This is a genomic window from Bacillus siamensis, assembly GCF_051628075.1.
Classification (GTDB): domain Bacteria; phylum Bacillota; class Bacilli; order Bacillales; family Bacillaceae; genus Bacillus; species Bacillus siamensis.
The window spans coordinates 403,186-516,691 of record NZ_CP155579.1 but is presented as its reverse complement, the minus strand read 5'-3'; the positions used below and the strand labels follow the sequence as shown (position 1 = coordinate 516,691).

120 protein-coding genes, 7 tRNA genes, 10 pseudogenes and 1 riboswitch (2 of these 138 running past the window's edge) are annotated in these 113,506 nt (G+C 43.9%); of the genes and pseudogenes, 36 read left to right on the top strand and 101 right to left on the bottom strand.

Translation table 11 applies throughout. The annotated features are described in order from the left end of the window. The 4 genes from ABDB98_RS02735 to ABDB98_RS02720 form a co-directional block, all read right to left on the bottom strand. Positions 1-713: the 5' portion of an arsenic resistance protein gene (locus ABDB98_RS02735; RefSeq protein WP_438421274.1), read on the bottom strand. The gene continues 250 nt to the left of window position 1, outside the view; 713 of the gene's 963 nt are visible here — the first part of the coding sequence; the start codon lies at positions 711-713; its stop codon lies off the left edge, out of view. Positions 714-849: 136 nt separating this feature from the next. After that, positions 850-1,233, bottom strand: coding sequence for a hypothetical protein (locus ABDB98_RS02730; protein WP_029326203.1), 384 nt, complete (start codon positions 1,231-1,233; stop codon positions 850-852). 271 nt (positions 1,234-1,504) lie between these two features. After that, the gene (satA, locus tag ABDB98_RS02725) at positions 1,505-2,026 is read right to left on the bottom strand and encodes a streptothricin N-acetyltransferase SatA (RefSeq protein ID WP_045926968.1); all 522 of its coding nucleotides are present in this window, start codon (positions 2,024-2,026) and stop codon (positions 1,505-1,507) included. Positions 2,027-2,373: 347 nt separating this feature from the next. Further along, on the bottom strand, positions 2,374-2,913 hold the full coding sequence (locus ABDB98_RS02720; RefSeq protein WP_060963486.1) for a cupin domain-containing protein: 540 nt from the start codon (positions 2,911-2,913) through the stop codon (positions 2,374-2,376). A 453-nt stretch (positions 2,914-3,366) separates the two neighbouring features. Between ABDB98_RS02720 and ABDB98_RS02715 the strand changes: the two genes are divergently transcribed. Next, a complete protein-coding gene (locus tag ABDB98_RS02715) occupies positions 3,367-4,668 on the top strand; it encodes a DedA family protein (protein ID WP_438421273.1) in 1,302 nt (433 codons plus the stop codon). A 180-nt stretch (positions 4,669-4,848) separates the two neighbouring features. Here the strand turns inward: ABDB98_RS02715 and ABDB98_RS02710 are convergent, their stop codons facing one another. Next, positions 4,849-5,790, bottom strand: coding sequence for a cation diffusion facilitator family transporter (locus ABDB98_RS02710; protein WP_438421271.1), 942 nt, complete (start codon positions 5,788-5,790; stop codon positions 4,849-4,851). A gap of 220 nt (positions 5,791-6,010) precedes the next feature. Here ABDB98_RS02710 and ABDB98_RS02705 point away from each other — a divergent pair, with 220 nt between their 5' ends. After that, on the top strand, positions 6,011-6,433 hold the full coding sequence (locus tag ABDB98_RS02705; RefSeq protein WP_438421269.1) for a VOC family protein: 423 nt from the start codon (positions 6,011-6,013) through the stop codon (positions 6,431-6,433). A gap of 178 nt (positions 6,434-6,611) precedes the next feature. Here the strand turns inward: ABDB98_RS02705 and ABDB98_RS02700 are convergent, their stop codons facing one another. The 4 genes and pseudogenes from ABDB98_RS02700 to ABDB98_RS02685 all read right to left on the bottom strand — a co-directional run. After that, positions 6,612-7,958: an FAD-binding oxidoreductase gene (locus ABDB98_RS02700; RefSeq protein WP_438421268.1), complete on the bottom strand. Its 1,347-nt coding sequence runs from the start codon at positions 7,956-7,958 to the stop codon at positions 6,612-6,614. Positions 7,959-8,301: 343 nt separating this feature from the next. Beyond that, positions 8,302-8,613: a hypothetical protein gene (locus ABDB98_RS02695; RefSeq protein WP_438421267.1), complete on the bottom strand. Its 312-nt coding sequence runs from the start codon at positions 8,611-8,613 to the stop codon at positions 8,302-8,304. Positions 8,614-8,877: 264 nt separating this feature from the next. Beyond that, complete coding sequence (locus ABDB98_RS02690) at positions 8,878-9,063, bottom strand: hypothetical protein (RefSeq protein WP_438421266.1); 186 nt, start codon at positions 9,061-9,063, stop codon at positions 8,878-8,880. Between the two features lie 197 nt (positions 9,064-9,260). Next, positions 9,261-9,422, bottom strand: a pseudogene (locus ABDB98_RS02685) (DinB family protein); the annotation flags it as partial. A gap of 186 nt (positions 9,423-9,608) precedes the next feature. Here ABDB98_RS02685 and cotR point away from each other — a divergent pair. Next, the gene (gene cotR, locus ABDB98_RS02680; RefSeq protein ID WP_016937134.1) at positions 9,609-10,571 is read left to right on the top strand and encodes a sporulation hydrolase CotR; all 963 of its coding nucleotides are present in this window, start codon (positions 9,609-9,611) and stop codon (positions 10,569-10,571) included. Positions 10,572-10,634: 63 nt separating this feature from the next. On the opposite strand, the gene ABDB98_RS02675 is transcribed toward cotR, so the two are convergent. Both ABDB98_RS02675 and ABDB98_RS02670 read right to left on the bottom strand, forming a co-directional pair. Next, on the bottom strand, positions 10,635-11,897 hold the full coding sequence (locus tag ABDB98_RS02675) for an MFS transporter (RefSeq protein ID WP_438422102.1): 1,263 nt from the start codon (positions 11,895-11,897) through the stop codon (positions 10,635-10,637). Positions 11,898-11,920: 23 nt separating this feature from the next. Further along, positions 11,921-12,826: a bifunctional helix-turn-helix transcriptional regulator/GNAT family N-acetyltransferase gene (locus ABDB98_RS02670; RefSeq protein WP_438421265.1), complete on the bottom strand. Its 906-nt coding sequence runs from the start codon at positions 12,824-12,826 to the stop codon at positions 11,921-11,923. Positions 12,827-13,127: 301 nt separating this feature from the next. Between ABDB98_RS02670 and ABDB98_RS02665 the strand changes: the two genes are divergently transcribed. Together ABDB98_RS02665 and ABDB98_RS02660 are read left to right on the top strand one after the other, a co-directional pair. Next, complete coding sequence (locus ABDB98_RS02665) at positions 13,128-13,445, top strand: PadR family transcriptional regulator (protein WP_015416893.1); 318 nt, start codon at positions 13,128-13,130, stop codon at positions 13,443-13,445. Next, a complete protein-coding gene (locus ABDB98_RS02660; RefSeq protein WP_438421264.1) occupies positions 13,432-14,001 on the top strand; it encodes a DUF2812 domain-containing protein in 570 nt (189 codons plus the stop codon). Before ABDB98_RS02665 ends, ABDB98_RS02660 begins: the two co-directional genes overlap by 14 nt. A gap of 344 nt (positions 14,002-14,345) precedes the next feature. Here ABDB98_RS02660 and ABDB98_RS02655 read toward each other — a convergent pair whose 3' ends face one another. Next, positions 14,346-14,729 carry a hypothetical protein gene (locus ABDB98_RS02655; RefSeq protein WP_438421263.1) on the bottom strand — a complete coding sequence of 128 codons (384 nt, stop codon included), beginning with the start codon at positions 14,727-14,729 and terminating at the stop codon, positions 14,346-14,348. A gap of 26 nt (positions 14,730-14,755) precedes the next feature. Here ABDB98_RS02655 and ABDB98_RS02650 point away from each other — a divergent pair, with 26 nt between their 5' ends. Continuing rightward, positions 14,756-15,400 (top strand): pyridoxal phosphate-dependent aminotransferase, encoded by a 645-nt coding sequence (locus ABDB98_RS02650; protein WP_438422100.1) that lies wholly within the window; start codon positions 14,756-14,758, stop codon positions 15,398-15,400. Positions 15,401-16,195: 795 nt separating this feature from the next. On the opposite strand, the gene ABDB98_RS02645 is transcribed toward ABDB98_RS02650, so the two are convergent. The 3 genes and pseudogenes from ABDB98_RS02645 to ABDB98_RS02635 all read right to left on the bottom strand — a co-directional run bounded on the left by ABDB98_RS02645 (position 16,196) and on the right by ABDB98_RS02635 (position 19,228). Continuing rightward, positions 16,196-17,599, bottom strand: a complete 1,404-nt coding sequence (locus tag ABDB98_RS02645; RefSeq protein WP_438421262.1) for an MFS transporter — start codon at positions 17,597-17,599, stop codon at positions 16,196-16,198. A gap of 35 nt (positions 17,600-17,634) precedes the next feature. Further along, positions 17,635-18,004, bottom strand: a pseudogene (locus ABDB98_RS02640) (BCCT family transporter); the annotation flags it as partial. Positions 18,005-18,457: 453 nt separating this feature from the next. Next, positions 18,458-19,228, bottom strand: coding sequence for a TSUP family transporter (locus ABDB98_RS02635; RefSeq protein ID WP_016937142.1), 771 nt, complete (start codon positions 19,226-19,228; stop codon positions 18,458-18,460). A 683-nt stretch (positions 19,229-19,911) separates the two neighbouring features. Here ABDB98_RS02635 and ABDB98_RS02630 point away from each other — a divergent pair. Continuing rightward, positions 19,912-19,989, top strand: a pseudogene (locus ABDB98_RS02630) (hypothetical protein); the annotation flags it as partial. A gap of 54 nt (positions 19,990-20,043) precedes the next feature. Here the strand turns inward: ABDB98_RS02630 and ABDB98_RS02625 are convergent. Continuing rightward, the gene (locus tag ABDB98_RS02625; RefSeq protein WP_438422099.1) at positions 20,044-20,655 is read right to left on the bottom strand and encodes an MFS transporter; all 612 of its coding nucleotides are present in this window, start codon (positions 20,653-20,655) and stop codon (positions 20,044-20,046) included. A gap of 179 nt (positions 20,656-20,834) precedes the next feature. Here ABDB98_RS02625 and ABDB98_RS02620 point away from each other — a divergent pair, with 179 nt between their 5' ends. Beyond that, positions 20,835-21,296 (top strand): CarD family transcriptional regulator, encoded by a 462-nt coding sequence (locus ABDB98_RS02620; protein ID WP_438421261.1) that lies wholly within the window; start codon positions 20,835-20,837, stop codon positions 21,294-21,296. 644 nt (positions 21,297-21,940) lie between these two features. Here ABDB98_RS02620 and cspC read toward each other — a convergent pair. Next, positions 21,941-22,144: a cold shock protein CspC gene (cspC, locus tag ABDB98_RS02615; protein ID WP_003156143.1), complete on the bottom strand. Its 204-nt coding sequence runs from the start codon at positions 22,142-22,144 to the stop codon at positions 21,941-21,943. A 612-nt stretch (positions 22,145-22,756) separates the two neighbouring features. Between cspC and ABDB98_RS02610 the strand changes: the two are divergent. Then, positions 22,757-22,885: pseudogene (locus ABDB98_RS02610) on the top strand (fatty acid desaturase); the annotation flags it as partial. A gap of 173 nt (positions 22,886-23,058) precedes the next feature. On the opposite strand, the gene ABDB98_RS02605 reads toward ABDB98_RS02610, so the two are convergent. After that, entirely contained in the window at positions 23,059-23,697 is a 639-nt protein-coding gene (locus tag ABDB98_RS02605; RefSeq protein ID WP_438421260.1) for an NAD(P)-dependent oxidoreductase, read from the bottom strand. A 192-nt stretch (positions 23,698-23,889) separates the two neighbouring features. Between ABDB98_RS02605 and ABDB98_RS02600 the strand changes: the two genes are divergently transcribed. The 3 genes from ABDB98_RS02600 (at position 23,890) to ABDB98_RS02590 (ending at position 25,090) form a co-directional block, all read left to right on the top strand. Next, positions 23,890-24,333, top strand: a complete 444-nt coding sequence (locus ABDB98_RS02600) for an Rrf2 family transcriptional regulator (protein WP_438421259.1) — start codon at positions 23,890-23,892, stop codon at positions 24,331-24,333. A gap of 165 nt (positions 24,334-24,498) precedes the next feature. Continuing rightward, the gene (locus ABDB98_RS02595) at positions 24,499-24,600 is read left to right on the top strand and encodes a hypothetical protein (RefSeq protein ID WP_438421258.1); all 102 of its coding nucleotides are present in this window, start codon (positions 24,499-24,501) and stop codon (positions 24,598-24,600) included. A gap of 148 nt (positions 24,601-24,748) precedes the next feature. Beyond that, a complete protein-coding gene (locus tag ABDB98_RS02590; protein ID WP_015239219.1) occupies positions 24,749-25,090 on the top strand; it encodes an MmcQ/YjbR family DNA-binding protein in 342 nt (113 codons plus the stop codon). 268 nt (positions 25,091-25,358) lie between these two features. On the opposite strand, the gene ABDB98_RS02585 is transcribed toward ABDB98_RS02590, so the two are convergent. The 3 genes and pseudogenes from ABDB98_RS02585 to ABDB98_RS02575 form a co-directional block, all read right to left on the bottom strand. Further along, the gene (locus ABDB98_RS02585; RefSeq protein WP_003156152.1) at positions 25,359-25,784 is read right to left on the bottom strand and encodes a MaoC family dehydratase; all 426 of its coding nucleotides are present in this window, start codon (positions 25,782-25,784) and stop codon (positions 25,359-25,361) included. 76 nt (positions 25,785-25,860) lie between these two features. Then, positions 25,861-26,303: pseudogene (locus ABDB98_RS02580) on the bottom strand (cystatin-like fold lipoprotein). 164 nt (positions 26,304-26,467) lie between these two features. After that, positions 26,468-26,908 carry a MarR family winged helix-turn-helix transcriptional regulator gene (locus tag ABDB98_RS02575; protein ID WP_060963512.1) on the bottom strand — a complete coding sequence of 147 codons (441 nt, stop codon included), beginning with the start codon at positions 26,906-26,908 and terminating at the stop codon, positions 26,468-26,470. A gap of 271 nt (positions 26,909-27,179) precedes the next feature. Between ABDB98_RS02575 and ABDB98_RS02570 the strand changes: the two genes are divergently transcribed. Beyond that, entirely contained in the window at positions 27,180-27,599 is a 420-nt protein-coding gene (locus ABDB98_RS02570; protein ID WP_060963513.1) for an organic hydroperoxide resistance protein, read from the top strand. Positions 27,600-27,668: 69 nt separating this feature from the next. Continuing rightward, positions 27,669-28,616, top strand: a complete 948-nt coding sequence (locus tag ABDB98_RS02565) for an alpha/beta hydrolase (protein ID WP_060963514.1) — start codon at positions 27,669-27,671, stop codon at positions 28,614-28,616. A gap of 596 nt (positions 28,617-29,212) precedes the next feature. On the opposite strand, the gene ABDB98_RS02560 is transcribed toward ABDB98_RS02565, so the two are convergent. The 4 genes and pseudogenes from ABDB98_RS02560 to ABDB98_RS02545 all read right to left on the bottom strand — a co-directional run bounded on the left by ABDB98_RS02560 (position 29,213) and on the right by ABDB98_RS02545 (position 30,847). Then, entirely contained in the window at positions 29,213-29,737 is a 525-nt protein-coding gene (locus ABDB98_RS02560; protein ID WP_438421256.1) for an NAD(P)H-dependent oxidoreductase, read from the bottom strand. A gap of 181 nt (positions 29,738-29,918) precedes the next feature. Further along, positions 29,919-30,047 (bottom strand): phosphatase, encoded by a 129-nt coding sequence (locus tag ABDB98_RS02555; protein WP_076983039.1) that lies wholly within the window; start codon positions 30,045-30,047, stop codon positions 29,919-29,921. Then, positions 30,004-30,132: pseudogene (locus tag ABDB98_RS02550) on the bottom strand (tetratricopeptide repeat protein); the annotation flags it as partial. The gene ABDB98_RS02555 and the pseudogene ABDB98_RS02550, both read right to left, overlap by 44 nt. A 73-nt stretch (positions 30,133-30,205) precedes the next feature. Further along, positions 30,206-30,847: an FMN-dependent NADH-azoreductase gene (locus ABDB98_RS02545; protein ID WP_438421255.1), complete on the bottom strand. Its 642-nt coding sequence runs from the start codon at positions 30,845-30,847 to the stop codon at positions 30,206-30,208. A 197-nt stretch (positions 30,848-31,044) separates the two neighbouring features. Between ABDB98_RS02545 and ABDB98_RS02540 the strand changes: the two genes are divergently transcribed. Next, complete coding sequence (locus tag ABDB98_RS02540; protein ID WP_045925214.1) at positions 31,045-31,548, top strand: RrF2 family transcriptional regulator; 504 nt, start codon at positions 31,045-31,047, stop codon at positions 31,546-31,548. Between the two features lie 771 nt (positions 31,549-32,319). Further along, a complete protein-coding gene (locus ABDB98_RS02535; protein ID WP_438421254.1) occupies positions 32,320-32,745 on the top strand; it encodes a hypothetical protein in 426 nt (141 codons plus the stop codon). Between the two features lie 593 nt (positions 32,746-33,338). Here ABDB98_RS02535 and ABDB98_RS02530 read toward each other — a convergent pair. The 8 genes from ABDB98_RS02530 to ABDB98_RS02495 all read right to left on the bottom strand — a co-directional run bounded on the left by ABDB98_RS02530 (position 33,339) and on the right by ABDB98_RS02495 (position 34,617). Further along, positions 33,339-33,422: transfer RNA gene (locus ABDB98_RS02530), tRNA-Leu, on the bottom strand. Positions 33,423-33,484: 62 nt separating this feature from the next. Beyond that, positions 33,485-33,566, bottom strand: a tRNA-Leu gene (locus ABDB98_RS02525). 8 nt (positions 33,567-33,574) lie between these two features. After that, positions 33,575-33,650, bottom strand: a tRNA-Lys gene (locus ABDB98_RS02520). Positions 33,651-33,683: 33 nt separating this feature from the next. Then, a tRNA-Gln gene (locus ABDB98_RS02515) sits at positions 33,684-33,758 on the bottom strand. 11 nt (positions 33,759-33,769) lie between these two features. Continuing rightward, a tRNA-Glu gene (locus tag ABDB98_RS02510) sits at positions 33,770-33,844 on the bottom strand. A gap of 19 nt (positions 33,845-33,863) precedes the next feature. Next, positions 33,864-33,954 (bottom strand) — tRNA-Ser (locus ABDB98_RS02505). A 3-nt stretch (positions 33,955-33,957) separates the two neighbouring features. After that, positions 33,958-34,032 (bottom strand) — tRNA-Asn (locus ABDB98_RS02500). A 135-nt stretch (positions 34,033-34,167) separates the two neighbouring features. After that, the gene (locus ABDB98_RS02495; protein ID WP_049627932.1) at positions 34,168-34,617 is read right to left on the bottom strand and encodes a SprT family protein; all 450 of its coding nucleotides are present in this window, start codon (positions 34,615-34,617) and stop codon (positions 34,168-34,170) included. Between the two features lie 99 nt (positions 34,618-34,716). On the opposite strand from ABDB98_RS02495, the gene cmpA reads away from it, so the two are divergent. Beyond that, positions 34,717-34,830 carry a cortex morphogenetic protein CmpA gene (cmpA, locus tag ABDB98_RS02490; protein ID WP_003156164.1) on the top strand — a complete coding sequence of 38 codons (114 nt, stop codon included), beginning with the start codon at positions 34,717-34,719 and terminating at the stop codon, positions 34,828-34,830. A gap of 9 nt (positions 34,831-34,839) precedes the next feature. Here the strand turns inward: cmpA and ABDB98_RS02485 are convergent, their stop codons facing one another. The 14 genes from ABDB98_RS02485 to acpS all read right to left on the bottom strand — a co-directional run bounded on the left by ABDB98_RS02485 (position 34,840) and on the right by acpS (position 45,615). Continuing rightward, the gene (locus ABDB98_RS02485) at positions 34,840-36,999 is read right to left on the bottom strand and encodes a Tex family protein (RefSeq protein ID WP_438421253.1); all 2,160 of its coding nucleotides are present in this window, start codon (positions 36,997-36,999) and stop codon (positions 34,840-34,842) included. 72 nt (positions 37,000-37,071) lie between these two features. Beyond that, positions 37,072-37,674: a PP2C family serine/threonine-protein phosphatase gene (locus ABDB98_RS02480; protein ID WP_049627930.1), complete on the bottom strand. Its 603-nt coding sequence runs from the start codon at positions 37,672-37,674 to the stop codon at positions 37,072-37,074. Further along, positions 37,674-38,462: an RNA polymerase sigma factor SigB gene (sigB, locus tag ABDB98_RS02475; protein WP_016937168.1), complete on the bottom strand. Its 789-nt coding sequence runs from the start codon at positions 38,460-38,462 to the stop codon at positions 37,674-37,676. The genes ABDB98_RS02480 and sigB overlap by 1 nt, the downstream gene beginning before the upstream one ends. Beyond that, entirely contained in the window at positions 38,428-38,910 is a 483-nt protein-coding gene (gene rsbW, locus ABDB98_RS02470) for an anti-sigma B factor RsbW (protein WP_003156173.1), read from the bottom strand. The genes sigB and rsbW overlap by 35 nt, the downstream gene beginning before the upstream one ends. Continuing rightward, positions 38,907-39,236, bottom strand: coding sequence for an anti-sigma factor antagonist (locus ABDB98_RS02465; protein ID WP_016937169.1), 330 nt, complete (start codon positions 39,234-39,236; stop codon positions 38,907-38,909). Before ABDB98_RS02465 ends, rsbW begins: the two co-directional genes overlap by 4 nt. A 63-nt stretch (positions 39,237-39,299) precedes the next feature. Continuing rightward, the gene (locus ABDB98_RS02460) at positions 39,300-40,307 is read right to left on the bottom strand and encodes a PP2C family protein-serine/threonine phosphatase (protein ID WP_016937170.1); all 1,008 of its coding nucleotides are present in this window, start codon (positions 40,305-40,307) and stop codon (positions 39,300-39,302) included. 11 nt (positions 40,308-40,318) lie between these two features. Further along, positions 40,319-40,720: an anti-sigma regulatory factor gene (locus ABDB98_RS02455; RefSeq protein ID WP_003156178.1), complete on the bottom strand. Its 402-nt coding sequence runs from the start codon at positions 40,718-40,720 to the stop codon at positions 40,319-40,321. 2 nt (positions 40,721-40,722) lie between these two features. Continuing rightward, complete coding sequence (gene rsbS, locus ABDB98_RS02450) at positions 40,723-41,088, bottom strand: RsbT antagonist protein RsbS (protein ID WP_003156180.1); 366 nt, start codon at positions 41,086-41,088, stop codon at positions 40,723-40,725. Between the two features lie 4 nt (positions 41,089-41,092). Beyond that, positions 41,093-41,914, bottom strand: a complete 822-nt coding sequence (locus ABDB98_RS02445; RefSeq protein WP_003156182.1) for an STAS domain-containing protein — start codon at positions 41,912-41,914, stop codon at positions 41,093-41,095. A 120-nt stretch (positions 41,915-42,034) separates the two neighbouring features. Beyond that, positions 42,035-42,385, bottom strand: coding sequence for a type II toxin-antitoxin system endoribonuclease NdoA (ndoA, locus tag ABDB98_RS02440; RefSeq protein ID WP_003156187.1), 351 nt, complete (start codon positions 42,383-42,385; stop codon positions 42,035-42,037). Positions 42,386-42,390: 5 nt separating this feature from the next. After that, positions 42,391-42,672 (bottom strand): type II toxin-antitoxin system antitoxin EndoAI, encoded by a 282-nt coding sequence (gene endB, locus ABDB98_RS02435; protein WP_003156188.1) that lies wholly within the window; start codon positions 42,670-42,672, stop codon positions 42,391-42,393. Positions 42,673-42,791: 119 nt separating this feature from the next. Next, on the bottom strand, positions 42,792-43,961 hold the full coding sequence (alr, locus tag ABDB98_RS02430; protein ID WP_438421251.1) for an alanine racemase: 1,170 nt from the start codon (positions 43,959-43,961) through the stop codon (positions 42,792-42,794). 116 nt (positions 43,962-44,077) lie between these two features. Then, entirely contained in the window at positions 44,078-45,085 is a 1,008-nt protein-coding gene (locus ABDB98_RS02425) for a LolA family protein (protein ID WP_016937172.1), read from the bottom strand. Positions 45,086-45,249: 164 nt separating this feature from the next. Next, positions 45,250-45,615 carry a holo-ACP synthase gene (gene acpS, locus ABDB98_RS02420; protein ID WP_342007386.1) on the bottom strand — a complete coding sequence of 122 codons (366 nt, stop codon included), beginning with the start codon at positions 45,613-45,615 and terminating at the stop codon, positions 45,250-45,252. Positions 45,616-45,707: 92 nt separating this feature from the next. Here acpS and ABDB98_RS02415 point away from each other — a divergent pair, with 92 nt between their 5' ends. Continuing rightward, positions 45,708-46,307, top strand: coding sequence for a rhomboid family intramembrane serine protease (locus ABDB98_RS02415; protein WP_016937174.1), 600 nt, complete (start codon positions 45,708-45,710; stop codon positions 46,305-46,307). Here ABDB98_RS02415 and ABDB98_RS02410 read toward each other — a convergent pair. The 5 genes from ABDB98_RS02410 to ABDB98_RS02390 form a co-directional block, all read right to left on the bottom strand. Further along, positions 46,304-47,770 (bottom strand): PH domain-containing protein, encoded by a 1,467-nt coding sequence (locus ABDB98_RS02410; protein WP_438421250.1) that lies wholly within the window; start codon positions 47,768-47,770, stop codon positions 46,304-46,306. The genes ABDB98_RS02415 and ABDB98_RS02410 overlap by 4 nt on opposite strands. After that, positions 47,760-48,239, bottom strand: a complete 480-nt coding sequence (locus ABDB98_RS02405) for a PH domain-containing protein (protein WP_029575265.1) — start codon at positions 48,237-48,239, stop codon at positions 47,760-47,762. Before ABDB98_RS02405 ends, ABDB98_RS02410 begins: the two co-directional genes overlap by 11 nt. A gap of 116 nt (positions 48,240-48,355) precedes the next feature. Further along, entirely contained in the window at positions 48,356-49,843 is a 1,488-nt protein-coding gene (cshA, locus tag ABDB98_RS02400) for a degradosome RNA helicase CshA (protein WP_438421249.1), read from the bottom strand. Positions 49,844-50,173: 330 nt separating this feature from the next. Then, a complete protein-coding gene (locus tag ABDB98_RS02395; RefSeq protein WP_438421248.1) occupies positions 50,174-51,544 on the bottom strand; it encodes a UDP-N-acetylmuramoyl-tripeptide--D-alanyl-D-alanine ligase in 1,371 nt (456 codons plus the stop codon). A gap of 77 nt (positions 51,545-51,621) precedes the next feature. After that, positions 51,622-52,707, bottom strand: a complete 1,086-nt coding sequence (locus ABDB98_RS02390; protein WP_013351087.1) for a D-alanine--D-alanine ligase — start codon at positions 52,705-52,707, stop codon at positions 51,622-51,624. 153 nt (positions 52,708-52,860) lie between these two features. Between ABDB98_RS02390 and ABDB98_RS02385 the strand changes: the two genes are divergently transcribed. Then, positions 52,861-53,178 carry a thioredoxin family protein gene (locus ABDB98_RS02385; RefSeq protein ID WP_016937180.1) on the top strand — a complete coding sequence of 106 codons (318 nt, stop codon included), beginning with the start codon at positions 52,861-52,863 and terminating at the stop codon, positions 53,176-53,178. On the opposite strand, the gene ABDB98_RS02380 is transcribed toward ABDB98_RS02385, so the two are convergent. Continuing rightward, complete coding sequence (locus tag ABDB98_RS02380) at positions 53,175-54,068, bottom strand: cation diffusion facilitator family transporter (RefSeq protein WP_438421247.1); 894 nt, start codon at positions 54,066-54,068, stop codon at positions 53,175-53,177. The genes ABDB98_RS02385 and ABDB98_RS02380 overlap by 4 nt on opposite strands. A gap of 216 nt (positions 54,069-54,284) precedes the next feature. On the opposite strand from ABDB98_RS02380, the pseudogene ABDB98_RS02375 reads away from it, so the two are divergent. Together ABDB98_RS02375 and fbpB are read left to right on the top strand one after the other, a co-directional pair. Further along, positions 54,285-54,459: pseudogene (locus ABDB98_RS02375) on the top strand (Fur-regulated basic protein FbpA); the annotation flags it as partial. After that, the gene (gene fbpB / locus ABDB98_RS02370; RefSeq protein ID WP_003156206.1) at positions 54,452-54,598 is read left to right on the top strand and encodes a Fur-regulated basic protein FbpB; all 147 of its coding nucleotides are present in this window, start codon (positions 54,452-54,454) and stop codon (positions 54,596-54,598) included. The pseudogene ABDB98_RS02375 and the gene fbpB, both read left to right, overlap by 8 nt. Positions 54,599-54,624: 26 nt before the next feature. Here the strand turns inward: fbpB and ABDB98_RS02365 are convergent, their stop codons facing one another. The 8 genes from ABDB98_RS02365 to ABDB98_RS02330 form a co-directional block, all read right to left on the bottom strand. Then, positions 54,625-55,770 (bottom strand): acyl-CoA dehydrogenase family protein, encoded by a 1,146-nt coding sequence (locus ABDB98_RS02365; RefSeq protein WP_438421246.1) that lies wholly within the window; start codon positions 55,768-55,770, stop codon positions 54,625-54,627. Between the two features lie 114 nt (positions 55,771-55,884). Next, complete coding sequence (locus tag ABDB98_RS02360) at positions 55,885-56,220, bottom strand: hypothetical protein (protein WP_003156210.1); 336 nt, start codon at positions 56,218-56,220, stop codon at positions 55,885-55,887. A gap of 94 nt (positions 56,221-56,314) precedes the next feature. Further along, complete coding sequence (locus ABDB98_RS02355; protein ID WP_101605620.1) at positions 56,315-57,055, bottom strand: ABC transporter permease; 741 nt, start codon at positions 57,053-57,055, stop codon at positions 56,315-56,317. Between the two features lie 19 nt (positions 57,056-57,074). Beyond that, entirely contained in the window at positions 57,075-58,001 is a 927-nt protein-coding gene (locus ABDB98_RS02350) for an ABC transporter ATP-binding protein (protein ID WP_438421245.1), read from the bottom strand. Positions 58,002-58,100: 99 nt separating this feature from the next. Continuing rightward, positions 58,101-59,150: an AI-2E family transporter gene (locus tag ABDB98_RS02345; RefSeq protein ID WP_438421243.1), complete on the bottom strand. Its 1,050-nt coding sequence runs from the start codon at positions 59,148-59,150 to the stop codon at positions 58,101-58,103. Between the two features lie 185 nt (positions 59,151-59,335). Beyond that, the gene (gene dctP / locus ABDB98_RS02340) at positions 59,336-60,592 is read right to left on the bottom strand and encodes a C4-dicarboxylate transporter DctP (RefSeq protein ID WP_012116859.1); all 1,257 of its coding nucleotides are present in this window, start codon (positions 60,590-60,592) and stop codon (positions 59,336-59,338) included. Positions 60,593-60,700: 108 nt separating this feature from the next. Next, a complete protein-coding gene (locus ABDB98_RS02335) occupies positions 60,701-61,372 on the bottom strand; it encodes a response regulator (protein WP_016937189.1) in 672 nt (223 codons plus the stop codon). After that, on the bottom strand, positions 61,347-62,969 hold the full coding sequence (locus tag ABDB98_RS02330) for an ATP-binding protein (protein ID WP_438421241.1): 1,623 nt from the start codon (positions 62,967-62,969) through the stop codon (positions 61,347-61,349). The genes ABDB98_RS02335 and ABDB98_RS02330 overlap by 26 nt, the downstream gene beginning before the upstream one ends. Positions 62,970-63,049: 80 nt before the next feature. On the opposite strand from ABDB98_RS02330, the gene ABDB98_RS02325 reads away from it, so the two are divergent. Both ABDB98_RS02325 and ABDB98_RS02320 read left to right on the top strand, forming a co-directional pair. After that, entirely contained in the window at positions 63,050-64,102 is a 1,053-nt protein-coding gene (locus tag ABDB98_RS02325) for a TRAP transporter substrate-binding protein (protein WP_438421240.1), read from the top strand. Between the two features lie 82 nt (positions 64,103-64,184). Next, entirely contained in the window at positions 64,185-65,006 is an 822-nt protein-coding gene (locus tag ABDB98_RS02320; RefSeq protein WP_438421239.1) for a manganese catalase family protein, read from the top strand. 24 nt (positions 65,007-65,030) lie between these two features. Here the strand turns inward: ABDB98_RS02320 and ABDB98_RS02315 are convergent, their stop codons facing one another. The 4 genes from ABDB98_RS02315 to ABDB98_RS02300 all read right to left on the bottom strand — a co-directional run bounded on the left by ABDB98_RS02315 (position 65,031) and on the right by ABDB98_RS02300 (position 67,137). Next, the gene (locus ABDB98_RS02315) at positions 65,031-65,390 is read right to left on the bottom strand and encodes a DUF4937 domain-containing protein (protein WP_438421238.1); all 360 of its coding nucleotides are present in this window, start codon (positions 65,388-65,390) and stop codon (positions 65,031-65,033) included. Beyond that, complete coding sequence (locus ABDB98_RS02310; RefSeq protein ID WP_438421237.1) at positions 65,384-65,725, bottom strand: cupin domain-containing protein; 342 nt, start codon at positions 65,723-65,725, stop codon at positions 65,384-65,386. Before ABDB98_RS02310 ends, ABDB98_RS02315 begins: the two co-directional genes overlap by 7 nt. 133 nt (positions 65,726-65,858) lie before the next feature. Continuing rightward, a complete protein-coding gene (gsiB, locus tag ABDB98_RS02305; protein ID WP_003156229.1) occupies positions 65,859-66,230 on the bottom strand; it encodes a glucose starvation-inducible protein GsiB in 372 nt (123 codons plus the stop codon). Between the two features lie 100 nt (positions 66,231-66,330). Continuing rightward, positions 66,331-67,137 (bottom strand): EcsC family protein, encoded by an 807-nt coding sequence (locus ABDB98_RS02300; RefSeq protein ID WP_438421236.1) that lies wholly within the window; start codon positions 67,135-67,137, stop codon positions 66,331-66,333. A 151-nt stretch (positions 67,138-67,288) separates the two neighbouring features. Between ABDB98_RS02300 and ABDB98_RS02295 the strand changes: the two genes are divergently transcribed. From ABDB98_RS02295 to ABDB98_RS02285, 3 genes and pseudogenes are all read left to right on the top strand, one after another. After that, positions 67,289-67,654 (top strand): DMT family transporter, encoded by a 366-nt coding sequence (locus tag ABDB98_RS02295; RefSeq protein ID WP_438421235.1) that lies wholly within the window; start codon positions 67,289-67,291, stop codon positions 67,652-67,654. Further along, on the top strand, positions 67,651-68,058 hold the full coding sequence (locus ABDB98_RS02290; RefSeq protein WP_438421234.1) for a DUF5360 family protein: 408 nt from the start codon (positions 67,651-67,653) through the stop codon (positions 68,056-68,058). The genes ABDB98_RS02295 and ABDB98_RS02290 overlap by 4 nt, the downstream gene beginning before the upstream one ends. Positions 68,059-68,115: 57 nt before the next feature. Beyond that, positions 68,116-68,331 (top strand): annotated as a pseudogene (locus ABDB98_RS02285) (DUF2188 domain-containing protein); the annotation flags it as partial. A 58-nt stretch (positions 68,332-68,389) separates the two neighbouring features. Here ABDB98_RS02285 and ABDB98_RS02280 read toward each other — a convergent pair. Then, complete coding sequence (locus tag ABDB98_RS02280; RefSeq protein WP_438421233.1) at positions 68,390-68,743, bottom strand: SH3 domain-containing protein; 354 nt, start codon at positions 68,741-68,743, stop codon at positions 68,390-68,392. Positions 68,744-69,378: 635 nt separating this feature from the next. Between ABDB98_RS02280 and ABDB98_RS02275 the strand changes: the two genes are divergently transcribed. The 6 genes from ABDB98_RS02275 (at position 69,379) to ABDB98_RS02250 (ending at position 73,073) form a co-directional block, all read left to right on the top strand. Then, entirely contained in the window at positions 69,379-70,656 is a 1,278-nt protein-coding gene (locus ABDB98_RS02275) for an Nramp family divalent metal transporter (RefSeq protein ID WP_438422097.1), read from the top strand. 107 nt (positions 70,657-70,763) lie between these two features. After that, on the top strand, positions 70,764-71,030 hold the full coding sequence (locus ABDB98_RS02270; RefSeq protein ID WP_029575267.1) for a hypothetical protein: 267 nt from the start codon (positions 70,764-70,766) through the stop codon (positions 71,028-71,030). A 518-nt stretch (positions 71,031-71,548) separates the two neighbouring features. Next, positions 71,549-71,833, top strand: a complete 285-nt coding sequence (locus tag ABDB98_RS02265; RefSeq protein ID WP_060963565.1) for a hypothetical protein — start codon at positions 71,549-71,551, stop codon at positions 71,831-71,833. A gap of 72 nt (positions 71,834-71,905) precedes the next feature. Continuing rightward, complete coding sequence (locus ABDB98_RS02260; protein ID WP_438421232.1) at positions 71,906-72,463, top strand: hypothetical protein; 558 nt, start codon at positions 71,906-71,908, stop codon at positions 72,461-72,463. Positions 72,464-72,480: 17 nt separating this feature from the next. Next, positions 72,481-72,660 carry a hypothetical protein gene (locus ABDB98_RS02255; RefSeq protein ID WP_438421231.1) on the top strand — a complete coding sequence of 60 codons (180 nt, stop codon included), beginning with the start codon at positions 72,481-72,483 and terminating at the stop codon, positions 72,658-72,660. 182 nt (positions 72,661-72,842) lie between these two features. Beyond that, the gene (locus ABDB98_RS02250) at positions 72,843-73,073 is read left to right on the top strand and encodes a hypothetical protein (RefSeq protein ID WP_438421230.1); all 231 of its coding nucleotides are present in this window, start codon (positions 72,843-72,845) and stop codon (positions 73,071-73,073) included. Between the two features lie 388 nt (positions 73,074-73,461). Here ABDB98_RS02250 and ABDB98_RS02245 read toward each other — a convergent pair whose 3' ends face one another. From ABDB98_RS02245 to ABDB98_RS02220, 6 genes and pseudogenes are all read right to left on the bottom strand, one after another. Then, positions 73,462-73,596 carry a hypothetical protein gene (locus tag ABDB98_RS02245; protein WP_254922222.1) on the bottom strand — a complete coding sequence of 45 codons (135 nt, stop codon included), beginning with the start codon at positions 73,594-73,596 and terminating at the stop codon, positions 73,462-73,464. Next, positions 73,596-74,726 carry a tetratricopeptide repeat protein gene (locus tag ABDB98_RS02240; RefSeq protein ID WP_438421228.1) on the bottom strand — a complete coding sequence of 377 codons (1,131 nt, stop codon included), beginning with the start codon at positions 74,724-74,726 and terminating at the stop codon, positions 73,596-73,598. Before ABDB98_RS02240 ends, ABDB98_RS02245 begins: the two co-directional genes overlap by 1 nt. 127 nt (positions 74,727-74,853) lie before the next feature. Further along, on the bottom strand, positions 74,854-75,066 hold the full coding sequence (locus ABDB98_RS02235; RefSeq protein WP_438421227.1) for a DUF2651 family protein: 213 nt from the start codon (positions 75,064-75,066) through the stop codon (positions 74,854-74,856). A gap of 75 nt (positions 75,067-75,141) precedes the next feature. After that, a complete protein-coding gene (locus ABDB98_RS02230) occupies positions 75,142-76,275 on the bottom strand; it encodes a hypothetical protein (RefSeq protein WP_438422095.1) in 1,134 nt (377 codons plus the stop codon). A gap of 62 nt (positions 76,276-76,337) precedes the next feature. Then, the gene (locus ABDB98_RS02225; protein WP_080130846.1) at positions 76,338-77,105 is read right to left on the bottom strand and encodes a septation ring formation regulator EzrA; all 768 of its coding nucleotides are present in this window, start codon (positions 77,103-77,105) and stop codon (positions 76,338-76,340) included. Between the two features lie 416 nt (positions 77,106-77,521). After that, positions 77,522-77,766: pseudogene (locus ABDB98_RS02220) on the bottom strand (N-acetylmuramoyl-L-alanine amidase); the annotation flags it as partial. A gap of 571 nt (positions 77,767-78,337) precedes the next feature. On the opposite strand from ABDB98_RS02220, the gene ABDB98_RS02215 reads away from it, so the two are divergent. Continuing rightward, positions 78,338-78,775 carry a GNAT family N-acetyltransferase gene (locus ABDB98_RS02215; protein WP_438421226.1) on the top strand — a complete coding sequence of 146 codons (438 nt, stop codon included), beginning with the start codon at positions 78,338-78,340 and terminating at the stop codon, positions 78,773-78,775. Positions 78,776-78,895: 120 nt separating this feature from the next. On the opposite strand, the gene ABDB98_RS02210 is transcribed toward ABDB98_RS02215, so the two are convergent. From ABDB98_RS02210 to ABDB98_RS02165, 10 genes and pseudogenes are all read right to left on the bottom strand, one after another. After that, the gene (locus tag ABDB98_RS02210; protein WP_438421225.1) at positions 78,896-80,617 is read right to left on the bottom strand and encodes a pyruvate oxidase; all 1,722 of its coding nucleotides are present in this window, start codon (positions 80,615-80,617) and stop codon (positions 78,896-78,898) included. Positions 80,618-80,675: 58 nt separating this feature from the next. Continuing rightward, a pseudogene (locus tag ABDB98_RS02205) lies at positions 80,676-81,121 on the bottom strand (NUDIX hydrolase). A gap of 53 nt (positions 81,122-81,174) precedes the next feature. Beyond that, entirely contained in the window at positions 81,175-82,995 is a 1,821-nt protein-coding gene (locus ABDB98_RS02200; protein ID WP_049627912.1) for an APC family permease, read from the bottom strand. A 156-nt stretch (positions 82,996-83,151) separates the two neighbouring features. Then, positions 83,152-83,298: riboswitch (cyclic di-AMP (ydaO/yuaA leader) on the bottom strand. Between the two features lie 134 nt (positions 83,299-83,432). Then, entirely contained in the window at positions 83,433-85,550 is a 2,118-nt protein-coding gene (locus ABDB98_RS02195; protein ID WP_438421224.1) for a cellulose biosynthesis cyclic di-GMP-binding regulatory protein BcsB, read from the bottom strand. A gap of 5 nt (positions 85,551-85,555) precedes the next feature. Continuing rightward, positions 85,556-86,818 carry a glycosyltransferase family 2 protein gene (locus ABDB98_RS02190; protein ID WP_438421223.1) on the bottom strand — a complete coding sequence of 421 codons (1,263 nt, stop codon included), beginning with the start codon at positions 86,816-86,818 and terminating at the stop codon, positions 85,556-85,558. Next, the gene (locus ABDB98_RS02185; RefSeq protein WP_438421222.1) at positions 86,811-88,538 is read right to left on the bottom strand and encodes a DUF2334 domain-containing protein; all 1,728 of its coding nucleotides are present in this window, start codon (positions 88,536-88,538) and stop codon (positions 86,811-86,813) included. The genes ABDB98_RS02190 and ABDB98_RS02185 overlap by 8 nt, the downstream gene beginning before the upstream one ends. Then, complete coding sequence (locus ABDB98_RS02180; RefSeq protein ID WP_188154764.1) at positions 88,528-89,376, bottom strand: diguanylate cyclase domain-containing protein; 849 nt, start codon at positions 89,374-89,376, stop codon at positions 88,528-88,530. Before ABDB98_RS02180 ends, ABDB98_RS02185 begins: the two co-directional genes overlap by 11 nt. Further along, complete coding sequence (locus ABDB98_RS02175) at positions 89,357-90,442, bottom strand: lipoprotein YdaJ (RefSeq protein WP_438421221.1); 1,086 nt, start codon at positions 90,440-90,442, stop codon at positions 89,357-89,359. Before ABDB98_RS02175 ends, ABDB98_RS02180 begins: the two co-directional genes overlap by 20 nt. A 234-nt stretch (positions 90,443-90,676) precedes the next feature. Next, complete coding sequence (locus ABDB98_RS02170; protein ID WP_438421220.1) at positions 90,677-92,863, bottom strand: DNA topoisomerase III; 2,187 nt, start codon at positions 92,861-92,863, stop codon at positions 90,677-90,679. Between the two features lie 64 nt (positions 92,864-92,927). Beyond that, positions 92,928-93,362, bottom strand: coding sequence for an Lrp/AsnC family transcriptional regulator (locus ABDB98_RS02165; RefSeq protein ID WP_438421219.1), 435 nt, complete (start codon positions 93,360-93,362; stop codon positions 92,928-92,930). A 176-nt stretch (positions 93,363-93,538) separates the two neighbouring features. Between ABDB98_RS02165 and ABDB98_RS02160 the strand changes: the two genes are divergently transcribed. Then, the gene (locus tag ABDB98_RS02160) at positions 93,539-93,829 is read left to right on the top strand and encodes a DUF3817 domain-containing protein (RefSeq protein WP_013351048.1); all 291 of its coding nucleotides are present in this window, start codon (positions 93,539-93,541) and stop codon (positions 93,827-93,829) included. Between the two features lie 38 nt (positions 93,830-93,867). Here ABDB98_RS02160 and ABDB98_RS02155 read toward each other — a convergent pair whose 3' ends face one another. From ABDB98_RS02155 to ABDB98_RS02115, 9 genes are all read right to left on the bottom strand, one after another. Continuing rightward, positions 93,868-94,677, bottom strand: coding sequence for a lipid II flippase Amj family protein (locus ABDB98_RS02155; protein ID WP_060963577.1), 810 nt, complete (start codon positions 94,675-94,677; stop codon positions 93,868-93,870). Positions 94,678-95,176: 499 nt separating this feature from the next. Then, positions 95,177-95,599, bottom strand: coding sequence for a pyridoxamine 5'-phosphate oxidase family protein (locus tag ABDB98_RS02150; protein ID WP_438421218.1), 423 nt, complete (start codon positions 95,597-95,599; stop codon positions 95,177-95,179). Between the two features lie 6 nt (positions 95,600-95,605). Next, positions 95,606-96,229, bottom strand: coding sequence for a GNAT family N-acetyltransferase (locus tag ABDB98_RS02145; protein ID WP_438421217.1), 624 nt, complete (start codon positions 96,227-96,229; stop codon positions 95,606-95,608). An 87-nt stretch (positions 96,230-96,316) separates the two neighbouring features. Beyond that, positions 96,317-96,820, bottom strand: coding sequence for a D-lyxose/D-mannose family sugar isomerase (locus ABDB98_RS02140; protein ID WP_438421216.1), 504 nt, complete (start codon positions 96,818-96,820; stop codon positions 96,317-96,319). Positions 96,821-96,832: 12 nt separating this feature from the next. After that, positions 96,833-97,693 carry an SDR family oxidoreductase gene (locus ABDB98_RS02135; RefSeq protein WP_047476271.1) on the bottom strand — a complete coding sequence of 287 codons (861 nt, stop codon included), beginning with the start codon at positions 97,691-97,693 and terminating at the stop codon, positions 96,833-96,835. 158 nt (positions 97,694-97,851) lie between these two features. Further along, complete coding sequence (locus ABDB98_RS02130; protein WP_438421215.1) at positions 97,852-99,366, bottom strand: class I adenylate-forming enzyme family protein; 1,515 nt, start codon at positions 99,364-99,366, stop codon at positions 97,852-97,854. Positions 99,367-99,586: 220 nt separating this feature from the next. Further along, entirely contained in the window at positions 99,587-101,671 is a 2,085-nt protein-coding gene (locus tag ABDB98_RS02125; protein ID WP_438421214.1) for a BglG family transcription antiterminator, read from the bottom strand. 300 nt (positions 101,672-101,971) lie between these two features. Beyond that, positions 101,972-102,874, bottom strand: coding sequence for an aldo/keto reductase (locus ABDB98_RS02120; protein ID WP_438421213.1), 903 nt, complete (start codon positions 102,872-102,874; stop codon positions 101,972-101,974). A 114-nt stretch (positions 102,875-102,988) separates the two neighbouring features. After that, entirely contained in the window at positions 102,989-104,992 is a 2,004-nt protein-coding gene (locus tag ABDB98_RS02115; RefSeq protein WP_438421212.1) for a penicillin-binding transpeptidase domain-containing protein, read from the bottom strand. Between the two features lie 155 nt (positions 104,993-105,147). On the opposite strand from ABDB98_RS02115, the gene ABDB98_RS02110 reads away from it, so the two are divergent. Then, a complete protein-coding gene (locus tag ABDB98_RS02110) occupies positions 105,148-105,468 on the top strand; it encodes an antibiotic biosynthesis monooxygenase family protein (protein WP_060963584.1) in 321 nt (106 codons plus the stop codon). On the opposite strand, the gene ABDB98_RS02105 is transcribed toward ABDB98_RS02110, so the two are convergent. From ABDB98_RS02105 to ABDB98_RS02065, 9 genes are all read right to left on the bottom strand, one after another. Next, positions 105,439-105,654, bottom strand: a complete 216-nt coding sequence (locus tag ABDB98_RS02105; RefSeq protein WP_406795068.1) for a YczI family protein — start codon at positions 105,652-105,654, stop codon at positions 105,439-105,441. The two genes, ABDB98_RS02110 and ABDB98_RS02105, sit on opposite strands and share 30 nt — an antisense overlap. Positions 105,655-105,850: 196 nt before the next feature. After that, positions 105,851-106,492, bottom strand: coding sequence for a GDSL-type esterase/lipase family protein (locus ABDB98_RS02100; protein WP_438421211.1), 642 nt, complete (start codon positions 106,490-106,492; stop codon positions 105,851-105,853). A gap of 64 nt (positions 106,493-106,556) precedes the next feature. After that, entirely contained in the window at positions 106,557-107,306 is a 750-nt protein-coding gene (locus ABDB98_RS02095) for an IclR family transcriptional regulator (protein ID WP_060963586.1), read from the bottom strand. An 18-nt stretch (positions 107,307-107,324) separates the two neighbouring features. After that, complete coding sequence (locus tag ABDB98_RS02090) at positions 107,325-108,338, bottom strand: biotin-dependent carboxyltransferase family protein (RefSeq protein ID WP_438421210.1); 1,014 nt, start codon at positions 108,336-108,338, stop codon at positions 107,325-107,327. Further along, complete coding sequence (gene pxpB / locus ABDB98_RS02085; RefSeq protein WP_438421209.1) at positions 108,335-109,066, bottom strand: 5-oxoprolinase subunit PxpB; 732 nt, start codon at positions 109,064-109,066, stop codon at positions 108,335-108,337. The genes ABDB98_RS02090 and pxpB overlap by 4 nt, the downstream gene beginning before the upstream one ends. Positions 109,067-109,095: 29 nt before the next feature. Beyond that, positions 109,096-109,890: a putative hydro-lyase gene (locus ABDB98_RS02080; RefSeq protein ID WP_049627897.1), complete on the bottom strand. Its 795-nt coding sequence runs from the start codon at positions 109,888-109,890 to the stop codon at positions 109,096-109,098. Between the two features lie 4 nt (positions 109,891-109,894). Beyond that, a complete protein-coding gene (locus ABDB98_RS02075) occupies positions 109,895-111,109 on the bottom strand; it encodes an NRAMP family divalent metal transporter (RefSeq protein ID WP_438421208.1) in 1,215 nt (404 codons plus the stop codon). 22 nt (positions 111,110-111,131) lie between these two features. Then, positions 111,132-111,896, bottom strand: a complete 765-nt coding sequence (locus ABDB98_RS02070; protein ID WP_438421206.1) for a 5-oxoprolinase subunit PxpA — start codon at positions 111,894-111,896, stop codon at positions 111,132-111,134. Positions 111,897-112,096: 200 nt separating this feature from the next. Beyond that, the gene (locus ABDB98_RS02065) at positions 112,097-112,846 is read right to left on the bottom strand and encodes a Cof-type HAD-IIB family hydrolase (protein WP_438421205.1); all 750 of its coding nucleotides are present in this window, start codon (positions 112,844-112,846) and stop codon (positions 112,097-112,099) included. 127 nt (positions 112,847-112,973) lie between these two features. Between ABDB98_RS02065 and ABDB98_RS02060 the strand changes: the two genes are divergently transcribed. Beyond that, positions 112,974-113,138, top strand: a complete 165-nt coding sequence (locus ABDB98_RS02060) for a hypothetical protein (protein ID WP_003156294.1) — start codon at positions 112,974-112,976, stop codon at positions 113,136-113,138. Positions 113,139-113,177: 39 nt separating this feature from the next. Here the strand turns inward: ABDB98_RS02060 and ABDB98_RS02055 are convergent, their stop codons facing one another. Next, positions 113,178-113,506: the 3' portion of a 3-hydroxyacyl-ACP dehydratase FabZ family protein gene (locus ABDB98_RS02055; RefSeq protein WP_016937238.1), read on the bottom strand. Its footprint extends 67 nt past the window's final position; 329 of the gene's 396 nt are visible here — the last part of the coding sequence; the start codon falls outside the window, past its right edge — the gene reads right to left on this strand; its stop codon occupies positions 113,178-113,180.

Here is a 113,506-nt window from a genome sequence, read left to right as displayed (position 1 = left end):
AGATAAATCGGAATTACACGTATAATGACCTCAAAATCACTGTATACCTTGCCGATTTGTGTGGCAACGACCGCCAGCAATACGAGAGCCATAAAAGGAACAGGCAGCCACGCCGTCCACTCTAACATCTTTTCTCCAGCCGGCTTCTTATCAGCCCACAATTGTGTCATCACTGCCGCCAGCAGCGGTCCCGCTATTAAACATAAGAATGCTTCCAGAAACGGCCCGGCATGAACAGCCCCTATGACTTCTTTCCCGATAAACAGCCACAAGTATAACGGAAGCAATACCATCTGAACGACGAACAAAACCGGCGTGGAAGCCAGTATTAATTTCTCATTTCCTTTCCCGAGCTGAGTAAAGACGATGACGTAATCAATGCAAGGTGTAAGCAATACTAAACAAACGCCTAATAATATAGGAGGAGATTGAGGAAAAATGGCGGTCAACCCCCATACAACAACAGGCACAGCTAAGAAATTACCAATCAGTAAAGCCGCCATAAACTTGAGGTTTGAGATGGCTTCCCTCAGCTTCAAGAATGGGATCTGAGCAAACATGGCATACATAAGAACAGCGATTAGCGGTGATATTGTCCAGCCCCAGCTGAGTCCTGAATCTTTCCCGGCGACCCCCGCTATTCCTCCGATCACAAGAAACACACCATATATCCAAATTTGCTGATTTTCTAATGTCTCCCTGGTTATTTTCATTGGCTGACACCTCTTCTCCGCCCATTATACCTTCTTTTCTGCCGCTCTTGCATTAAGGTCCTGCCGGAATTAAAAAACACCAAGGGTCTGTGACACTTGGTGTTTTTGGAACGCGAGTTATTGTTGTCAAAACCGCTTATGAAAGTTTACTTGTGTTCTCTGTCCTTCCAACGAATAAGGTGACCGCAACACTGGCTGAACTGACCAAAGTTCCCAGGACAGCAGCAAGAATTGTCAAAAAGCCATTGGGAATCAGAAATCCAATCGGAATGAGCCCCGCAAACGTGAGGACGATAAAACATTGATAGACTCCGGATATGATTCTCACAACCAAACTGCCAAAAAAGGACATGACGAATGGAGGAATGAACAAACATAAGATGATTCCGAGTGAGATCAATAAAATCATAGGCTCGTCAAAAGAAATGACACGATCGCCGGGAGACTCTTCAGCAGCCGCGAATACAGCAAATATAGACATTATCAGCGTAAGAAAAACAAGAAAAAACCTTTTCAGCAACGTTATGACTCCTTTTTTATATAAAATAAAACAAGATAAAGTTGAACCGTCAGCTTTGTTCGGAATTTTTGTATTGCTTCGTATCCGTCACTTTCCTGCGTTCTCTTCTGTAAATACCCGCGTAATATAAGCTCTTAGAACAATCCCCGTTTTTTTACAGTTTCCGCATAATTGTCCCCAAGCATCATCTATATCAATATCAAATTAGGAAATTGAATCACCGATATTCCCCTAAATGTTATACACTCAGCGTTTTGCTTTTTCCAAGCAGTTAAAATTGATAATACCAAAAAATCGCGATCTCATTTGCCGTTGAAAAGTTGGAATAAAGCATAGTATCAACTGCGCCTATTACAAAGCCGTGTTTAGCATAAAAATGACAAGCTGATACATTAATATCTTGTGTTTCAAGCATGAGACCGCAAAAATCATTCTCCTTTGCCCATTCAATCCCTTTATTTAATAATGCCGTTCCAATCCCATTGTTTCGATAGTCCTTTGCAACCGCAATGTCCTCTATCAGCGCATATCCATTCCAATTAGAACGTATCTTAATCCGGCCGATGCAGTTATTTTCATCATAATAAAAAAAGACTGCTTTCCCCTCTTCCTCAACATAACTGACGTCAATTTCGTCATCTTCATATTTCTTAACATAAGGCTTAGAAAATCGTTCCTCAGTATATGTCCAAACATTGTTTTCAAGTGCGGGTATAATTCTCCCGAAAACAACCAGAGGTTCATTTGGTTTATTGAAGTCTTTCATATGAAACGAAGTCATTTTAATGATCATCTCAATCTCCTTCTCAACGAGATTACATTTCATATTTCCCATTATATGTTACTTTGCAAATAAATCAATAACATGTGCAAAATGAACGTAGAAGCTAAAAAAGATGGTCTCTTTCTTTGCCGAAAAGCCTAATCAAGAAGGCCATATTTGGAATCGTGCCGTGGTATTTCGGAGAATTTGAGGCCGTTAAAACCGATTCATTGCCCGCAGCGATCAAAGACCGATTCAAGGGAAATAAATCCAATAAAAAATAAGGCCGATTCATATTAAATCGGCCTTATTTACCGTACTCTTGGGCAGCCAGAATGGCATAATCCCAGTTTGTCAAACCTCCGCAGCATACTATGCTAACCTTCCGCAGCCTCTGCATCTGCCTTAGTCACATGAACCGTACCAAATGGATGGTTGGGAGGCGCATAAATTGAATATAGCTTTAACGGCGTATTACCCGTATTAATCACATTGTGCCAAGTGCCGGCAGGTACAACAATGGCAAAGTCATCATAGACATTTCTTTGGAAAGTTAAATTTTCCTTGCTCCTGCCCATTTTAACGATTCCCCGGCCTTGCTCAATCCGTAAGAATTGATCTACGTGGGGGTGGATTTCCAAACCGATATCTTCCCCAATGCCAATACTCATCAAAGTAATTTGAAAATGTTTTCCTGTCCATAAGGCAGTACGGAACGTATGATTTTGTTTTGCGGCTTTATTGATATTCACAACTAATGGTTTTGATCCGTAATCTTTTAGGAGAAGATTTCTATCTTCGGGTGAAGATCGCAACCCCATGTCATTTGGATAAGCCCAATAAACAGATCTTCCGTCGTTATACATCGGTACATTCACATAATAATAACATTGATGCGAAAAAGGTATATAATACATTTTTCATCCCCGCAATTTTGAATTTTTATGATGTTATCCTATGCTTTTACAGTGAGAATGTGCCACGCTAAGGAATTTACCCCTTATCATGAGTACGACTGAGAAAACATGAACTTCCGCAGGTCACTCACCCATTGTCCCTCAATGATACTGTTCTCTGTTCCAAAAACCGGCTATATGTTGATACGTAATGAGAAGAGGGCGATAAAAATTCGAAGCAATTCATAAACCCGTCAGCTTTACATTAAAAGTTAAAGCTTAAAAAATCGCTTTTAGTAAGCATCGCAATTGCTTGGACTGATGTTATATTTTTTTCGGAATCGGGCATCCTTACTCTATACAATAAACTTGTTCCTATTAAAAACTTACAGTTTCTGAAAATGCTAAACTCACTAAAAAAATAATGATACATTGCGGATCAAGTAACGGTGTTAGACGAATCCGGAGGCGTTTATGTCACATTTAATCACATTATTTGAACAACATAGTTATTTGATTTTATTTTTAGGTATTATTTTAGAGCTTTTAGCTATTCCGATTTCAGCTGAATTGATCATGAGTTATGCAGGGTATTTCGTTTATCAAGGGAAAATGAATTATGTTTTAGCACTGTTAACTGCTTTTATTTCCACGGGCGCAGGAATAACAATTACGTACTGGATTGGCCGACTCGGAGGATATAGATTAATCGAGAGGTATGGAAAGTATGTTCATTTAGGGCCCGAAAGGTATCAAAAAACAGCGGCTTGGTTTCAACGGTCAGGAAGTAAATTACTTGTGTTTGCTTATTTCATTCCCGGGGTCAGGCATTTTGCCGGTTATGTATCAGGAAGTTCCAGAATGTCATTCCAGACATTTATTATTCCTGCTTACATTGGGGCAATTTTATGGGGAAGCTGTTTTATTACTTTAGGGAAATTATTGGGACCTAAATGGGAAACCTTACATCAGGCAGCAAGCAAATATTTAATCATTTTTCTTCTTGTTCTGGCTGTTTTGTTAACGGGATATCTTCTTTTTAGATTTTATAAAATCCAGATTAAAAACTTTTTTATCCAATGGCTGACGAGGTTAACAAATCGATTCAGAACGATAAGAGCCACTGAAATATTCCTTACTTGCCTCACGTCAGTTTTAATTGGATTTGTGATCCTGATGTTTGGCTTAGCTCAGGATTATCTTGCAAATGACGTTGCCCAGTTTAATCAAATTGCGGAATATATCGTTTATACTGCCTTTTATATGGACTGGATGAAAGAATTATTCATTTTTCAACAACCGGCTGCCCTTGCCGGCCTCATTATTTTAACCCTATTAGTCATTTGGTTGAAGAATCAAAATAGGCTGCTGGAGTATCTATTATTGTCGGTTTCCATACTCGGGGGAGCCCCTTTTCGTGAATTTATTATGGAGGCCTTCTCTATCCTTCGAACGATTGGTTTTAAGGGGAAATTTCATTCTGCCGATTTTCCGGATCTGAATGCCGCTATGATGATGATCATTTATGGAACTTGCATATTTTTGCTTGTTCGTCATTCAAACACACATTATGTGACCATTGCGGCTCCTTTATTTGGATTACTGTTATTAATAGGTCTCGCGATTGTAAATATGAAATGGACAAGCGTTCTTCCAAGCGACATAGTGGGCGGATATGTATATGGCGGAGTTTGGATGTTTTTTAACTTCTTGTTGTTTGAACTATTTCGGCTTGTAATCGAAAGGATTAAAGGAGAAAGGCTGAACAAAAAGTGAAATCAAACATTTTATATGAACCATATGTAAACAATAGAAAAGCTCCCTTAACAAGGAGCTTTTCTATGTGCGTGAGCTAAACAATTCTCTGTAAATTTTCTTACCAAGCGTATACATCCCGGAAAGCTTTGGAGCATCAGGAGGCTTTCATCCATCTCTGCATTCAAATCAGATAAAAATTTAATGATGATGGTGGCCGTCCGTCTGCTCAATTTTTGCCTGACAAAGGATTGCATTGTCGTGATCATGCGCTGCTGTTTCCATTTGAATCGTTACATGCGTAATGCCTTTATGCTCAAGCTCATGTTCAATTTTGCGTAAAATATGTTCGCTTTCTGAAATGGTCAGCTGATCGTCAACAACAGCGTGGCAGGAAAGAGCATTCAACCCGCTTGTGATAGACCATATATGTAAATCATGAATATGCTGAATGCCCTCTGTCTCTTCAATCGTATGGATGATGTCAGTCACGTCAATATTTTCCGGGGTTCCTTCCATTAATACGTGAATAGAATCTTTCGTCACATGGTAACCGCTTCTTAAAACAAGAACAGCTACAATGACACTGGCCAATGGGTCTGCCCAGCCCCACCCGAAGAAGATGATAAGCACCGCAGCCAGAATGGCACCTACAGAGCCGAGCATATCACTTATTACATGTAAATAAGCTCCCCTTATGTTCAGGTTATTCTTTGTATCTCCGCCGTTCAGCATAATCCAAGCGACCAATATATTCACAGCTAACCCGATGATACTAATGATAAGCATGCCCGTTGTTGCCACTTCTGGCGGATGAGAGAAACGTTTGATTGCTTCATAAATGATATAAAGGGAAATCAATATTAAGGCAACACCGTTTATCACAGCTGCGAGAATCTCAAATCGTTTATAGCCGAATGTCTTATGATGACTTGCCTTTTTTTCGGCCAATTTAAAAGCAATCAGAGCAACCATTAATGAGATTGAGTCACTCAGCATATGACCGGCATCTGACAAAAGCGCTAAACTATTGGTTACAAATCCGCCTATCGCTTCTATTATCATATAACCTGTAATCACGATAAAAGAGATCAATAAAACCTTCTTATTGGACCCGCCAGCGTGATTGTGATTATGACCCATAAAAAATCTCCTCCTTATCTCATACACTGCATTTATTATTTCTTTTCTGTTATGAAGCATTCTAACATGTACACAAAAATAATCATATATGATTATGTGCTCATATATGAATATATAGGTTCTTTACTGAAATGTCAAAATCTTTTTCTATATGATGCTGCAGCGCAATAATGAAACTTGATATCATTGTCTTATCATCAGCTTGGGAGGTTATATGTTTATGAAACCGCGGGTTACAGTCATCACTTTAGGCGTAGATCATCTGGAACGATCACTTCGCTTCTATCGGGACGGCCTCGGACTGCCTACAGAGGGAATAGTCGGAAAAGAGTTTGAACATGGCGCCGTTGCCTTTTTTGACTTACAAACAGGACTGAAACTGGCCATTTGGAATCGTAAAGACATCGCACATGAGACAAACGTTGCTTTAACTGCACCAAGCCCGGCAGAATTTACATTAGGACATAATGTTACGAGTAAAGCTGAAGTCGATAAAGTCATGGAACAGGCAAAACAGGCAGGAGCAACGATAACTGATCCCGCTCATGATACTTTTTGGGGCGGATACTCCGGTCACTTCCAAGACCCCGATGGGCACCTATGGGAAATCGTTTGGAATCCGCATTGGGATATAACTGAATAACGGAATGTTCATCAGTGAAAAACGGATAGGTCAGAGCAGTGTTTTTCCTGCAAGACCATTCTTGACACATCACTGACGGCAGGGCTAAAAATAAAAACACACCTGAATGTTCTGGTGTGTTCCAACTGGATGAGGTTCAGCACTAAGCGTTTTTATTTTGTGTAACAAAACGAATAAACTATTGATTGGATGGCGGTATGCTTTGCGGAAAACGAAATACATTTTCGGGATCGTATTTCGCCTTTATTTTTCGAAGCCTTGCAAAGTTTGAGCCATAATATGCTTTCCCGAAATTTTCAATATTCTGATCCGGAACATTGACGTATGAACCAGTTACATATGGTTTCACCAGCTGACGCACTCTTTCAACTGATGCAAGGTTCGAGGCTTCTTGTGATTTATTTTCCCAACTGGCATTCCATTCCGTATAAAACAGCGGCCGGCGCCAAAAGAAGGCTGTTTCGCTGCTTGGAACTCTGCTTATCGCACCGCCCCAATTGATAAAAAAGAAATTTGTTTCTGTTCCGGTGGCTTTTTCTAAAAATTGTCTCATCACTGAAATAGGTTTTTCCGGCCAAAGATTTAGCGCCCACGCCGAGGAGAATTTAACACTCTGATCAGATCTTCCCGGGATCGGTTCATCAGGGTCCAGGAAATCTATGCAATCCGGATAGTATAATGTTTTGATAATTGTCCGTGTCGGGGTTCCGGCATTTAATAAAGGATTTAATAATTGAATCAGCTCAGGTTTTGAACCGAGGAACAATCCTTCCGCATGGCACAAGCCATTTACTTTGCTGTAAATCTCAAGGTAGCATCCCAATCGTTCGTCTGTAAACGGCGCCCATTTTTGCCAAGCTTTAAAGACCGTCTCCAACTGCTCCCATGGCCAAATAATATTAAAGACGGTTGCGGTTTTAGGAGCACGGTGAACTTTGAACGTGTATTGGGTATTATATCCGAAGTTGCCTCCCCCGCCGCCTCTGGAAGCCCATAGTAAATCTTCATTGTGAGATTGATTTGCTTGAATGATCCTGCCTTTTGCATCTACCATTTTCAGTGCGAGAAGGTTATCACTTATCAGGCCGATTGATCGTGAAAGCACGCCAAACCCGCCGCCCATCGTAATTCCTCCGATTCCCACTGTCGGACTGTCTCCAAACGGAGCCATAAAACCATCCCGGGCCAATCCTTTCACAAGCGGGCCGACGTGAATGCCGGTTTGAACGGTTGCAATCGCGTTTTTTTCATCTAATAAAACTTTATTCATGTCACTCACATCAATAACTATTCCATCACTTACGACTGAGAGGTTTCTATCCAGAGCATGGCGGCCGCTTCTGACACGCAAAGGCACATTATTCTCACGCGCCCATTTAATCGCATTACTTACATCGTATGAATTTTGTGCAAAAACAAAGACAAGCGGACAGACATCAACATAAGGGTTCCAATTCTTAACCGCCTGTGCATAGCCGGGGTCCCCTTTGAAGATGACGCGCCCTGTTAACTGTGCTGATCCCATCTATTTCACTCCTCATAAACATTTGATTCCGATTCCAGTATATGCAGGGTTTGGACAAATTCTTAGACGGATGATCTGCTGACTTAAAAATAAATAGAAATACGCGAAGATAATATAAAAACACAAAAAAGACAAGAGCGGCAGGTTGCCGAAACTCTTGTCTCTCCTATCTTTTTAATATGATTGGCGTGATATACTGACCCGGCTATGGAAGCTCATAGGAAAGTTTTTGTTTATCCTGCTATGCGCCCTTTTTGCCGCACCAGCTGAGTAATCTTCCTGTTTGATCTCCAACAAGAATCTTTTTCTTTATCGTTTTTGCAGCCTTGGTCCGGAATTTCTCCTATTTTTTCTTCTTGTGTTTACGTTTGCAATCATGTTTTTTCTCTTTCTTATGATGTTTTTTACATTTCGCTTTTGCTGCTGCTTTTGCCGCTTTTACCTTTGCTTCTGCTGCTAGTCTTTCTGCTTCTGCTGCTCTGGCTCTTGCTTCTTCCGCTCTTGCGATTGCCTCTTCCGCTCTTGCTCTCGCTTCTGCTTCTCTTGCAGCTTCTGCTCTCGCTTCGTCTTCCGCCATATCAAAATCATGGCCAAGGTCACAGGCTTCGTCGTATGGTTTTTTCTGAACGTGTTTTTCACCTGGGTTATAATACATGAACGACCACTCCTTCTCATATTTTTTAATCTCTTCATACTATGTATATAAAAGACTCCAGCTTGGACTATTCATTTGGTTAACCAACACATTTCAGCCGCTTTTTTCATTTATCCATACAACAGACTCTGGATGCCTGCAATAAACTTGAAAATAATAAGCTTCGAAAACCACAAAAAAACCAAGGGGCTGAACCCTTGGTTTTTTGTGAGACTGAGAGATGCTGCACGCTGCAGCCTCCTTCTGTACCGACTTTTTTGACTTTTAATTTGCTTGCTGTGTTTGTTTTACCGGTTCTTTGCTAAAAAGTCCAACAATGTTCCACAAGACAACTACTGAAGCTATTATTAAACGAGTAGTGTTCACTTCTTGGTTAGTCCATAATTTATAACCATATATTGATCCCAATGCAACTATACAAAAAATATTGAACCATTTACTCCAACGCAATTAGAAAACTCCTTATCAAATGATAAAATTTCCAAACAATGTATTACAATATTAACAAAATTTTTCAATATTTAACCTTAAACCTTTCTTAATTTCGGTCTATCATTACAGGCTAGACCCAGACATCATTTTCAGCTGTTTGATCAGTTATTTCTTGCCCGGTATTCACAACACCCTAAGGATTAGCAGATTCCAGCTGAAGGCTCATTCATATGTTTTAGTAACATTTGATGATAAAGAAATTCTGCTTCTAAAACATGTCTTATCATTTCCTTACACGACATGGCTTCGGAATCCGGGCGCCAGTCCATTCTTTCCTTAGGGATAGCTGTCCACAACTTGATGCTTCGCCGTCTCACTTATTTTTAAACCATTCTCCTTCTTCCCGGAAAAACCTCTTCAATTAAAGAAGATATTCTTTCCCATCCCGCTGGATTGATAAATCAAACAATTTTTAAGATAAAGAGATATCCATTCATCCATACAATAGACTCTGGCTGAACATATACTGAATGATAGTTTTCATTAGAAAGGAGACATCAGCTTTGGCAAAATATCGGATCATGACCTTTGATGGGGGAGGTACGTTAGGTGCTTTAAGTTTACAGCTATTGAACAGACTGGTTAAACAAAATCCGACTTTAATAAGCCGGACCCATGTGTTTTCAGGAAATTCAATCGGTTCATTCACTGCCCTTGCATTAGCCAGCGGAAGATCGCCGCATGAGACATTCCGCTATTTTAAGGAAAAAATCCTGCCCGCATTCAGCGTTTCCCGGCCGGGCGGACCTGTTTTCAATCAACAATTACCATATTCCGGTTTTATTAAAGCGGTACGAAATTTTTTCCCGGCAGATCTTCGCCTCAAAGATTTAAGAAAGCGAATTGTTGTCCCTTCATTCAAATTATACTCTCCAAAACTGGATCGCTGGACTCCTGTATTATTTCACAACTTTCCCGGCTCTCCCTATTTAAATGAGAAAGTGAGTGATGTCATACTGCGGAGCAGCGGTGCCCCTGCGACGCAACGCGCCTATCAAAACTATGTGGACGGATATGTAGTAGCAACGAACCCCAGTACAGCCAGTATCGCGTTTGCAGTCGGTAAAGCCAACGTGCCATTGGATCAAATTGCGGTATTGTCCATCGGAACAGGTGAAGCCCCGACCCGTTTAAGAAGAGATACGAGGGGATGGGGAATGGTAAGTGCAGATAACATACGTCCCGAAAATCTGAAGAACCTTCCGCCAAATTGGGGAGTCCTTTTGGACAGGTCGCCTAATGAACCTTTACTGCCATTTCTTCAGATAATTGCTGGCGGAAATGGTTACTATGAATCCATGGTCAGTGCGAATCTTCTGGGAGATCGGTTTTTCCGATTAGATCCGAGGATTCCGAACTTCTCCAAAACGGACCCTGCCGTCGTTCCCGCTGTCATTGAAATTGCGAACAAAACCAACTTACAGCCTGCGATTGAATTTATAGAGAAAAACTGGAACAACAAATAAGAACAGACAAAATACCAAGGGTGGAAAAACCCTTGGTATTTTTAGATACGGCCCGAGGACTGATTAATATGAAGCTGAATCGGTCTCCGGCTTTTGCTCTTTTTTTATTTTCACCGTTTCAGGCAGTAAGAAAGTCAATATTGCCGCTCCCAACAAAATAATCATTGAGAAATAAAACGAAAGATCATAGTTACCCATTTCACTATAAAGAAAACCCGGTACATAAGCGCCCAACGCCGATCCTATCTGATGGCTCAGGAATAACCAGCCTAAAATAAAACCAACTGAATATTGCTTAAAATATTGCGTGGCTAACATTTGGGCAGGAGCTACAGTTGCAAAATCAACCAGCCCAAACAGAATTGCAAAAATAAGTAATATAACCGGATGATGACTGTATAACAGGATGCAAATTGATAATGCGCGGATGACATATAAAAGAATAAGCATCTTTTTACTGCTCCAGCGGTCTGCCGCAATTCCTGAAATGATTATCCCCAAAATGTTAAATCCCGCCAACACACTAACTGCAGCACTGGTTACACTTGTTGAAAACCCATGGTCATGAGAAAAAGGAATAAGGTGAGTATCCATCAGGCCTGTAGTTGTAAAACCGCATATCGCAAAGGGTAATATTAAAAACCAGAATTGTTTCTTGCAAAACACTTCCCAAACAGAAATGCCGGTCGTATGCTGCCCACTTCCAGCTTCTTCTTTCATAAAGCCGCCCATAGGAGATAAACCCAACTCGCCGGGATGATTCCGTAAAAATAACAGGATGACAGGAAACACAATAACCATTAAAAGCAGACCCAAAATCACTACAGTTAACTTCCAGTCAAACCATTGAATCAAAATGAGAGAGCCGGGAACAAGAAGCATCTGACCAGCGCCAAATCCCGCCTCCATAATTCCAAAAGCAAGCCCGCGTTTTTCATTAAACCAATTTGTAACAACAACTGTTGCGGCTACATTAGATGCCCCTCCAACACCGACGGAGATAACAACTCCGTAAAGGATAAATAATTGCCATGGATGACTCACAAAAGAAGTTAAAATAAAGCTAAGCCCGACCAAGAAAGTGCTGACTGACAAAATCATTTTGGGGCCTAGTTTATCAACCAGCCTCCCTATTATGGGCTGAGATAGGCCATATATGATAAAACTCAGAGTAGAAATAAGTGAGATTGTTCCTCTGTTCATAGAAAAATCTTTTTCCCACGGTTCAACAAAAGCTCCAAATGAAAGACGTGCCCCTTGAACCGCTAATAAAGTTAAAAAACTGACAAAAACAATAATCCATGCGTAGTGATATTTTATTCGCATCCTATCCCCCCCCTCACTTTTATTTATAATTCCAAATCCCAGCGCTCTTCTATTAAATTTGATCCCCATAAAGGTTTCTCTTCATGAACTTCTGTAATTTCGAATCCGGTTTTTTTATACAATGGCCGGGCTGTTGACACGTCTTTTACCGTCCAAAGAAATATGCGCTCGTATCCATTTTCTTTACAATATTGAACAAGTGCCTTCATCAGACGGCTGCCGACACCTTTTCTTTGAAAAGACGGATCGACTAAAAACCATCTTAACTGTCCTGTTTTTTCACCGTCATTCACTAAGCCGATACAACCCGCAAATGTATTCCCGCTTTCCGCCACCCATATTTTTTCAATATCAGCTTTAAACGTATCGCGAAGATAAGATAAGAATGTGTCATCCCACCCATGGGATTTGGCATAAAATAATCGCTGTTTTTCAATTATGTTTTTGACATCCTCTGAAGTATAATAGTCTCTTATTGAAATCGGAGATTCTTTATCATAAAAAGAATGCTGCAAAATGTGTTGAATGGTTTCCATTGAATCTACAAGTTTTTCTTGTTCCTCTTTGTCTATGCATTCAAGGATATATTCAACTTGCTGATTGGCTTTTTTCTCCAGACTTTTATAAATACTTTTCCCTGACTCGGTGACATAAAGGAAATGATTACGTCCGTCTTCTTTGCATTTTTGCTTATATATGAAGCCTTCCTCTTCGAATTTTCTGATAATTCTGCTTACATATCCTCTGTCCAGATCTAATCTTTCTTGAATGATTTTTGCTGTACAATCGGGCGTATTATAAATTTCGTATAAAATCCTGGTTTCTGTTAAAGAGAATGGACTGTCATAAATATGTTCATTCAGAAAACCCAAAATATCTGTATAAAATCTATTAAATTGTCTGAATGCCAAAACACGTTTTGTTTCCAAATTGATGTACCTCCTCCAAAAGATTGACTTAAGCAACTTTTTTCATCGTAATCGAATCAGTTGCTTAAGTCAACTATATTTTTCATTTCTTCTACCTTTTTTGTAATGAGCACCTTTGATTTCTAAAAAATAAAAATCAACGGCACTGTTTCATCGGAGAACCGTTACGCACCGCCATAAATTCTTTTTTTACTTCAAGTTCCTTTTACAAATTTTGAAAAACCCATTGACTATTCAGTTGAACTGTATTACATTACTATAAAGTTGAACTATATAGTCAAACTGAATAGAGGGTGAGGATATGAAACATAAATTATTACCGCTGTCTGAAACCATGCATTACATTTTATTAGCTCTGCGTGAGCCGCTCCATGGCTATGCCGCCATGCAGAAGATAGAAAAGATGAGTAACGGTACTGTTATTTTAGCGGCCGGCACATTATACGGCGCGATTGAAAATTTGAATAAGCATGGCTGGATTGAGCCTGTCGGAGAGTCGGGCCGGAGAAAAGTCTATATGATCACTGCAGAAGGAAGCGCCATTTTGAAAATGGAACAAAACAGGTTATTGCATATTTTATCCCTGTACGAAGGAAGTGAATCGAATGAAGAAATTTAAGATGTTTTTTGATATTGAAAAAGAGGAGCAATGGCTGAACGAGCAATTACAAAAAGGCTATCGTTGTACAAATATTAGCGGATTAGGAATATACACCTTCGAAAAAACCGATAAGAGATATGTAATGCGTGTGGATTATCAAGATTATTTATCAAAGAAAAAGTTCAAAGATTACAAAGGAATTTATGAAGACTTCGGCTGGAGTTATATAAATGGCCCGTGGGGGCTTGGAACTCGATATTGGCAAAAAGAAGATGATGGTCAAAATGAAATCTTCTCGGATCGCCAATCAAAGAGTAATTATTATAAAAGATTAATGAGTTATTCATCAAGTTTTGGTTTCCTGTGTTTGTTTATTTCTTATATGTTTTACAAGGATTCAGGTTTATATTTAGCCGAAGGTCTGTGGAGTATGGAAGGCTCAATGTTTTGGAAAGCATTTTTATTTGAAACTCCATTTGCCCTTTTGAGGTCGCTTCCCGCCCTTATGGCTGTTATCTTCGGCATCAGTTTCTATAAAGCGTATCGAAAGTATTCAATGTTAAAAGAAGAATAATACGGGGAAGTTACATTCAAAAAAGTAATGAAGGATCATGTACCTGCCACAGTCGGGCGCTTTAACGCCCTGAATTCACTGACAGACGGCTTATTTAAAACAAAAAATACCAAGGGCGTTAAAACCCTTGGTATCATTGGGATGCTAAACCTTCACAGGTACCTTTATTGTCACAAAGATACATTCTTGCAACCAGCTCTTCTATTCGTTTCATCCCGAAATGATCCTCCCCTGTTTAGGGATTTTTTTCATTCGGGGTTTTTGGAAATATATCATAGAATGTTGCATGTTAGACTGATTTTTAATTTAAATTTTCAGATAATTAGCTATTGAAGTACAGCGCTTTATATTGTTAATGCATTTGCAGACAAAGCAGCTTTCAATCTTCGTATCCCTTCTTCTATTTCTTTCTCAGCTAAATTTCCGTAACCTAAAATAATTTTGTTTTTATGAACCCCTTTCTGGATTGTATGGCGTTCAACCGGGTAAATTTTAATTTTATGCTGATCTAACTTTTTCAGCACCTGTTCAGAAAAAATGACATTTTCAAAACTGGCTATTAAATGGAGACCTGTCGAATCCCCAAATATCTTGACCTCATCTCCAAATTCACGATTCAGACTTTGTTTTAAAGCCTCACGACGTTTCTTATACACTTTTTTCATTTTACTAATATGGTGTTCTAGATAACGATCCTCAATAAAGTTTGCAAGTGTAAGCTGCTCCAAGGAAGAGGTATGAAGATCTGTAAACCATTTTAGATTCTTACACTTCTCAACGAGAGAACCTAGTATTTAGTAATGGAACAGATGAATTAATTCGTATCATATGCAGGGCCTTTCTAGGGACAGGGATAAATGCTGTTTTATCAAGCCTTTCTTTTCCTCAATATAAAAGGAATGCAGTTATGGAAGGTGCCGATATTCATGAAGTTCCACATGTAAATGGACGGCATCATATAGAAAAAATGATTGATGCGGTTGATGACAATACACGGGTTATTTGGATCTGTAATCCTAACAATCCGACAGGGGAATATGTACGCGAGCAAGAACTTATACATTTACTAAATTCAGTTAACCAAAATGTTCTTGTAGTATGTGACGAGGCTTATTATGAATATGTTGAGGCAAGGGATTTCCCGAACTCTATTCATTTAATGAAGGATTATCCGAATCTAATCAGCACACGTACCTTTTCCAAGGCCTATGGTTTAGCAGCATTACGCATTGGTTATGGCATTGCACATAGTGACATCATTAAAATTTTGGAAGCAGCCAGAGAAACATTCAATACATCGAGATTAGCTCAGGCAGCTGCTGCTGCTGCGTTAGAAGATCAGAATTTTTATAAAAGAATGTCACCAAAAAAACCGAAAAGAATTAGAGCATTTTTATAGGTTTTGCTGGCGGTACGGTTTAAATTATTTTCCTTCTCGAGGAAAGGAAAACCGCCAGAAAAGATTACTGATCATTTATTATCTGAGGGATTTATTATTCGCTCGGGGAATAATCCAGAATTTCCGAAGAGTATCAGAATTACCGTTGGCACTTCAAAACAAAATGATGATGTAATGGTACACTTATCACAATATCTCGGGAATTAGCATTTTTTCATATTGTTGATTTAGGGTATAACTATATTTCGTATTCGGTTTCAAAAACTTTATGTTTTTGAAACCTTTTTATTCATAAGCTCTGCAACGTCTCGGAAAAATCATATTGATCATATTGACTTTTAAATTGGCATCCCATCGATCGAAAAACAGGCAGTCCTCAAAAAACATTAAATGAGCGTCGCTACCTGCATTTAAACTGGCACTCGAATAAATCGAGGAACCGTCCTATATAAGACGGTTCCTCGATTTCAGCGTACAAGTTCTCGTTTTCTGCTTTGGACCTTATAGAAAATAAAAAGCCAGCTCTCCTCCGGGAGAAGAACTGGCATAACAAGGCTTCTTGCTTCTTATTTTGCTGTATTGCTCGGACCTTTTAATTTCTCTTCGTTCTTGCGTCAATGTTTTATTATTAGGACACAACTAATAAAATAATGTCGATCGAGAATAGCAACGCTGCTTTTGCAAAGCAGTAAGCCCTCCAGAATATAAAAGAGCTGCAGTCATTGCTGCGCGGATAATCCCAGCTTATTCTGAGTCTGTATTTCAAGTAGTCGGTCAATTAAATGGATGCTTTTTTCATTCCTTTTCTGTTTGCTCCATTTTCCACCACAGTGAATCTTTTGGATTTTCAACAGCTTCTTGAAACTCAGCTTTAGAAGCAACTGTTGGGTAAGAACCTTTTAAAGATTTACCTGAAGTATCTTTAAATAAGGTTAACACAACTATTAAGCCAATTAAACTAACTGCCAATAAATAGAAACCTGGCGCCAAATTGTTTCTTGTCACATGGGTTAACCAAGAAGCAACTAAAGGTGTTGTTCCGCCAAAAATAGAAACCGATAAGTTGAATGTCCAGGATAAAGTACGATATCTAATGTCAGTATGGAACAACGTAGGTAAAGATCCTGGCATAGTACCTTCGTATACAGATAATACAATACCTAACAATAAAAGTCCTATAAATAAGAATGTTATACTCCCCATATTAAGAAATTGGAAAGAGATAATCGAAAATACAATTCCTAATACTAATCCAATTGTTATAACTTTTTTATTTCCTATTTTATCTCCCAGTTTACCAAAAGTTAAAGCGAACGGTACCATAATAATCAATACAATTGCTGTAACCGGTGTACTTATATTATCACTTATACCAAGGTTCTCATCTAAATAAGAAGGCATATAACCTAACAATAGGTAATTGGTTATATTGAAAAACGCCACAAATACGATACATAAAAAGATATCTTTTTTATATGTTTTAATTACTTCTAATAAACCTGGTTGTTGTTCTTGGTTTTCAGAGATGTCATTTTCAAAGATTGGTGATTCATCTAAATGACTTCTCAAATACAAACCAAATAATCCGATTGGAATACTTAAGAAGAAAGGAATCCTCCATCCCCAACTATTCATTTGAACATCAGATAAAGCCCAGAAAAGTACTGTAACTAAAACAGAAGCTACGATATAACCAGATAATGTGCCGATTTCTAAACCACTGCCTAACCTTATACGTTTATTATCTGGAGAAGATTCAGCGATATATACCATTGCACCAGCGTACTCTCCACCCACAGAAAAACCTTGCAGAATACGAGCTAAGAGTAATAATATAGGGGCCCATACACCAATCTGATCATAGGTAGGAAGTACACCAATTATTAAAGTAGATAAAGCCATCATTAAAATAGTAATTGTTAATACCATTTTCCGGCCAAATTTATCACCCATTTTACCAAAAATAATTCCGCCTACCGGTCTAAGTAAAAAGGCAATTGCAAATGTAGCAAAAGTAAATATTAACTTTAATTCATCGTTTTGAACCGGACTGAAAAAGTTTTTACTAATAATAACTGCCAAATAAGAATATAAAGCAAAATCAAACCATTCCATCGCGTTTCCTATCCCTGTAGCAAACACGCTTTTCTTCGCTTTTTGAATGTCTACAACGTTAATTTTTTTCTTGTTGAACTTCATTTAATAATATCAACTCCTTAATTATCAAATCCACATGATACAAGCGGATAAACGGTCCAAGCGTGCAATCCCAGAATGTATAGCGTAATGCTTCTCTAAAAGTCTGGGGGTTTCTGTTTCACCTGATGGAGAGCTAATGGCATAGTGGCTGATTGGTTCAACTGGACCTTAAAAGACTGGACCAATATCCATATCAGCGCCAAATATCATTGTAAACCAAGAAAGAAGGATGAAATTCAGCTTTTCCGATGGTTTTCTTCACTTATTTTTGCCGATTGGACTAAAAATAATACAAAAAGCAACAAAAAGAGAAACAACCAACAGATCATACAAGCCAAAGTGGTTAGTGATATATCCTTGGGCTGTGGTTGGTATTTTCTGCAGACTATTTAGAGAAATGATTCCCCTTCATACAGCTCTATTGTGAATATTATCACAATCAAAAAAAAACTTTTATTTCTTCAAAGTATCCTAAACCTTTATTTTAGTTCTTCCATTACGTCTTCCAATATGTTTATTATGTGTTGCAGATAGATTGAGGTGATTCCTAAGTATTATTTACTGATCCTATCTTTATTACCCCGCAATCAGGTGAAACAAAACATTATAAACGTAGCATACCTTTTTAAAATCTGACAAGCCCAACAGGGTGATAAAAACCCGGCTAAAGCCAAGCTAATCAATGGATAGAAGAATTTTTTTTGTTTTTCCCAAGGAATAACCGTCTGCGTTTAATCTAGCCAATTAAAAGGAAAAAGAGCAGGAGTCATCCTGCTCTTTCATTCAAAACTTTCATATGTATGATGAATTTCGTATACCTCGATACATTAACTTTTTTCTTTTTTCATACCGCCCTCTTCAATAATGCATTATAAAATCAAAGATATTTTTTCCTATTAAGATAACAGTAACTAAAATAAATAACATTCTCACATAGGTTACACCTTTTTTAATTGCGAAGTTCGATCCCACAAGTGCTCCTAATATCATTGATATACCCATTGGTACACCATATAAAAAATTAATTTTATGAAGAAAAAGAAACATAATTAGAGCTGCAATGTTACTGCCGAAATTAAGAAATTTTGCATTTCCTGCAGATTGTAAAAAATCGAAGCCTATTATCAAAAAAGCAAATAAAATAAATGAACCCGTTCCTGCACCTAAAAATCCATCATAAAAACCAATAGCGAATATTACAAAAGAAAAAAGAATGGCTTTTTTCCAAGTCAGTTTTTTATAAGTAGATTCATTACCCCAGTTTTTCTTCAAAATAGTGTAAATAGCTACACCTACTAAAAGAATTAATATTAATGGTTTTAATAATTCAGATGAAATAAAATTGACAACTAAAGCACCCAATAAGGACCCTATAAAAACAATCGGAAACAATTTAGATACTAACTGAAAATTAACTTTTCCTGATCTTATAAAGGAAATCGTACTCGTTAATGTACCCATTGTACTGGCTAACTTATTAGTAGCGATAGCAACTGAAGGCGGGAGACCTGAAAATAACAAAGCTGGTATAGAGATTAGTCCTCCTCCTCCCACTACTGAATCAATAAAAGAAGCAAGAAATCCGAAACATACTACTATTAATAGTGTATAAAAATTAATATCCTCCACTTACAAAATCCTCCCCATAATGGTAAATAAGTATGTTAATATTCAGAATTTAACTAAAAGTATTTTACTTATCAGCTGCAAAATTCAACCTTTATCTGTATTTTAATTATATACTGGGAATTCCCTCTAGAGTTTTTTTCAAATAACTAGTTAGGATTCTTTCTGTAAGTTTTTGAGGCGTTTGACTGCAGAAGGAGTACAGTGTCCTCAAAACAAGTTTTTCATATGATGAGGAGCTTTTAAAGAGGAGCCAATCACTGCATAAGTTGGCCCCCCATTTCTTGAACTCGCTTCATATTATAAATGATTAAATCTTTTTCATTTCAATCCCCTGATGATTTAATTCCAGTATATAAAAATTTTTTATAAAATTCCACATCTTATCCATTTCCTTTAGGTGACACGTATGGATTCGTTCAAAAACACACCCAAAATTCAGGTGTGTTTCAAAAAGGCACTCAAAATTGTAAATCCATATCACTTGTAATGAAGGTTTGTTGCATTGCACTTTCTAACTCCACATTCATCATTTCTATATGTTTGGATAAGTTGGGTTAATAACAATTGGTTAACAAAAACCACCCTTACTTTCCAACTTCTATTCCCATTACGTTCAATTTATTACCTATCCTTCAACAATTTTTTAGGAAGCTCATAACTTATCTATGGTAATATTTAGTTATGTCGCCGATCAATGGATTGATTTCATTGATATGAAGATCGTTTTCCTTATTAGCATCTCCGATGTGCTGGAACATGCCATCTAATCCGATTCATATTTTAGAAGAAAACGACCTTTCTTTTTTGTTTTAATCTTAAGATAAATCATCATTATCTGTTTCAAGGTGCTGGTCTTTTTTCTTTAAAGTAAGGGCTAAAATGAAAGAGACAATTGCAAAGACAATCGCTGCACGATAAGCTGTATGAACACCTTGGGTCATACTTTGTATGTTCAACACAGTTTTGTTGACTTCATTTGTATGTTGAATATAATGTTGCGAAGCCGCAGCCATAATACTTGTATAAAGAGCCGGACCGATTGCACCAGATACTTGGTTAATGGTATTAGAGATTGCTGATCCATGAGCATGCAGCTGTTTAGGAACTTGATTTATCCCAAGAGTCATCACAGGCCCTATACTCAACCCTACTCCAATTGTAAATGCTGCATAAAGAATGGCAGCTGTTGTCGTAGTCGTTTCATTTGAAATCTGAGTGAATAAACTTAAAACGATCATTAAAAGAATTAAACCACTGATGATCAGCGGTTTAAAACCAACTTTATCAAACAATCTCCCGCCAATCATCGCTGTAAGTGCCAGCGTGATCCCGCCAGGCAGCATAAGAAATCCCGTTTCTACTGGTGTTAAGCCGGCAGCTGTTTGAAAGTAAAGAGGTAAAATAAGCATCATCGAGAACTGAATCATCATACACGGACTAATCGCACTTCCTTTTTTGGAATCTCAATGGTTCCCTTTTGTTTTGGTATTGTTTTTTTAAAAAAGTTATTGACAACAAAAAACAATCATGTTATTATTATAAATTTGATATCTCACTCCATATATGGTAACCTTAAGTTGAGTTACCATATATGGAGGTGGATGATATGTTTCAAATTGGCGATAACATTGTTTATCCAATGCACGGAGCAGGTATAATTGAAGCCATAGAAGAAAAAGAATTCTTAGAGGAAAAAGAACATTATTATGTCATAAAAATGTCAATCAGTCATATGACAGTTATGATTCCAACGCGTAAGATATTGAGTTTAAATATACGACCAGTTACTGATATACTTGCATTAAAACACATTATGCACATTTTTCAGCATGGAGAATCAGATAAGCTACTGCCGTGGAAACAAAGATATAAAGTAAACACAGACAAAATAAAAACGGGTAAAATCCAAGAAGGTGCTGAAGTTGTACGTGATTTAATGCGTATGAAGAAAGAAAAAGCACTTAATGCAAGCGAAAAAAAAATGTTGGATAGTGCATATGAATTTTTGATTAGTGAACTGGAAGTCATTAAAGGGATCACTGAAAATCAAATAAAAAGTTTCTGTTAAGGCTAATGTAAGATAATGTTTTGCATTCCAAAACACCCTTAAGTTTTCGGAAAATTACGATTAGACGTTTAACTTCTTCAACTTACTTTTAGAACATTAACCTCTTTTATTACTCCTGCAATCTAATCTGTTTTATTTTTAAATTTCTTCAACGGACATTTGAATTTTTACCAAAAACTCGATGGAATAGTCACTTGATTTTTGTAATCCTGATTCACACTGGCACGGACAAGGAGCCGTAAGGATGGAAGAGAGGCAGGGCTTTCATTGTTTTAGGTCTAAGTGATTATTTCCAGAAGAAAAAACAACCACTCTCCTCTTTACCTTTAAGAATTTCTTACAACTCCTTCCACAGTGAATAGCAATTGTTTATCTTCTTTTCATAAAAGAGATATGCGAATTGTAACAAAGAATAACATACAGTTATATTGAGAACATAAAAACAAATCATTTATATATATTCCACATATCGTCAATCCGGTATGTTATACTGTAAACAATCCTTTGAGGTTTTAAACCTTTTTCTTACCTTGTAGCATCTGTCCCTACTCGAACGTTGAGTAGGGTTTTTTATTCAGTATGATACAGAGAACATAAAAAAACAGGCCCTATATAAAGAGCCTGTTTGTATAAACGATTGAAGATTAAGCAGTTTTTTGAACGTTAGCAGCTTGAGCTCCACGAGCACCTTGCTCAACGTCAAACGTTACTTTTTGACCTTCGTCTAAAGATTTGAATCCGTCACTTTGGATTGCAGAAAAGTGTACGAATACATCGTCTCCATTTTCACGTTCGATAAATCCAAAACCTTTTTCTGCATTAAACCATTTAACTGTACCTTGTTCCATTTTTGTTGCCTCCTAGTGTGTTACACATTGTATTACTATCCTTGCCCAAAGTATCATCAAGACGAAAAGTCGATATTCATACTATCCTTTACACGAACAAAAATAATTCTCCTTTATCATAACACGAAACGGAAATAACTGCAAATTAATATTATGTTTCATTCATGGTGCTATTTGAAACATGTCGATACCAGTGAAAAATAAGGATGCCAATTAATAACGATGGTTTGAAAACACCGTGAAAATGGATCACGAGTGTCTTCAAAAAAGCTCAGCTGTTTCTTGTTCACGTACAAGATATTCTTTTAAAAGCAGGGCTGTTCACTGGTATAGCTTTATTTCTGCAGATGTTTCCAAACGATCACTCAGGTATACTGTAATGTTTGTTCTTCAAACAATCAATGTTTCGGTCTAAATAACAGCGTGGAGAGAGTTTGTCCCGATAAAGAGCCGGGTATAATCTTCATACGCTTTTGTATCCTGGCTGGCCATTGCTAATAAAGATTCAATCGGGATGGAGATTTAGTTTTCTGACCTTCAATCATTTTACATAGGATTAGGAAAGATACTTATTATACATGGAGTACGACAGCTGGGACTTCAAAGGCAACAACACTGGCAACAAGTATTAAGTCGTTAAAGTTCCGCCTAAGGGATGAAGAAGGCAAAAAATTTGTTGGTTTTAACCACTTTAAAAAAACTTCTAAAAGCCATGTATCAGCTCGGCTAAGAACGGATTAAAAACACTCCCATAATCGTACCTTGCAGAATAAAAGTGCAGACTCGCGCAAAGATTTTGTGCAGAAGTCAGCACTTTTTTAATGCCAATGCACTTACAACAAAAAATACCAAAGGTGTCTAAACCCTTGGTATCATTGAGATGCGGCTGAGAGCCTTTGTTTCTGCTCAATAACTTATTCAGCTTCTCCAACAACAGTAAAGCGTTCATTTATATGTTTTGGATTTTCGATTTCATCCAATACTGCAATTGCATAGTCTGCATAGCTGATATAACTTTCGCCTTTCGAATTCACAAGAAGATGATCTTTTCCTGACTGATAAAATCCAGTTCTTTTCCCGTCTGGGTCAAATACCGCTGAAGGACTGATAAATGTCCAGTTAATATCAGAAGTTTCCTTTAGCTCTTGCAAGTTACGACCTTGCCCTTTAGCTGTTGGAATAAAAATCTCCGGGAAATCAGGTGTATCCATTACACTGACAGTTTTATTTTCGTCTACATAAAGACTCCCTGCTCCGCCTACAATTACGGCTCTTGTATCCATTCCTTTTAATGCCCTAATTAATGCCCGGCCAGCATCTACATGTGCCTGTTCTTCTCCTAATGGAGCACCGAACGCATTAACTACTACATCTAACTTTTTTAGATCATCCGATGTAAGATCAATTATATTTTTTTCAATGATTGCGATCTTTTCCTCTTTAAGTTTTGTAGCATCTCTTACAATTGCAGTTACTTCATGTCCCCTGCTTACCGCTTCTTTCAAGATAAGACTTCCAGCTTTTCCGGTTGCACCAATGATTCCAATTTTCAATTTCCAGTCCTCCTAATAATTCGAAATTTAAAATGTAACCATGTTGATTACATGTAATAATTTTAGTTACAACTTATTTATTTGTCAATACTTTTATCATCTTGAAGCATATTAGAGTAAAATAAACTTGTAATACATTCGGTTACAAGCGTACTATAAAGAGTGTAAAGTAATGAGGATGGTGAAGAAATCATGTCTATTAGCAGCCGTTTTGCTGTAGGAATTCATATATTGGCTCTTATTGAAATAAATGCAGACGGAATTAGCACTTCTGAATTTTTAGCTGGAAGTGTAAATACAAATCCCGCCTTAATAAGAAAAATTATGGGGATGCTGAAAAAAGCAGGTTTAGTAAATGTACGGCCAGGTATTGCAGGAGCCGAATTAGCGAAGGATTTAACTGAAATCACCTTACTTGATGTTTATAGAGCAGTTAACGTTGTTCAAGATAAAGAATTGTTTAGTATACATGAAAATCCCAATCCTCAATGTCCTGTAGGCCGGAACATTCAAAGTACAATTGGTCCAATATTTGAAATCGCCCAATCTGCCTTGGAAAAAGCTCTTGGACATATAACAATTGAGGATGTGGTAAAGGATATTATTGAAAAGGAGAAATTGACCAATAATTATTAAATAACTCCCTGGAAAATTTTTTATCAGACTGGGGATAAGAAAATCAATAAAACAAAAAGGGACTGGATCATATTGAATCCAGCCCCGTATTGATATTGATTTTTTGATTAAAAAAATGGCTTTTCATGAACAAAAAAAGAGCAGACATAAAGTCTGCTCCTTTTGATGAAAGATTTAGATTACGGTAAGGGATATAAATATGCTCATGATACAGAGGAAAAATTAACGACAATGCAGATGATGCCAGATTCTTTAATAGGGCGTTGAGTATTACTATCCAACAACTCAAGGTTCAGAAGCTAAGTTCAAACAAAGACTTGAGGAAATCTCGGATTAATATAAAAGAAACCGCAAATCTTAGTTTGAATGAATATGTTCTGTATATAAAAATAATGAGGTATGGAGTGAATTGATAATGAATTATGATGAAATTAAAGATTACTGCCTAACCTTTCCAAACTCTTATGAAGACCATCCTTTTGGAGATGGTTGGACTGCAATTCGGCACAAAGGGAATAAGAAAATATTTGCACTTATCTTCACTCGCGACGAACACTTATGTGTCAACCTTAAATGCGAACCTGAAAGGGCTGATTTTCTACGTGGTCTTTTTGAAGAAATCAAGCCCGGATACCATATGAACAAGGAGCATTGGAATACTCTTACCTTAGATGAGGGACTCCCAGAGCACCAAATCCATGACATGGTAAAGTACAGCTTTGAACTGACAAAACCAAAAAGTAAAAAGGAAACATAACATTGAAGGATAGAACCTCATTATAGATATTCATCCGGTGCAATGGTACAGAGGAATATGCAAAAAACTTCAAGGCAGCAATTTTTAAATTCGTATTTACGAGATGATTTTTTCGTTATTGTTAGTCCTTTGTTTCTTGACATAGGTTGAACAAATAAAAAAGAGCAGACTCAGAGTCCACTCAATTAATTAAGATGATTGCTCAATTCATCCAGACACCTATAAAAAATGAAAGGTGACGATGATATTATGCCACCACAAAGGTCATTTAGCGTTTAATTAATACTGATAACTCACCTTCAAACACTTTTTCCTCTTTCTGATTATAGGTAGATAACAATACAGTAAGTATCCCCGTCTGGCTTTTATTTGGTTTTTTATCAATAACCTTAACAATAGTGTTCAATTTATCATTAGGGTAAACGGGTGCTAGGAATTTTATATTATTCATTCCTGTCCCAGCAATAATATCGTCTTCATGACACCCTTCTTCAATCCAAAGCTTAAAAGTAATAGATAACGTTTGTATTCCAGAAGCAATAATTCCATTAAATCTGCCCATTTTTGCTTTTTCTTCATTTAAATGCATGTATTGTGGGTCATACACTTCTGCAAAATTCATTATATTCTCTTTTGTTAATTCAAAAGATTTAGTTTGAAAAACCTGCCCGATGGTGAATTCATCCAACTTCATAAATAAATCTCCTAGAATCTAAACTTTATTATTAAATCTACGTAGCATTTTAACATACTGGCTCTCACACAACAACTTAACGGTGAAACAATTGTTCCCTATCAGGAATGAACAAGCACATTGTTTTTGTTTCCTTGCCTTTAACCTCTTTATAATCAGGTGTTTTCTTATAAAGACCAAGGCGGTCGCCATCACCATCACCCGGCATATGTGCCATTTCCTCATAAGAATCTCCAAGCTTCTCATAATAAGAATAAGCAGTCAGCCTACGAAAACTTTCTTCTGGCTGATAAAACGCAAGCTGAATATACTTCCCGTCATCATATACACGAATTAAGCGTTATCTCTCTCTTGTACTCATCTGAATCCTCGCATTACTTTTCTGACTTTCTTCTCCTGCTTAATCACTTCATTAATCGCATTATCATATTTACTACCGCCGCACGCAGTCAGCAGAAGCACAGCGAATATATTAAGGAAAATAAAAAGGATCTTTAAAAAAGATGGCTGGCAAACCAGACGACTTACTATAAGTAACTGGAGAAAGTGGGCAGCAACAGATAAATTTTCTAAAAACAAAAATACCAAGGGTATCAAAACCCTTGGTATCATTGATGGGGCCGAGAGGACTTGAATCTCCGCGGGTTATTCACCCGCTAGACCCACCATCTATATTCATAAAACTATTGCTCAGTTGTCAGCATGTTAAGTAAATTACGAATTTCCTTGTTATAACTTTTAATTTCTTCTTCATTACAACCGGTTTTATCAAATACTGCATTAGGAATCAATGTGACTTTTTCTTTAAACTCATTCCCTTCAGTTGTTAACGTAATAATTACACTTCGTTCATCCTCTTTTGAACGCTCTCTTATAATAAGACCTCGCTCCTCAAGTCGTTTTAAAACTGGAGTTAATGTTCCGGAGTCTAGATATAATTCTTCGCCTAAACCTTTAACAGATATTTTTTCCTTCTCCCATAAAACAAGAAGAACCAAATACTGCGGATAAGTAATTCCTAATTCTTTTAAGAGAGGATGGTATAACTTTATCATTTCACGGGAAGCTGCATAAATCGCAAAACACAGATGATTACTTAACAGTAATTTATCATCCTTCTTCATGTTAAATCCCTCACAATATTTATATTCATTATTACACATAATAGCACAAGAATTACATTAAGTAAAATTGAATGACTAACAATTTAATTAATCATAACTTATACTATGATCTCCTATTTTCTCAATATGGTTATTATGTACACTAACTTTAAACTGCCATTTAATTACGAATTTAAATTGAGAACAATTAAATTTTTAAAAATTTAATTGACAACACTAGTTAGATTGATTAAAATTCAATTGTGTTAAATTTAATTTATAGGAGTGTTTGATGATGACAGTATATTTTACAGCAGAAGCTACAACAAAAGGCGGAAGAGAAGGTCATGTAAAATCTAATGATCTTATGATTGATTTGGATTTAGCTATGCCAAAACCAAATCAAGTATCCACGGCGACAAATCCAGAACAATTATTTGCGGCAGGCTATTCAGCTTGTTATGACAGTGCTCTTCATTTAGCAGCCCAAAGAAAACGATTAAAAATCGAATCAGCTGTTACTGGTAAAGTAAGTTTATTAAAAGATGAAAGTGATAATGGTTATAAACTCGGAGTTGTTTTGGAGGTGGAAATTCAAGGGGTATCTCAAGAGCAAGCGGAAGAATTAACACATGCAGCTCATCAAGTATGTCCATATTCTAAAGCTACTCGCGGAAATATTGATGTACAAATCATTACAACAGCAATGTAAGACGAAAGATGCCAAGATCAATAGGTAATGGAAAAAAAGTTACCAACCTTCAAATAAGGAGAGAGATCTATGTTAAAAAAAGTACAATTAGAAAAAGCAGCTCAAGAATTTGCAGAAGCAACCGCAAACCCACCCTATCTATTCGACCTTGGACCTGAGAAAGGACGAGAAGCTGTAGATGAGGTCCAATCTGACCCAATTGATAAACTGCCAGTTGATATTGAAGATATTATGATTTCAGGAGGACCGAGCGGACAGGTATCAGTAAGAATAATGCGCCCACAGAATGCACCTGCGCACCTTCCTGTCATCGTGTACATTCATGGGGCCGGCTGGGTATTTGGTAATGAGCATACACATGATCGGCTCATCCGTGAGCTAGCAGTTGGAGCACAAGCTGCTATTGTCTTTCCAAATTACACCTTATCTCCAGAAGCAAAATATCCGACAGCCATTGAAGAAATCTATGCAGTAGTGAAGTGGGCAGCTGAAAATGGCCGTGAGAACGGCATGATTCCCGAGAGTCTAACAATTGCAGGTGATAGTGTTGGAGGCAATATGACTGCTGCTGTCACGCTAATGGCCAAAGCACGAGGTGACTTGAATATCCGACAACAATTACTTTTCTATCCGGTAACAGACGCTTCTTTCGATACGGAATCCTATCACCAGTTTGCTACGGGTTACTTTTTACGCAAGGACGCGATGATGTGGTTTTGGGATCAGTACACAACCAATTCGAATGAGCGTGCTGAAATTACAGCATCACCTCTACGTGCAACTACTGAGCAGCTTCAAGGGCTTCCGCCTGCATTGATTATCACAGCTGAAGCTGATGTACTTCGTGACGAGGGAGAAGCATATGCCAATAAACTTCGTGAAGCTGGTGTTCCGGTCACTGCCGTACGTTTCCAAGGTATCATTCACGATTTCGTGATGCTCAACGCCTTAGCTAAAACTGAAGCTGCGCGCGGAGCAATTGATCTTGCCACAGCCTGGTTGCGTAAAGGGTTTTAATTCACATTGTTTCGTCACATAGAGGCCGCTGCAAAAAAAATAAAAAACAAACAGATCCACTCAAATAATTGAGTGGATCGTATATTTATTCATACAATGATTATATAAAAACAGCACGTGATTATAGTACCGGTGAGATCATTCATATGGTTGAGGTACACACTCTCACTGTTATTGAAGAGAACCCAGGAATTACACTTACTGAGGCAGCGTTGAAGCGGCACCGAACAAGGGGTGCGGCCGAGAGGACTTGAACCTCCACGGGTTATTCACTCGCTGGGCCCTTAACCTAATAAAAACATGTCGTCATTTACAAAAGCCTCTATTCAAAGCATCTGTTTATTTTATTGACAGCTATTTTCATCATTTTTCATGAATTCTGAGCATAAATTGGGCACCTATTAGAGACCAAGGAACTCTACATTTCATCAAGAAATATGTACTCATTGCCCTGTTGTAATTAGTTTTAAGCCCTCGCTCTATGCCCCCTGCATTCAGTATTCGATGTAACTTTGAAATTAAGTTTATTAAAATCTATCACAAACCCTTATTTTCACAACACATAATTTGTTTCAGCCTCCCTTGCGAATACCGGATCAATGCTCAGCTTTAAGATAGTCAACCAATTTCTCCGCACTGTTCTTAACATCTTCTTTTGAAAGGTGAAGTGTCCCATATTGTGTAAAAGCAGGAAGAAAACGCATTCCTATATAGTTAGCAGTGACTTGAAACGGTCTGATAAGCTCGCTGATCGTGATATTATATTCTCCACCTGCTTGATAATCAGATTCCGGTGCGCCTAAGGAGATAGCTAAGAGTAGTTCTTTTCCATGCAATTTAGTTCCTCTAGTTCCATAAGCCCAGCCATGTGTTAACACATCATCTTCCCATTGTTTGAGTAACGCGGGACTGCTGTACCAATACATTGGGAACTGAAAAACGATACGCTCATGATCTAACAGGAGCTGCTGCTCTTTTTCTACATCAATGATAAAATTAGGGTATTCACCGTACAGGTCATGAACCGTAATGTCATTCTCTTGCTTTAAACGATTCATCCAGGTTTTGTTGACAGCGGACGTTTCCAAATTAGGGTGTATAACGATAACTAATGTTTTCATTTGACTGATTATCCTTTCTTCGCCGATTAGTTATTATTGCTTTGGCGATAATGAATTGATTCTAATTTTAAATAGCAACTTTATTACACCCATTTTATCCCTTTTCATAAATTCAGGGCAACTAATTGGGCAGCAATTATAGTCAAAAAAAGGCCTGCCCTTTTAAAAAGATTAAGCCTTTTTAGTACCCTCGTGCGCCTACCCTATCAGCAGCCACTTTGACTTCTGTACTTTGATCATCTTGCAAATAAGTTATTGAAAATACACTACTTAAAATCTCCGCTGTCAAAAGAATCCGCCTGATTTTCATTAATAATCTCCCCTTGTTTAATTTTTCGTCTTGCTTCAATACTCATACGATAATATTCATTAGAGAGCATTAAATTTCCTTTTTGTATTAATTTAGGAAGGAGGGCTCGACCAATTACTCCAGTCCCCCCCAAGCAACAATGATCTTCATACTATTTCTTATTTACCTGCTAATCTTGAAGCAGCTTCTTCAACTTCTAAATTTGCTTTTTGTAATACACCCTCCGGATTTAGTACATCTGTTCCTTGCACTCGGATAGTTTGATAATCCTCAATACCTAAGAAATTGAACATTGATTTCAGGTATTTATGAGAGTATTCAACTTCTGTATACCAATCATTATTTGTATAGATTCCTCCACTTGCTTGGATGACAAGCATTCTTCGTCCGTCTTTAAGCAGACCCACTGAGCCAGTGTCAGTATATTTAAATGTTTCACGTGCGATCATGATATTGTCCATATAGTCTTTTAATTTTGATGGAATATTGAAATTATGCAAAGGTAAAACGATGACATATGTTTTTGCACTTTTGAATTGTTCCAATACTTCTGTCATGCGTTCTGTTACTTTTTGTTCCTTGCTTGTCAGTTCTTCGCCCTTGCCTGCCTTTTCCCATGCGCTTAAAACTGTTTTATCAATCATAGGCACTTCATCACTATATAAGTTAATTTGCTCAAGCTCTTCACTCTCTGGAATTAATTCTTTGTAAGCCTCTAAAAAGTGGTTCATTACCCCTAAACTGTATGACGATGTATCATCTACTTTTGGATGTGCGTTAATGATAAGTGTTTTGCTCATTTGAAACTCTCCTTTTAATTCATATTAAAGATTAAATTAATCGACGATTGAATCGGTCTCTAATATAAACCCTGTATTTTTTTTTGTCAAACGGAACAAATAATATACCTAAAGAAGGGTTTTATGATTGACTATCACCAAAAATACTCCTAAGATACAATGTGATAACCCTTAAAATCAAAAGCAGGTGAGTTTATATGCAGTATAGTGTTGGGGTTGAATATGCTTTACATTGCCTGGTTTATTTAATAGATGTTCCCTCCAAGGAAAGTGTCGGGATTCGGGACCTTGCAGAGTTTCAAGGACTTTCAGAAACATTTCTTTCAAAAGTTTTCGGTAAATTATCTAAAGCTGGTATTGTAAATTCTGTCCCTGGTGTAAAGGGAGGATATAGGTTAGCAAAAACCCCAGAAGATATTTCCTTTTGGGATGTAATAGAGGCTGTTGAAGGACCAAAACCCATTTTTCAATGTAAAAATATTGTAAGCAATGGTCTGCTTTATCGAGACAAATGCAACTCCTGTGAATCCAGCAATTCCTCTTGTACAATTAATTTGGTAATGCTTGAAGCAGAAGAACACATGCGTAAGTATCTTCGTAATAAAACGCTCGCATGGTTAAATAAAGAATTGGACGTAGTATTGCCTAAAAAAACTAGGATAGATACTCGGGAATACTTCATAAAAAAAAGCTCTGACTAAATTAATGAGTCAGAGCTTTTTTGTGCTTAAAGATGCCTTTAAACAAGAATAACAATCTTCTTATTTAACGGACTAATTTCAAAAAAGGAAGGAGAAATGTAAAATGAAAGCATGAATGACACTGTATCTTAGGCTCGCTTGAGGAATTAGCTTTTTATCTTCTGCAGCCGATCGATTCGGAATATGGGGGACACCTGGCAAGCCTAATGTCGTATGGGGAAATATTGAAAATTACACGGATTATGTTGCTGCCTTAACTCCTTTTATACCAGATGCTCTTGTACCGATAGCAGGATGGATAGCAACTATTTTTGAAACCATCTTAGGAATACTTTTGATCATTGGTTTCAAAACAAGCGTAATGTGGTCTCGCCCAATGGGTGTGATAGTTTTTTCTTTTGGTAGTATCTTGACTTGTCCGATTTTGTAATTCAGTGTAGATAGACAGAGTAAAAAAGAATACGTATTAATCTTGAATAGCACAAAAAACACTACCCTTTTCGTTACTTTAGAGAAAGGATAGTGTTTTTTCGTTTTGCGGGTATCGGAAAATCTTTGCTATTAGCAGTACCTCAATAAGAAGATCGCAATTTCCACTTACCTAGCTATAAGACTTACATGTCTGATTTGGGATGTTTGGGGTACAAAAGTTGAGTTACAAACATTATCATCCAAAAGAATGTTTACTGTAATTATTTTACATGGTATTATTTGTATTATGAATACGAAATATGTATATATAATAAATGAAATTAAAAGGAGTGCTTGATCGTGAATCTTAAGTCCATTTTCAAAGGAGTATCATCGACTCTGATAGCTGGTGTAATTGTTGGGACTTATACTATGCCTGCTTTTGCGGAGTCGACTACAAGTGTATCGTCGAAAAATTATGCAGTTACAAGTGAAGTATTCAAAGCTCTAGACAGGGAGGTTTCAGAGGGCTCTGTTGATCAATCAAGCTGGAGTCGGGAGTTCGAATTAGATGAGAATGACGGAGCACACGGAAGTAATGACATAAAAATATCAATTGATGGAAAAGTTTCAAGAACCATCGCACCAGGCAAGCAAGGCAACATTTCTGCCGAGGTTAAAAATGGTTGGTTTGGTTGGACATACAATTACACATTTACAGCTTCACCAACGGCTCAAGGTGGTACTGTTAAGATGGAATATAAAATTGCTCAAAGAAATAATTAACGAATTACGGAAAGGTAATCACTCATTACCTTTCCGTAATTTCATCATTTTTTTAGTTTTTTAAAAGATTCCTTACTTTCTATACTTTGGAGATAAATTCACTCCAGGCTTTTCATCTTCTCTTTTTCTAGAAATAAAAGGTTTTTGTATTAAATCCTATATGATGCAAATCAAACCCATTAGTAATTACTTTTCTCCCTGCTCCTGCTTTTCCTGTTCTTTTCCCTCAATCTTATGAAATATTAACATGTCCTATATTTAAGGGTTATACAGCGCTCATTATCATTATTTACACCTTTTTTGATGTTTTTTCATATTTTCTGGACAGTAAAGGGGAGTAAAGAAACCTTGACCCCCTCACGAAGATAAGCAAAAAAAAAACGAAGGGAATCCTCCGTTTTTTTATGCTCCAACTCGGTCGGCCGCTATTTTAAATCCTTCGTTTAAAGCCTCATCACCCACACACAAAGTGGGAAAATGCTAAAAAGCTACTTAACACCATTACTGACCTACTATAAATAAGTGGACAGTAACAGATGAATTTCTATAAACAAAAAATACCAAAGGTATCTAAACCCTTGGTATCATTGAGATGCGGCCGAGAGGACTTGAACCTCCACGGGTTATTCACCCACTAGGCCCTCAACCTAGCGCGTCTGCCATTCCGCCACGACCGCGTGCTATGAAGCTGTTTTTTCACTAAGCATGTAAGCTAGTGATCAGCACTTTGAAAAGAAAGTGCGGGTGAAGGGACTCGAACCCCCACGTCGTAAGACACTAGATCCTAAGTCTAGCGCGTCTGCCAATTCCGCCACACCCGCGTGACAAGTGGTGAGCCATGAAGGACTCGAACCTTCGACCCTCTGATTAAAAGTCAGATGCTCTACCAACTGAGCTAATGGCTCGCTCTAAAAGTGATTCAACATTTTAAAATAAAATGGCTGGGCTAGCTGGATTCGAACCAACGCATGACGGAGTCAAAGTCCGTTGCCTTACCGCTTGGCTATAGCCCAACGAAGGTAAATGGTGACCCGTACGGGATTCGAACCCGTGTTACCGCCGTGAAAGGGCGGTGTCTTAACCGCTTGACCAACGGGCCGTCTGGTTGAGAACTTATCTGGCGGAGAAGGAGGGATTTGAACCCTCGCGCCGCTTACGCGACCTACACCCTTAGCAGGGGCGCCTCTTCAGCCACTTGAGTACTTCTCCATATGGCTCCACAGGCAGGATTCGAACCTGCGACCGATCGGTTAACAGCCGATAGCTCTACCACTGAGCTACTGTGGAATAATCAGACTTTCTTCATTATAAATGATGCGACATATTGTGTCAAGAAGCAACATTTATTTTTTGGAGAAAGTGTCGTTGTCTCTCAACGACTTTTATAATTTAACATAGAACATTAAAATGAGTCAAGCCTTTTTAAAAAATTCTTTTGATTTTTCCTCTGCACTTTCCGCAGGCATATCTTTCCGGATTCATTGCCCGCTTCTTTATATACTGTTGGCCGCAGGCCGTGCATCTATACATATATGTTTTCTTTTGTGTCTTTTTTGTTTGGAGCGGCGTGCAGAATCTCGGCGCTCCGACTTTCTGAAGCAGGTCTCTGAAGTCTTTGTCTCTGTGCTTGTACCCTTTTCCTTCAAGGTGAAGGTGATAATGGCAAAGCTCGTGTTTGATGATGCCTACCAGCTCGCTCCGGCCGTGTTCGAGCAGATATTTGCGGTTTAATTCGATGTTATGGGAAGACAGCATGTACCGGCCGCCTGTCGTTTTCAGCCGGTCATTGAAAAAGGCCCGGTGACGGAACGGCTTCCCGAAATCCTGTGCAGAGATGTCTTCCGTCAGCTTTTGAAGTTGTTCGTTATCCATATGTGCACCCCGCTTTAAAAACATCGAACGGGACAATTCACCGTTCGCATACAATGTGTTAAAACCGCCCTCTAACTAAAAGCTGAGGAGGAATGAGCCATGCCGAATTGGCTGATGAAACAAATGCAAAAAGCGTTTTTAGAAAAGGACAATTACCAAATCAAACTGCTGAACCAGTGTTGGTATTTCTACAGAAAAAAACACTGCTCGTAAGCAGTGCTTTTATTTTACCATAGACAGCGACACTCTGCCTTTTTGCGCGTCCACCCCTTCGACCCATACGGTGACAATGTCTCCGACCGATACAATGTCGAGAGGATGTTTGACGAACTGATTGCTCAGTTTCGAGATGTGCACAAGCCCGTCTTGCTTGACGCCGATATCGACGAAAGCGCCGAAATCCACAACATTGCGGACGGTGCCCTGCAATTCCATTCCTTCTTTTAAATCCTCAAGCTGCAGAACGTCTTTTTTCAGCAAAGGCTTCGGTACTTCGTCACGGGGGTCGCGTTCCGGCCTTGTCAGCTGTCCGCAAATATCTGCAAGTGTAATTTCCCCTATACCGAGCTCCTCAGCCGTCTCAGACAGCGGCAGTGCGCTGATTTTCTCTTTTACGTCCGCGCTTCCGATCTGTTCTGCAGTGAGCTGCAGTTTTTTGAGCAGCGCCTTTGTCTCTTTATAGCTTTCCGGGTGTATCCCGGTGCGGTCAAGCGGCTCCTGGCCTCCGGGCACTCTCAAGAAGCCGATGCATTGTTCATATGTTTTTGCGCCGAGGCGCGGGATTTCTTTCAGCTCTTTACGATTTGTAAATTTGCCGAGTTCTTCCCTTTTTTTGACGATATTGCCGGCGACGGTTTTGGATAATCCGGCTACATATTGAAGCAGCGCGGCGGATGCTGTGTTGACATTTACCCCGACTTGGTTGACGACGGTTTCTACGACAAAACGGAGAGATTCGTTTAATTGCTTTTGGCTGACATCATGCTGGTATTGCCCGACACCGACGGATTTAGGATCAATTTTCACAAGCTCGGCCAGCGGGTCCTGCAATCTCCGTGCGATGGAGACGGCGCTGCGCTCTTCGACCTGAAAATCCGGAAATTCCTCACGGGCGATTTCTGACGCGGAATACACGCTTGCTCCGGCCTCATTGACGATGACGTAATAAATGTCCCGCTCTGTTTCTTTTAACACATCAACGACGAATTGCTCTGTCTCCCGTGATGCCGTGCCGTTTCCGATCGCCACAACCTCGACTTCGTACCGGTCCAGCAATTCTTTGATTTTTTTCCGGGCTTCCGCTGTCTTTTTGACGGGAGCGTGCGGATAAATGACGTCGATTTTCAGCACTTTTCCCGTCTCGTCAACGACTGCCAGTTTGCATCCCGTACGGAAAGCCGGATCGACGCCGAGCACGACTTTTCCCTTCATCGGCGGCTGCAGCAGGAGCTTACGCAGGTTTTCGGCGAAAATATGGATCGCCTGCGCGTCTGCTTTTTCTGACAGCTCTTTGCGGATGTCACGCTCAATAGCCGGCTGGATCAGGCGTTTGTAACTGTCCTCAATGGCTTCTTTCAGCGTTTCTTTCACAGTCGTTTCACGGTGTTTGATGATTTGCTTTTCTAAATAAGCTTTTATCTGATCGGCGGGCGGTTCGATCGCAATCTTTAAAATGCCTTCTTTTTCACCGCGGTTCATCGCGAGCACTCTGTGAGGAACGACCTTTTGAATCGGCTCTTCGTACTCGTAGTACATTTCATAGACGTTTTTCTCGTCGTCTGCGGCTGACTTGCCTGCTGTGGAAGTGAGAATTCCTTTTTTATACGTTTCCTGGCGGATCCATTTTCTGAAATGAGGATCATCCGAGATTTGTTCGGCTATGATGTGCTTCGCGCCTTCAATGGCTTCTTCCCTTGTGGCGACTTCTTTTTCTGCATTGATATATTGATCAGCGGTTTCGTGAAGGCGGTTGTCTTTCGGGAGTGAAAGAATATAGTCCGCAAGCCGTTCAAGCCCTTTGCTTTTGGCGACGGTCGCTTTTGTTTTCCGTTTTTGTTTAAAGGGACGGTATAAATCCTCGACTTCCTGAAGCTTGGCCGCTTGTTCGATTTTTTGCTTCAGTCCGTCCGTCAGCTTGTCCTGTTCGGCGATCAATCTGATGACTTCTTCTTTTCGCTGCGTCAGGTTTTGTATGTACTGCCACCGCTCGGAGATTGCCTGAATCTGCACCTCGTCCATTGAGCCGGTCTGCTCTTTTCGGTACCGCGCAATAAACGGAACGGTATTGCCGTCTTCAAGCAGGCGGATGACACTTTCGACATGTTTTTGGGATAATGCTGTTTCTTCAGCAATTTGTTTTTTCAAAAGGGCTAATGTTTCCATCTCACCAAAGCCTCCATCTCTTCATTCTTTCTCTAGTGTATCAAAAAACGGCGGAACATAAAAAAAGCAGCCTTACGATAAAAGCTGCCCGAGAATATAGGTCAAATCATCACGTCTGGATGTTGTGTACGGATGAATTGATTTTGATATATCTTCTATTGAGTGTCCCTGCTTTAAGCAGGTGCGGATATGCGGAACCTCCAGCCCATCCGTGTAGATGATGAATGTCGCCCCTTTTTCGTATGATGACGTATACGTTTTGTATTTTTGCGGTTTGCCTGAGAGGTAACCCGAAATCGGGAGCGGATGAAAGACTTCGCCTGATGGGGAGTGCAGAAAGAAACGGACATTCCCTATCGAACAGTATGTCAGTTCTCTTTTGGTGAAATTGATTTTTAAGATGGAGGCAGTCGCTCCTCTTTTGTTTTTCATCGCTTGGTTACAGCGCTCAATGATGCTTTCCACATCCTCATCCGCATATGTTTCCACGATGTCTTTAATGGCTGAGGAGGATTCGTTGGCAAGGGATCCGCTGCCGAGACCGTCGGCTACCGCGCAAACCAATTCCTCTTCATCCGCCTTCATAAAAAAGCTGTCCCCGCATATGGACTTGCCTTCTTTATTTAATTGGTATACAAGAGTTTGAACATGTTCGTTTTCTTCAACCTGAATCATTACATTAGCTCCATGGAGGGATCTCCAATCAAGGCCTCTCTCAGTTTTTTCACCGCTTTCCGCTGAAGGCGCGAGACGTGCATTTGAGATATTCCGAGAATGTCCCCTGTTTCTTTTTGGCTTTTATTTTGCACAAATGTTAGATCGATAATTTGTTTTTCGCGGTCAGACAGCACATGAAGCACGCTTTGGATCATCATCTGCTGGTTGACGCGTTCGTATCCTTCCTCGTGCGAACCGACGATATCAAGGATCGTGACGGTGCTTCCGTCTGCATCCGCTTCGATGCTGTGATCGACAGACAGCGCCTGATAGCTTTTTCCCATCTCCATCGTTTCAAGCACTTCCTCTTCTGACACATCGAGAAAGGCTGCGATTTCTTCGACTTTCGGCGACCGCTGTGTCTCTGTCGTCAGCTGATCCACCGCCATTTTAATGCGCGGCCCGAGTTCTTTAATCCGTCTCGGGACGTGTACGCTCCATGTTTTATCTCGGAGGAAGCGTTTGATCTCCCCGATGATGGTCGGAATCGCAAATGCTTCAAAGGATTTGCCGACCTCCGGATCATAGCGTTTAATGGCACCGAGAAGCCCGATCATCCCGACCTGGCGGAGATCCTCGTGAAAGCTTTTTCCTTTTGAATATTTCTTTGCCAGCATTTCGACGAGATTGGTATACACCTCGACGAGTGTCTCCTGGGCTTTTTTATTATCATGTATTTGAAAGTCGCGTATGAGCCGATCAACTTCATCTTTAGTTAGTTTCGTAGTTTTTGATGGTTGTGCCATGATCAACTCGCTCCCCATTTAAATACTTTGTCATCGCCACGGTTACGCCAGAGTTGCTTTGAACTTTGACTTCATCCATGAGCGTTTCCATTAAATATAGACCGAGTCCTCCTTCTGACAATTGATCGACTGTGTGCGAAGGTGTGTACGGCCCGAGATCCTGCTGCTTCTGATCAAAATCAAAGCTGTCTCCCTGATCGGCGACAATGACCTCCAGCCGGTCCTCAAACACACCGAACCGCACGGATACTTCTCCCTTGTTTTCATCTTTGTATGCATGCTGGACAGCGTTTGTACAAGCTTCGCTGACAGCGATTTTCAAATCTTCAATGTCATCGTAGGTATAGCCCATTCTGCTGGCGACACCTGATAATGTAAGCCTGACGATCCCTACGTATTCCGGTTCAGCCGGAATTTTCATCTCAATATAATCAACTGATGTACTCATTGCACGCCACCTTCTGACTTTGCCGAAATGTCAATGATGTCCTTAAGCCCCGTAATTTCAAACAGACGGACGAGCCGATCGGAAAGATTCTCAAGCTTCAAAGAACCGCCTTCCTTGCTCACCGTTTTAAACACGCCTACAAAAACGCCTAAACCCGTACTGTCCATATAGTTTACATCTTTTAAGCAGATTCTCATGTTTTTCCCCTCGTTTGCCAAGGGCATCAGCTTTTCACGAACCACCGGAGCTGAGTATACATCGATTTCTCCAGCGATATTGATTTGTATATCTGAAAGATTCTCCTTCATATCTACCGTTAAATTCATCGTATCACCTCTGAAAGTTATCCTTACTCGTACTAATGGCTTTTTACCCGTGCTGCTGTTTTGTTAAACCTTTCTTTTCAAAACTATTAACGTAAAATCGTCATGAAGCTGAAAGTCCTGGAGTCTCAGCAGGCTGTCGTAAATATTTTTGACCATATCCTGCGCCGAGCATTCCATATGTTCTTCCAGCATGCGCTGAATGTCGCTGCGCTCCAAGAAACCGTTTTCGGTACGACATTCGGTGACGCCGTCAGAAAAAAGAACGATCATGTCTCCTTCGTCCATGTGCTGTTCGTATTGGCTGTAATCAAAATCCTGAGAAATTCCCAGCACCAATCCTTTTGCCTCCAGATCATAAAACTTTTTTTCTTTTTCAGAGTAGTAGAAGCCCGGTTCATGCCCCGCAGAAGCATAGGTAAATTGGTGATTTTTCGTATTGTAGTTTGCGTAAAACATGGTGATAAACATGCTTGAGTCCACATTCTGTTCTACAACGCGGTTAAGGTTTTTCAACACTTGGGAGGGGTGAATGCCGATCTCTGGAAGAGAGTCCATGGCATACTTGATCATCGACATGCACAATGCGGCGGGTATTCCTTTTCCGATGACATCGGCTATCGCGATGTTAATCGATTCCTTGTCTTTGACAAAGTGATAATAGTCCCCGCTCATCTGCTTGGCGGGAACGCTGATCGCCCCGATATCCAGCTCTTCTTCTTCAGGAATTTTTGTGCCCAGCAGCGTCTGCTGGACATTTGCGGCAATTTCAATTTCTGAACGAAGCTCCTGCTGGATATCTCTCAGACTTTGATGTTCCTGATAAGCCATTCCGTAGCCAATCATGACTTCTATTAAAAAATCCAGCGAATGAAAAACATCTTCCGGCAGATCCGGATACAGTTCCTTTATTACTTTTCGGTGGATGCTGATAATTTCCTCCGGAGGAACCTGATGTTCAATCGTTTTTCGGCTGAATTTTTGGGCTTGATATAAAGATGTTTCTGTTAATTCGGCTATATATCGGCTAAGCAGCTGATGATACCGCTGCTCTATAACCTCCCTGAAATCCACGTTCTAACCTCCTACCGAAGCCATTTCACGGCTTGAATCTCTGTTCCTTCCTCTGCAACAGATTGCAGGCTGAATTCATCCATCAGCCTTTTGACGCCCGGAAGCCCCGCTCCCAGTCCGCCTGACGTTGAAAAGCCGTCTTCCATCACTTTACGGATGTCGGGGATTCCGGGTCCTTTGTCTTCTGCTATGATTTTAAGGCCTTTTTTACCTCTGTCGTTTACTTGTTCTATGCTGACCTGGCCCTTGCCGGCATATAAGTAGATATTTCTGGCCAATTCTGAGATAGCCGTCGTGATTCTGGCCTGGTCCACCGTGCCGAAGCCTAATTCCTTCGCAACGTTGCGGCCAAGCTGTCTGGCGGCTACGATATCCCATTCTGTCATGATTTTCACACAGGATTGGTCGTTCATCGCTATTCCCCCAATTCCCGCTTCAATGTCTCAAGCCCTTGCTCTAAGTCGAGCGCTGTTTCGATTTCCTCAAGTGAGATTCCGAGTTCAATCAATGTGACCGCCACAGCCGGCTGAATTCCTGTCAACACGACTTTTGCGCCCATTAATTTTGACATGGTAATAACATCGCCGAGCACTTTCGCGATAAATGAATCGATCATGTCAACGGATGTCAGGTCGATGACGACCCCGTTTGCGCCGGTTTCATAGATTTTGTTCAGCAGGTCTTCTTGAAAATGCAAAGCAGTCTGGTCGTCAAGTTCCCATTGAATGGATACCAATAAGCAGTTATACAGTTTCAAGATCGGGATTTTTGGATGTCTCACAATGTTATTCCCCCAATGAAACGATTTTTCGATTTGTCATTTCAAGCGCTGTTTGAATTCCTTTTTGAAGGGTATTCTTCGTAATAACCTGTGACAAATCAATTCCCAGATTAACGATCGTCTGCGCGATTTCCGGACGGATTCCGACGAGCAGGCATTTCGCGCCGACAAGCCGCACCGCTTCCGATGCCTGGATAATATGGTGCGCCACCATCGTATCAACGACCGGTACGCCCGTAATATCAATCAATACAACCTGTGAACGGTGCTTTACGACGCCGTTTAACAGATTTTCCATAATGTGCTTTGCACGCTCCGTATCAATCGTCCCGACAAGCGGCATGACCGTTACATGCTCAAATACCGGGATCAGCGGAGCCGACAGTTCCTGAAGCGCGATTTTTTGCAAAGTAACTGTTTTTTCCCAGGAGATAGAATACTGATTTAAGATTTCCGTGTTGATCGGATTGAAAAAACTGTCTATTTCCAAAATCAAATCCGCTCTGTCCTGATCAGCCATATTAAGGTCGACCATCGTTTCGTAAAGCAGTTTCCAAAACTCTGACAGGGTGGCTGAAAGAAGTTTCAGTGACAGGCCCAGCTGAACGGCGCGCAGTGCGAGTTCACTGATCTGCTCTTCGGTAGCCTCGTCATTTTTAGTCGATAATAAAAGAATGTCTATATAATCTTTACAAATATTTTCACATATGTGATTCGTAAGCTGATAGTCTTCCTGATTGCCTACTTCTTTTAGTTTGGCTGTCCAAGTATCAAGCAGTTCATCATGCTGATCAATAATGAACTGATACACTTTCTGATTCGACATGGGTTTCACTGACCTCCCGACACAAAACAACAAATTTTGTTTGATTATCTCTTTATTATAGCGCTTATGTTTTTCGAAAACAAAAAAAGTTGCTCTATATGAGCAACCAGAAAAATATGACTAAAAATCAATGAGTGCCAAACTGATTTGCAGGGCTTCATCAACCTTATCCATCATTTCATCATCCAGATGAGTTATTTTATCCGTTAATCTTTGCTTGTCAATCGTCCGAATTTGCTCCAGCAAAATAACGGAATCTCTTTCAAAACCGTAGCGTTTTGCATCAATTTCGACGTGGGTTGGTAATTTCGCTTTCTGTATTTGGGCTGTTATGGCTGCAACAATAGCAGTCGGGCTAAAGCGATTTCCGATATCATTCTGGATCACTAAAACCGGGCGTACGCCGCCTTGCTCTGAGCCAACAACAGGAGATAAATCAGCAAAATAAACATCGCCGCGCTTTACAATCAAAATGATTATCCTCCGCTGACTAAGCGCTCAACGGTCGTTTCTGCTTCGCACTCAGCATAGTGAGCCTCAGAAGAAATGTTCAAGTTGATTTTCGCCATTTCCATATACCCGCGTCTCATCAAATCACGGTTGTGGCGAGTTGTCCGTTCGCTGACATACGCTCTCACTGCTTGTGATATCAGTTCGTTTCTGCTTCGTTTCTCCCGCATCGCTACACCATCCAATTCAGCTACTAAGTTTTCAGGCAAGCTGATTTTCATTTCGGTTCTTGCGCTGGATTCAGACAAAAAACATACACCTCCACCAAACTTACGGATACGACCAATTCATCCATCCAGACATAATGATACCATTATTCAAACGTCAAGCAAAGCTGTTTTATAAATTCTCTTTTTCCGGATGACGGCTACTTGCTTGTATTTTCTTGCAGTAAAGGATTTCTTACTTCCATTATACTCTCATTTTCCAAAAACATACGGGGAACGCGGGAACTAATGGTACAAGGGACCTCGTAATTAATCGTCTCAAGCCGCCCGGCGATTTCGTCCATCGTGATCGTTTCTTCTTTCTGGCTGCCGATCAGGGTGACTTTGGTGCCCGGCGGATAAGATTGGTCTAATTCGACCATCAATTGGTCCATGCAGATCCTTCCGGCAATGTTCATCCGTCTGCCGCCGATCAGCACAGCCGTGCCGCTCAGCTTGCGGAGCCATCCGTCTGCATAGCCGATGGGAACGGTTCCGATCCATTGATCCTTCTCTGCCGTATATGTTGCACCGTAGCTGACGCTTTCCCCTTTGCGGATTTTTTTCACATGGGATAAAACAGAGTGCAGTGCAAAAGCCGGATTTAATTGAAACGGAATTTCGTTTTGGATGTCAGCGGAAGGACGGAGCCCGTACATACTGATGCCAAAACGAACCGCGTTAAAGAAGCCTTTTTTAAGACGAAGTCCGGCAGCGCTGTTCGCGCAGTGAACCATCAATTCTTTTAAAGAAAGCGGAGCGATCAATTTTTTAAAGCGTTCAAATTGGAAGAGGAAATAATCTCTGTTTTTTTCATCCGCGGTTGCAAAATGGGTGAATACGCCTTTACAGACTAAACCGGGATTTTGGCCGAGGATTTTTAACACGCTTTGGATCTCTTCCTCCGTTTTGACTCCGAGTCTGTTCATGCCGGTATCGACTTTCAGGTGAAACGGCACTGTTTCACTTCCGAGGTGGCGCGCAGCTTCCTGAAGCCATTCAACAGAATATCCCGTCAGTGTGACGTCATATTCGGCAGCGGCTTGTACATATTCAGGGGGCACGGCGCCAAGCACGAGAATCGGCGCTGTAATGCCCCGTTTTCTCAAGGAGATCGCCTCATCCAGTATGGCTACGGCAAGACACGAGGCACCCGCTTCAAGCGCGGCTTTCCCGACTTCCAAATCTCCGTGGCCGTAAGCGTTCGCCTTTACAACCGCCATGAGATGGACGTTTTCGCCGATGTGTTTTTTCATATGTGTGACATTTTCTTTAATCGCAGACAGGTTGATTTCCGCCCACGTTTCTCTGTAAAAGGATGCTGTGTTCACTCGATACACTTCCTAGCATTATTTTCAAACCATATTGTTATTATCATACTAAAATTATGCTGCAAAGTGAAATGGAATCAAAAAAAGAGGCCGGCAGCGGCGGCCTCTTTTTGACGTTATTTTGACGACTGTCCCTGCATGCTTTTGGCGGCGGCCACCATTTCGTCTTTAGTAAGATCCTTCGATGACAGGAGATAATCCACTCCGTCATATGTCCACGTTAAAGACGTATCGGATAGTGCGGCGACCGTGAAGCCGAGATTAACCGGTTCGCCTTTCAGCGTGACGGCAGAGGCTGCTTTTGCGATTTGGGCTTTTTCTTGAATGAGCGTGAATGATTTTTCCCCGCCGTATGTCATGACGACCCGTTTGCCGTCCGCGGTTGAAATATCTTTCTCTTCAAGCTTTTTGACGCCGGCCGGCACTTGAAGCGGTGTTTTGACGGCAAATGAATCAGACGGCTTGGCGCTTGTGGCGACGTCCATCTGGGAAAGCGTCATATTTTTCTTCTCGTCAAAAGAGTCTTTGTCAAACGGTTTGTTGAATTCAAAGCTTTTGAATTCGACTTTTACCATCACTTTCCGGTCTGTATCCATGACTTTGACGAGCGACGGGCTCATGTCCTTTTTGTTGAAAGTGATTTCTTGCGTCGGCAGCATTTTGTTATGCTGATAGTTTGTTTTTGTTTCAAACGTGTACTTTTTATCTTTGGCGGAATAGACGGCGTCTTTGTCATTTTGCACGTCTTTTACAAGTGACTCAAACAAATATACTTGGCTGCTGTTATTCGGCCAGTCGCTTTGGAAGCGGAAGCTCTTATTTAAAGACGGCGTGAGGACAAAGACTCCGTTGGCGTTCCGTAAAATGACTTGATTTTGGTCTTTTTTCGGATTTTCCAGATAGACCCGGTACAGGGAAGGTTTTTTATGCCAGATTTCCACATTGTATACTTGCGGATCACTCCCCGTTTCAATGGTCATTTTGGCTTTTGCTTTGTACGAGGTGTATTCTTTCGCCTTCTTATCTAAACCGGTCACGATATCTTCCTGTGATTTTTGGCCGCAGGCCGAAAGAATAAGGACGGCAAGCAGTCCCGTTAAAAGCAAAACAAAGCTTTTTCTCACCTTTTTCCAACCCCTTCTTCTCAATTGATGTAAAGGGAAGAAATCGCTTGTTTGACTTTAACGGTACGCCCTGAACGGCCGGACGCGTACCATAAAAGCCTCAAACAACTTGTCTCCCTTAATGCACTATCAAATATATGAAGGGGTTTCGGCTAATATGCAGACTAGCGTGACAACCTTTCAATTACGACCTGCGCCGCGGCGTATTCTTTTGTATGGGTAATGGAGACGTGAATTGCCGCGCCGTCAAGCTTGGCGCAGGTCAGCACTGGCTTTCCGGCCGTATCCTTTCCGGTTTCAATATCCTGAAAGCTGAGCTCTTTGCCGATACCCGTGCCGTACGCTTTCGAAAAGGCTTCTTTTGCCGCGAATCTTCCAGCAAGAAATTCAATTTTCCTTTTGTCCGACAGCTGTGTAAAACGGACGTATTCACCGTCCGTCAATATTCTTTGCGGAAATCTCGTCTGCCGGCTGAGCATGTTTTCAATTCTGTGCAGTTCAACGATGTCGATTCCGATTCCGAAAATCATGTGAATTCCTCCTAAAAGTCCGTACTAAAAAACGGTTTGTGTCATAAACGTGTTACTATATATGTAACAAATCAAGTGCAAAGGGGCTTGCGATGTTTATACGAACGGAAAATTTCCAGACTTTTATCAGACGTTATCCCGCCGTCAGCTGTATTCTGGCGCTTCAGGCGTTTTTATGGCTGTTTTTCAGCCTGCCGCTTCATTCCGTCATGATGTGGTCAGATGCAGTGACCGGCTATAATTACGGCGTTTTCGAGGGAGAATGGTGGCGGCTGGTGACACCGATGTTTTTACACGCGAATTTCACCCATCTCCTGTTTAACTCCATGTCTCTGTTTTTATTCGCGCCCCCGCTTGAGCAGATGCTCGGAAAAGTCCGTTTTCTGATTGTGTACATCGCATCAGGCATCATCGGCAATATCGGCACGTATCTTGTCGAGCCGCTTGATTATGTGCATGTCGGCGCATCAGGGGCGATCTTCGGACTTTTCGGCGTGTATGTGTTTCTGACTGTATTCCGGAAAGAGCTGATCGGCCGGGACCAGTCAAAAATGATTATGACGCTGCTTGTCATCGCGGTGCTGTCGACCTTTATCAATTCTAATATTAACATTATGGCGCATTTGTTCGGACTGGCAGGCGGATTTTTGCTTTCTTTTTTATGCGTGCAGCAAAAAAAGCGGCGGTATTAACCGTCCGCTTTTTTATATGAATACCAGCGCCCGATGCGTTCGGCATCTTCCTCACTGACATCCTTCAGCATGACATGCTCCATGTGGTGAGCTGATTTCACTGCGGTAGCCACGGATGCGAGCCGTCTTCTTTTTTGCAGAATAGACCGGCTGACTTCCAGCATCTGCATTCTTCTTCTCAGCATAATCGTGGTCGTCTTCCCGATCAGCCTCGTGGTGATCTGAAGCCTGCCGCCGTTTATGCACCATGACGCTGTCCTAAACGAGGCATATCCAAGCACCAGTTCAGCAGGAAGCACAAGCAGCGAGGCATATCCCCACGGTTTAAACAGAATACAAAGCGGGATGATTACGAAAACCGAAAAAATAACGGATCGGAATAAATACCGGCGCAGCGCCCTTTTCGGCAAATGATTCCGGTTTTCTTCCAGCACGTAGTCCGGTGTGAAATCGTTCAGCATCACACCGAGCTTTGATCTGCGGATGATCGGAAACAGAATCGTCTGAGCGCCTTCTTTCTCATTCCCCGCCCTGCCTGCACTGACAATCGCAACCGTCGCGTATCCGAATAGCTGTCTGATGACATTTTCTTTAATTTTAATGGCCTGAATTTTACGGAGCGGGATCGTCACTTGATGCTTTTCAATAATTCCGCGTGTAATGACCAATTCATGTTCCTTTTTCTCTATTTTGAAGTTGGCATGCTTGATCATCATACCGGCGATGCTTAACAGCCAGGCGATGAACAATCCTATGAAAATGATCACGGCGTAAATCCCGATGCTCGCATGCTTGAGAAAAGAGAACCTGTCATAGAGCCAGTCCATCGGAAATACTTCATCAATCTGAGAAAAGAGGGCGAATACCGCTGAGATGATGACACCGATTCCCCCGGATGTTGAAGCCGCCATGAGCAGCTCGCCTAAAGACAGCCTGTAGACGGATTGCACATCACCCCTAGGCATCGGCTCCTGCTCCGCCGCTATCTCCCGGTGTTCTTCCAGCTCAGCTTTTTGCTGAAAAACCGCTGCTCTGATCCGTTCCGCCTCTTCCACAGTAATGGCGGATAAGACGGCCTCGGCATTTTTTCCGTCGCCGGCCGTTTCGATTTGCAGCTTAACCAGCTTAAAAAGCTGCTGAATGACACCTGCACTCGTATTCATTGATTGAATCCGGTCAATGGAGATGTATCTTTTTTTTGTAAAAAATAAGCCTTCTTCTATTCTGAATTCCCCGTCTTCAATGCGATATGTAAACTTTCTCCATTCGATCACGCTTGCTGCAATCAGCCAGATAAGCAAAACGGCGAGCGCAATGCCGCCATAAAAGCGGATGAAGTGGTTGGAATTGACGATATAGACGAGAAAAAACGGAAGAATGATATTTTTAATGGTTTCGATAATAATATGGAATAAGTTCAAAATCACGGCCGCCGGGTGCAGACGTTTCGGTTCAGACATCATCTTCCGTCACCCTTGCCAGACGGGAAATGGAATCCCTCAGCCGGTCAGCTTCCTCCATATCAAGCGCCGGAATGGAATGAACGGTCGCCGCCGTGGAGATTTTGACTGAGGCCAGGCGGTATCTTCTGAGAAGCGGGCCTTGTGAAGTATCTACGTGCTGCACCCTCACCATCGGCACAATGACCCGTTTGACAATAAAAATGCCGGATTGAATATCTATTTCATTTTCATGGACTTCATAGCGCCAGATCCTGTGCCTGATTTTCGGTATGGCATAGATGGATATCACTGAGCCGATGATCCAAATGATGCCGAGGACTCCGGTGATCCAATACGGCCAATGGAAAAAATGGCTTAAAACAGCTGCTGCTATAACGGCCAGAAGACAAACGGCGGACAGGATGATTTCCTGAAGACGCCAGACTTTTAAGCCGCTTGGACTGATTCGATTTTTTGGCTGTGCTCTCAACATACCTACCTCCCATTTTTTATCATACATACAAATACGGCTGATTTGCAAAAAAGATTCACTTTCCGGCATATCGAAAAAAAGCGGACCCTGTAAAAGGGTCCGCTTCCTGTGTTTTAGTATGATTTTTTCTGGCGTCTGTCACTTGAAGATGAACGGCGGTCAGTTGAACGTTTTTTATCGTAGGAAGAACGGCTGTTGTTTTTCCCTTTGCCGCCGCGGTAGCCGCCGCCTTGGCCGTCTCTGCGCTTAGAAGTACGCTGGTTTTTATAGCGTTTGCTGACCATCGGCGCTTCATCAGTGAGGCGTACAGGCGTGCTGTCCGGCTCTTTTGTCGCCATTTTGATGGCTGCAGCCACAACTGTCACTGCATCATGATCTTCTAACAATTCCGCAGCTGCCGTCATGTAGAAGTTCAGGTTGTTTTCGCTGATCGCCGTGCGCAGACGATCAACCGTCATCTGCTGCTGACCTTCTAATGCTTCGTCAAGCGTCGGCTCTTTCATGCGGTCCATTTTGCGTTTTGTCGTTTGTTCAATCGCGCGAAGCATGCTTTTCTCACGCGGTGTGATAAACGTCATCGCCATACCCGTTTTTCCTGCACGGCCCGTTCTTCCGATACGGTGAACGTAGCTTTCAGGGTCTTGAGGCACGTCAAAGTTATACACGTGTGTTACGCCTGAGATATCAAGTCCGCGGGCGGCAACATCAGTCGCTACAAGCACTTCGATTGCACCTTCTTTAAATTTACGAAGCGCAACCATACGTTTCGCCTGCGTTAAGTCGCCGTGAATTCCTTCAGCTGCATATCCGCGCAGGTTCAAGGCTTCAGCCAGCTCATCGACACGGCGTTTTGTACGTCCGAATACGATCGCAAGTTCCGGAGACTGAATGTCAAGAAGACGAGTCAGCGTGTCGAACTTTTTACGCTCCTGCACTTCCAAGTAGAACTGTTGAATATTGGAAACAGTCATTTCTTTCGCTTTTACTTTTACATGCTCAGGCTCAGTCATGAAACGCTCTGCGATCCGTTTGATCGGAGCAGGCATTGTTGCTGAGAATAGAAGCGTTTGGTGCTCGCTCGGCACGTTTGAGAGAATTGATTCGATATCATCAATGAAACCCATGTTCAGCATTTCATCGGCCTCATCCATGACAACCGTATTCACGTTGTTCAGACGGATCGTGCGGCGGTTGATATGGTCAAGAAGACGTCCCGGCGTACCTACGATGATATGCGGGTTTTTCTTCAATGCGCGGATCTGACGCCCGATATCCTGGCCGCCGTAAATAGGCAGCACTTTCGCACGCTTATCTTGTCCGATTTTATATAACTCTTCAGATACTTGAATGGCTAATTCACGGGTTGGCGCGATTACGATTGCTTGAATATCAGGAGACTCGGGGTTCATTTTTTCAACAAGGGGTATACCGAACGCAGCTGTTTTACCTGTACCTGTTTGCGCTTGTCCGATGACATCTTTATTTAAAAGTCCGAGCGGAATCGTTTGTGCCTGAATCGGTGTTGCTTCTTCAAATCCCATACGATTGATTGACTTCATGAGATCAGAACTTAATTGGAAATCTTGAAACGTTATAGTCAAATTATTCAAACTCCTTCTGATTGCTGTTTCAGTAATGTCGTGATTTACCACTAAAAACTGCCCTCTCATACAAAGGACAGGATCATACGTATACAAAGCCCGAATTACTTTACGTTTAATCTTACCATTACACTATGTGTTTTTCAATAAGGCGAGATGGTCAAGCTGCCGGAAGCGGCCTGACCGGATTCTTCCCGCAAATGACGCCGGCCCCCGCGCCGGGCGGGATTTTCCAGCCGGCGGTATTTCTTTTTCATACGGACAGAATTATTTCACCCGGATTTAGTTTCTTCATTTTTATAAATTTTTATGACGCTGATCAGTATTTCTTCAGTTCTTCTCTAATAAATCTTTAACGATTTCTTCAAGCTTCATACCTCTTGATGCTTTAAACAGAAGGAGATCGCCGGAAGCGGCCTTTTCCTGTATGGCGTGAAGCAGTTCTTTTTTTTCGAGATAATGGCTGACGCGGCCTTCTTCAAAATGCCGGCGTGCTCCGTCAGCGATGAACGCACCGAGAGTGCCGTACGTAAATACATGGTCGATCTCCTCCGGATTGATCGCAGCTCCGCATTCTTCGTGGAATGCCTTTTCATGATCACCGAGTTCAAGCATATCACCGAGCACGAGCATTTTCTTCCGGTAGCCTTTCATCGTTTCGATTAATTCGACCGCCGCTTTCATTGACGTCGGACTCGCATTATACGCGTCGTTGACGATAGAGATGCCGTTTTCCGTTTTGACCAATTCCAATCTCATTCCTGTCACTTTCAGGCGGCTCAGTCCCAGAGCGGCATTTTCCGGCGTAATGCCGAAATAGATGCCCGCGGCGTATGCGGCCATGGCATTCATGACATTATGTCTGCCGAGAACGGGAACAAAGAAAGAACGATCAATACCGTCGATACTGAAATAAGTGCCTTCTTCCGCCTGTTTCATTTCTTTCAGGCGGAGATCATTGTCCGCGCCTGCGCCGTATGTCGTTGTCCGGCAAGTGTACGCCTTTTCGCGAAGCAGCGGCTCATCCCCGAAATAAAACAGAACGCCGTCTTCCCGAAGTCCGTTTATAATTTCTAGTTTCGCCTCCGCAATTCCTTCTCTTGAGCCTAAATCCTGCATATGGGATTCGCCGATATTGGTAATGACGGCAGCTTCCGGTTCGGCGAGACGGCTCAGAAAATCAATTTCGCCTCTCGCGCTCATCCCCATTTCTAAAACGGCGATTTCTGTATCTTCAGGCATGGCAAGCACGGTCAGCGGCAGGCCGATATGGTTGTTGAAATTGCCTGCAGTTTTGTGAACGCGGTATTGAGTGCCGAGGACGGCGTGAAGCATGTCTTTTGTTGTCGTTTTTCCGTTGCTTCCGGTCACCCCGATGACCCGTGTGCCGAGCTCTTTTAAGTAAGCTTTTGCCAATATTTGCAGCGCCTCCAGCGTGTCATCGACAAGGATCACGGCACGCTCTTCGGGCGGATTCGGCTCAGAGCGGTCCCACAATACCGCGGAGACGCCTTTTTCGAATGCTTGCGGCACAAAGGTATGGCCGTTAAAATGCTCTCCTTTTAAAGGAATGAACAGCTGATTTTTTTCCAAAGTCCGCGTATCGGTTGCGGCGCCCTCAATCATTGTTTGTTCAAATACAGGATTTGTCAGTGTGCCTTTGACCATGTCGGCGATTCGTTTTACAGTTCGCTTTATCAAAGGTGGCACCTCGCTTTCTGAAAATGTTGTCTGTTACGGGAAAAGACACTGCCCCCTTCAGGCAGTGTCCGTTTTCATTAAAATGTATGTTTAATCAGCTGTTTTTCGGCATGGCGTTCTTTTGCCAGCTCAACCAGCTGCTCGATCAGATCGCTGTAATCTACGCCGGCTTCTTTCCACAGCAGCGGGAACATGCTGAATGGCGTAAAGCCCGGCATTGTGTTCACTTCGTTAATGAGCACTTGACCGTCATTGGTCAGGAAGAAATCGGCGCGGACAAGGCCTGAGCCGTCAATCGCTTTGAAGGCTTTAATCGCCATCTCGCTGATTTCCGCGTATTGTTCATCCGTCACTTGCGCGGGAATCATTAAATCCGTATCGCCGTCTTCATATTTTGCTTTATAGTCGTAAAAGTCGGTTTTCGGAGCGATTTCACCGACGGCGGAACATTTCGGTTCGTCATTTCCGAGCACGCCGATTTCGATTTCTCTGCCGGCGATTCCTTCTTCCACAACAATTTTCCGGTCATACTCAAAAGCCAGTTCGAAGGCTTTTTCAAGCTCTTCACGGTTTCGGCATTTACTGATTCCGACACTTGATCCGAGGTTCGCCGGTTTGACAAAGCACGGATACCCCAGCTCCTCTTCAACCTGCTGTAAGCAGCTGTCCGGCGTCTGTTTCCAATCCTTTTTTAAGAAAGCGGCATACTTCGCCTGCGGAAGCCCTGCTTGAGCAAACAAATGCTTCATGATGACTTTATCCATGCCGGCGGATGATGCAAGCACTCCGTTGCCGACATAAGGAACATTCAGCAGCTCCAGCAGTCCTTGAATCGTGCCGTCTTCACCGTTCGGTCCGTGGAGAAGCGGAAATACGACGTCAATCGGCGCCTTCTCGTCAGCCGACGCTTCAGGAAACATTTCCCGGTTCAATGCTGAAAGAGCGAAACTTTCACCGTTTTGTTCCAGCTGAAGCATTTTCACGTTGGAAACCGGTTCAGTCAGAAGCGGGCCTCTTTGCCACTCTCCTTTTTCAGTGATGTAAATCGGATGTATATCAAACTTATCAGTATTAAGCGCTTTTGTTACAGCCAGTGCTGTCTGCAGCGATACATTGTGTTCGGCTGACTTTCCGCCGTACACCAATCCTAGACTTGTTTTCAATGGATATTCCCCCCACAGCAATTCATCTTTACTATCTTATCATTTTCATCAGAAAATGATCTAATTATTTTTGGGCATTCTGAATATGAAAGCATTTGTATGTAATTCCTTTTTATTTTATATTAAAATGGCATGGAAAAGGAGATGTGTCATATGAAAAAAATCAGTACAACAGAACAATTTAATGAACTTATTCAATCCGACAAGGAAATCATCGTGAAATTTTTCGCTGACTGGTGCCCTGACTGCACGCGCATGAATATGTTCATCGGCGATATTTTGGAAGAATATAATCAAAATGATTGGTATGAGCTGAACAGAGACGAACTCCCTGAGCTTGCCGACAAATATCAGGTGATGGGCATCCCGAGCCTTCTGGTCTTTAAAGACGGTGAAAAGAAAGCGCATCTGCACAGCGCAAACGCGAAAACTCCGGAAGAAGTCACAGAGTTTTTATCACAGCATATTTAATTCGTTTCGTGATCTTTGTTTATGACTTCTGGCTCTACATGAACATGGACATGAGTCACATCATGTTCATGTTTTATTGCATATTCGACTTCATCGGCTACTTCATGGCCTTCCTTCACAGACAATCCCGGATCTACCGTAATGACCATTTCCACATGAACCGTGCTTCCCAAATACCTTGCTTTCACATCCTTCAGCCTGCTGACCTCTTTTATTTCTTTCACAGTATGTTTGTACGGTTCCAAATCTTTCAAGTCAAATCCGTCCGTCAATGAGTGGGAAGCATCTTTGAAGATGTCCCATGCCGTCTTACAGATGATGATCCCGATCAGAAAAGCAATGACCGGATCAACCCACGGCAGATGAAAGCGGGCCGTTATGACACCTATAAACGCCCCAATACTGACATATGCGTCAGATCGGCTGTCTTTCGCCGCCGCATGAAGCGCCGAACTTTTGATCCGATTTGCAAGACGGCTGTTATATACATACATGCCGTACATGACGATCGCGCTTCCGAGCGCCGTCCATGCCGCAATGTAGCTCGGCTCGGCACCCGTTCCGCTGACAACCGCCTTCGCTCCCCCGATCAGCACTTCAATCCCGACCGCCATCATAATAAAAGACGCAATTAGTGAAGAAATTGTTTCAGCCCGATAATGTCCGTAGGCATGATCGCTGTCCGCGGGGCGCTGGGAAATCCGGAGCCCGATCAGCACAGCAAGAGATGCGACAATATCCGTGGCATTATTTAACCCGTCCGCTCTGAGCGCTTCGGAATGATAAATAAGACCGATCGCCAATTTGACTGCGGCAAGGATGAGGTACGCGGCGATATTCAGAATCGCGCCTTTTTCGCCCCGTTTTAAGTTTGCCGTTTGATCATTCATGTAAGGACTCCTCCATTCTCATTCATAGTATGGATGGAAAAGCAGAAAAATAGCAGTTTTGATATGGCGGAAATGCAATCAATTCGACAGCATTATTCCCCGGGAAACTTTTTGTCGAAAAATTGGCGGTATTTTCTCTTTACATATGAATAGGCTCATTGTATACTTTCATTAAATGATAATGATTATCAATATCATTTGATTAGGAGGGTAATCATGAGATCTTCTCCTCAACTCAGATCATCAGTCGAAGGACGTAAAAAACATCTGATCCATTTGCTGATCAGTAACGGAATATACAAAAAGTCGGAACGGCACTTATATGAATTATCGCTTGGAGAGTTAGAAAGCGAATATCAAATATGTAAGGAAGGTGCGGGCTCATGGCGAAACGGAAAATAAAAACATACGAACAGCTGATAAAAGAAAACAAAGCGGCCATTATGAATAATCAAAAGCTGATGAATGTAATTTATGACAGAATCGACCGCAAGCATCAAAAATTGCTCCGGCACAACAGCCATACATAAAAAGAGCCTATTTCAGGCTCTTTTTTTTATTGCTCAAAGGCTTCCGCCGCTAATTTGCTGATAACCGCATCGTCCATCGGCGGGTTGTGAAGGCCGGCGCGGGCGTCCCGGTAATACCGCTGAAGCGGGTTGTTTCGCTCCAGGCTTTTCGCGCCGGTGATTCTCATGGCTTTATCAACAACGGAAAGGACGGCATTTGTCACAATATGTTTTGCCGCGCCAAGCTCGCTTTTGATGAAAGGGCGGCGTTTCGGGTCATCATACATTTGCGCCGCCGTGAAAAGAAACTGTCTCGCTTTTAACAATTCAAGCTCCATTTCTCCGACCCGCTGCAAAACGGCCGGCACGTCTTTAATCGGTCCGTTCAGGCTGTTCGGTGAATATTCGGATGCAAAGCGGACGGCATAGTCCCTTGCTGCTTGAGCGATACCCAAATAAGCAGCGGGAATGTGAAGCAGCCAGCCATTCACTTTCGCCGCTCTCGGCCCGCTGATAAGCTCCACAAGCCGCTCGTCACTGACCGTGACATGATCTAAAAGGAGATCATGGCTTCCGGTCGCCTTCATGGCAATCATATCCCATGTTTCTTCGACTGAAACGCCTGCCTGATCTTTATGAATGAGAAAAACACCGGTCGTTTGTTTTTCTTCAATCCATGCCGTCACAAGCATATAATCCAAAGTCAGCGAAAGGGTTGTAAAGGTTTTTCGGCCGCTCAGCACCCATTGTCCGTTCTTTTTGACAGCAGAGGTGCCGGGTCTTCCCCCTCTCGTCGGACTGCCGGTCTGCCGTTCAGTCGCTGCCCTGTTCAGGACGGCTCCCTTTTTCACCTCTTCAGTGATAAATGAAAAGACATCTTCATTCCAGCTGTTTTCTTCTCCGAGCTCTCCCATGACAGATAAATGCCAGCCGATTCCGAGAGCAACGGCCGCGTCTCCCCGAGCCAGCCGTTCCTGAAACAGCACCATATCATAAACGGAAATGCCTGCACCGCCGAAGGCCTCAGGTACCGTTAACGCTGTATATCCCGCATCCCGCAGTCTTTCAATTTTCTCCGCGGGAAAACGGCCCTCTTCGTCATCAAGCGCGGCTGTTTTTTGAAATTCGTCTGCAAGCAGGCCGATTTTTTCCATCCATTCTTTCTGCCGTTCGTTCTGTATCCATAAAGACACTGGAATCCCCCCATTATAATTCCGATAAAGTTAATAAGTATTATAGAGATTCAAGTCCCGTTTCGCAACTGTAAGGCTGTACGAAAAAACACGCTATTCCATAGAATAGCGTGCTCAGACTGCTTCCGGGCCGCGGTCCTGCTTGAGCCCGAGATAAATCAGCATATATGTGAGGTAACCCATCGTCATCACAAGTCCGCCAAAGAAAAAGCTTGAGAAAATCGGCTCTTCAAACGCGGTAACCGCCGCAAGCACGATCCAGCTTGCATACAGGTAGATGATGAAATAACGGAATCCCGTCTTCATTTTATATAAGAGAAACAGACCCACTGTAGAAAACAATCCCAGCGCAAGCCTGAAATAAACAAGATGTTCGAATTGGAACATGAATGACACAAAGGAAAAACCAAGCAATAACACAATCGGTAATGCGGTAATAAAATTTCTCAAGTGAGCACCTCCGTCATTACCTTTATTATAAATCAAAATAGCATAAATTATTGATTTATCGTGATCTTTTTCACAAAAATGTCATTCCTTTACTTTATACCCGAACATCGCGTTTGCAAAAGCTCCACCAAGCGACGGCTAAGAAGAAGACGATATGGATAATGATAATGCCTGTCGAAAATAACGGCGTCATTCCCGCAAACAGCGGTTTCGCCCCGCTCATGTATTGCGTCAGGTCCGTATTCGCGAACAGCAGGAAGCTTCCCCATTTGTTTTGAAAGAGCGACATAATCGTCACGAGTGATTTTGCGCCGTACAGGACGATAAATGACAGAATGACGGCCGTGGCGCTGTTACGGAATAAGGAAGAACACAGCAATCCGAAGCATGCCATCGCGAATGCCTCGACCCAGTTCGTGCCGATTACTTTCAGTGTGTTCACAAGAAGCGTCCCTGATTCAGATGTCACCGACACTCCGAAGAAAGCCATGCCGAACAGCAGAGACAGAATATAGTACGCCGCATACAGGTACAAGCTGACCAAAAATACGGTAATGAGTTTAGATATAAAAATCCGCTCCCGCTTTACCGGACGGATTAACAAAAATTTAATCGTTTTCTTATCAAATTCAGCTGAAATGATCGTCGCCGCAATGACGATCGTTAATGCTTCAAGCAGAATATTGAGCCCGGGTGCGTACGCCATATAGCCGATGAAGTTCTCGTCCGTTCCGGAGCTGATGACAAGCCGTTTAATGACGAGCGCCATCATAAACTGAAGAACGGCCATTAAAATCAGCGCCACTAATGAGACTTTACGATTAAAAAGTTTCATATGCTCATTCGCTGTCAATTTAAACATTCGTCTCCCCCTCCTCTTGAAGCGCCGCCGTCACTTTCATGAATTCATCCTCAAGCGATTCCGCATACGGCATGATGGAATACACGAGAAAGTCTTGTCCGACGAGCGCCCGGTTTAATTCCGGGATGTCCTTCTTCGCTACGGTGACGGTAATGCCCCCGCCGTTTTTCTCCGGAGCAAACTGCTGTTGGGACAGCCATTCGAATGCTTCGTCAGCAGGCTGTATGTCGAGGACGGCTTTTTCTTCTTTTTCCGCAGCGCCTCGCAGTACGACCTCTGTTTTAATTTCACCTTTTTGAATGATGATGACACGGTCGCAAAGGTCCTCTACTTCACGCAATAAATGCGTCGCAAAAAGGATGCTCGTCCCTTCAAGCTCCGCGAGCTCTTTTAAGTGATCGCGAAAATCTTTCATTCCGCCGGGATCAAGCCCGTTTGTCGGTTCATCTAAAATAAGCAGATTCGGACGGTGAAGAATGGCCTGTGCAATCCCGAGACGCTGACGCATGCCGAGGGAATACGTTTTAACTTTGTCGTGAACGGCATTTGCGAGCCCGACCCGCTCGATGACTTCCTGAAGCCTGTCCTCTTTAATGTTTTTGTGCATGTTGGCAAAGTGCTTCAGGTTGTCCCATCCCGTCAGATACGGGTAGAATTCAGGGTTTTCCACGATCGCTCCGACGGATTCCAACGCTTTTTCGAACTCAGTATTGTGCTGAAAGCCGTTAATTGTAATCGTGCCGCTGTTTTCCTTTAAAAGACCGACGATGATTCGGATCAGTGTGGTTTTTCCCGACCCGTTCGGACCGAGCAAACCGATGATCTCGCCCTGCCTGACATCCATGCTGATGTTTTTCAAAATGTGCTTTTTGCCTATTGTTTTGTCAAGGCCTTCAATATGTAAAATCGGCTCAGTCATACAGCCTTCCTCCTTTTTCAAAAAAAATAAACAGTGCCCGTACATAAGGCACTGTCTGCATTATAACATTTGTCATTTATTCGTGAAGCGCCGGGGCTGTTACGTCTTTTCCGGCCCCGGTCCGGATTTTTCTTTCTCTTCATTATTGACGACATCCAGAATATCCAACAGGAACACAAAAATCGGAATCCCGATAATCAGGCCCCAAATGCCGAAGAAATGTTCCGAGAAAATCAAAACCGTAAAGGTAAAAAAGATCGGAAGTTCCGTTTTCGCTGACATCAGTTTCGGATTGAGGAAGTACGTCTCAATCGCATGAATGACGAAAATGACCAATACGATGTAGATGACGTACGCAGCGCCGCCTGTCGTATACGCGATGATACTGAGCGGGATGAGCGAAATCACCACACCCGCCACGGGAATGAGCCCGAGGAAAAAGACCATGATGGACAGGCCGAACAGCTGCGGAAAATGCAGAATGGCCAATGCGATGAAGGTGAGGATACAGTTCACCAGCGCGATAATAAATTGGGCTTCAATCACTTTGCCGAATGTTCTCGCAAACTTGCTGCCGAAAAAAGCAAGTTCATAGTAAAAGACAGACAGCTTGCTGTGCTGAAATTTTTTCATGAATTCCTTGAGCCGCTTTTTCTCGAACAGGAAAAACATGCTGAGAATCAGTGACATCACGACCTGCAAACCGAAAGTGCTGATATCGGCCAAGTATGTATACAGTACATTAAATCCTTCTTTTACATAAGAAGCGATATTAATGTCCCCGAACACGCTCGATATTTCATCATAAAACGGGATGACATCGGGATGATACGCGATGTGCTTGATCTGCTTAATCAGCTGTTCAATCTGCTTGGCAACAATCGGGTAAAAGACAAAGCCCCCCACAGTCGCCCCGACAGCCAGCGCAATATATAAAACGGTGATGACCACCCTCTGACTGATACGGAAAAAATGGTTCAACACGTGCCGGATGACAGTCTCCAGCCGATCCATCAGAAAAGTAAAAATAAACGTAAGCAAAATCAAATTAATCATACTTCGGAATACAACTAACACCCCAGTCAAAACAAGAAAAACGGAAAAACGTCTGACACCCGGATGCTGAAAAAATTTAAAAATAGCCGCCATTTATACACTCCTGCTAGGACAAAAAGCCCTTAGATTTCATCTTTCACTCTCTAATTGTAAATTATATAACAAAATGACGCTAAGGTCTTTGTCCACCTCCTAATAAAATTAAACAAATTTATCTTTTTTACTCATGGCAGACGAAAAAAAAGAACGGCATGCCGGATGCATGCCGTTCTCCCATTTTATACCGCCGTTTTCATTTCTTTTACGGCCTGTGTGCTTTTTGCTTCGTCAAACTCATTTTCGCTCTTGGCTACGATGATCGTGGCGATTCCGTTTCCGATCAGATTGACGATCGCTCTTCCTTCACTCATAAAGCGGTCAACACCGAGGAGCAGCGCAAGCCCCTCCAGCGGGATCACCTGGAGCGCCGACAAAGTGGAGGCGAGCACGATAAATCCGCTTCCGGTTACGCCCGCCGCGCCTTTTGATGTCAGCATTAACACGAGAATGATCGTAACCTGCTGACCGATGGTAAGGTCAACGCCGAACACCTGCGCCAGAAAAACCGTAGCCATGGAAAGATAAATCGAGGTGCCGTCCAGATTAAAGGAATACCCCGTCGGAATGACAAGACCGACAACCGATTTGGAGCAGCCGTAGCGCTCCATTTTATCCATCATCCGCGGCAGGACGGACTCAGAAGAGCTTGTGCCGAGAACGATGAGCAGTTCATCTTTAATAAACCGGAGATAGTTCCACAAACTGAAACCGAAAAGCTTGCAAATGATATTCAAAGCGACAAATACAAACAGGAACATTGTAACGTATACAGACAGCATCAGACTCGCCAGCGGCTTGATGGAATCAAGTCCGAAGTGCCCGATCGTATAGGCCATGGCCCCAAATGCGCCGATCGGCGCCGCACGCATGATGTAGCCGATGATCTTGAAAAAGACGTGCGACAGTTTATCGAAGAAATCAATAATGCTTTTGCCTCTTTCACCGAGCGCCGCCAAGCCGACTCCGAATAAAACAGAAAAGAATAGGACCTGCAGAATGTCACCTTTCGCAAAAGCGTCAACCATGTTTGACGGAACGATGTGAGTGATAAATTCAATCCAATCAATTCCCTGTCCCCCGTTTTGCGTATACTGAGAGACATCCCCTTTTTCAAGCTTGCTGTAATCAAGCCCCTCACCGGGTTTCATGATATTGACGACCAGAAGTCCGATAATAAGGGCGATGGTGGTCACGACTTCAAAATAAATAAATGCTTTTCCCCCGACTTTGCCGACTTTTTTCATATCTCCCATCTTGGCGATGCCAAGCACGATCGTCAGGAATATGATCGGTGCGATTATCATTTTTACCGCATTGATAAATGTATCGCCGAGCGGTTTCATCTGTTTCCCGGCCTCAGGCCATACAAGTCCGACGATGACGCCGATGATGACCGCCGTGATGACTTGCACCGTGAGATTTTTGAATATTTTCATCCCTGCTCCCCCTTGCCTCTTGCTGTGTCTATGCTGAAATGATAGCGTTTTCAAACGAAGAGGGGAAGCTTATGATCATAACGGACATTTTGGTCTTTTTGGTCTCGGCTAACGGACGAATTTATAGCGGTTAACCGGCCGGCCCACTCCCCCGTACTGAATGTCGAGCTTAATCTGACCGTCTTTCTCAAGAAAATCAAGATAGCGCCGCGCCGTCACTCTGGCGATTCCGAGCGCTTTGGCGGCTTCTTCAGCTGAAAGCGGCTCCGTCTGCCGTTTCATATAGGTTATAATTTCATTCATCGTAAAATGGTTTAACCCTTTCGGCAGATCCCGGGACGGATTTTGCGGAATTTTAAGCAGCGCGTCAAGCTGATCTTGCGACATGGTGTCATGCTGTTCCATTTTCCGTTTATATTGTTTAAAGTTTTCGAGCGCCTGTCTCATCCGCTCCAGCTTAAACGGCTTCAAAATATAGTCGGCCGCGCCGTTTTGCAGCATAAGCTGGATCGTTTCTTTATCTTTTGCAGCCGAGACGATTATGACGTCCACTTCGAGCTTTTGTTTTCTGATTTCCTGAAGCGTTTTAATTCCGTCTTTTTTCGGCATGTACACGTCTAATACCACGAGTTCGGGCCGAAGATCTTTTATAAGCCTGATTCCCTCGTCTCCGTCAGCCGCCGTGGCGATGACGCTGAAACCTGAAACGCCGGTGATAAATTCTTTATTCACCTCCTGCACCATCGGATCATCTTCAATAAGCAGCACCTTGATGTCCATCTATCGATTCCTCCCCCTTCATTGGAAATAAAATAGAAAATGCCGTTCCCTGTCCCTGCCGTGTGTCGACTTCAATGATGCCCATCCCTTTGTCGACGATCTGTTTGACGAGGTACAAGCCATATCCCGTGCCGCCCGTTTTATTGACGGTAAACCCTTTTTCATAAATGTGCGGGATATGCTGATCGGAAATCCCGCTTCCATTGTCTTCTATTAATATCGCAAGCACTTCTTCATTTTGCTCGATACTGATGTCAATGTGTTTGTCCTCCGTGTCGGCTGTTTCGAATGCGCCGAACGCGTTTTCGATTAAATTGCCGAGCAGGACGACGATGTCATGCTGGTCCACATGCACCGGAAAGTGGGAAAAGCTGCTGTTTTCATCAATTTTCACAGAAATGCCGAGCTCTTTGCCTCTTTTGATTTTGCTTAACAGAAGCCCCGCCGCGGCGTCATTCTGAATGGCCTGATGAAGGAATTCCGTGACGCTTTCCTGTTCTGATGATGCCTTGAAAGCAAGCTGGAGCGCTTTTTCTGATTTTCCGAGCTGAATCAGTCCCGCGATGGTGTGAAGCTTGTTCATGTGTTCGTGGTTTTGGACTCTGAGCGCATCGACAAAATTTTTCACGCCTGTCAGTTCTTCAGCCATTTTCGCCGCTTCCGTCCTGTCCTGGAATATGGCGACGGCGCCGATGACCTTCTTTTTCATGACGATCGGAATTCTGCTGCTCATGATCACCTTTCCGCTGACTTGAATTTCTTCGTTATATACAGCCTGGTTCCGCTCGACGATCTCCGGGAGCCGCGAATCTTTTAACACGTCCCAGATCAGCCTGCCATCGGTCTCTTGTCTGACATTGAATATCTGCTTCGCTTTTTCATTAAAAATGGTGATGTGATGCTGGTTATCAATGGCGATGACACCTTCATTCATCGAGTGAAACGTAGCGGTCCGTTCTTCATACATTCTTACGATCTCATGGGGCTCCAGCCAAAACATCTGTTTTTTGATGTGGCGTGCCAGCAAAAAGGAGCCGGCCAGTCCGAAACCGAGCGCCAGCAGCACGATAAAGAGAATGTCATGTTTCAGCTGAAGAAGAATTTCACCAAAGCCGGGCAGCGTTTTACCGGCAAGGACGACACCGATCTGATTCAGATCCCGATCTTTTATCGGATAAAAAGCGCGGACGGCGGTGCCGATTTCTCCCTTTGCTTCGGAAAAATAAATGTGCTCGGCAAACGCCGCAGCTTCGTCCTCACCCCTTGAACGCTTTCCGATCAGCGTGCTGACGGGATGTGAATAACGGATATGGTCCATATCCATGACGACGATGTAGTCCGCTTCATTGATGATCCTTATTTCTTCGACCGCATGGCGCACGTCTTCCCTCTGCTTTTTCTGCTCCAGAGCGCGTTTGACATCGGTCATCTCAGATACCGTCCGCGCCGTATTCATCAGCCGTTTTTTCAGCTCGCGCTCCTCTGTATGCTGAATATTTCCGATCAGCACGATGCCGACGATCAAAAAGGTAAAAAGCACGACGATATAAGAAAGTATGGTGATTTTCCAGCGGATGGTGAGCTTTTTTTTCGTCATTGGCCTCTTCCTTTCCGTCTCTTTACGAAAACGGCCCGCCCGATTATGCTTGTTATAGAAAATGGCGGAGGGGGTTTTCGATGAAAAGCTTGCTGACGTGTCTCAGCCTGATGGTACTCGGTATCGGAACCGCTTTATTCATCGGCTTTCATGATCGTTTCCCAACGGATGAACCGTATTATGATGACGAACAGGAAGGCCTGAAAGATCAAATGGTGTTCAAATTCAGCCATGTCGTTGCTGAAAACACGCCTAAAGGGCGGGCGGCGAATAAATTCGCCGATCTGGTCTATCAAAAGTCCGGCGGGACCATTAAAGTAGAGGTGTTTCCAAACGGGAGCCTCTATTCAGATAATGAAGAAATAAACGCCCTCCAAAACGGGGACGTGCAATTCATCGCTCCCTCCACCTCAAAACTCGGATCACTGTCGCCCGAATGGGGTGTTTTGGATCTGCCGTACGCGTTTACAAACTATAAAGCCGTACAAGAAGGCCTAAACGGCAAAATCGGGACTCGCCTGTTCGCTTCTTTAGAAAAGCATCATTTGAAAGGTCTGGCATACTGGACGAACGGATTTAAGCAGCTCACGTCAAATAAAGGGCCGATCTTCACTCCGGATGACTTGAAAGGACAGGCGCTCAGGATCATGCCGAGCAGCGTGATCGAAGACCAATTCCGCCTGCTCGGCGCGCACCCGCGGCAGGATTCCTTTAATTCCACGTTTCAGCTCTTGGAAAGCCATCTCGTAGACGGAGAGGAAAATACGATTTCAAATATCTATTCTAAAAAATTTTATAATGTTCAAGATTATTTGACAATCAGCAATCACGGATACCTCGGTTATGCCGTGATGACCGACGAACATTTCTGGAATTCACAGACGGAAAAAACGCGAACCATCTTAACGGAGGCGATGAAAGAAACAACGGAATGGAACGAAGCCTCCGCTGAGAAAATGAATAAAGACCAGCTTGAAGAAATCAAGAAAAATTCATCCATCAATATTCACGTGCTGACGAAAGCGGAAAAGAAAAAATGGATGAAGCGCCTCGATCCGGTTTACGGACAATATGAGCAGGTGATCGGCCGCGGGCTTGTGCAAGATTTGTTATCTTTGCGGCGCGATCCTTAGCAGGACCAATACGCCCATCTCCGTTTCATCCCGTTTCCTGATGGGGAAGTAAATAGGGACAAATAAAAAAGGAGATGGAGACATGTTTACACATACGAAAAAACTGCAGCATCCGGCTAAACCGGATCGTCCTGACCCGCTGTTCGCAAAAAAGATGCAGGAAATCTTGGGCGGACAATACGGGGAAATATCCGTCGCCATGCAATATTTATTTCAAGGCTGGAATACACGGGGCAATGAAAAATATAAAGATCTCCTGATGGATACCGCGACGGAAGAAATCGGCCATGTCGAAATGATCGCGACAATGATTGCGAGACTGTTAGAAGATGCCCCGCTGGCGGAGCAGGAAAAAGCGGCTGATGATCCGGTCATCGGGTCCATTTTAGGCGGCATGAATCCGCATCATGCGATCGTCTCAGGACTGGGCGCCATGCCGGAGAGCAGCACGGGCGTTCCGTGGAGCGCAGGCTATATCGTCGCAAGCGGAAACCTGCTGGCAGACTTCCGCGCCAATTTGAACGCCGAATCACAAGGAAGGCTTCAAGTCGCACGCCTGTATGAAATGACCGATGATAAAGGCGTGAAAGATATGCTCAGCTTTTTATTGGCCCGCGACACCATGCATCAAAACCAATGGCTTGCGGCAATTAAAGAATTAGAAGCACAGGAAGGCCCGATCGTTCCTTCCACTTTCCCGAAGGCGCTGGAAAAGCAGTCATTCTCGCATAAACTTATCCATTTCTCAGATGGAGCAGAAAGCGCTGAACAAAATTGGCTGAAAGACAAAGCGCCGGACGGCGAACCTTTTGAATACGAAAAGGAACCGAAAGCGCACGGCGAAATAGCGAAGCTGGACCCCGTCCCGCCTTATGTCCACAACACGCTTCCCGGACGAAAATAAAAAAGCCCTCTAAAGGGGCTTTTTTTATGTGCGCACAACTGTCCAATCCGGTTCGTATCGGATGTCCGGGTGATGTAACAGCTCGTGAATGAAAGGTTCATCCTCTTCGTACAGCATCACTTCTATTGAAAGAATCGCAGCCTTCTGTTCGTTTTCTTCGTATATGCGGTCATGTTCGTTCTCCATAAAATGATCATAGGCCTGTCTGTTCTCCCAAACGCTGATGATCTCTGCGATGAACAGACCGTTTGCGTTTTTCCGCCAGCCGCCGGCCTGTTTGACGAAGCCATTTACACGTGATAATGCTCCCCACCGTGACTGTGCTTGCGCAAATGCTTCAGCGTTTGCAGCGTCTGTTTCACATACAATCTTTTTGATCAGCATGGCAGTTCCTCTGTGATGACTGTTTTCGCATGCGTATGCTCGACACAAAGATTCACGGTTCTGACGTAAGAACGTGTACGGTGAATCGTGCCTTCCGGGATGAGCAGGCTGTCATTTGCTTTGAGCACTGCAGTTTCTTTGTCCTTAAAATCGATCAGCAGCTCACCTTCAAGAACGATGAACCATTCATCTGAGTCAGGGTGATGGTGCCAGTCATATTCTCCCGTAAACACTGCAAGGCGCACACAGTGGTCATTGATCTCCGCGATTGAAAAATTGTCGTGTTTTTCTTTGACTTTATTGGCGATGGCGAGTAAATGTTGCATTTCAGACACGAGTGAAAACTCCTTTTTTCATTTATTGTACTGCAACGCCGGCCCAGATCAAGATTTTCCCAAAACCAAAAGCGATCCAGCTGATGCGCCGGATCGCTTTTGATCTGCAAGTTGTCTGCCTTTTATGCTTTTATTAGCTGCTTCGTCTGTTTCCGCCTTTTTGGCCGATTTCTTTATAAAACTCTTTGTCATGATTTTTGCTTGTAGCTTCTCCGCCTTTTTGGCCGATTTCCTGATAGAATTCCTTGTCATGGTTATTGCTTGTGGCTTCTCCGCCTTTTTCACCGATTTCCTGATAGAATTCTTTGTCGTGATTTTTGCTTGTGGCTTCTCCGCCTTTTTCACCGATTTCCTGATAGAATTCTTTGTCGTGATTTTTGCTTGTGGCTTCTCCGCCTTTTTGACCAATTTCCTGATAGAATTCTTTGTCATGGTTGTTGCTTGTAGCTTCTCCGCCTTTTTTACCTGCTTCTTCTCTGCTCATTTTGTTATTATCTTGTGCCATTTTTGAATTCCTCCTTTAATTGGTGTTGGTTGTTGGTTTCCCGATTTCAGAACTGCTAAACAAAGAAAACACATTGAATGTGTTTTCGGGTGGTTTTTTATCATTCTGCATCCTTCAGGCGGCTTAGAATCCGGCGCTTTTTATAAAGCATGATGCCTGTTTCCGCGATGCTTTCTAAAGCTGAACGGTTGGCGGATGCGCCGAAGATGATGCCTGCGGCCGGAACCATTTGCAGCAGTTTTTTCGCGGCGAACGTATCGCGGTAGCTGTAAACGACTTCCCGCCAGCCCTGTATCTGCGAGGCGACGCGCTGATAGGTGCGGTCGTTTTGATCATATTGCCGTAAATCCTGCAGGATCGCTTTTTTTCCGATGACGTCACTCGATACCAGCTGAAGCAATTTGACGATAAACACGCGTTCTTTTTTGTCTTTTGGGTCAAAGCCGTAGGCAATCGCGATATCCTGCAGTGTCTTTAAAGACAGACCGAGCATCGCCGGGATGTCTGCCGCAAGCGTAAACACACCTCCGACTCCCGTTGCGGCTCCCTGCACCGTCGCGGCCTTTACACTTGTGCGCGCCATGGCTTCTGCGATTTCGTCCATGACGGCAAGCGGCGCATTGCGAATGTCGTGAAGCGTTTGACATGTACCGTGCGGCAGCTGTTTCTGAAACTTTTTCATGATGCGCTTTTCTGATGTGAGATACTGTCCGCCTGACTGAATAAACGTTCCCGTTTCATCGAGTATGCGTCCGATTTTCCGCTGAATAAATTGCGGTGTCAGCTTGTCCAAAAGCTGAAACGGCAAGCGGGTGAATGTTTGCCAGAACATCACCCTCTGCTGCGCCTTTTCCCATTTTTGAATGTCTCTCAATTGTCTTTCCAGGTCTGTCCGCTCTTCTGTCACCCGTCCTGCACGTCCCTTCTGAATTCTTTCTTCATAGTATACCTTTATGGTGTTTTCTTACCCGACCTGGGGAAAACATTCCATTGTTTAATTTTCTTTAAATTCTATATATTGTATAATTTTGAATAATACGAATGAAGGAGAATGTTGAATGCATTGGATTTATTTGAGTTTAGCGATCATTTTTGAAGTATTGGGTACGGTCAGCATGAAATTATCAAATGGTTTTACAAAACTTGTCCCCAGTATTTTATTATTATTGTTTTATATCGGCAGCCTATGTTTTCTTACTTTGACTTTGAAATATATAAGTGTCTCCATCGCGTATGCGGTCTGGTCGGGAATGGGGATCGTACTGATTTCCGTGATCGGAATTTTTTTCTTCCATGAACAGTTCTCTGTCATAAAAGCTGTCTCTGTTCTTCTGATCATCATCGGTGTCGTTTCCTTAAACTTTATTTCTGAAAGTGAAACGTCATCAAACGGCATCAGCGTTCATACGGACAGAAACAGATGATGAAAGGCTTAAAGGTTCTCTTCCTCATTACAGATATTGGATTTATCATTTATTGGATTGTTACTTTTTTTGAGTGGATTCCAAAAAACATGGTGTTTAAAGATTATGATAACGCCATGATCATGGCCTGGAACTGGTCATTCTTTCCCTTAGATATTTTCATATCGATAACTGGGCTGTACAGCTTGTTTCTTTATAAACGGAAACATGCGTTATGGCGCCCTTTCGCATTAATATCACTTGTGCTGACCTTTTGTTCAGGCCTGCAAGCGATTGCCTTTTGGGTATTTATCGATGATTTTGATCTTATGTGGTGGGCATTCAATCTGTACTTGCTTCTTTATCCTTTATATTTTATTTGGAAATTGCTGGTCTCTCGTAAAAATGGCTGTCATTCTTTTTGATGAGGCGGTTTTCTTTTTCTTCAGTCGGGAAACACTTTTTATAAAGGAGTGATAGACATGCCTTGGTCAATGAAGGATTATCCGCAATCATTGAAGAATCTCGAGGAACCTGTGAAGAAAAAAGCGATCGAAATCGCGAATGCGATGGTGGATGAGGGTTATGAAGAAGGACGGGCCATTCCCATTGCGACAAGTCAGGCGAAAGAGTGGAAAGAAAATGCCTCTAAGGAAGAAATCGATCAGCTGATGAAACACGATGATGAAACGAAGCGCGGAAATTGATCCGGAATACATGAAAAAACCCCGCTCTAAAGAGAACGGGGTTTTCTGATTATAGACCGTAATAATAAGAAAGAGTGGTGACTGACACGTAGCCTGTCGCTCCTGCATAGGTGACTTTCAGCCATTTATCAGAGTTGGTGTAGTGGCCCTGAACATATTCTCCAGTCACCCAAGAACCTGTAATTTTTTTACCGCTTGAGAATGTTGTAATTGTTGAACAGCTGACCTTAGAGCATGAGCGCATATTAGCTCCGTAAATTCCGACTGTGCCCCCGCTGGCTAAAATGGAAACGTCCGGTTCAGCTTTAGGTGTAAAAGTTGCAGCTGATGCAGAGCCGCCAAAAGCGAATAAAGAAACAACAAAAATCATGGCTAAAGAAAAGATCGACAAACGACGTACCAAGAAAATTCCCCCTCTTTTATCATATGTCTGGAAAGCTTTCCTGAGGTTATTATACGTTTTCGCCCGGAAGACTGAAATAAGTCTAATGCTCCAACTTCTTTTCTTCGCAAGTGACCATGCCGATTCTTTTTTTGATAAATAACAGCGCTTTATTGGACTGGAATCACTGATATATCGTTGATTCAAACATTTATTCAGAGCGTCCGGCGTTTTGCCGGAGGTCATTTGATTGGTACAGAAAGGTTTTATCTTCCGATGGAAAGATTCATTATTATTCCATTTACCCGGCAAAATGGAGGAAATGTGCCGTCTTTTTTCAAATCTGTGCTGGCGGACGGAAGGTTCTGACGATTTATGGGACAGTGTACTCTTTCACCCTTTTTAAAATGGAGAACCCGTGCGGAAACATCGTTGAGAACGGCCTCGTTTCTTTCCGAATACGATGTCTTTTTCATTTTATGACCTTTCTCGGGCGGGATACATATCATAGATAAAACAGGGCATAAATGTACTGGTTTATTGAACATAAAGAGCTTGACATCTCATAATAGCGGATTTATGATGTAGATAAAATAATTTGCGTCTAGGAAACTTTTTGTTATTTAGCTAAAAATCTATCGGAATTTAGGTGAGACATAATGAGCAAAGACATCTCAGCACAATCACTGCATGCAAAAGCCGTTCAGGATGCACTTGACGGCAAAAGCAAGGGATTCAAGCGGCTTCTGCCTTTTTTAGGTCCCGCATTTATCGCGGCGATTGCCTACATTGATCCGGGAAACTTCGCTACGAATATCTCAGCTGGTTCGAAATTCGGGTATATGCTGTTGTGGGTCATCCTCTTTTCAAACTTGATGGCTTTTTTAATTCAAGTTCTTTCCGCGAAGCTCGGCATCGCCACGGGTAAAAACCTGCCGGAAATCGCCAGAGACCGGTATCCGAAATGGGTATCCGCCGGGTTGTGGATACAGGGTGAATTGGTGATTATGGCGACTGATCTGGCTGAGTTTATCGGAGCGGCCCTCGGGCTCAATCTGCTGTTCGGCATACCGATGATGGAAGCGGCCATTATCGCGGCGATCGGCTCATTCGCGATTTTAGAGCTGCAGCGCCGCGGTTACCGGGCGCTGGAAGCGGGCATTGCCGGACTTCTGTTTGTGGTGGTGATCGCCTTCGCTCTGCAAACCTTCTTCGCCAAGCCTGACGCCGCTTCCGTTCTCGAAGGGCTGTTTATCCCGAAAATTGACGGAATGGACAGTGTGCTTCTGGCAACAGGGATACTCGGCGCAACCGTGATGCCGCACGCCATTTACTTACATTCTGCACTGACACAGCGCCGTGTCGTCGGAAAAACGGATAGCGAGCGGAAAAAGATTTTTAAATTCGAGACGATTGACATTCTCATCGCGATGGTGATCGCAGGGGCGATTAACGCAAGCATGCTGATTGTAGCGGCGGCGCTTTTCTTCAAGAACGGGCTGTATGTAAAAGATTTAGACGTGGCTTATCAGCAATTCGGGCACTATATCGGACCGGCATCAGCCGCTCTCTTCGGAATCGGGCTGCTGGCCGCAGGGCTTTCGAGCTCTTCTGTCGGCACATTGTCAGGCGACATTATCATGCAGGGCTTCATCCGTTACCGTATCCCGCTTTATTTGCGGCGTTTCATTACCATTATTCCGCCGATGGCCATCATTATCTCAGGGGTCAACGCCACAGAAGCGCTTGTATGGAGCCAGGTTGTTCTTTCATTCGGCATCTCCTTTGCGCTCGTGCCGCTGATTATGTTTACGAGCAACAGACGCCTGATGGGCGCCCTGACGAACCGTAAATGGGTGACGGCTCTCGCCTGGCTGATTGCGGTTTTGGTGATCGCGCTTAATCTGTTTGTGATTTACGATTCTTTCCGTTAGACACACCGGCCGATATGGGCCGGTTTTTTTCTTTTGGCGCCGGCTCTCGTTCGTATCTTTTTCCGGGGGTTTTTGGTATGATAGAAGAAAAAATCGGAGTTTTGCTTATGTCAGTATTTATCCTTTTTTATCTGTGGATCGTGCCGATTGTCATCGGCATCTTCTGTTCTCTTATTGCTTATCGGACAACGGGCAAGAAACGCCTGATTCCCGGCTTTGTGATGGTCGCATTGAGCATCGTTTCCTTAATCACGGGGCTTTGGATCGGCGGAGTGAACTATCACGTGTTCATCGGGGGCATGTTTTTATTCGGTACGTTATTGGCCGGTTCCGCCTTCCCGTTTTTCTTCGCTCTTTCACGCAAAAAAAAATAAACAGGCAGCATGCCTGTTTATTTTTTTTAATTAACCCTAAATGATAAAACCGCTCCGATCATGTCGTTCCGCATCAATCAGCCTGTACATGTGTTATATAGGCTCCAGCCCATGTTCTATTTCACGAAACTGCAGCTAAAATGAATTCTGCTAAAGAAGATTTTGGATGATGAGAAAAATACTGTATAAAAATCCTATTTACCCAAAAAATACCTATTGATAGAATGGTATCTGAGAGGGAAAAATGTTCAAAGCGGATAATATAGGTCCCGCCTAAATACATAGTCTTTCATTTCTCTCTACACTACATTTCTAAAGGAGGATTTCCCATTAGACACGCAGCTAAAGGCATTCTGTTTGCCGCATCTTTAGCCCTTGTAACTACTTCTTTTGTCCCCGCATCCTTAGCTAAAGAAAATCATAATAATACTGCCAATGCCACTGGAACGACCAAATCATTTTTTTATCAGACTGATACACAATTTTCCTACGGACTAAAAGCACAAAGCGATGCATCTGTGTCAAAACCAGTTAAAGATGCAATCAGAGAGGTGCTGAAAAATAAAACAAAATTATTTAATCTTGTTGAAAAATTAGCAGGAAAGAAAATAAGAAATGAACTTGAATCTGTTTTCAATGAACACATAGAACCGGTTTTAAAGAAAATGCTGAACGAGTATGTCGCCTTAAGCTGGACTGACGTGGAAAAGAATCTTTATCTTTCACTTAAAAAGTCCGGACTTTCTGACAGCCAGGCTAAAAACCTCGCTCATTTGACAACTTTAGCAATGAAAACATTTTAAACTGATTCATAAATGATCATGCAAAGTGCTGTTAGATTCACTCTAATAGCACTTTTTCATTGGAGATTTCACATGACTGTCTTTTTTACTGTTTTGCTCACTCTCTTATGCTGTCTTGTTATTTCATCTCTTATTTTTATGATGCTATTAAAAAAGGAGATTGTGGATACACCACCCAATCACTTAGCGCATGCAGCATTCATAGGGCTTGTTGGATTCTCCCTGTGCTTCGCTGTAACTGTTCCCAGCCTAGTTATTTATTTTGCAGCTATAACTGTAAATCATTTTTTCGGAGAATATATCCTATATGGTTCACTTTCAGACTTATACATATTTTCTGTCGTCGTCAGTATTTTAGCTTTCATTTATATGCTAATCCTAATGGTAATTGTAAAAGGAATGACTCATGTTTTTAAACTACCTGCTTGGTCAGCCTATATCCTTGAATTCATTTTTGCATGGGCAGCTGTTTACTTCTCAATTAAATACATTTCCAATCATATCATTGAGAACATAGCTATATTTCAAGGTGGAGAAATTCTTCTTTCATTGTTCATAACTTTCTTATTTTCGAGCTTGGATATCCTTTTTACTCATTTGGATAAGATCACAAAAGAGAAATTAGGCTAATAAAGGGGGAAATGGGTATGAAGAGCATTAAATATATATCTTATTTTTCTATTTCTTTCGTTTTGCAGGTGGTATGGCTGCTGCTAATAAAAGAAACCTCTAATATATCTCTAATAGATATGATGACGATGTCCTTTTTATTCACTCTCTTTATGTTCATCTTGGATCACATTTTTAAAGAAAAGCGGGCAAAATAGAGCCTGCTTTTTAATCCTCGGGCTTCTCTTTCGTTTTGAAATTGTTCCGGATCTGGGGATGTTGCGCGGACCATTCATTAATGTTTAACACCAGCCTCTGTAAAACACTTCTCCTTTTATATAACATTCTGACTTTTCCGTAATATATTCAAACGAAAAAACTGCAAAAGGAGTAATGAAACATGATATTGTTTATTGGCAAGTTCATATTGCTCTTTTTATTCTGTTCGCTGGCATATTATTTGTTTAAAGTTGTTTATTACAATATAGGGAAGAACATTGCGCTTAAAACCCCGAAAGGGACAAAGACAAACCGTACGGCACATGTGTTTGTCAAAAATGGAACTAAACTGAATGAGGGAGATTACTTTATGATCGCTGTTGTGACCGCTCTCTGGCTGTTCTTCAGATGAAACTGCACTGATCCTTCACGAGTTTTTGATCAGCCATCGCTCGCCAGCTGTGGCTTTTCACAATCTCCGCTTCCGTTTAGGACGGCTATATGCAAGCCAAGTCGCCCAACAAACAAAAAAATAAACAGGCATGCTGCCTGTTTATCAATCTGTCGAGATCTTCTCGATAACTCCTTTGTTTTTCCTTGAATTATTGAAGAAAGGCTTAAAAATGGATGGCGTCTTTCTCATGCATGCATAGTTCAAGAAAACACTTCACAGCAAAACGGAAAAGTGAACGCAATACATGCAGCGGTTAAGAACCTTATGAGGCTGCGTATGTTGATTACTGGATAAGAAAAAGAAATCCCCCAGTCTTAAAAGGTGGAGGTCAAAAATTGAAGAACACTTAAATATTTATAGCTTTTTCAGCGATATAAAAAGTTCCAGAGTCACTCATTTCAGCAGTATAAACATTTGTCACACTTAATAATCCAGTGAAAAGAATACCGATTAAAGCGGAGCTGATTATAAGTTTCTTCATTATATAGCCTCCGTAACCTTAAGTATTTGTGTTTGGGCATGTATGGTTTTCTTTAAAAAGTTTCTTCCCTCTGCATAGTTTCTCTTCTCAAAATGAAAGTCACCTAATTTTTCGGTTAGTTCTGCGAAATCAGACCAAAGGCGTTTCTCTTCCAAGTAACCTAAGCTTTGTTTCACTTCTGTTTCATTATATTCTTCGTATAATGAATTAATGATTTTTAATTTAGCCAAATATTCTTCTTCATTAGAAGTCCGAGCACGATTTAAAGCCGTTTCATAAAAGAAACGCGCTTCCTTTGCTTTATCACATTGGTACAGGACATTTGCCATCATATATAATGATCTCACACCATACACTGTATCAATATGTTCTTTCACGTCTATTGCCTTTTTGAAATTCTCTTCAGCAGCAAGCAAATTTTCCCCTCTTAAATAAACTAAGCCTAAGTTATGAAAGATCACTCCGATAATTCTTTTCACTTTTTCCTCATTCAACCCACGGGCGATGCTTAATGCTTCCCGATAATATGATTCTGCCTCCGTCAGCCTGTACATATCGTACATGTTAGCACCGACCATCATATTACAGCCAATCACTTTTACTTTGTATAATTGATTTTTTTCAAACAATTGCTTGGCTTTTTTCAAATGATTGAGGGAAACAAAGTGCTGATCAATTTGATAATAGGCATCAGCTATTTTGTAATGAAATTCAGCTTGCTCCATTTCATCTGATACAGCACTCAACTCTCTCTCTGCTTTGCGATAATAGCCTATCGCTTCAACATACTCTTTATGATCAAATTCATACATTCCACGAAAAAATAATGAGTAATACTTCAAGAGGCCTGTAAGTCTTTTTTGCGGCTTTTCTATTTTTTCAAGCAGTTCGTCGACTGTGGGGCGATCTCGATATCTGTCTTCCGGCTCCAAGGAATCTAACATCAATTGGTGACGAAAGCACATCAATGAATAAAAAACAAGTAAATCCTGATCCTCTTCCATCTCCTCTATTTCCTGTTCTACTTCAGCCTTTAAAACCTCAGCATCAGGAACACTGAACTGGCGAATCATTTTGTACCACTCATTGATCTTGACACCAACTTGGGACGACGGTAAAACTTGGTCCACACTTACCCCTCCCTCTAATCACTATTTTTGTAATATTATAACTTTTCCTACAATAAACACAAACGAAAAAATCCCGCAATTTTCGTCGCGGGATTTTTGGGATTATGGTTTTGATGTACACTCTTGATTATTCCATTAAATATTTTCGCTTTGTAAAATTCATTATAGTCTTAGTGATTGAACCGGAGATAAGGCAGGCTCCCGTCATGATAAACACCCAAATTAAAAATGTTGGCTCTGCCCCTATCACAACAAACATAAATATCAATGACAGGATCAATACGACGACAACCATAGTCCATACTTTTTTAAAGATGAAATACCCTATTATCCCCAGCATAAAAGAAGCTGCCGGAAGAATAATGAGTATGATATATGCAGGGCTCAAAAACGGGCTAATATAAACACCTCCTACTTATTTTAAAATTTCGAACCGGGCAATTTCCCACTCTTTTTTTGCTTTTAGCGGGATTGTTTTTACCTTTTTGCCTGATTTCAAATCATAAGACGTGATATCTCCAAGCTTGTTATCACGCTGGATATCAAAGTTTTTGAGTAAAACATACATCTCTCTGTCATTGAATTGAACATCATTCATTAATTTGTTATCATCCCCAGCATAAAAATCAAAAGATTTTTTCTTAACCATTTTTTTATCAAACACCTGCAGCTTCCCCTCAAAAGAAACAGCTAAGATGCTATCTTTTAATATTTTCAATTTTGCAGGATGAAACCCTTTCTCCATCTCGACTTCTTTTTTTACCTTAAGAGTCTCTCTGTCTATTAATATGAGCTTAGAATTCTCTTTCTCATTCACGTTATCATTAACTGCCAGTACAAATGTATTTTCATCTAGAGCTTGGAATGCATCCTTTTCATCCATGAAGTATATCCCTTTATTCGGTATGGATGCCTTGTTCTCTTGCTTATTTGTCTCTGGGTTAATTGAAAGGATGGACATACTTTCTTCATCACTTGAAATGACATAAATTTTATTTTTAGCGACGATTGCTGATCCAAGTTCTCCGTCAAGCTTTATTTGTTTCTTGTTTTTTCGGCTGTTTCCCTTCCAATATACCAGTTCACTTTCCAGCCCTTTGTCTGTATATCCAACGTTAATGTCATGGATGATATAACCGTCAGAACTATTTATAAAGAAAGCACCTTCATCCTCAGTTGTTTTTGACAAACTCTTTTCCTTTATTTTGTTTATTTTTCCGGTTTTATTGTCTATCATCAAGTGATTATTGCTTCTATTTGATGAGAAGAACGTATCGTTTTTGTTATATGAAGACATCGTGAAATTTATACCATCTTTCAATTCCAAGCTATCCATTTTAGCACCATCTTCACCGTAAACCCCAATCTCACTTCCCCTATCTAAAGTGTTAGAAAAACCAACAATAAATTTTGCATTGTCAATATCCTTTAATACAGTCTTTTTATTGCTGCTTCTTTCCTCTTTTTCATTCCCAGTTTGGATGAGACCGCAAGAGGTTGTGACTATCAGTATGCAAATGAAAATAAACAGGGTCTTAAGTCTATTCATATTTTCCTCCCTTTGAAATGACAAAACAACCGGTGCAGCACCGATTGTTTTTGTCAATTTGTTTAACCCTTGTGATAAAAGATTGTTGTGTTATTGGATTTTACAAGCTCCATTGGTGTTACAACGCTGTCCCATTTGACATTGTCAATATCAATACCTTGGTTTTTCCAAGAACGCCAAGCTAATTGAGAACAATAAAATTTAGCAGTTGTCTTTTTATTTAAAAAGTTGAAATTATATTTCTTTTTATTATCTGCTTGCTTTTCCGCATATTTTGCAGCGTTTATATACTTATTGTTATTCGATCCTTTAACCCATAGACCATAAACTTTCTTTTTACTTCCCCAGTTATTATTATATCTGCGAACTCCATCTTGGTTTATAGGGCTCCAGCTTTTCGCCCATGCTTCAACTGTTTTTGATTTGTTAGTTGAAACAACCGCAGCATGTCCTACACCAATAGACCAACTTCCAGAATTAATTTCATAGCTTGTAAGAACATCACCTTTTGTACCTAACGCTTTTGCTGCAATTTGGTTCTTGGGCTGATATTCAGGCTCCTTGTATTTAGGAAGAACTTCATCAATTTGACCAGAGGCTTTCAATTCTTTGATTTCTTTTTGGGAATCCTTATACAAGTCTTCTGCATGTTCTTGTACATACGCATACTCTTCTTTACTCATTTCATAGAATTTCTGTACTTCCTCACTTGTCATGCCGGCATCTTTCATTTCCTGTATTTCCGTTTGGACTTTTTCATTAGTAAGTTGCGGAAATCCTTCAGCATGTGCACTTTTCCCAAACCCCAATCCTAAACCGGAAATCAACATAGTTGTAGAGAACATGGTGGTAAGTAAAAATTTACTCTTTTTCACATCAGCATCTTCCCATTGAATATATTTCCTTCTTTTCTAAGATATAGGATATAAATAAGGTTATAAACACCTTTTTTGAATTATTTAGGATATTTTAATCATTTCTATCCAGTGCATAATGACACAAAATCGGGATATGCAGTGCCAACTGAACTATAGGATTTGGGCTTTTCACAATGTTTATCAGGCAATGTGTTGTTTCACTATTTCTTCGTAAGGTTACCTTCAAATTTTATACAAGTTTACAAGTATTTGAAATACCTTTTCCAACAAACACATTCTACCATTGATGCGAACCACAATTCTAGATACTTCTTTATTTTTATGAAATATATAGAATTGTGGTACAGCCCATTAAAGGACTGTTTCATTTATTTCAGAAGAGACAACATTTTTGCTTTCGTTTTTGGCCCGTAAATGCATGCCGTCAGCAGAAAGACCCTACATGGACTAGAACCCGTTTTGACTGCATTTGCAGTCTTCGGTCCGTAATAGCTGTCTATTCCGTTGTTCTTTGCCTCTTTGTCCCGGGTAATAATAGAGAGCCGCCCATTCCCTTAGTTAAGGGGCTTGTCACTTTAAAAATACCTGACGGCAGCGTGTAAGATGATGTCTTTTTACCAAATGGAAAGCTGGGCGAGCCTGTCTGCTTTAATATTTGGCCAACTTTGATCAGGTTCGGATCCTTGATGCCATTCAAGCTTTGCAGAGTTGCCATGCTTACGCCTGACTTCTGTGCAATGACGATAATGTTCCGCCTTTTTTGATAGAGGGCTCACGGCGCTAATGTCAAACGCCCTGGTCCTTCAAAAGCTTTTTTATCAGCCATCGCTCTCTGTTACCGTTTCAGCAAATTTGAATACGATAGACTTCCTGTGTCCAAGCGGGCTTGAACTGCTGAGCACTTCCTTACTATGGAAGAGGTCAGTGAAACCTGATAAGAACTAATCATCTGAATCAATCAAGGCAGACAGTGAATACTGGCTGAAGCCTTTTTGCTTGGCCGTAAGTGATTTTTCCTGGACGTCGGCACATTTGAGTTAAGCGATTCATGAGAATGATTCCGCCTTCTTATTTTTTCTTAAACAACAAACCGGTTCAAAACCAATTTAAAGCATTGCATTATTTGGAATATTTGTGTAAGTTTTGTATAACAAAAATTAAAAAAAGAGTGAGGAGGGAAACATATGATCATCAGGAGCGCGGAACCTTATGATGTAAACCAATTGACCGGCTTAATGTACCTGTATATCGTGGATTTTTATCAAAGACCTAAACCACCGATTGAACATATACATCGTTTGATTGAAATGCTATTTGAAAAGGACAGAGGTATTCAATTCGTTGCTGAACAAGATGGGGAACTTATTGGCTTTGCAACATTATATTTTAGTTTTAGCACGACGAAAGCAGATAAAATAACAATAATGAATGATTTATTCGTGGCAGAAAAAGCAAGAGGCACAGGAGCAGCCCAAGAACTGTTTAAAAGTTGTGAGGCATTTACAAAAGAAAACGGATATGCGCATATGTCATGGATAACAGCAACTGATAATTACCGTGCACAAAAGTTCTATGAAAAGATGGGCGGCTCCCTTGGAAATTGGCTGACCTATTCCATTTAACCCGGGATAACCTTTTTGAAGAAAAATGATATCAATAGAAGAGCCTATATGCAAACAAGCTGCACGGCAAATAAAAATAAACAGGCATGCTGCCTGTTTATTTTTTATAAGCGCCGCTTTTTAAAACAGCCGTTTCAAGCTTTTCTTGAGCGACGGCATTTCGATTTTTTGGTTTTCAAAGAAGTTTTTCAGCATGTATTTGCTGAAGCCTTTCGCTTGGCCGTAAGTGATTTTTCCCGGAAGCGGCGGCTCGTCGCCGATGACGGCGTCAATGACGACCGGTTCATTTGAGTTGAGCGCTTCATGAAAAGCGGGAGCCAATTCTTCGTGTTTCGTCACTTTGATCCCTTTTGCCCCGCAGCTTTTTGCAAAAGCGGCATAATCAACATTTTGCAGCTGGGTGACGTAGTCAATGTTGCCTTTGACTCGCTGTTCATATTCAATCATGCCTAAATTTTCGTTGTTTAAAATGACAACTGTAATCGGCAGTTTATATTTAACAGCCGTCGGCAGATCCTGCATGACCATTGAAAATCCGCCGTCTCCGCAAATGGCGATGGACTGCCGCTCAGGTTCGGCAAGGCTTGCGGCAATCGCTCCCGGAAGCCCGCATCCCATCGTGGCGAGCCAGCTTGAGACGATAAAGTCCTGCTTTTTCATTTTAAAATGGCGGGCCATCCATACCGTAACTGTTCCGACATCCACTGACAGGACGGCATCCTCTGCGGCCGCCTCCTGGAGCCTGGCGATGACCTGCTGCGGCTTGAGCGGATGAGTCGCCTCGGTTTCATCTTTTTCGATTTCCTTCCACCAATGCTTCATGTGCTCGATGCAGGCGTCTAAAAATCTTCTGTCTTCTTTATATTCAATGTAATCCGTCAGCTCTTTCAGGCCCAGAGCCGCATCACTGACGATTCCCGCATTTACGGGATAACGCTTGCCGATTTTGGCCGGATCCGAATCAAGCTGGATGGCAGGCGTATCCTCCGGGAGATAATCCCTGTATGGGAACGATGTGCCGAGCATGATCAGCAGATCGCATTCCTCCATCGCTTCGTAGGCGGGCTTTGTGCCGATTTGCCCGAGATTTCCGAGAAAATGGGGATGGCTGTCAGGTATGACGCCTTTTGCCGGCAGGGTAATAACAATCGGAGCGGCCGCTTTATCGGCGAATGCGAGCAGCTCCTCTTTTGCTGACTTTAACCCTTGGCCGGCGAGAATGACCGGTTTTTTTGCGTTGTTAATATATTGTGCGCACGTCACGAGATGTTCTTTTTTCGGCTCGATATCGGCTTTTAAATATATCGGCGACGTGTAGACCGGCTCCCGTTTGATTTTTTGCGCAAATAAATCATCAGATACGGTTAAGACGGCAACGCCTTTTTTGCTGTAGGCCGTACGGATCGCCTGGTTCAGAAGATCGGGCAGCGCTTCTGCTGTATGTACTTGCTGATTGAATACCGCCACGTCCTCAAACATTTGCTCTAATTTGATTTCCTGAAAGCTGTCACGGCCGATTTCATCTGAGGCAACCTGTCCCGCAATCGCCAAAACCGGAACACCGTCCGCTTTGGCGTCGTACAAACCGTTCAGCAGATGAACGGCTCCCGGCCCTGCGATTGAAAGGCAGACACCGATCTGCCCGGTCAGTTTTGCCTCAGCCGCGGCGGCCAGGGCTGCGACTTCCTCGTGCCTGGTTTGGATGAATGTCAGGTTGTTTCGTTCATGTCTCAATTCTTCGATAAATTCATTAATGCTGTCTCCGGGAATGCCGTATATATGTCCGACTCCCCATTGTTCAAGCAGCTCTGTCATTACGTGTCCTGCTGTTTTACTTGGCATACTGCATCCTCCTTTTACCTGTATTCATCCCCTTTTTAAAACGGGTTGAAACACGGGGCTATCTGCCTGACTTTTTTCTCAGCAGATCAAGGATGGATAACAGATGCCGGTCTTTCAGCGTTACCTTTATATTTGCCGCACCATTGATTCCGTCTTTTACTTGGCGTTTCCTGTTCGGCACCATGAACAGCGGCAGCCGGTTTGGGGGAAACCAGCGTAATGCGGCGGTTTCCGGCCCGTTCATCAGCGGGGTTCCGCCAGTAACGGCTCCGATGAACACGTGCTGTGTATCTTCAAATGCAGGCCTTTCATACTCACCGGATTTTTGCCGGATGGTCACGTTATAACCGGCTTCTTCGAAGGCCTCTCTGGGGCTGCAGCTTCAGGTGTTTCACCTTCTGCGATCCCGCCGCCGGGCAAATCCCATAAGGGAACGTCTTTTCGTTTTACGAGCCATATGTCCCGCCCGTCATTTTGAATAATGACAAAAGCGCCTTGAGCCATGTCGTCCTCCTTTACAAAAAAGACCGCGGCACTAAGGCCTGCGGTCTTTACCGTTACTTTTTAAAATGATACGGCAGTGTGGCGACGATTATGTCCTTCTTCCAAAACAGCCGGACGCGGAGCAAGAAGGCTGATTGGTTGTGAAGGATGGTCTGCCAGCGTTTTTTTGTAATGAATTGCGGAAACAGCACCATCACGGAGAACTGTTCTTTTTTCGCTTTTTGTTCGACCGTTTCTAAAAACTTATCAAACGGGTGAACCAGACTGCGGTATGAGGAATGCAGGGTGACGAGGCGGACGCCGTTATGAAGCTCTTCCCAGCGCTTTTCCACCTTCTTTTCGTTTTCCCTGTCAAAGGAAACATGAACCGCAATGACCTGATCCGATAATGATTTCGCATACTGAATCGATTTTTGGACGACCGTGGTGACACCGGCGACAGGCACGATGACGACGGTTCCCTTAATTTCCTCAGGCTGCTGATCAACGACCCGCAGCTGTTCGCCGACCGCGGTGTAGTGATTTTTAATAACGAAAAACAAAAAGACGACAGCCGGCATGAATAACAGCACGGGCCAGACAAGATTGAATTTTGTCGCGAATAAAATGCACAGCACCATAAATGAAATGGCGGCGCCGCATGAGTTGATCAGCATTTTTACAGCCCAGCCCTTCGGCTTCTGCCTGATCCACTTGATGCACATTCCCGTCTGCGACAGCGTAAACGGAATGAACACGCCGACGGCATAAAGCGGAATGAGATGTTCCGTGCGGCCGCCGAATAAAAGAATAAGCAGGATGGACGCGATACCGAGAAAGATAATTCCGTTTGAAAAACCTAACCGGTCGCCGCGAACCGTAAACATTCTCGGCATATACTGATCGCGCGCTAAATTAAACGCCAGCTGCGGAAATGCGGAAAAGCCCGTATTCGCCGCAAGCACGAGAATCAGTGATGTAACGCCTTGAATGAAATAATACACCGTATGGCGTCCGAAGGTTTCCGCGGCGATTTGCGAAATAACGGTCTCGTTAGGCTTCGGACCCGTGCCGTAGCCGTACGCCAGCACCGTAATCCCCGTAAATAAGATCGCCAGCAGAATCCCCATCATGGCCAGAGTGCGGGCCGCGTTTTTCGCCGGAGGATTTTTAAAGGCCGGGATCGCGTTTGAAATGGCTTCAACACCGGTCAGCGCCGAACACCCTGAAGAAAAGGCCTTCAGCAGCAAAAACAGCGTGATGCCCGCTACGGGCGTGCCGATCGGTGTATGCTCGGCCGGATGAACCTGGCCCGTCATGAGCTTAAACAGCCCGACGACGATCAAAAGGACAAGCGCCGCCACAAACAGATAGACGGGATACGCCAAAATGGACGCCGACTCTGACAGCCCTCTCAAATTTAAAATCATAATCAGAATCACAAGCAAAACAGCAATGAGCAAATGATGCGGGTGCAAAGCCGGAAATGCCGATGTAATGGCGTCAGTTCCGGCAGAGATGCTTACCGCCACCGTCAGAATATAATCAACAAGCAATGAGCCGCCCGCAATCAGTCCGGGCTTCTCACCAAGATTTTCTTTAGAAACCATATAAGCGCCTCCGCCTTGCGGATAAGCGTAAATAATCTGTCTGTAGGACAGAATCAAAGCTAGCAGCAAAATAAGAACGCCGGCTGCGATCGGAATGGAATACCAAAACGCGGCCGCGCTTACCGCAGCCAAAATGATCAGAATCTGTTCCGTTCCGTAAGCAACTGATGAAAGCGCGTCTGAAGAAAGCATGGCAAGCGCCTTGAGTTTCGTCAGTTTCTGCTCTCCGGCAGCCTGTGATTTCAGCGGTTTCCCAATCAAAAATCTTTTGATTGAATGATACATTTGTTGTCTTCCCCTTTTTTTCATTTTCCGTTTGATTTACAAGCCCTTACTGCTATGATGTCTCCGAATGCTGATTGCATGCCTTATTTCAGGACAGCAAAAAGACACAGAGGCAAACGGATGCCCCTGCGCCATAATCGTGCACAGGTTTCATTCATCTCCTCTCATGAACGCTTACGAGGTTAGCTGTCGGATTCGGGCTTATGAGAGTTGGCCCTACCTGAAAAAGGATTCACCCCAAGCGGCATGACGCGCCGCAAATTGGTTCCCCCGCTCTGGATACAGATTAAGCGATATAGATTATAAAAGAGATCATACTCCCGTCCCGTCCGGTTGTAAAGGGGCTTTTATGCTGTTTCAAAAATAAAAAAATTATCGCCAAAAATGGAAATAAAAATACAAAAAAAGAGGCCTGTTAACGGCCTCTTTTGCTTTCATTACTCTTCACTTTTTTCATTATCCGCTTTTCTTTTTTTCCTTCTTGCCGTCAGCCAGATCAGGCCGGCCGCAATGATCATAAGCGCTGCGAAAACAGCGATATACGTGACGTTCAGTGCTGCGGAACGGCTTTTCGTATCAGCCGATGGACTGCTGTCATCGGATTTGATTTGCTGATGGTTTGAAAACAGCTGCCGGCCGGCCGTTTCATTGACGACGGTTGCGGCGTCGCTTGTGCTGTCTAAAAAGCTGATCAGCTCTTTTGTGACAGCCGCGCCGCTTCCTGATAACGGAGCAAAAACAGCAATAGTGCGGTCTGAGTCCCAAGGTGATTTCTGTGTAAACGCGACTTGTTTCGTCGTCTCATTCAGCATCTGAAACGAAGAAACATCGTAAGCGCCGCTGCGGTCTGACGGCACGAGAAGCTTAGAAGCGTTTGACTTTAAAAGCGGAATTTGCGCCAGACTTCCGATAAACACAACATTCCGGCCTTTGGCGTCTGCTTCCTTCATGTCTGATGCCGTCTTCACGGTAAATGACTGCCGGGCGCCGTTTCCGAATGAATCGGCCACTAAAGAAAGCTCTTTAAGTGTCTGCATAGTCACGTCATCCGGGATGACGATCACAGTTTTCTTATTCACGCTACCCGCAAACGGGAGCGGCCATTGCCCGAAATCCGCTTTCTGCGCCGCATCGCTTACCGGATACGTCAGCGTGCTGCTTTTATCAATATAGACCCATTTGTTTTCGTCACGGTCGATACACGGATTGTTATGTTTCAAACCTGAGGTGACAAATTGCAGATCAATGTATCTGCTGCTGCGCAAAAGCTTCGGATCGATCGGGATGGAGACGTGGTAAAAGCCGTCTTTATCCTTATTGCCGAGATCATCAAGACGCACCGCATTCGGCTGTCCGTTGACCATGACGTTCAGTTCCGCTCTCTCGTCGTCATCACCAGAATCCGCCTTTGTCCGGACCGCTTCCGACGTCTTTAATGTAAGCGAAAACTTGACCTTCCCGTCTTTATCAACAGCGGCCGCCGCAGGGTAAAAGAAATGCTCTGACGCCGTTTTGTTTGATCCGACCGTTACATTTCCCGCGCCGAAATCGTCTAAAGTCAGTTTATTGCCTGTCTTTTCAGCAGCGGGCTGAAGACGGCCGATCATCAGTGAGTCGCCGCTCAGCTGGCCTGAATAAGCGCTGTCTGTCATGACGCGGATTTTTTCTGCCAGTGTTTTGTCTGATTGTGCCGTGACAAACAGGACGGGCTGCCGTTTATCTCCGGCGGTCAGCACCCGTTCAGCGAGAAGGAGTTTGTTGTGTTCTGCTTTGATGTTCCCGCGATCGAAAAGCTCTTTTATTTTGCCGTTCCAATGCTGCCCGGCGCCGATGACAATTGACGGATTGCTGATTTTGCCGGCGGCGGATTCTTTTACGTATGACACTTTCAGCCTGCTGTCAGCCGTTTTCAGAAATCCTTCTGTTTTGACTGCGGCTTCAGCTTCAGCAGAGGTCGGTTTGTCAGGAAGGATAATATCGGTTTCTTCACCCGTATTGCCTGATTGAGCAAACGGATACGGGAAATGGCTCAGATCCGCTCCCTTTGACTTGCTTGCTTCTGAAAGCACGAGGCGGCTGTCGGGATAAATCTTTATCCAGTTCCCTGACGTATCCTGCCTGACGCAGACGCCCTCTTTTAATACGCCGTAAAATTGCAATGATACGTTGTGATAGCCTTGGGCGGCTTGGCTTTTGCTGAGATTGAGCTTTACTGTTTTCCGCTTGGAGCTGCCGTCAAGCTTGATGGATTTGACGGGTTCATTATCAATGGCAATCGTTAAAGAAGACGGAGCTATTAATAAGTTTGACGCCTCGTAATCAATCAGGAGTGACTGATTGGCATTCGAAGCTCCCGCAGGAATCTGATAAGTCAGCTCCGAGCTGTCTTTCGCCCCGTAAAGAGTGATCAGATCGCCCGTCAGCGCCTGCTGCTCTTTTGCGCCGGCGCTTGTTCTGAGGGCGGAACCGTCCGTTTTCAGTTCCTGGGCCGCGGCCGTCTGCCCGTTATATATCAGCAGCAAAAGGCCGGTTATCAATATGATCGCTTTTTTCAAAAAGGTCACCCGCTTTTATTTTGATTGTATCGCTCCGTTTTGTACCACTTGACTTCCTGCTTGAACAAGCGGTGCTTGATCTCTGTGAATAATGACCAGATGACGAGCACGATCCAAGCCTGGGAGTATGTGAAGTACATGAGAAATACGATAAAGAAGTTTTGTTTGTTCATTTCTGTTTTTTCAATGCTTAAGGTAATCATGACCTCGGTCATAAACAGGAAAAAGGCCAGTATCCATAAAATCATCGCCAAAAATCCGACTGCCAGATGCAGGTCGTAAAAAAGATTGATAATAAAAATCGTGTTTGACATGATCACACCGAAGAAAAACAAAAAATACGTAAAAAAGAAATAAAACAGATCGAAGATGATCCGCTTGCGTTTCAGCTTAAAAAATTGGGATAAAAACTTGAGAACGACGTATTGATTGCCGCGCGCCCATCTTGTCCGCTGGCGCCACCAGACCTTCCATGTCTCAGGCTCCTGCTCCCATGTCACAGCCGCCGGGAAAAAGCGGATATGGTACCCGAGATTATAGACGCGGATCGTCAGCTCTGTATCCTCCGCCAGCGCCTTATCATCCCAGCCGCCGAGCCGTTCGATAATGCTCCGCCTGATCGCAAAGTTCGTTCCCGGGATGGTGGCGATTTTGAACCATTTCCATCTGCCGCCCTGCGCCATCCATTGAAAGCAGATGGTTTCAATATTGATAAACTTCGTCAGGAGCGTTTTGGCCGCGTTGATGACACGGAATTTCCCGACAACCGCTCCTGCTTTCTCATCATTCATCAGACCGAGAACCAGGTAGTACACCGCCATTTTTTCCGGCGTATTGTCCGCATCATATACGCAGATCACGTCTCCGTTCGATTCGGCAAACCCTGAGTTCAGCGCCGAGGATTTTCCTTTTCCGGCGTTCGGGGGCTTTGTGACAACCATTTTAATGAAATCATACTGACGGGAAAATTCCTTGACGATGTCTCCCGTCCGATCGGAGGAATTATCGTTAACGACGATGATCTCAAGCCTGTCTTTCGGATAATACAGATTCACCATCGCCTTCAGCGTCTGCCTGATGACGACTTCCTCATTATGCGCGGGAATCAGGACGCTGACCTTCGGGAGCTCCCCCGCCTTTGCGCGCCATTTCGGAATGTTTTGTTCGAAGGTCATATAATGCCTGAATCCGCCCTGCATCAGAAACATGTGATAGAGAAGCATCACCCATATTAAACTTAATGAGATAAAAAACAGAATGTTACTCAAGGGTTCTTCTCTCCTTAAAGATTCGTTTTTTTAATGTGGCGCGCAAATAAAGGACGTAGCATGCGAACATGATGATAAACAATAACACCACGCCGGAGAGAATCCAAAGCGCTTTTTCCAGAGGCGTCTGCTGGTGGTGATTGAAAAAGGATGTTATCGGATGAATCTTGTTTTCCACATGAATGGTTCCGTCTCCGTCCGTTTTGATTCTGACGCTGTCCGACGTTACCGTCTGCTTCGTTTTCTTCAGATCGAGCCACTCTCCGCCGGGGATTCTTTCCATCTGATTGACGAGCTCGGGGAGGTATTTCATGCCGAGATACGGATGGTAGAAACCTCCCGCCACTCCGCCGCCGAAGTCAATCATCTGCGAGATATGATCCTCCATATCTCCGAGCGGATTTTCTTTTGAGTTATCGGCATAACCGATGGTTTCAGGGTACAGCGTCATCCCGTCCAGCATAGCCGGCTTTGAGACGAACGGAGGGGCGCCCGAGGTTTTCCACGTCGCACCGCTGAGCTGCACTTGCCCGAAAATGCTGGAGAAATAAGAAGATGCGATTGTGTAGCCTTCTTCAGACATGGTATAGTGCGGCGCTTCGAATGACAGCGGATAAAGACCGAGCTCTGTCAGGTCATCAATCGCCTGCTCCAGCTTCGTTCTCGTGTAGATTTTCTCTTTTTCACGGAAAGGCTTCACATACGCCCGGTACGCTTTTTCATTCGGAAAATCCTGTTCCTTTTCAAGTTTGACCGGAGCATCGTCCGCATTTTCTGACGTAATCGGCTGATCCGCTTTGGCATCCCAAAATTCAAAGCCTTCTCCCGTTTCGCTGTACCGGTATGCGTGCGTATAGCCGTGGATAATGATGCTGCCGCCCATTTGCTGAAGTTTTTTCAGGACGCTGACCATTTTCGGCTTGTCCGCCAGATATACTTTTTCTCCGTTTTCCGGATTGAGGTAGACGGGAATCACCGCCAGAATAAACGGTATGTGTCGTTTATGCAGGTAAGCGCCCGCTTCGTAAAGCAATGTTTCATCGGACATCGGGCTGATGTCTTCAAGCCGCAAATAAAGGAGAGTGCCGCCCTCTGATTCTCCAAACGCCTTGCGCAGTTCTTTCGCCGTCAGAAACGAATCATTTAACAGACTGGTCACACCGAAATAATAGTCAGAGCGCGCCGTTTTCCACATAAAAGGGCGGGTGCTGCCGTCACCGGACCGGTATGTATAAAGGGGCTCCCCTTTTACTCCCGCTGCACCGAGCACGGACATTCCTTTTTCAAGCGGCATGTCTGTTTTTTCTTTCTTACTGTAAATGCGGTATACCGTTTCTTTTTCTGTGAGGGACAACCCCGCAAATCGGTTGAATTGGCCGGCGTTATAGCCGATGCTGATAAGCTGCTGCGGCATGCTGCCGATCAGCGACACAAATGGTTTGCTGAGCTTTTTCTTCGTGACGCCGTAATAGATGACGCGCCGATTCTTTTTGAGGTCGGCGGCTGTGATATCTCCGTCGCTTTTCACGGTCACGGCGGATGAGAAATGGCCCGCGATCAAATCAAGCATTTTGACTTCAGCGGTTTCTTCGCCGTCCGCGCTTGTATAAATAATGAGAATGCCGTCCTTTTTGTCTGTTGCTCCCGCCGTACAGGGAATATAGACCGCCGTAATCATGAAGAGCGCCGAGAGTAAGAGACGTATCCATTTAGAGTTCATTCATCATCATCTCGTTTTCCAGTTCATTTAAGAATTGATCGGCTGTCTGTAAATCTTTTCGGTACGCCAAGTAACATACACGGAAGGTGATGGAGACGTATTTACCGTTTTGCAGCCGGTACGTATCCAATTCCTTTTTCAGCTTCGCCAGAACGGCCGGCATGTTTTCTTCAGGCGTATGGGTCAGCACGATGCCGAACCGTTCGGCGGACGGCCTGAATTTTTTATCTGTTTCCCGTACGCTTGACCGGATTTGACGGCTGATAAATGCCAGCAGGCGGTCGGTCTCTTTTTCTCCGTAGAGAGATTTGAATTCCTTGAAATAATGCATGTGCAGCAGCAAAAAAACAAAGGAATTGCCGTAGCGTTCCGCCCGCTTGATTTCCTCAGACAGTTCCAGCTTCATCCGGAGATGGTTGTCAAAGCCCGTCACCCTGTCGACGGCGACAAAGCTCGTGATCTCTTCCCGCAGCTGCTTCACTGAGCGCTCAAGCCCCTTGGCCAAATCGTGTATTCTTCCCGATATGTAGGAAAAGACGAGCAGCGCAATCCCCCAAACGGCCAGCATCTGCAGACCTTCGGCACCGGCAGACGCCATAAAGCTTCCGGTCTGAAACCACAGGAGCAGGCTGCCGAGAACAAATAAGACGAGTAAGGTGATAACGAGCGCGTAGATCGCCCCGAACCATAAGCCGGCTCCCGCGACAAGCAATGTGATGCAGGTTATCAGAAGCCCTGCGGATTGCTGTGACACATAGTAAATAAAAAAAGACAGCAGCGCTAACATAACTGCTGTGTAGCTGCACAGTTTTTGTGATTCATTGAATGATATGTTCATTAAACAATTTCCTTTCAGCCAAAAGCGGCAGCAGGTTATCGAAAGAATGTGTATCGCTCCCGCTCATATAGCCGCCGTAATCAGGTTTCAGCGTGTCCAGCGTTTCAAATGAAGTCATTCTTTCATAAAGCGATCTGATGACAGCCGGATCAGCTTTTTGCTCTGTTAAAAAAAGAACGGCTAGAGCGTAAACGGACGGTGACTCGTATTGAACCGCCGGCTCCTTCGTGTCTGCGATGTACCGTCCGTACAGCTGTCCGCGCGACTTCCATTCTTCTATGATCCACTTTGACAGCGCGGCGGCTTTGTCATCGCCCCGCTTCAGATTCACGGCGGCATACAGCTGATCGATGACATTGACCTCGCTGTCATATTTGTATTCCTTAGTTTCGGTATTGAACGATTTCGGCAGAAAACCATTTTTCAGGGGCGCAAGATTGAGAACATCAAGGTTCCGGTTTTCCGTTTTCTCATCGATAATCCCCTGCTCTCTGAGCATCTGTAAGGCGCCGGGGCTGACATAGGACAACGTCACGGTCTTTGATGCGGCATTTGAAGCGGCATCGTAATAATCCGTAAAATACCCTTCATTCATATTGTATTTTTCCAGCGCCTTCCCGATCTGCACCGCTGTTTTCCCGTATTCACTGTTTCCCCACAGGGTTCCGGCCTCATTCAGACAGTTCATGATTCTGAAATCGTCAATCAAGGCATTGGTGCCGCTCGCTTTATTCCCTGCAATTTTCCACGACACGAGCCCGTTGTCCGTCAAAAATGAATCGGTAAGAAGCTGATATTGGGCTTGAAATTGCCGTTCATCTTTCCTGCCGAGCAAAAATTCCATCCATAGTCCGAGAGACTCAGATAAATATTCCGGCTCACCGGATATGTTCGTCCGGATCATCCCCCGCCCGTTCATCAATTTATGATAAATAAAATGCTCTGCGGGCTGAAGCGGTCCGGACGGTTCAGCAGCCGTCTGTTTTTCGGTGCCGGCCTCCGCGCATCCCGCCGTCAGCACGATTGAAATCAAAAGGATCATCAGACTAAAACCGAATCGCTTCACATACCATCCTCCTATTTTGTAATTCCTTTTTTATACCTATATCTTATTTTTCACAAAGCTATTTTTACTATATAAGAAACGATAAAAGAATACTAGCATATTTTCACATTGGGAAATTTTGAAATAGGGGTGCCGCCGATTCACCTTTTCCCTTTTTTGTTTGGATTTCATTCCCAATACAGTGAAAACACGACAAAAGGCAGCATTTCTTTACAAATGCTGCCTTTCTCTGATTTATTTATCCAGGCCGAGTTTTTTCAGCTGTTCTGCCAGCGCGTTGTTCATCGGCTCCTCTTTATTTTGGGTTTTCATATAAGAGTTGATGTCCCGCTTGGATGCGCGTCCGGATTTATCTTTCGCCTTGCGCTTTTCAAAGACGGACAGTTTCTCCCGGTGGCCGCATACACATGCGAAGGTTTGGCCTTCACCCTGGCCGCGAAGCTCCATTTTCTTATGGCAGTTCGGACAGCGGGCGTTGGTTTTTCTCGCCACCGTTTTTCGGCTGCCGCATTCCCGATCCTGACACACGAGCATCGTGCCGCGTTTGCCGTTGACTTTAAGCATCATCTTGCCGCAATCAGGGCAGGCGGTGCCTGAAATGTTGTCATGTCTGAAGGTTTGGCTGCTGTTTTTGATTTCCTTCACCGTGTTGTCCGCATATGTTTTCATGTCTTTAATAAACACGGCGGATTTCAGTTTGCCCGCTGCGATGGCGGAGAGCTTTTGCTCCCACTCGGCGGTTAACGCCGGCGATTTTAAATCTTCCGGGACGAGCTGTAAGAGCTGCTTCCCTTTTGACGTGATGAAAATATCTTTTTCTTTTTTCTCGATTAAGAAACTGTTGAACAGTTTTTCAATAATATCAGCGCGGGTGGCGACTGTTCCGAGTCCTCCGGTTTCACCCAATGTTTTCACAAGGTTCTTCTCTTCTCCCTGCATAAAGGCGCTTGGGTTCTCCATCGCGGATAACAGCGTGCCTTCATTAAAACGCGCCGGCGGTTTCGTCTGTCCGCTCGTTTCTTTCAGCGACGAGACGGACAGGCGCTGACCCTGCTGAAGGGCCGGGAGCGTCTGATCTTTGTCTTCCTCATGATCGTCGTCATCCTCGTACATATCGTACACGGCTTTCCAGCCCGGCGATTGAACGGTTTTCCCTTTTGCGGTAAATGTTTCGCCGCCGATATCGGCTGTGACCTTTGTTTCTTCGTATTCGAACGCCGGCATTAACACAGCGAGAAAACGTTTGGCGATCAGATCGTAAAGCTTGCGTTCTTTGTCGCTGAGGCTTGAAAGAATCAGCGGCTCCTCTGTCGGAATGATGGCATGGTGATCCGATACTTTCGCATCATTGACGAATCCTTTATGCGCTTTGACGCCGCGCTTCAGTATTTGATTGACGTATTGTGCGTACGGCTTGACTTCCATGCCGTTTAAACGGTCTTTTAAAGTCGGCACGATGTCGGCGGAAAGGAATCTGGAATCCGTCCTCGGGTACGTGACAAGCTTGTGCTGTTCATAAAGCTTTTGAAGCACGGACAGCGTCTCTTTTGCGGAAAAACCGAAGCGCTTATGAGCGTCCCGCTGCAATTCCGTCAAGTCGTAAAGACCGGGAGCGAAGCTTTTCTTCGCCGTTTTTTTCAATTCTGAAATGACTGCCGGCTTTCCTTGGAGATCTTTTGCCAAACGGCCGGTCACCGTCTGGTCGAACGTTCTTGTCTGCTTTGTTTTTTTATCCTGCCATGTCAGCGTCAACTGATCAGCAGCCGCGCGGAGACCATAATATGGGACGGGTGTGAACGCCTGAATGTCCGCTTCACGCTTGGCGATCATCGCCAGTGTCGGAGTCTGGACGCGTCCGCATGACAGCTGCGCGTTAAATTTTGTCGTCAGGGCGCGGGTCGCGTTGATGCCGACGATCCAATCTGCTTCCGCTCTGGCGACGGCGGAATGATACAGATTTTCGTACTCTTTGCCGCTGCGAAGCTTTTGGAATCCTTCTTTAATCGCCTTGTCTGTCACAGAGGAAATCCACAGCCGCTGAATCGGTTTGCGGACGTTTGCCTTTTCGATAATCCAGCGGGCCACAAGCTCCCCTTCCCGCCCTGCGTCTGTTGCGATTACGATCTGGCTGACGTCTTTCCGGACAAGCTGGGCTTTGACCGCATTGAACTGCTTTCCTGTTTTTTTGATGACGACGAGCTTCAAAGGCTCCGGAATAATCGGCAGATCCTCAAGCCGCCATGATTGATATTCTTTGCCGTACCCTTCAGGATCAGCGAGCGTTACCAAATGCCCGAGCGCCCATGTGACGATGTAGCGGTCGCCTTCAAGATATCCGTTTCCTTTTTTATGACACTTCAGAACGCGGGCCAAGTCCCGGCCGACTGAAGGTTTTTCAGCTAATACAACTGTTTTTGACATACTTTTTCACTTCTCTTTCTTTCACACTCATCCTGTTATTATAACAGACTTCCTCACGCTCTCTCTAATCGAGGACGTTTTTTGTGTCAATTTCTGAGAAAATGACATGGGTCACGGTTTGGGCATACGGAGAGGTGCGGTCGATGAAGTGTTCGATCGTTTCCAGGCTGTCCGCGTTCATCTTCAGCATATAACACGCCGCGCCGGCAATCCGAAAACAAAATTCAATGTTGGGAATGGATTGAATGTAGGTTTTAAATTGATCGTATTTTCCGTTTTTCACTGTCGCCTCGACAATACAGGAAACGGGAAGCCCGATCTTTTTTTGATCAACGTCCAACGTATAGCGCTTAATGACGCCGAAGGATTCAAGCTGCCTGACACGCTCTGTGACCGACGGGGCTGACAATTTGATTTTTCTGCCCAGCTCCCGCATGGACAGGCGGCTGTCCCGCTGCAGCTCTTTTATGATGCTCAGATCAACATTATCTAGTTTCATGACTGTAGTCCTTCCTTACCTTTTTGGCTATATTATCAAGAGAAATCCGAAAAATGACAAGAATAACAATCTGAAATGAGGAAGGTTTTTTCAGGAACAGACGCGAAATGGTCATATTAGGACTGCCCATTGCTTATAGTATAGAGGAAAAAAGATGTCTGACAGGAGGGAATTGTATGTTACACACGCCGATCGGCAGGCTTCGCACGATGGGTTTTATTGAAGGCATGTCGCTTTTGGTGCTGCTGTTTATCGCGATGCCGCTGAAGTATTGGGCTCATCATCCGCTCGCCGTCACCATTGCCGGCTCCATTCACGGCGGTTTGTTTATCATTTATTTGGCAGTGCTGGCGTATGCGGCGTTTACCGTCAAATGGCACGTGAAATGGTCAGCCGCCGGTTTTATCGCGGCCTTTATCCCATTCGGCAATTTTATTTATGATCGCGGCCTGAGAAATTATAAATGAAAAGCTCCTCTTTTTTGCAGAGGAGCTTTTTTTATGCGTTACATCCATTTCGTCACCCAGGCGATATAATAAGCGCCGGGGAGGAATACGAGCTGGGCGAGAAGCGTGCCCGCGACCCTTGAGGTCACCATCGTCAATGATGTCCATTTTAAGGAGACATAGCTGCGCTTGCCCTTCGCCACATCGTCTGCCAGTACGGATACTTTCGGATCAACAAACACGGCCAACAGCATGGTCGCAACCCCGTTGATTAAACCTGATGCCATCACCGCCGTCGTGCTGTGCTCAGGCGCCAGAAGGCCGGCGTACAGTGCGGACAGGACGCCGATCGTGTAAATGGACGTGATGACCATATTAATGACAAACAAGCGTTTCGGGATCATTCGGAATTGAAGCCCTTTTAAATAGGAGACGGACGGCAGTCTGATATAAGAACGCGCATGCTTCAGACCGTTCAGTGAAAACCCTTTTTTAAATACCTGCATGACGGAGCCTCCTCCGTCCGCCAAGTGTATAATCGCCCTGGTGAATAACGCGACGAATGTCGGCAAAAGACAGATGCCGAGTATCGTTCCGACCGTGGAGCCGAATATTAAAAACCGAAACTGAGCGCCCACAACAGATAGGGCGTTTGATCCGGCGGCATCAATCAGATGTCCGGTAAACGGCTGCTGGACCATGTTTGACATGCGCGACACGATGACCATGACATTAAATAATGACAGCGCGGACGCGATAAATCCGACTCTCGCGCCGGAAAGCCGTGTTGCATAAGCAAGCGTTTCAACCGAATGTATCAGCAGCAGAAAACAGAAGATAAACAGTACTTGTGAAGTAATAACATGCAATGTATGATTCCTCCAAATCTTTTCATACTGATTAGACTCTGCAGAAAGCGGCGAGGTTTCGGCCGATCAAATAAAAAAACCGCCCGGATGTCCGGTGCGGTTTTGTCTTATTCTTTTCTTACGCAAATAAATAATATATGGTTTCCCGCCTTAGCCCGCGGGTGATTCGTAAATTACAGTTCCGACAGAATCATTCTTCGAAAGTAAACACCATGGAAGTTCTTGAACACAAGACAACGAAAGCCCTACCTCTCAATCGTCACTGCGGCTCCGAAGCCGCGCCGGTGTGAATTGTAAAACAAAAAGTCTTTTTTCCATCTCTTCGTTAGGGGCGAATATCAGAAGGAAAAGAATAAGCTCAGCTTTTTTTCAAGCTGTCTGTTGAAGCCTGAAGCTTCTATATCAAAACAGAAAAAAGAAGTTTACTTTCTTTTTTATTTGCATGTTGTCACTTAGCAGTTAATTATAACAGATTGCCCCCGAATGATCAAATGATTTATTAAAGTTCCAGCTCGGCCGGCGTTTTTTCACCCGCGTTCATGAGCTTGATCTGCTTCGGTTCAATTTCAAGAATCACCAGGTTCGGATCGTCTTTTCCTTCGAACCAGCGTTCCAGTTTCGAATCCCACAGCTTTTCTTTTAAATCTGCTGAGTTGTTCAATTTGGCGGTTCCGGCCACTTCCACATAAGCGTCACCGAATCCGTCACCGTCATACCCTAACAAGATATGAACATTCGGATTGTTTTCAACTTCTTCCGCTTTATGAGTGTCTTTGCTCGTCGGCGTGTAAATTGTTAAGCCGTCATGGAAAAATGTCATGTAGCGTGAATGCGGCTTGCCTTGCTCTACCGTCGCAAGCGAACCGACTTTATGATGATCCAGTACTTCAAGCACTTTTTCTTTGATTTCATTTTGATTCATGCAGAATCACTCCTTTTTAACGTCTCCGCTGTTACTTTTCCACATTGGGGAGACATTTAAACCAAGAAATGTGCTCTTCTGCCGTTCTTCGCTCCATTCCCGCTTCAGCATGCTGTAGTTCACCGTGTCATGGCAGGCGCCCTGTACGAAAATGCCTTCTCTCGTCAGTCCCTCTTTCTGAAATCCGAGCCGTTCCGCCACCGCCCTGCTTTTTGTGTTTTTTTCAGCGGCGCTGATCATGCCACGGTTCAGCCCGAGGTTCTGAAATGCATGGGTGATAACCGCCCTGCAGCTTGCGGTGATGATGCCGAATCCTTCATGCTCCCGATCCAGCCAGTAGCCGATCTCTGCTTTTTGATTGACTGTATCGACATTATGGATGCTGATCATGCCGCAAAACCGGCCCTTTACAAAAATTCCGGCGTCGAAACCATTCTCTTCCGCGTATTTATAGCGCCATTCCGGAATGATCACATCGCGGTACGTATCGATATCAGCCAGTTCTTCCGCCCAGCTGAGCCATTCGCTGAGATGGTTTTGATTTCGCTTCATAACAGAATACAATTCGTCCGTATCTTCTTTGGCAAGCAATCTGATCGTCAGATGTTCCCGGATTTGACAGGAAAACACGATCACACCTTCTTTCCTTTATTAGCCATTATACAGGTAAATTCATTTTTTTCCATACAAAAAAAGATGAGGCGCGCAGCCTCATCTTTAAATACGCGGGTCGGTAAAAACGTCGTGATCATCCGTGCTTGGCGATGACATTTCCGTAACGACCGCCCCTTCTTCTCCCGCTTGGAACCAATGTTTTGTATCCGGCGGAATGGTGTATTGTTCGCCCGGTTCCAGCACAATTTCATTCCAGACGGTGTAGTATTCCTTATCTTCTTCCGGCGGGAGGACGCTTGGGTTCTCTGCCTTTTCGCCTTCTACGTAGAGATACACCTTCCCCCAGCGGCAGCGGAATGTCTCTTGTTTTCCCTTTTCGCCGCCGACCGGCGGATGACGGTGTTCCGGACACGTCTGGCGCGGGAAGAGCACCAATTCTTTTGAACAGTAGCGGTCGGTATTCACGTAAATAAACAGCTGAAGTCCGGTTTCCTCAAGCTTGCCTAAGCCGTAATCCATGATTTGAATCTCTTCGACTTCATCATCAGTCAGAACGATTCCCGCTTTTTGATAGTATGCATTTACGTCTTGCTTCGCTATCGTCATGCTTCAGCCTCCTTATGTGGTCACAAATCTGCCGCCGTTGACATGCAGCGTCTGTCCGGTCATATAAGATGATTCATCTGAGGCCAAAAGCACATAGCAGCCGACATGCTCAACAGGCTGGCCTGCCCGGCCCATCGGCGTATCCTGACCGAAGGAAGCGACGGTTTCTTCTGAGAATGTCGCCGGAATAAGCGGTGTCCAGATCGGTCCCGGCGCCACGGCGTTGACACGGATACCGTCGTTGACGAGCGCTTGCGCCATGGATCTCGTAAAACCGTTAATCGCGCCTTTCGTAGCCGTGTAGTCGATCAGCTGCGGATTGCCTGTGTAAGGATTAATGGATGTCGTATTGATGATCGCGCTGCCCGGCTTCATGTAATCAATTGCTTTTTTAGTCAAATAAAATTGTGAGTAAAAGTTTGTCTTAAAGGTTCTGTGAAGCTGCTCACTTGTAATGTCTTTAATGCTTTCTTTCGGATGCTGTTCCCCGGCGTTATTCACGAGAATATCAAGACGTCCGAATTCTTCAACCGTTTTTTCAACGGCTTCATTGCAAAAGTCTTCCTCACCGACATCGCCGGAGATTAACAGACATTTTACGCCTTCTTCTTCCACTCGTTTTTTTGTATCCTCCGCATCTCCGCTTTCATCAAAATAGACGATCGCGACATTTGCGCCTTCCTTTGCGTAAGCGACCGCTACGGCGCGTCCGATACCGCTGTCGCCTCCTGTGATAAGCGCGGTCTTCCCTTTTAGTTTATCAGCGCCTTTATATTCTTTGTATTCGTAAACAGGCTCCGGATTCATTTCGTTCTCAATGCCCGGCTGGCGGTTTTGTGATTTTGCAGGGAATTCCTTCGGATAGTTTTCCATGTCAAGTTCCTCCTTATTGTTCGTTGTCATACTTCTTGTCTACCTCTGCTGTCTTTTGGATAAACATGAATGAGACAGTTCAAAACGTTTTCGGAGAAAAATGTTTCACATGAAACGCAAGAAAAAAACCCGGCTGGCAGCCGGGTTTTTGATTTCAATTATGAACGTACCGCTTGTTTGCGGAGTACGTCTTTTCTCACTTTTCCAAGGTTGTTTTTCGGAAGTTCGCTGACGAACTCAATCTCCGGAATTTTAAAGGCAGCAAGACGTTCTTGAAGGAATCGGGTCACTTCTTCTTCTGTCAGGTCTTCTCTGCCGTTTGTCACGATGAACGCTTTCGGTTTTTCACCGTAAAGCGGATCAGGGATACCGACAACCGCCGTTTCGAGAATTCCCGGCACTTGCTGAATGACCTCTTCAATCTGGTCAGGATAAATATTGTCGCCTCCGTAGATGATGACATCTTTATAACGTCCGGTGATAAAGATAAATCCGTCTTCATCCACATATCCGGAATCGCCCGTATGGAACCAGCCGTCTTTCAGCACTTTTCGTGTCGCTTCTTCGTTACCTTCGTACCCTTTGAATAAAAACGGATTTGTCACAACGACTTCTCCGATTGAGCCTTGCGGAAGGACTTCGCCTGTTTCCGGATCTTCAATGCGGACGTCCACTTCTTCCATCGGTTTACCCGCAGAAGCGGCTTTATCCATTCCCATTTGCGGATTCCAAGAGCTGATGCCCCACGCTTCAGTGCTTCCGTATCCGTGCATGAGCGGAATGCCGATGTCGCGATACTGCTGGATCAGGCTGCTTGGCACCTTTGTTCCTCCAGTCATCAAATAAACGATAGAAGACATGTCAGTCTGGTGCTTTTCCCAGGCTTTCAGCAAGTATGTGTAATAGACAGGAAGCGCCATGATGGTTTGAATTTTCTCTTTTTCGATGAGCTTCAAGTTTTCTACAGGGTCCTGATTTTCTGTCATAATGAATGTCGTTCCGCTCATCGTGCCGACCATCTGGCAGATAATCGCGCTCGTATGGTAATTCGGATGGCATGCTAAGAAGCGGACATTCTGCATTCTCCCTGTGTATGCCAATGTCGCTTTTACGTAGTTGTATATGCCGCCGTGAGTGATCATGCAGCGTTTCGGATTGCCAGTAGTACCCGAGGTAAACATCAGCAATGCCGTATCGTTTTCGGACACCGTTTCAACGTCCGGTGTATCGCCGGAGCCTGTCAATAAAGCGTCAAACTCAGGTGTTGTCTCCGCAGCTGTTCCGGTCACGACCTTCAGTTTAAGAGAAGATGCAAGCGCAGGAAGCACTTCTTCCATAATCTCTTTAAATTCAGTGCCGTAAAAAACAGCTTTCGGTTCACAGGCAGCTAAAATGCCTTTCATTTCATACGGTGTTAATTGCCAGCTGACCGGCACAACCACCGCTCCGATTTCAAGTGCCGCAAACATGACGATAGATGACGCGTGGCCGTTTTTACAAAGCATCGCCACTCTGTCGTCTTTTTTTATTCCTTTATCAAGAAGCGATTGCGCAAGCTGGTTGATTCGTTTTCGATATTCCGCGTAAGTCAGGGTATGCGCACCGCTTTTTACAGCTTCGATCTCTTCGCTATTTGAAATGTCGTGCAGAATCAGATGCTGTAATGTCTCCATATTTTCATCTCCCATAATCATAAATCACAAAAAACTCTGTCAGATTTTCTTCCTCACGCAACCCATTTTAAACCAAAAAATATAACTTGTAAAACTATTTTGTTTTAGAACTATTCCATTCGTGAATGATACAATAGTCCCATGTTTTAGTTTCTTCCCTTCCCATTACCCTCATACATGCAGAAAAAAACACACCCCATATGAGGGGTGCACCATCTGTTCAGCGCTGTCCTTTTTCCTGAATAAAATGATAAAACAGCCTGTTTAAACGTTTGTATAAATCGGCCTGATCCTCAGTCTGGAAGGCTTTTATACTGGCTTCGGATTCAATGATGGCCGAGCTGACCGCACTTAATATTTCCGATCCTTCAGCGGGCATATCAGCCGGCGCCATCATCACTAAAGCGCGGCCGACGGTCAGGGAATTTCCGTCCATGCCTTTGACACTGCATGGAACTGTCAAATCATAAATTTTGAAAAAAGGCGTGACAATTTCTTCATTTTTGAGATGGTACAACGCCATTGCCGTTCCCGGAATGCCGAGCCCGCCCTGTTCCTCACGCTCTGAAAGGCGTTGTGCGGTTTTTTGGGCATTATGAACCAATCCTTCTTCCTCCAGCATGGCAAACATACGGTTCAAAAACAGCTCATACGCCGTGTTTGAATCAATGAATTTGATCGAAAAGTTCCCCAGCACGCTTTGGATAACCGCCGCATAATGCGCCAGACGCCCGGCCGCTTCCAGCATATCAGGCGTCTCCGGCTGGTTCTCCTCTCTTCTGCCGTTTCTTTTCTTGTCAAGAATCAGCGGAATCTTTCTTTTGATGTACTGCTTGACCTGATCGGCGTCTTCTTCATTTAAAAGCGGACTGACCATGACATAATCAATGTTTTCATACGGGATCGGCACGGTGGATACGATCATGTCGTACGCTGCGGTATCACGGTCCTTCAGTTCAATAAGGGAGGACATATCAAAGGAACGGATTTCCGGGAGCTCTTTTTTCAGTCTGGATGCGAGCATTTTGGACGACCCGATGCCGCTTGAACAGACGATCAGCGCTTTGATTTTCGCTTCTTCCCGTTTGATTTCCAGGGCGGAGCCGAAGTGCAGAACGATGAAAGCGATCTCATCATCAGGAAAATGAAGCCCCGGAAAGAATTTTTCCATTCCTTCTTCTACAGCCATATACAGCAGGAAGTAGTCGCGTTTAATTTGCTGAGTCATCGGGTTGTACATGTCGATACTCTCTTTTACCCGGTTGATCGCAGGTTCGAGATGGGCGATTAAACCGTCGTATAAAGAGCCGTTTTCCGTCAGATCCATTTTAATTTTTTCTGAAATGAAGCCGATCAGCTGCTTTGTTTGCAAAGCCGTTTCAACTTCAATGTTCTCGGGCTTGAATTCGGTTTTGTATTGGCGGTTGGCGCTCCGTAAATGGATGGTGATGTAGCCGATCTCAGCCTCCGGTATCGAAACACCGAAGGCTTTTTCAAGCTCTTTTGCCATTTCGAGCGCGGAGCCGTATTCCTTCGTCTGCTGCAGCGCTTTTAGTTCAGAAGCCTCCATCGTGATGGTTTCTCCGAGTCTGATCCGCTCCATCGCAAAGGTTAAATGAACCGCCAGCGCCATATAGGAGCTGTCAGATAAGGCGATCGAAATTTTTTCCTTGAGCTCAATCAAGAGCCGGTCCATTTTCAAGAGTTCCGCTTTATTTACGACGCCGAACATTTTATCAGCAGCGTCGGGTTTTCCTTTAATATTCAATTCAACCGCTTCCAAAAAGCTTTGAATATCAAGGCGGTTGACCATGAGATTGCCGACGATTTTCCGTTTCGCATTTTCCGGTCCCGTCAGCTGAATGCCGAAGCCTCTTTTTCGGATCAGCGTCAAGCCGAAGGGCGCAATCCAAGTCTCCAGCTCATCAAGATCATAACTGATCGTCGCGTTTGTCACTTGGAGTTCGTTCGCCAGACTGTAGAGCTTGATCGGATCTTGAGACTCTAATAGTGAACATAGGATTAAAAGTTTCCGCTCCTCAGCGCTGTATTCATGCTGTTCAAAGGACAGGTCTGACAGGAGCTTCTGTTTATCCTCCGGGTTTCCCACCGCTTTCAGTCCTTTGCCGGGCTGTTTATCAAGTGCCAGACCGAATGATTCCATCAGCGGTTTGATTGTTTTTAACTCGCGGTGAACGGTTCTCGTGCTGACTTGTAAAGCTTCCGCCAGTTCATGCACTGTTTCGTACCGGTTCTGCAGTAAAAGATGTTTCATTAATTTTTGTTCTCTCGCTGTCATATACATGAAACGCGCCTCCAGATTTTCTAGTTGTGAGGGATGCGGCACATGGGGGGTGCTTCCGGGGAAAGTGTTGTAATTAAAAATATAAAACGCTTTCAATGATTATTCAACCATTTTCTAATGGCAATTTGGCACTGGTCCGTGTGACAGTATTGAATAAGAAAAATGTGTCAGATAATATGCCATGATGCTTGGTTCCTTTCATCTGAACAGCTATACTTCAAAGTGACCTTACTTGTTTTTAGACATTGCACACCACATAAACAACGCCCGGGAAGATACCTTCCCGGGCGTTTGTTTTGTTTATGGAATATCATAACCTTGGACACTTGTATAAACCCGAAACCATTGATCATGGCTGAGTGTGTAAGCTGATGCACGCACCGCGGCGAAAATGCGGCTCTGTTTTCCGCTGCCGACAATCGGCATGATATCCGCCGGATGGGTGAACAGCCATGCGTACATGACTTCGTCAATGGACGCGGCGCCGATTTCTTCCTGTACGGAACGAAGCGCGGCGCGGATCCGGACGTCCTTATCTGATTGGCCTGTAAAAACGCTTCCGCCCGCAAGCGGTGACCACGCCATCGGCGGGATGCGTTTTTCCTGACAGAAATCCAGCGTGCCGTCATGAATATTTTCCAGCTCGTAAGCAGAAATTTCAATTTGGTTCGTGATGAGCGGATCATCCAAATAGGATTCGAGCATTCTGTACTGGTGCGCTTTAAAGTTTGACACTCCAAAATATCTGACCTTGCCCGAGCTTTTCAGCGCATGAAACGCTTCAGCCACAGCTTCCGGGTCCATAAGCGGGTCCGGTCTGTGAATGAGCAGCACATCGAGATAATCCGTATTCAGATTCAAGAGCGACTGCTCAGCCGACGCTAAGATGTGAGATTTCGACGTATTATAATGGTGCGTCTTGTTGCCGGGCCGTTCCGGTGACTCAATGACGATCCCGCATTTTGTGACGATTTCGATTTGCTCCCTTATTGAAGGTGAAAGGGACAAAGCACCGCCGAACAGCTTTTCACATGTATAACTGCCGTATATATCGGCATGGTCGAAGGTGGTAATGCCTTGGCTGATACACCATTCAATCAGATCCAGCAGCTCTGTGTCCGAATAATTCCATTCGTTCAGACGCCAAAGCCCGTGTATCACTCTTGAAAATTCCAGGTCTTCAGCCAATTGAATACGCTGCATGTGAAATCCCCCTTTTTCTTAGTGAGCCCTTGTATCTCTGTTTTTAGGAATTGCCCATGCTGTTTCATTCTGCTTCGGCGGCTGATTTTCCTTTCAGCCCGCAAAAATCGTCATTTAATGATTCTGAAACTGCTTTTTCGCTTTTTCAACGACGTAATGGCTTCCGCCGCGTTTTTTGACGTCTTGAATCATCATCGCGATCAAGAGGTCTTTCTTTTTATAATCGTAGCCGACAAACCAGCCGTTTTCTTTGCCGTCTTTATCTTCTTTTGACGTTTTCAGCTCGGCTGTGCCGGTTTTTCCGGCTACGGTAATGCCGCTTACGGCCGGCTGATATGCAGAGCCGCGCGGATCTTCAACGACGCCTCTCAGCCCTTTTGTGATTTCTTCGGCATTGGCTTTGGATACCACTTGCTTATGCCAGATTTGCGGTGTTTTTTCTCCGTCTTTGATTAATGTCGGTTTGACAAGATTTCCGTCTGTTACAAATGCGGTATAATCAGCCGCTAAGTGCAGCGGAGACATCAGCATCTGCCCTTGGCCGTAGCCCGTATCTCCGAGAAGAATTTCGGAATCAAGCTTGCCATTAGCGATTGACGACTTTTCAATCGGGAATTGATACGGAATGTCTTCGTCAAAGCCAAATGTTTTTAATCCCTTTGTAAACGCGTCCGCTCCGGCGTCTATGGCATTTTGCGCAAAGTAGATGTTGTCCGATGTAATCAGCGCGTTTTCGAGATCCACTTCATTCAGACGCTCTGATACGCGTGTGACATGGTAACCGCCCCAGCTTGAATCTTTCTGCCACTCTTTTCCGGTGATTTTTTTCTTTTCTGACGCTTTCAATGTGCCGTTTGTCAGGCCGACTGCCGCGGCAATCGGTTTAATCGTTGATCCCGGTGCATACAGCTTGTTGAATTTCGCTGAAAACGGATTGTCTTTATTTTCATTCAGCTTTTTCCATTCTTTTCCGCTCCAGCCGAAAATAAAGCCGTTCGGATCATAAGACGGTGCGCTGACAAGCGCGAGGGTCTCTCCCATTTGCGGTTCAAGGGCGACTGCCGCTCCGCTGTCATCTTTCATGGAATCATACAGCTTCGTCTGCGTTTTCATATCAATCGTTACATGAATATCCTGCCCGTTTTCGGCTTTCTTTTCAGCAATAACCTCTCCCGTTTGCGGGACGTAAATTTTCCAGCCGGTCGTGCCGCGAAGCTTGTCTTCGTATACATTTTCAAGGCCGGCGGTGCCGATTTTGGAGGTGTCGCTGTATTGGCCTTCTTTCGCTTTTTTCAGCTGCTCCGCTGTGATTGTTTTAATATATCCGGTCAGATGGGCCGCTTTTTCCCCGTACGGATAGTAGCGGGAGCTGACTTTCGTTTTCGTCACGCCGTCTAATGCGAGCAGGCTTTTGACCTTGCTTTCATCATCCGGTCTGATTTTTTGAATCGGAACATAGGAGTCGTCTTTTACCCAGCCCTGATTCAGTTTGCTTTTAATATCGTCTTCAGAAAGGTCCAGTTTTTCAGACAGTTTTTTGATCACGCTGTCTTTATCCTTGCCGAGTTTTCCAGGGATAATGCCGATTTCCGGCACCTCCGTATTCACGGCGAGGCCTTTGCCGTCTTTGTCGTAGATTTGCCCGCGCTTCGGTTCTTCATTTGCGATCTGCACGGTTTTGTCATCGGAAAGCTGTTTGAAAATAAAAGAAGGATTCCAGTCGATGTTCCATGATTCTCCATCGTCTGTTTTTTCTTTTTTCAGGACGGCCGTGTTGTCAAAGGCGACCTTTCCTGCTTTTGTATCCATGCTGACTTTATAATCGATGTGCTGAAGGTCATCTTTTTTCTTATCGTCTTCGTCCTGTTTTTCCGCCGTGACTTTCAGATTTTTGACCCCTGCTTGTTCATAAATGGTTTCATATCGTTTTACAAAATCCTTTTTGGATAGTTTTTTCTTTTCATCCTGGGTGAGGCTTTGGTACATTTTATCGTAATGACCGCCATTCCAGTCTTTTACGAAATCTTTCATTCTGTCTTCAGCTGACTCCGATTTCGAGCAGCCGATTAAACCTATGATTCCTGCGAGTAAAAGTAATAGGTATAATCCTTTTTTCACTGTCTATTCCCCTGCCTTCCAATTGTTATTTTCTCCTAAACCAAATGAGGCTTGCAAGGATTTTTTACTTATAGTGTTTTAAATTTTTATTTTTTTCAGCTATTTTTGTCCATATTTTTATACAATGTATCTATTAATAAAAAGGGGGATTCCGAATGATCAGAGAAGCAGCCATGCTGCATGTAAAAGAAGGTCTTGAAGGAGAATTCGAAGCGGCATTTCGCAGGGCGGAGCCGATTATAGCGGGTATGAAAGGTTATCTGTCCCATTCCTTGTCCAAATGTATGGAGGAAACGCATAAATATTTGCTGCTGGTGGAATGGGAAACATTAGAGGATCATACAATAGGCTTTCGCGGATCGCCGAAATATCAGGAATGGAAAGCCTTACTGCACCGTTTTTATTCACCTTTTCCCGTTGTGGAGCATTTTCAGGATCTATCAAACTCAGATTACGTGAAGCGTAAAACCGATTAAAGAGATCGACCATACAAAAACGGCGGTATATATATTGAATTTCCCGGAGCCGTCGTTTTCTTTCCGTTTTTCTTCCAGCCCCTGAATGAACATGACCGCACCGAGAAACACGAGCATAATCGGCTGTATGACAGATGTATGTTCTGCATACGTAAATGCGGCAGCAGCAAGTATAATAATCAGCATCGCGAGTGACAGTTTTAAAACGCGCAGCAAAAAAATCCATCCTTTCTGTTATCATTTTTTGAACACAATTCTATTTCTGTCTTTATCCCCCATTATTCTAGCGTACTTTTTGCGCGGATAGAACGAAAGTCGGACAATTTTAAGTTTGTTTTAAGGAGAACGAAAAGCGCGCTCCCGATGAAAAGGAGCGCGCGGTTTATGAGCGGGCGAGGCTTCCGTATCCAAGCCCCCTGAGAACGCATGCCATGACTTCATATCCTCTGCCGTTGGGGTGTACGCGGTCATGAGAGAGATACTCGTTCAGCTTTCCTTTGAAAGCGCTGTGGACATCGGCAATTTTGACGTGCGGCGCCGATGCGAGTGTGCTGAGGTGCGCATTATAAGAAGATATCCATTTCTCTGCAATGGAAATACCAGGGAAAGGGTTGTATAAATTGAAGACGCGGATCTCATAAGGAGACGGGTGCGGCCCTTTTAAGGCTGTGATCTTGGCTATCATCTTTTCAAAGTTCTCGTGACAGTGACTGGACACACTGGTGAACACCGAAGCGTCCGATGTTTGCTGATATTCCCGAACCGAATCGATCAAATCGTTGCCGCAGCCTGTAATGGTAATCATATCAGCAGCCTGAATCCGCCTCTGAATGTACGGCCAAGACATAAGCCCGAGAATTTCTCCCGTCTCAAGGCCTGATTTGGCAAAGATGGAAACGTCGGTTCTTGTCTGTAAATCTTCTGCCATCATACGTCCGAACCGCTGAACAAAACCGGCGGAAAACGGGCCGGACCCCCTTCCCGTCGTCAAAGAATCCCCAAGCGCCGTATAAACAAGTCCCATTTTCTTTCCTCCACTCGTTACTATCGATATTGTAATGTACGCGAGTGAAGAAAAATTGGCTCGGTCAATAACCCAATTTCTCAGAAATATGCTGAGCGGCGTTTTTGACTTTTTCGGTTAAGTACGGCAGTCTGTCCTCTGAAAACCTGGCTTCAAAGCCGGCGATGCTGATTCCCGCAGCCACCTTACCTTCGTGATTGAAAATCGGCGCCCCGATCGCAGCCGTGTAATCCTCTAATTCCGAATAGCTGATCGTATATCCTGATTGTAATGACGTTTCAATGGATTGAAGCAGTTCAGCCGGATTCGTCATCGTGCCTGAAGCGATTGCGGCAAGCTTTGTTTTCTGAATGTATGTGTCAATCTCCTCTCGCGGCAGAAACGATAAAATGCTTCTGGCGCACGCTCCCGCATACAGCGGCGACCGGCGGCCGATTGCAGTATACAGCCGTACGGTTTGCGTTCCCTCAATTTTTTCGACGTAAATGGCTTCATCGCCGTCCCTCATAATCAGCTGAACGGCCTCATCCACTTCACCGCACAGCTTTTCCATCACCGGCTTGGCTATTTTCCTGATGTCCAGACGGTCAGAGACGAGCTGGCCGAATTGTAAAAAGATCAGACCAAGCTGATAACGGCCGTCCGCTGTCCGGGTGAGAAATCCCATTTCCTCCAGTGAACTTGCCATCCGGTGAACTGAGGTCTTCGGCATTTCCGATAGAGAAACCAGCTCATTTAAGCTCAGGCTCGGTTCGGTCAGGAATAAATGAAGCAGCTCCATTGATTTGATGACGGTTTTGTTTTTGTTCTCCATGACCTTTCATCCCCTTTGTCAGATCAGCCATTCCATTTTGAGTCTTGCTTTCAGCTCCTTCAGCTGCTGTTCCTTCTCCAACAGCAGCATTTCCGCCTCCTCCAGCGAAACAGCAGCGAACGTGATATGTTCCCCCGGCATCGTTTGGGCGGCAAGAGGAAGATCGGCGGATATGATATGCGCCATTCGCGGGTAGCCCCCCGTCGTCTGTCTGTCAGCCAGCAGTATAATCGGATTGCCGTCCGGCGGCACCTGCACCGTCCCGAATGTCACAGCCTCAGATACCATTTCAAGCGGCTCCCGCAATTCAAGCGGGGCGCCCTTCAGGCGGTAGCCCATTCGGTCTGATTGCGGCGTAACCGTATACGATTCTTGGTAAAAACGCCGTTTTGCTTCTTCTGTAAACGCATGAAATTGAGCGCCTTCAAGCACGCGAATGACCGGATTTCTTTTCAGCGGCAAAAATCCTCTGCTGCTGACTGACCAATCAGGCGCTGAGAAACCATGCTGCCCGGGAGATTCGCTCAGACGGGCAGCGATCAGTTCCGAGCACTGCGTCATACCGCCGAGCGGCAGTTCATCATCTTTTTGCAGCGCTCTTCCGCAAAAGCCGCCGATCCCCGCTCTGACATATGTGCTTTTGCTTTCCATGACGGCGGGCACGTCAAATCCCCCCGCGACGGCGAGATAAGCGCAACTCCCCATTTTGCACGGCCCAAATGAGACGACGCTTGTTTCCTTTATCAAAATCGGTTTCCACAGAGGAGCCGGTTCTCCATTAATATGAAAAGCGAAATCGGCCCCCGTGACGGCAATGACCGCCGGTTCTGATAACTCAAAGGAAGGCCCGGGCCCCATGAGCGTAATTTCCAGTCCCGCCTCTGTTTCTTTATTTCCGGCAAGAAGATTGGCGATGCGCAGAGAAATTGTATCCATTGCGCCGCTGCCCAGTACGCCGTATTTCTGATACCCTGTTCGGCCCGTATCCTGAATCGTCGTCAGAAGACCGGGCTTCACCACTTTCATGCTCATTCGGCTCCCTCCTTGATGCGGCTGTATTCTTCCGCTGAAATCCGGACGAATTTCACAGTATCGCCCGCTCTCAACAGGCTCGGCGGTTGTTCTTCAGGCCTGAAAAGCCGAAGCGGAGTGCTGCCGATCAGCTGCCAGCCGCCGGGGGTGGATATCGGATACACACCGGTCTGCATCCCTGCGATTCCTACTGAACCAGCCGGAATCGACGGCCTTGGCGATGCCTTTCTCGGCGCTCTGATCCGCTCAGACATTCCTCCTAAAAACGGAAATCCCGGCGCAAACCCGAGCATATAAACGAGATACTCGCCTTCGGTATGAATGCGGATGACGTCTTCCGGCGTCAGATCGTTCATCTCAGCGACGTCTTCTAAATCAGGACCGAAATCACCTCCGTAGCAAACGGGGATTTCCATCACCCGGCGCTCTTCCTGCCGGCCGGCCTTTATATAGCTGAGGCGTTCTGTCACTTCTTTCTTGACCAAAGCAAAAGGAGAGACGCCTTTTTTTATTTGTGAGACGGCATACACATCATAAAAGATCGTTAAGCTTGTGAATGCCGGAATACATTCAACGAAGCCCGGAAACGGCCGTTCTTCAATACAGGCGGCCGCCGCATGAACCCGGCTGTTGACTTCTTCGCTGATGTGCCCGCCAAAGCGGATGATAACGGCGGAATCACCGTGCGGCTGTATATCAAGCGCTGTATTGCCGCTATACTGCTTCATTGTCATCACCTCGTTGTTTTCTTTCTCACTTACAGAACAGCAAGCGATTCGTTCCGTATATCAGTGATCAGCATGTGCCCCGGTGAATGGGTTATCACGATATCGGGCTTTGTTTCCATGATCACCGCCTGCGGTGTAACGCCGCACGCCCAGAATACGGGAACTTCGCCTTCTTTCACCGTTACGGCATCTCCGAAGTCCGGCTGATTCAGATCGCTGATGCCGATGCTTTTCGGATTCCCGATGCGGACGGGGGCGCCGTGAACAGCGGGAAAACGTGACGTGACCTGTGCCGCGCGGACTGCCAGTCTTTCCGGAATCGGCCTCATGCTGACGACCATCTTTCCTGAAAACGGGCCCGCCGGAACACAGTCAATATTTGTTTTATACATGGGAACGTTCACGCCTTCATCAATATGCCTGATTGGAATGTGCTGATTGATAAGGGCTTGCTCGAATGAAAAACTGCAGCCGATCAAAAAGCCGACAAAATCATCCTTCCAATATGGCGTGAGATCCGTTACCTCTTCAGTAAGCACGCCATGCCGATAGATTCTGTATTTCGGAAAGTCCGTCCGGATATCAGCTCCCGGCGCCGCTATTGCCGGAACGGGTGAACCCGCATCCGTCACGTCAAGTACCGGACAAGGCTTTTGATTGCGCTGGCAGAATAAGAGAAAATCAAAGGCTAGATCCTTTTGCAAAACGACGAGATTGGCTTGTGCGTAAGAAGCGGCCAACCCCGCCGTCGGCCCGGTCATCCGCCCTTTTCTGATAAGCTGCCTGACTTCTTCGGGGCTCATGTCACTCATATGTTTTTTCATGCCATCAGCCCCATAGCTGCGGCATTTGTGAAAATAATGTATAGATGCCCATAACCGCCATGACAACGACTACGATTGCCCCCGCGATCGTCAGCCAGATCGGATGCTTGTAGTCGCCGACGATTTTTTTCTTATAAGCGCCCAACAAAATCATCGCTAATGCAAGCGGCAGAATTAAGCCGTTAAGCGAACCGACCGCGACCAGAATTTTGGCAGGCTGGCCGATCGTGACAAAAATGAGAGTGGATACGATGATAAAAGCGATAATGACGCCGTTCGAATGCTTTTCGATTCTTGCCGAGAACGATTTGAAGAAAGACACTGACGTATATGCGGCGCCGATGACAGACGTAATAGCAGCAGACCACATGATGACACCGAAAATTTTATAGCCGACATTTCCCGCCGCAAGCTTGAACACAGAAGCCGCGGGATTATCAGGATCAATGCGCAGACCCTTTGAGACGACGCCGAGCACGGCGAGAAACAGGGCAATCCGCATAACAGATGTAATCAATACGCCTGTGACGGAGCTTTTCGTGACTTGAGGAATGACTTCCTTCCCTTGAATGCCTGAATCAAGCAAACGGTGGCCGCCGGCAAATGTAATGTATCCGCCGACCGTGCCGCCGACAAGCGTCACGATCGCCAGCACACTGATATGATCAGGCATAAAAGTTTTCACAACGGCGTGTCCGACCGGCGGAGCCGTCGTTACGGCAACATACACCGTCAATACGATCATGACAATTCCGGCGATCTGCATAAAACGGTCCATGACTTTTCCGGCTTCCTTTATGACGAAAACCAAAACCGCAATCGCTGCGCTGATTAAAGCGCCGATCTCCGGTTTGATTCCGAATAATACTTGCAGGCCGAGACCCGCGCCGCCGATGTTTCCGATATTAAATGCAAGTCCGCCGAGCACCACCAGAAAAGCAATGGCATAACCGGCGCCCGGAAGCACCATATTTGCAATCTCTTGGCCGCGCTTTCCGGAAACGGCGATAATCCGCCATACATTGGTTTGCGCGAAAATGTCCAAAATAATAGAGATTAAAATGATAAAGCCGAAGCTTGCCGCCAATGTATTGGTAAACGTGGCCGTCTGCGTCAGAAAGCCGGGCCCGATTGATGATGTCGCCATCAGAAATGTCGCGCCTAAAAGCAGCGACCATTTGCCGGAAGCCTTTCCGGCTGTTTTTTTCTTTTGCTCCATGCTGTCTTCCTCCCTCTGCTGCTCAGTCTTTTGAAAGCGCACTGATTTGAATGTCAGCCGCTTTTAATTCGTTTCTGATTGTTTTGGCGAATGTCAGCGCGTGGGCGCCGTCTCCGTGAATGCAGACGGTGTCCGCTTTCAGGCTTACAGCTTGTCCCTTACGTGATGTCACCGTGTTGTCTTTCACCATTTGAATCACTTGCCCGACCGCTTTTTTGTCATCCTGAATCAGCGCATCCGGCTGTGAACGCGGCGTCAGCGTGCCGTCTTCCTGATAGGTGCGGTCTGCAAACACTTCGCTTGCCGTCTGCAGTCCGATTCGATCTCCCGCTTTAATCAGCTCGCTTCCGGATAGCCCGAAAAGAATGAGTCCGGGATCAAAATGAGAGACCGCCTGAGCGATGGCCTCTGACAGGCCGCGGTTGACGGCGGCCATATTATATAAAGCGCCATGCGGCTTTACATGCTGCATCGCGACACCTTCTGCTTTTAAAAAACCTGACAGCGCGCCGATTTGGTACAGTGTCAGATCATAGGCTTCCTCGGGCGTAATCGCGATCTGCCGCCGCCCGAATCCCTGAAGATCGAACAGCCCGGGATGAGCGCCGATTTTCACGCCCTTTTCCGCCGCAAGCGCAACCGTTTTGCGCATCACGCTGGGATCACCCGCATGAAAGCCGCAGGCGATGTTTGCAGATGTCACATAATCCAGAATCTCTTCATCCATCCCGATCTTATATGCACCGAAGCTTTCTCCTAAATCACAATTGATGTCAATCTGAAACATAAGCTCCCTCCTGTATTGTAAACGTTTTATTTTAATATCATTCCGCTATTCGGAATGACTATTCCGAATTGTTGGATTTCATTCAATTATATCAATTCTGACACGTTTGAACATCCCTTTGTCAGAAAACCTACCATGGACCTAGTCACAAATGTGACAAACAAAAAAGAGAGCCTCATCCAGAGACTCTCTTTTTTCTATTATAACACCCAGTGGCGGATCGCTTTGGCGACTCCGTTTTCTGTGTTGACATCAGTCACCCAGTCAGCGGTTTCTTTTACGATATCCTGCGCATTTCCCATGGCGACGCCGACACCCGCTTTTTCAATCATCGCAATGTCATTCAGACTGTCACCCATAGCCATCACATTATCCATCGTAAAGCCGAGTTTTTCCGATACCTTCGCCAGCGCCGCCGCTTTATTGATGCCGAGGGCATTGACTTCGATATTGATCGGACTTGAGTTTGTGACTTCGAGCTCCTTGTTTTCTTTCAGCTCTTTCAGCACCTCATTCCGCACATCGTCATCCTCGATTTCAAATCCGAACTTGAGCCACTGATGATCCGTAATGGTTTCCGGGAATTCCCCTCTCCACACTTTATCGACGGTAGAGGCCCAGAAATTCGTATTGTGCTTATTTCTCAGATCCCATAATTTTCGAATATGATCGGTATGAAGAAGCTTGCGCTCAACCAGCTCAAAGTCGGAATCCCAGATTTCGCTGCCGTTTGCCGTAATTAAAAAGGATGACAGCTCGAGAGACTCAGCCAGTTCGCGGCATGTCATCAGCGTGCGTCCGGTGCTGATGACGACGTGAATTCCTTTCGCCTCCGCTTCCTTGATCGCCCGCCGGTTTTCCTCCGGGATGAGCTGCTCGTCATTGAGCAGGGTTCCGTCCATATCAATCGCGATCAGTTTAATATCTGCGTCTTCTCTTTGTATCGGCATATATGTACCTCACTTTTTATATTGTAGTCGTCTCTATTTTAATACATATGACCCACAGGAACAAAAAACCGCTCCTGACGTTTGGCGGGGAGCACGTTGAGGAAAAGAAATATTGAGGTGATGGAGGATGAAAGAAAGAAAACAGAAAAACAAACCGAATGAAAATCCTGAACATCATGATTTAACCGATCCGATTCCGCTGGAAGAGCTGAAGGAAAACGCCAATGATGAAAAACACAAACACGACCAAAGAGACAATTCACAGAGTGAAAGAGATTATGATACAAAATAACAGGCTTGTCCGAAAGCCGCCGCTGGAGGCGGCTTTTTTTTACGATGGTGCGATAAATATGCTGATCTCAGCTTCCGCTACCGGATTCCCGGCAACGGACGCTTTCGCTCGGCCGAACACAAACCCGCGCCTCGTTCGCGTGACTTCAAACAGCAGATCCAGACGGTCTCCCGGCAAAGCGGCACCTAATCTTTCCGCTTTCTTCACCGCGGATAAAAGACCGAGGCTGTCACCGCCGGTAATTCCCGCGCAAGCCGCCGTTTGGGCCATCGCTTCAATGACGAGTGAAAACGGCATCTCTCTTTGTGATTCGGTTATAAACCAGTCATTTTCACTGATGTTTTTGTAAGCGGCCGCCCATTTTCCGG

Bases quoted from the DNA above. Each gene is read 5' to 3' on its own strand.
- satA (WP_045926968.1), bottom strand. From the start codon at position 2,026: ATGATCATTAAAATGACTTCGTTTCATATGAAAGACTTCAATAAACCA.
- ABDB98_RS02720 (WP_060963486.1), bottom strand. From the start codon at position 2,913: ATGTATTATATACCTTTTTCGCATCAATGTTATTATTATGTGAATGTA.
- ABDB98_RS02715 (WP_438421273.1), top strand. From the start codon at position 3,367: ATGTCACATTTAATCACATTATTTGAACAACATAGTTATTTGATTTTA.
- ABDB98_RS02710 (WP_438421271.1), bottom strand. From the start codon at position 5,790: ATGGGTCATAATCACAATCACGCTGGCGGGTCCAATAAGAAGGTTTTA.
- ABDB98_RS02705 (WP_438421269.1), top strand. From the start codon at position 6,011: ATGAAACCGCGGGTTACAGTCATCACTTTAGGCGTAGATCATCTGGAA.
- ABDB98_RS02700 (WP_438421268.1), bottom strand. From the start codon at position 7,958: ATGGGATCAGCACAGTTAACAGGGCGCGTCATCTTCAAAGGGGACCCC.
- ABDB98_RS02695 (WP_438421267.1), bottom strand. From the start codon at position 8,613: ATGTATTATAACCCAGGTGAAAAACACGTTCAGAAAAAACCATACGAC.
- ABDB98_RS02675 (WP_438422102.1), bottom strand. From the start codon at position 11,897: ATGCGAATAAAATATCACTACGCATGGATTATTGTTTTTGTCAGTTTT.
- ABDB98_RS02665 (WP_015416893.1), top strand. From the start codon at position 13,128: ATGAAACATAAATTATTACCGCTGTCTGAAACCATGCATTACATTTTA.
- ABDB98_RS02660 (WP_438421264.1), top strand. From the start codon at position 13,432: ATGAAGAAATTTAAGATGTTTTTTGATATTGAAAAAGAGGAGCAATGG.
- ABDB98_RS02645 (WP_438421262.1), bottom strand. From the start codon at position 17,599: ATGAAGTTCAACAAGAAAAAAATTAACGTTGTAGACATTCAAAAAGCG.
- ABDB98_RS02625 (WP_438422099.1), bottom strand. From the start codon at position 20,655: ATGATTCAGTTCTCGATGATGCTTATTTTACCTCTTTACTTTCAAACA.
- ABDB98_RS02620 (WP_438421261.1), top strand. From the start codon at position 20,835: ATGTTTCAAATTGGCGATAACATTGTTTATCCAATGCACGGAGCAGGT.
- cspC (WP_003156143.1), bottom strand. From the start codon at position 22,144: ATGGAACAAGGTACAGTTAAATGGTTTAATGCAGAAAAAGGTTTTGGA.
- ABDB98_RS02600 (WP_438421259.1), top strand. From the start codon at position 23,890: ATGTCTATTAGCAGCCGTTTTGCTGTAGGAATTCATATATTGGCTCTT.
- ABDB98_RS02595 (WP_438421258.1), top strand. From the start codon at position 24,499: ATGAAAGATTTAGATTACGGTAAGGGATATAAATATGCTCATGATACA.
- ABDB98_RS02590 (WP_015239219.1), top strand. From the start codon at position 24,749: ATGAATTATGATGAAATTAAAGATTACTGCCTAACCTTTCCAAACTCT.
- ABDB98_RS02585 (WP_003156152.1), bottom strand. From the start codon at position 25,784: ATGAAGTTGGATGAATTCACCATCGGGCAGGTTTTTCAAACTAAATCT.
- ABDB98_RS02575 (WP_060963512.1), bottom strand. From the start codon at position 26,908: ATGAAGAAGGATGATAAATTACTGTTAAGTAATCATCTGTGTTTTGCG.
- ABDB98_RS02570 (WP_060963513.1), top strand. From the start codon at position 27,180: ATGATGACAGTATATTTTACAGCAGAAGCTACAACAAAAGGCGGAAGA.
- ABDB98_RS02565 (WP_060963514.1), top strand. From the start codon at position 27,669: ATGTTAAAAAAAGTACAATTAGAAAAAGCAGCTCAAGAATTTGCAGAA.
- ABDB98_RS02560 (WP_438421256.1), bottom strand. From the start codon at position 29,737: ATGAAAACATTAGTTATCGTTATACACCCTAATTTGGAAACGTCCGCT.
- ABDB98_RS02555 (WP_076983039.1), bottom strand. From the start codon at position 30,047: ATGAAAATCAGGCGGATTCTTTTGACAGCGGAGATTTTAAGTAGTGTA.
- ABDB98_RS02545 (WP_438421255.1), bottom strand. From the start codon at position 30,847: ATGAGCAAAACACTTATCATTAACGCACATCCAAAAGTAGATGATACA.
- ABDB98_RS02540 (WP_045925214.1), top strand. From the start codon at position 31,045: ATGCAGTATAGTGTTGGGGTTGAATATGCTTTACATTGCCTGGTTTAT.
- ABDB98_RS02495 (WP_049627932.1), bottom strand. From the start codon at position 34,617: ATGGATAACGAACAACTTCAAAAGCTGACGGAAGACATCTCTGCACAG.
- cmpA (WP_003156164.1), top strand. From the start codon at position 34,717: ATGCCGAATTGGCTGATGAAACAAATGCAAAAAGCGTTTTTAGAAAAG.
- ABDB98_RS02485 (WP_438421253.1), bottom strand. From the start codon at position 36,999: ATGGAAACATTAGCCCTTTTGAAAAAACAAATTGCTGAAGAAACAGCA.
- ABDB98_RS02480 (WP_049627930.1), bottom strand. From the start codon at position 37,674: ATGATTCAGGTTGAAGAAAACGAACATGTTCAAACTCTTGTATACCAA.
- sigB (WP_016937168.1), bottom strand. From the start codon at position 38,462: ATGGCACAACCATCAAAAACTACGAAACTAACTAAAGATGAAGTTGAT.
- rsbW (WP_003156173.1), bottom strand. From the start codon at position 38,910: ATGAGTACATCAGTTGATTATATTGAGATGAAAATTCCGGCTGAACCG.
- ABDB98_RS02465 (WP_016937169.1), bottom strand. From the start codon at position 39,236: ATGAATTTAACGGTAGATATGAAGGAGAATCTTTCAGATATACAAATC.
- ABDB98_RS02455 (WP_003156178.1), bottom strand. From the start codon at position 40,720: ATGAACGACCAATCCTGTGTGAAAATCATGACAGAATGGGATATCGTA.
- ABDB98_RS02445 (WP_003156182.1), bottom strand. From the start codon at position 41,914: ATGTCGAATCAGAAAGTGTATCAGTTCATTATTGATCAGCATGATGAA.
- acpS (WP_342007386.1), bottom strand. From the start codon at position 45,615: ATGATTTTCGGAATCGGAATCGACATCGTTGAACTGCACAGAATTGAA.
- ABDB98_RS02415 (WP_016937174.1), top strand. From the start codon at position 45,708: ATGTTTATACGAACGGAAAATTTCCAGACTTTTATCAGACGTTATCCC.
- ABDB98_RS02410 (WP_438421250.1), bottom strand. From the start codon at position 47,770: ATGATGTCTGAACCGAAACGTCTGCACCCGGCGGCCGTGATTTTGAAC.
- ABDB98_RS02385 (WP_016937180.1), top strand. From the start codon at position 52,861: ATGAAAAAAATCAGTACAACAGAACAATTTAATGAACTTATTCAATCC.
- ABDB98_RS02380 (WP_438421247.1), bottom strand. From the start codon at position 54,068: ATGAATGATCAAACGGCAAACTTAAAACGGGGCGAAAAAGGCGCGATT.
- fbpB (WP_003156206.1), top strand. From the start codon at position 54,452: ATGGCGAAACGGAAAATAAAAACATACGAACAGCTGATAAAAGAAAAC.
- ABDB98_RS02355 (WP_101605620.1), bottom strand. From the start codon at position 57,055: ATGAAACTTTTTAATCGTAAAGTCTCATTAGTGGCGCTGATTTTAATG.
- ABDB98_RS02350 (WP_438421245.1), bottom strand. From the start codon at position 58,001: ATGACTGAGCCGATTTTACATATTGAAGGCCTTGACAAAACAATAGGC.
- ABDB98_RS02345 (WP_438421243.1), bottom strand. From the start codon at position 59,150: ATGGCGGCTATTTTTAAATTTTTTCAGCATCCGGGTGTCAGACGTTTT.
- dctP (WP_012116859.1), bottom strand. From the start codon at position 60,592: ATGAAAATATTCAAAAATCTCACGGTGCAAGTCATCACGGCGGTCATC.
- ABDB98_RS02335 (WP_016937189.1), bottom strand. From the start codon at position 61,372: ATGGACATCAAGGTGCTGCTTATTGAAGATGATCCGATGGTGCAGGAG.
- ABDB98_RS02330 (WP_438421241.1), bottom strand. From the start codon at position 62,969: ATGACGAAAAAAAAGCTCACCATCCGCTGGAAAATCACCATACTTTCT.
- ABDB98_RS02325 (WP_438421240.1), top strand. From the start codon at position 63,050: ATGAAAAGCTTGCTGACGTGTCTCAGCCTGATGGTACTCGGTATCGGA.
- ABDB98_RS02320 (WP_438421239.1), top strand. From the start codon at position 64,185: ATGTTTACACATACGAAAAAACTGCAGCATCCGGCTAAACCGGATCGT.
- ABDB98_RS02315 (WP_438421238.1), bottom strand. From the start codon at position 65,390: ATGCTGATCAAAAAGATTGTATGTGAAACAGACGCTGCAAACGCTGAA.
- gsiB (WP_003156229.1), bottom strand. From the start codon at position 66,230: ATGGCACAAGATAATAACAAAATGAGCAGAGAAGAAGCAGGTAAAAAA.
- ABDB98_RS02295 (WP_438421235.1), top strand. From the start codon at position 67,289: ATGCATTGGATTTATTTGAGTTTAGCGATCATTTTTGAAGTATTGGGT.
- ABDB98_RS02290 (WP_438421234.1), top strand. From the start codon at position 67,651: ATGATGAAAGGCTTAAAGGTTCTCTTCCTCATTACAGATATTGGATTT.
- ABDB98_RS02270 (WP_029575267.1), top strand. From the start codon at position 70,764: ATGTCAGTATTTATCCTTTTTTATCTGTGGATCGTGCCGATTGTCATC.
- ABDB98_RS02260 (WP_438421232.1), top strand. From the start codon at position 71,906: ATGACTGTCTTTTTTACTGTTTTGCTCACTCTCTTATGCTGTCTTGTT.
- ABDB98_RS02255 (WP_438421231.1), top strand. From the start codon at position 72,481: ATGAAGAGCATTAAATATATATCTTATTTTTCTATTTCTTTCGTTTTG.
- ABDB98_RS02250 (WP_438421230.1), top strand. From the start codon at position 72,843: ATGATATTGTTTATTGGCAAGTTCATATTGCTCTTTTTATTCTGTTCG.
- ABDB98_RS02245 (WP_254922222.1), bottom strand. From the start codon at position 73,596: ATGAAGAAACTTATAATCAGCTCCGCTTTAATCGGTATTCTTTTCACT.
- ABDB98_RS02235 (WP_438421227.1), bottom strand. From the start codon at position 75,066: ATGCTGGGGATAATAGGGTATTTCATCTTTAAAAAAGTATGGACTATG.
- ABDB98_RS02230 (WP_438422095.1), bottom strand. From the start codon at position 76,275: ATGAATAGACTTAAGACCCTGTTTATTTTCATTTGCATACTGATAGTC.
- ABDB98_RS02225 (WP_080130846.1), bottom strand. From the start codon at position 77,105: ATGTTGATTTCCGGTTTAGGATTGGGGTTTGGGAAAAGTGCACATGCT.
- ABDB98_RS02215 (WP_438421226.1), top strand. From the start codon at position 78,338: ATGATCATCAGGAGCGCGGAACCTTATGATGTAAACCAATTGACCGGC.
- ABDB98_RS02210 (WP_438421225.1), bottom strand. From the start codon at position 80,617: ATGCCAAGTAAAACAGCAGGACACGTAATGACAGAGCTGCTTGAACAA.
- ABDB98_RS02200 (WP_049627912.1), bottom strand. From the start codon at position 82,995: ATGTATCATTCAATCAAAAGATTTTTGATTGGGAAACCGCTGAAATCA.
- ABDB98_RS02185 (WP_438421222.1), bottom strand. From the start codon at position 88,538: ATGAACTCTAAATGGATACGTCTCTTACTCTCGGCGCTCTTCATGATT.
- ABDB98_RS02180 (WP_188154764.1), bottom strand. From the start codon at position 89,376: ATGAACATATCATTCAATGAATCACAAAAACTGTGCAGCTACACAGCA.
- ABDB98_RS02170 (WP_438421220.1), bottom strand. From the start codon at position 92,863: ATGTCAAAAACAGTTGTATTAGCTGAAAAACCTTCAGTCGGCCGGGAC.
- ABDB98_RS02165 (WP_438421219.1), bottom strand. From the start codon at position 93,362: ATGAAACTAGATAATGTTGATCTGAGCATCATAAAAGAGCTGCAGCGG.
- ABDB98_RS02160 (WP_013351048.1), top strand. From the start codon at position 93,539: ATGTTACACACGCCGATCGGCAGGCTTCGCACGATGGGTTTTATTGAA.
- ABDB98_RS02150 (WP_438421218.1), bottom strand. From the start codon at position 95,599: ATGAATCAAAATGAAATCAAAGAAAAAGTGCTTGAAGTACTGGATCAT.
- ABDB98_RS02140 (WP_438421216.1), bottom strand. From the start codon at position 96,820: ATGACGATAGCGAAGCAAGACGTAAATGCATACTATCAAAAAGCGGGA.
- ABDB98_RS02135 (WP_047476271.1), bottom strand. From the start codon at position 97,693: ATGGAAAACTATCCGAAGGAATTCCCTGCAAAATCACAAAACCGCCAG.
- ABDB98_RS02130 (WP_438421215.1), bottom strand. From the start codon at position 99,366: ATGGAGACATTACAGCATCTGATTCTGCACGACATTTCAAATAGCGAA.
- ABDB98_RS02125 (WP_438421214.1), bottom strand. From the start codon at position 101,671: ATGTATATGACAGCGAGAGAACAAAAATTAATGAAACATCTTTTACTG.
- ABDB98_RS02120 (WP_438421213.1), bottom strand. From the start codon at position 102,874: ATGCAGCGTATTCAATTGGCTGAAGACCTGGAATTTTCAAGAGTGATA.
- ABDB98_RS02110 (WP_060963584.1), top strand. From the start codon at position 105,148: ATGATCAGAGAAGCAGCCATGCTGCATGTAAAAGAAGGTCTTGAAGGA.
- ABDB98_RS02105 (WP_406795068.1), bottom strand. From the start codon at position 105,654: ATGCTGATTATTATACTTGCTGCTGCCGCATTTACGTATGCAGAACAT.
- ABDB98_RS02100 (WP_438421211.1), bottom strand. From the start codon at position 106,492: ATGGGACTTGTTTATACGGCGCTTGGGGATTCTTTGACGACGGGAAGG.
- ABDB98_RS02095 (WP_060963586.1), bottom strand. From the start codon at position 107,306: ATGGAGAACAAAAACAAAACCGTCATCAAATCAATGGAGCTGCTTCAT.
- ABDB98_RS02090 (WP_438421210.1), bottom strand. From the start codon at position 108,338: ATGAGCATGAAAGTGGTGAAGCCCGGTCTTCTGACGACGATTCAGGAT.
- pxpB (WP_438421209.1), bottom strand. From the start codon at position 109,066: ATGAAGCAGTATAGCGGCAATACAGCGCTTGATATACAGCCGCACGGT.
- ABDB98_RS02080 (WP_049627897.1), bottom strand. From the start codon at position 109,890: ATGAAAAAACATATGAGTGACATGAGCCCCGAAGAAGTCAGGCAGCTT.
- ABDB98_RS02075 (WP_438421208.1), bottom strand. From the start codon at position 111,109: ATGGAGCAAAAGAAAAAAACAGCCGGAAAGGCTTCCGGCAAATGGTCG.
- ABDB98_RS02070 (WP_438421206.1), bottom strand. From the start codon at position 111,896: ATGTTTCAGATTGACATCAATTGTGATTTAGGAGAAAGCTTCGGTGCA.
- ABDB98_RS02065 (WP_438421205.1), bottom strand. From the start codon at position 112,846: ATGCCGATACAAAGAGAAGACGCAGATATTAAACTGATCGCGATTGAT.
- ABDB98_RS02060 (WP_003156294.1), top strand. From the start codon at position 112,974: ATGAAAGAAAGAAAACAGAAAAACAAACCGAATGAAAATCCTGAACAT.